Annotated in this window: 118 protein-coding genes, 4 tRNA genes and 1 pseudogene; 101 read left to right on the top strand and 22 right to left on the bottom strand. The window is 71.3% G+C overall.

Annotated features, from left to right (window positions below):
- The 4 genes from AQJ30_RS30725 to AQJ30_RS30710 all read right to left on the bottom strand — a co-directional run.
- Positions 1-1,073: 2-oxoacid:acceptor oxidoreductase family protein (locus tag AQJ30_RS30725; RefSeq protein WP_245727205.1), on the bottom strand; the 1,073-nt coding region annotated here is incomplete at its 3' end.
- Positions 1,074-1,258: 185 nt separating this feature from the next.
- The gene (locus AQJ30_RS30720) at positions 1,259-1,930 is read right to left on the bottom strand and encodes a response regulator transcription factor (protein ID WP_067240461.1); all 672 of its coding nucleotides are present in this window, start codon (positions 1,928-1,930) and stop codon (positions 1,259-1,261) included.
- Between the two features lie 287 nt (positions 1,931-2,217).
- The gene (locus tag AQJ30_RS30715; protein ID WP_067240459.1) at positions 2,218-3,585 is read right to left on the bottom strand and encodes a sensor histidine kinase; all 1,368 of its coding nucleotides are present in this window, start codon (positions 3,583-3,585) and stop codon (positions 2,218-2,220) included.
- 253 nt (positions 3,586-3,838) lie between these two features.
- Positions 3,839-5,050 carry a sensor histidine kinase gene (locus AQJ30_RS30710; RefSeq protein ID WP_067240457.1) on the bottom strand — a complete coding sequence of 404 codons (1,212 nt, stop codon included), beginning with the start codon at positions 5,048-5,050 and terminating at the stop codon, positions 3,839-3,841.
- A 195-nt stretch (positions 5,051-5,245) separates the two neighbouring features.
- Here AQJ30_RS30710 and AQJ30_RS30705 point away from each other — a divergent pair, with 195 nt between their 5' ends.
- The 13 genes from AQJ30_RS30705 to AQJ30_RS30645 all read left to right on the top strand — a co-directional run bounded on the left by AQJ30_RS30705 (position 5,246) and on the right by AQJ30_RS30645 (position 17,698).
- Complete coding sequence (locus AQJ30_RS30705; RefSeq protein WP_079084420.1) at positions 5,246-5,638, top strand: NADH-quinone oxidoreductase subunit A; 393 nt, start codon at positions 5,246-5,248, stop codon at positions 5,636-5,638.
- Positions 5,629-6,294: an NADH-quinone oxidoreductase subunit B gene (locus AQJ30_RS30700; protein ID WP_067240454.1), complete on the top strand. Its 666-nt coding sequence runs from the start codon at positions 5,629-5,631 to the stop codon at positions 6,292-6,294. The genes AQJ30_RS30705 and AQJ30_RS30700 overlap by 10 nt, the downstream gene beginning before the upstream one ends.
- Positions 6,291-7,628, top strand: a complete 1,338-nt coding sequence (locus AQJ30_RS30695) for an NADH-quinone oxidoreductase subunit C (protein ID WP_067240452.1) — start codon at positions 6,291-6,293, stop codon at positions 7,626-7,628. Before AQJ30_RS30700 ends, AQJ30_RS30695 begins: the two co-directional genes overlap by 4 nt.
- On the top strand, positions 7,625-8,593 hold the full coding sequence (locus AQJ30_RS30690; RefSeq protein WP_067240449.1) for a complex I subunit 1/NuoH family protein: 969 nt from the start codon (positions 7,625-7,627) through the stop codon (positions 8,591-8,593). Before AQJ30_RS30695 ends, AQJ30_RS30690 begins: the two co-directional genes overlap by 4 nt.
- A complete protein-coding gene (locus tag AQJ30_RS30685; RefSeq protein ID WP_079084409.1) occupies positions 8,594-9,358 on the top strand; it encodes a NuoI/complex I 23 kDa subunit family protein in 765 nt (254 codons plus the stop codon). It begins immediately after the preceding gene.
- Positions 9,355-10,062 carry an NADH-quinone oxidoreductase subunit J family protein gene (locus AQJ30_RS30680; RefSeq protein WP_067240446.1) on the top strand — a complete coding sequence of 236 codons (708 nt, stop codon included), beginning with the start codon at positions 9,355-9,357 and terminating at the stop codon, positions 10,060-10,062. Before AQJ30_RS30685 ends, AQJ30_RS30680 begins: the two co-directional genes overlap by 4 nt.
- Positions 10,062-10,439, top strand: a complete 378-nt coding sequence (gene nuoK / locus AQJ30_RS30675; RefSeq protein ID WP_067240444.1) for an NADH-quinone oxidoreductase subunit NuoK — start codon at positions 10,062-10,064, stop codon at positions 10,437-10,439. The genes AQJ30_RS30680 and nuoK overlap by 1 nt, the downstream gene beginning before the upstream one ends.
- A complete protein-coding gene (locus AQJ30_RS30670; RefSeq protein WP_067240441.1) occupies positions 10,436-12,430 on the top strand; it encodes an NADH-quinone oxidoreductase subunit 5 family protein in 1,995 nt (664 codons plus the stop codon). Before nuoK ends, AQJ30_RS30670 begins: the two co-directional genes overlap by 4 nt.
- A 6-nt stretch (positions 12,431-12,436) precedes the next feature.
- Complete coding sequence (locus AQJ30_RS30665) at positions 12,437-14,011, top strand: complex I subunit 4 family protein (protein WP_067240436.1); 1,575 nt, start codon at positions 12,437-12,439, stop codon at positions 14,009-14,011.
- On the top strand, positions 14,008-15,531 hold the full coding sequence (locus AQJ30_RS30660) for an NADH-quinone oxidoreductase subunit N (protein ID WP_067240429.1): 1,524 nt from the start codon (positions 14,008-14,010) through the stop codon (positions 15,529-15,531). The genes AQJ30_RS30665 and AQJ30_RS30660 overlap by 4 nt, the downstream gene beginning before the upstream one ends.
- A gap of 199 nt (positions 15,532-15,730) precedes the next feature.
- Positions 15,731-16,591 carry a zinc metalloprotease HtpX gene (gene htpX / locus AQJ30_RS30655; protein ID WP_067240427.1) on the top strand — a complete coding sequence of 287 codons (861 nt, stop codon included), beginning with the start codon at positions 15,731-15,733 and terminating at the stop codon, positions 16,589-16,591.
- Positions 16,588-16,980: a YccF domain-containing protein gene (locus tag AQJ30_RS30650; RefSeq protein ID WP_067240422.1), complete on the top strand. Its 393-nt coding sequence runs from the start codon at positions 16,588-16,590 to the stop codon at positions 16,978-16,980. Before htpX ends, AQJ30_RS30650 begins: the two co-directional genes overlap by 4 nt.
- Before the next feature lie 121 nt (positions 16,981-17,101).
- Complete coding sequence (locus AQJ30_RS30645; protein ID WP_067240416.1) at positions 17,102-17,698, top strand: SMI1/KNR4 family protein; 597 nt, start codon at positions 17,102-17,104, stop codon at positions 17,696-17,698.
- 142 nt (positions 17,699-17,840) lie between these two features.
- On the opposite strand, the gene AQJ30_RS30640 is transcribed toward AQJ30_RS30645, so the two are convergent.
- Positions 17,841-19,091 (bottom strand): APC family permease, encoded by a 1,251-nt coding sequence (locus tag AQJ30_RS30640; protein ID WP_067240410.1) that lies wholly within the window; start codon positions 19,089-19,091, stop codon positions 17,841-17,843.
- A gap of 155 nt (positions 19,092-19,246) precedes the next feature.
- Here AQJ30_RS30640 and AQJ30_RS30635 point away from each other — a divergent pair, with 155 nt between their 5' ends.
- On the top strand, positions 19,247-19,513 hold the full coding sequence (locus AQJ30_RS30635; RefSeq protein WP_067240408.1) for a GlsB/YeaQ/YmgE family stress response membrane protein: 267 nt from the start codon (positions 19,247-19,249) through the stop codon (positions 19,511-19,513).
- 110 nt (positions 19,514-19,623) lie between these two features.
- Here AQJ30_RS30635 and AQJ30_RS30630 read toward each other — a convergent pair whose 3' ends face one another.
- The gene (locus tag AQJ30_RS30630) at positions 19,624-20,112 is read right to left on the bottom strand and encodes a YajQ family cyclic di-GMP-binding protein (RefSeq protein ID WP_067240406.1); all 489 of its coding nucleotides are present in this window, start codon (positions 20,110-20,112) and stop codon (positions 19,624-19,626) included.
- Between the two features lie 243 nt (positions 20,113-20,355).
- Here AQJ30_RS30630 and AQJ30_RS30625 point away from each other — a divergent pair.
- Positions 20,356-20,437: transfer RNA gene (locus AQJ30_RS30625), tRNA-Tyr, on the top strand.
- 97 nt (positions 20,438-20,534) lie between these two features.
- On the opposite strand, the gene AQJ30_RS30620 is transcribed toward AQJ30_RS30625, so the two are convergent.
- The gene (locus tag AQJ30_RS30620) at positions 20,535-20,822 is read right to left on the bottom strand and encodes a hypothetical protein (RefSeq protein WP_067240405.1); all 288 of its coding nucleotides are present in this window, start codon (positions 20,820-20,822) and stop codon (positions 20,535-20,537) included.
- A 98-nt stretch (positions 20,823-20,920) separates the two neighbouring features.
- Between AQJ30_RS30620 and AQJ30_RS30615 the strand changes: the two genes are divergently transcribed.
- Entirely contained in the window at positions 20,921-21,133 is a 213-nt protein-coding gene (locus tag AQJ30_RS30615; RefSeq protein WP_067240403.1) for a hypothetical protein, read from the top strand.
- A gap of 139 nt (positions 21,134-21,272) precedes the next feature.
- Here the strand turns inward: AQJ30_RS30615 and AQJ30_RS30610 are convergent, their stop codons facing one another.
- Both AQJ30_RS30610 and AQJ30_RS30605 read right to left on the bottom strand, forming a co-directional pair.
- A complete protein-coding gene (locus AQJ30_RS30610) occupies positions 21,273-21,929 on the bottom strand; it encodes an SDR family oxidoreductase (RefSeq protein ID WP_067240402.1) in 657 nt (218 codons plus the stop codon).
- A 170-nt stretch (positions 21,930-22,099) separates the two neighbouring features.
- Positions 22,100-23,359 carry an amidohydrolase family protein gene (locus AQJ30_RS30605; protein WP_067240400.1) on the bottom strand — a complete coding sequence of 420 codons (1,260 nt, stop codon included), beginning with the start codon at positions 23,357-23,359 and terminating at the stop codon, positions 22,100-22,102.
- 292 nt (positions 23,360-23,651) lie between these two features.
- On the opposite strand from AQJ30_RS30605, the gene AQJ30_RS30600 reads away from it, so the two are divergent.
- From AQJ30_RS30600 to AQJ30_RS30575, 6 genes are all read left to right on the top strand, one after another.
- Positions 23,652-23,724: transfer RNA gene (locus AQJ30_RS30600), tRNA-Thr, on the top strand.
- Between the two features lie 46 nt (positions 23,725-23,770).
- Positions 23,771-23,843 (top strand) — tRNA-Met (locus AQJ30_RS30595).
- A gap of 90 nt (positions 23,844-23,933) precedes the next feature.
- On the top strand, positions 23,934-24,098 hold the full coding sequence (gene rpmG, locus AQJ30_RS30590) for a 50S ribosomal protein L33 (RefSeq protein WP_003948671.1): 165 nt from the start codon (positions 23,934-23,936) through the stop codon (positions 24,096-24,098).
- 137 nt (positions 24,099-24,235) lie between these two features.
- Positions 24,236-24,712 carry a MaoC family dehydratase N-terminal domain-containing protein gene (locus tag AQJ30_RS30585; RefSeq protein WP_067240398.1) on the top strand — a complete coding sequence of 159 codons (477 nt, stop codon included), beginning with the start codon at positions 24,236-24,238 and terminating at the stop codon, positions 24,710-24,712.
- A gap of 8 nt (positions 24,713-24,720) precedes the next feature.
- Complete coding sequence (locus tag AQJ30_RS30580; protein ID WP_067240671.1) at positions 24,721-25,149, top strand: MaoC family dehydratase; 429 nt, start codon at positions 24,721-24,723, stop codon at positions 25,147-25,149.
- Between the two features lie 211 nt (positions 25,150-25,360).
- Positions 25,361-26,416 carry a UDP-N-acetylmuramate dehydrogenase gene (locus AQJ30_RS30575; RefSeq protein WP_067240397.1) on the top strand — a complete coding sequence of 352 codons (1,056 nt, stop codon included), beginning with the start codon at positions 25,361-25,363 and terminating at the stop codon, positions 26,414-26,416.
- 68 nt (positions 26,417-26,484) lie between these two features.
- Here the strand turns inward: AQJ30_RS30575 and AQJ30_RS30570 are convergent, their stop codons facing one another.
- Entirely contained in the window at positions 26,485-27,525 is a 1,041-nt protein-coding gene (locus AQJ30_RS30570; protein ID WP_067240395.1) for an adenosine deaminase, read from the bottom strand.
- Between the two features lie 134 nt (positions 27,526-27,659).
- A complete protein-coding gene (locus AQJ30_RS30565; RefSeq protein ID WP_067240393.1) occupies positions 27,660-28,886 on the bottom strand; it encodes a pyridoxal phosphate-dependent aminotransferase in 1,227 nt (408 codons plus the stop codon).
- A gap of 228 nt (positions 28,887-29,114) precedes the next feature.
- Here AQJ30_RS30565 and AQJ30_RS30560 point away from each other — a divergent pair.
- The 11 genes from AQJ30_RS30560 (at position 29,115) to AQJ30_RS30510 (ending at position 43,363) form a co-directional block, all read left to right on the top strand.
- Positions 29,115-29,187, top strand: a tRNA-Trp gene (locus AQJ30_RS30560).
- Positions 29,188-29,295: 108 nt separating this feature from the next.
- Positions 29,296-29,583, top strand: coding sequence for a preprotein translocase subunit SecE (gene secE / locus AQJ30_RS30555; RefSeq protein WP_067240391.1), 288 nt, complete (start codon positions 29,296-29,298; stop codon positions 29,581-29,583).
- An 80-nt stretch (positions 29,584-29,663) separates the two neighbouring features.
- Positions 29,664-30,584, top strand: coding sequence for a transcription termination/antitermination protein NusG (gene nusG / locus AQJ30_RS30550; RefSeq protein WP_067240389.1), 921 nt, complete (start codon positions 29,664-29,666; stop codon positions 30,582-30,584).
- Between the two features lie 179 nt (positions 30,585-30,763).
- Complete coding sequence (rplK, locus tag AQJ30_RS30545) at positions 30,764-31,198, top strand: 50S ribosomal protein L11 (RefSeq protein ID WP_055515278.1); 435 nt, start codon at positions 30,764-30,766, stop codon at positions 31,196-31,198.
- Positions 31,199-31,277: 79 nt separating this feature from the next.
- Complete coding sequence (gene rplA, locus AQJ30_RS30540) at positions 31,278-32,003, top strand: 50S ribosomal protein L1 (RefSeq protein WP_067240387.1); 726 nt, start codon at positions 31,278-31,280, stop codon at positions 32,001-32,003.
- A 160-nt stretch (positions 32,004-32,163) separates the two neighbouring features.
- A complete protein-coding gene (locus tag AQJ30_RS30535; RefSeq protein ID WP_067240385.1) occupies positions 32,164-33,015 on the top strand; it encodes an SCO4651 family lipoprotein in 852 nt (283 codons plus the stop codon).
- Positions 33,016-33,110: 95 nt separating this feature from the next.
- Entirely contained in the window at positions 33,111-33,998 is an 888-nt protein-coding gene (locus tag AQJ30_RS30530) for an SCO4651 family lipoprotein (protein WP_067240383.1), read from the top strand.
- Between the two features lie 287 nt (positions 33,999-34,285).
- Positions 34,286-34,816, top strand: coding sequence for a 50S ribosomal protein L10 (gene rplJ, locus AQJ30_RS30525; RefSeq protein ID WP_067240382.1), 531 nt, complete (start codon positions 34,286-34,288; stop codon positions 34,814-34,816).
- 106 nt (positions 34,817-34,922) lie between these two features.
- Positions 34,923-35,306, top strand: coding sequence for a 50S ribosomal protein L7/L12 (gene rplL / locus AQJ30_RS30520; RefSeq protein WP_067240380.1), 384 nt, complete (start codon positions 34,923-34,925; stop codon positions 35,304-35,306).
- A 570-nt stretch (positions 35,307-35,876) separates the two neighbouring features.
- Positions 35,877-39,362, top strand: a complete 3,486-nt coding sequence (rpoB, locus tag AQJ30_RS30515) for a DNA-directed RNA polymerase subunit beta (RefSeq protein ID WP_067240379.1) — start codon at positions 35,877-35,879, stop codon at positions 39,360-39,362.
- A 101-nt stretch (positions 39,363-39,463) separates the two neighbouring features.
- Positions 39,464-43,363, top strand: a complete 3,900-nt coding sequence (locus AQJ30_RS30510; protein ID WP_067240377.1) for a DNA-directed RNA polymerase subunit beta' — start codon at positions 39,464-39,466, stop codon at positions 43,361-43,363.
- A gap of 104 nt (positions 43,364-43,467) precedes the next feature.
- Here the strand turns inward: AQJ30_RS30510 and AQJ30_RS30505 are convergent, their stop codons facing one another.
- Positions 43,468-43,737, bottom strand: coding sequence for a hypothetical protein (locus tag AQJ30_RS30505; protein WP_067240376.1), 270 nt, complete (start codon positions 43,735-43,737; stop codon positions 43,468-43,470).
- A gap of 287 nt (positions 43,738-44,024) precedes the next feature.
- On the opposite strand from AQJ30_RS30505, the gene AQJ30_RS30500 reads away from it, so the two are divergent.
- The gene (locus tag AQJ30_RS30500; RefSeq protein ID WP_067240374.1) at positions 44,025-44,504 is read left to right on the top strand and encodes a DUF1707 and DUF4190 domain-containing protein; all 480 of its coding nucleotides are present in this window, start codon (positions 44,025-44,027) and stop codon (positions 44,502-44,504) included.
- Between the two features lie 31 nt (positions 44,505-44,535).
- Here AQJ30_RS30500 and AQJ30_RS30495 read toward each other — a convergent pair whose 3' ends face one another.
- The gene (locus AQJ30_RS30495) at positions 44,536-45,810 is read right to left on the bottom strand and encodes a glycosyltransferase family protein (RefSeq protein WP_067240372.1); all 1,275 of its coding nucleotides are present in this window, start codon (positions 45,808-45,810) and stop codon (positions 44,536-44,538) included.
- Between the two features lie 227 nt (positions 45,811-46,037).
- Between AQJ30_RS30495 and AQJ30_RS30490 the strand changes: the two genes are divergently transcribed.
- From AQJ30_RS30490 to truA, 38 genes are all read left to right on the top strand, one after another.
- On the top strand, positions 46,038-47,009 hold the full coding sequence (locus AQJ30_RS30490; RefSeq protein ID WP_281200974.1) for a glycosyltransferase family 2 protein: 972 nt from the start codon (positions 46,038-46,040) through the stop codon (positions 47,007-47,009).
- Between the two features lie 251 nt (positions 47,010-47,260).
- Positions 47,261-47,632, top strand: coding sequence for a 30S ribosomal protein S12 (gene rpsL / locus AQJ30_RS30485; RefSeq protein WP_003948652.1), 372 nt, complete (start codon positions 47,261-47,263; stop codon positions 47,630-47,632).
- A 2-nt stretch (positions 47,633-47,634) separates the two neighbouring features.
- Complete coding sequence (gene rpsG, locus AQJ30_RS30480; protein ID WP_067240370.1) at positions 47,635-48,105, top strand: 30S ribosomal protein S7; 471 nt, start codon at positions 47,635-47,637, stop codon at positions 48,103-48,105.
- A gap of 39 nt (positions 48,106-48,144) precedes the next feature.
- Positions 48,145-50,271 carry an elongation factor G gene (gene fusA, locus AQJ30_RS30475; RefSeq protein ID WP_067240368.1) on the top strand — a complete coding sequence of 709 codons (2,127 nt, stop codon included), beginning with the start codon at positions 48,145-48,147 and terminating at the stop codon, positions 50,269-50,271.
- 153 nt (positions 50,272-50,424) lie between these two features.
- Positions 50,425-51,618 carry an elongation factor Tu gene (gene tuf, locus AQJ30_RS30470; RefSeq protein ID WP_067240366.1) on the top strand — a complete coding sequence of 398 codons (1,194 nt, stop codon included), beginning with the start codon at positions 50,425-50,427 and terminating at the stop codon, positions 51,616-51,618.
- A gap of 220 nt (positions 51,619-51,838) precedes the next feature.
- A complete protein-coding gene (locus AQJ30_RS30465) occupies positions 51,839-52,189 on the top strand; it encodes a hypothetical protein (protein ID WP_067240364.1) in 351 nt (116 codons plus the stop codon).
- Between the two features lie 152 nt (positions 52,190-52,341).
- Positions 52,342-52,776 carry a hypothetical protein gene (locus AQJ30_RS30460; protein WP_067240362.1) on the top strand — a complete coding sequence of 145 codons (435 nt, stop codon included), beginning with the start codon at positions 52,342-52,344 and terminating at the stop codon, positions 52,774-52,776.
- A 437-nt stretch (positions 52,777-53,213) separates the two neighbouring features.
- Positions 53,214-53,522: a 30S ribosomal protein S10 gene (rpsJ, locus tag AQJ30_RS30455; RefSeq protein ID WP_003948644.1), complete on the top strand. Its 309-nt coding sequence runs from the start codon at positions 53,214-53,216 to the stop codon at positions 53,520-53,522.
- 17 nt (positions 53,523-53,539) lie between these two features.
- Positions 53,540-54,184, top strand: a complete 645-nt coding sequence (rplC, locus tag AQJ30_RS30450) for a 50S ribosomal protein L3 (RefSeq protein ID WP_020135811.1) — start codon at positions 53,540-53,542, stop codon at positions 54,182-54,184.
- Positions 54,185-54,191: 7 nt separating this feature from the next.
- Positions 54,192-54,848 (top strand): 50S ribosomal protein L4, encoded by a 657-nt coding sequence (rplD, locus tag AQJ30_RS30445; protein WP_067240360.1) that lies wholly within the window; start codon positions 54,192-54,194, stop codon positions 54,846-54,848.
- Positions 54,848-55,267, top strand: a complete 420-nt coding sequence (rplW, locus tag AQJ30_RS30440; RefSeq protein ID WP_067240359.1) for a 50S ribosomal protein L23 — start codon at positions 54,848-54,850, stop codon at positions 55,265-55,267. Before rplD ends, rplW begins: the two co-directional genes overlap by 1 nt.
- Positions 55,268-55,307: 40 nt before the next feature.
- A complete protein-coding gene (gene rplB, locus AQJ30_RS30435) occupies positions 55,308-56,144 on the top strand; it encodes a 50S ribosomal protein L2 (RefSeq protein ID WP_067240357.1) in 837 nt (278 codons plus the stop codon).
- Positions 56,145-56,156: 12 nt separating this feature from the next.
- Positions 56,157-56,438 carry a 30S ribosomal protein S19 gene (rpsS, locus tag AQJ30_RS30430; protein WP_067240355.1) on the top strand — a complete coding sequence of 94 codons (282 nt, stop codon included), beginning with the start codon at positions 56,157-56,159 and terminating at the stop codon, positions 56,436-56,438.
- 44 nt (positions 56,439-56,482) lie between these two features.
- Positions 56,483-56,830, top strand: a complete 348-nt coding sequence (gene rplV / locus AQJ30_RS30425) for a 50S ribosomal protein L22 (protein WP_003974262.1) — start codon at positions 56,483-56,485, stop codon at positions 56,828-56,830.
- Entirely contained in the window at positions 56,830-57,654 is an 825-nt protein-coding gene (rpsC, locus tag AQJ30_RS30420; protein WP_067240354.1) for a 30S ribosomal protein S3, read from the top strand. Before rplV ends, rpsC begins: the two co-directional genes overlap by 1 nt.
- A gap of 5 nt (positions 57,655-57,659) precedes the next feature.
- Positions 57,660-58,079: a 50S ribosomal protein L16 gene (gene rplP / locus AQJ30_RS30415; RefSeq protein ID WP_009190136.1), complete on the top strand. Its 420-nt coding sequence runs from the start codon at positions 57,660-57,662 to the stop codon at positions 58,077-58,079.
- Positions 58,079-58,303, top strand: a complete 225-nt coding sequence (gene rpmC, locus AQJ30_RS30410; protein WP_059079052.1) for a 50S ribosomal protein L29 — start codon at positions 58,079-58,081, stop codon at positions 58,301-58,303. The genes rplP and rpmC overlap by 1 nt, the downstream gene beginning before the upstream one ends.
- Entirely contained in the window at positions 58,300-58,584 is a 285-nt protein-coding gene (rpsQ, locus tag AQJ30_RS30405) for a 30S ribosomal protein S17 (RefSeq protein ID WP_039656223.1), read from the top strand. Before rpmC ends, rpsQ begins: the two co-directional genes overlap by 4 nt.
- A gap of 94 nt (positions 58,585-58,678) precedes the next feature.
- The gene (rplN, locus tag AQJ30_RS30400) at positions 58,679-59,047 is read left to right on the top strand and encodes a 50S ribosomal protein L14 (RefSeq protein WP_003998823.1); all 369 of its coding nucleotides are present in this window, start codon (positions 58,679-58,681) and stop codon (positions 59,045-59,047) included.
- Between the two features lie 2 nt (positions 59,048-59,049).
- Positions 59,050-59,373, top strand: a complete 324-nt coding sequence (rplX, locus tag AQJ30_RS30395) for a 50S ribosomal protein L24 (RefSeq protein ID WP_003992365.1) — start codon at positions 59,050-59,052, stop codon at positions 59,371-59,373.
- Positions 59,373-59,933: a 50S ribosomal protein L5 gene (rplE, locus tag AQJ30_RS30390; RefSeq protein ID WP_067240352.1), complete on the top strand. Its 561-nt coding sequence runs from the start codon at positions 59,373-59,375 to the stop codon at positions 59,931-59,933. Before rplX ends, rplE begins: the two co-directional genes overlap by 1 nt.
- Before the next feature lie 5 nt (positions 59,934-59,938).
- The gene (locus tag AQJ30_RS30385) at positions 59,939-60,124 is read left to right on the top strand and encodes a type Z 30S ribosomal protein S14 (protein ID WP_003956452.1); all 186 of its coding nucleotides are present in this window, start codon (positions 59,939-59,941) and stop codon (positions 60,122-60,124) included.
- A 237-nt stretch (positions 60,125-60,361) separates the two neighbouring features.
- On the top strand, positions 60,362-60,760 hold the full coding sequence (gene rpsH / locus AQJ30_RS30380; protein WP_014674378.1) for a 30S ribosomal protein S8: 399 nt from the start codon (positions 60,362-60,364) through the stop codon (positions 60,758-60,760).
- A 24-nt stretch (positions 60,761-60,784) separates the two neighbouring features.
- Positions 60,785-61,324: a 50S ribosomal protein L6 gene (rplF, locus tag AQJ30_RS30375; protein ID WP_067240350.1), complete on the top strand. Its 540-nt coding sequence runs from the start codon at positions 60,785-60,787 to the stop codon at positions 61,322-61,324.
- Between the two features lie 3 nt (positions 61,325-61,327).
- Positions 61,328-61,711, top strand: coding sequence for a 50S ribosomal protein L18 (rplR, locus tag AQJ30_RS30370; RefSeq protein ID WP_067240348.1), 384 nt, complete (start codon positions 61,328-61,330; stop codon positions 61,709-61,711).
- A 36-nt stretch (positions 61,712-61,747) separates the two neighbouring features.
- Positions 61,748-62,353: a 30S ribosomal protein S5 gene (gene rpsE, locus AQJ30_RS30365; protein WP_019753099.1), complete on the top strand. Its 606-nt coding sequence runs from the start codon at positions 61,748-61,750 to the stop codon at positions 62,351-62,353.
- A 2-nt stretch (positions 62,354-62,355) separates the two neighbouring features.
- Positions 62,356-62,538 (top strand): 50S ribosomal protein L30, encoded by a 183-nt coding sequence (rpmD, locus tag AQJ30_RS30360; protein ID WP_009190145.1) that lies wholly within the window; start codon positions 62,356-62,358, stop codon positions 62,536-62,538.
- Between the two features lie 2 nt (positions 62,539-62,540).
- The gene (gene rplO / locus AQJ30_RS30355; RefSeq protein WP_059127184.1) at positions 62,541-62,996 is read left to right on the top strand and encodes a 50S ribosomal protein L15; all 456 of its coding nucleotides are present in this window, start codon (positions 62,541-62,543) and stop codon (positions 62,994-62,996) included.
- Positions 62,997-63,184: 188 nt separating this feature from the next.
- Positions 63,185-64,498 carry a preprotein translocase subunit SecY gene (gene secY, locus AQJ30_RS30350; RefSeq protein ID WP_067240343.1) on the top strand — a complete coding sequence of 438 codons (1,314 nt, stop codon included), beginning with the start codon at positions 63,185-63,187 and terminating at the stop codon, positions 64,496-64,498.
- On the top strand, positions 64,498-65,160 hold the full coding sequence (locus tag AQJ30_RS30345) for an adenylate kinase (RefSeq protein WP_067240341.1): 663 nt from the start codon (positions 64,498-64,500) through the stop codon (positions 65,158-65,160). The genes secY and AQJ30_RS30345 overlap by 1 nt, the downstream gene beginning before the upstream one ends.
- Before the next feature lie 98 nt (positions 65,161-65,258).
- On the top strand, positions 65,259-66,095 hold the full coding sequence (gene map / locus AQJ30_RS30340; protein WP_067240339.1) for a type I methionyl aminopeptidase: 837 nt from the start codon (positions 65,259-65,261) through the stop codon (positions 66,093-66,095).
- Positions 66,096-66,278: 183 nt separating this feature from the next.
- Positions 66,279-66,500, top strand: coding sequence for a translation initiation factor IF-1 (infA, locus tag AQJ30_RS30335; protein WP_004927214.1), 222 nt, complete (start codon positions 66,279-66,281; stop codon positions 66,498-66,500).
- A gap of 65 nt (positions 66,501-66,565) precedes the next feature.
- Positions 66,566-66,679, top strand: coding sequence for a 50S ribosomal protein L36 (gene rpmJ / locus AQJ30_RS30330; RefSeq protein WP_004984509.1), 114 nt, complete (start codon positions 66,566-66,568; stop codon positions 66,677-66,679).
- Positions 66,680-66,873: 194 nt separating this feature from the next.
- Entirely contained in the window at positions 66,874-67,254 is a 381-nt protein-coding gene (gene rpsM, locus AQJ30_RS30325) for a 30S ribosomal protein S13 (protein WP_067240336.1), read from the top strand.
- Between the two features lie 65 nt (positions 67,255-67,319).
- Positions 67,320-67,724 (top strand): 30S ribosomal protein S11, encoded by a 405-nt coding sequence (rpsK, locus tag AQJ30_RS30320; RefSeq protein ID WP_055718826.1) that lies wholly within the window; start codon positions 67,320-67,322, stop codon positions 67,722-67,724.
- A 246-nt stretch (positions 67,725-67,970) separates the two neighbouring features.
- Entirely contained in the window at positions 67,971-68,993 is a 1,023-nt protein-coding gene (locus AQJ30_RS30315) for a DNA-directed RNA polymerase subunit alpha (protein WP_003966937.1), read from the top strand.
- Positions 68,994-69,174: 181 nt separating this feature from the next.
- Complete coding sequence (gene rplQ / locus AQJ30_RS30310) at positions 69,175-69,684, top strand: 50S ribosomal protein L17 (RefSeq protein ID WP_067240332.1); 510 nt, start codon at positions 69,175-69,177, stop codon at positions 69,682-69,684.
- An 80-nt stretch (positions 69,685-69,764) separates the two neighbouring features.
- Positions 69,765-70,628, top strand: coding sequence for a tRNA pseudouridine(38-40) synthase TruA (gene truA, locus AQJ30_RS30305; RefSeq protein WP_067240327.1), 864 nt, complete (start codon positions 69,765-69,767; stop codon positions 70,626-70,628).
- A 24-nt stretch (positions 70,629-70,652) separates the two neighbouring features.
- On the opposite strand, the gene AQJ30_RS30300 is transcribed toward truA, so the two are convergent.
- Positions 70,653-71,528 (bottom strand): hypothetical protein, encoded by an 876-nt coding sequence (locus AQJ30_RS30300; protein ID WP_067240324.1) that lies wholly within the window; start codon positions 71,526-71,528, stop codon positions 70,653-70,655.
- An 80-nt stretch (positions 71,529-71,608) separates the two neighbouring features.
- Here AQJ30_RS30300 and AQJ30_RS30295 point away from each other — a divergent pair, with 80 nt between their 5' ends.
- The 4 genes from AQJ30_RS30295 to glmM all read left to right on the top strand — a co-directional run bounded on the left by AQJ30_RS30295 (position 71,609) and on the right by glmM (position 75,634).
- On the top strand, positions 71,609-72,820 hold the full coding sequence (locus tag AQJ30_RS30295; protein ID WP_079084408.1) for a glycosyltransferase family 87 protein: 1,212 nt from the start codon (positions 71,609-71,611) through the stop codon (positions 72,818-72,820).
- Between the two features lie 204 nt (positions 72,821-73,024).
- A complete protein-coding gene (gene rplM / locus AQJ30_RS30290; RefSeq protein ID WP_055632362.1) occupies positions 73,025-73,468 on the top strand; it encodes a 50S ribosomal protein L13 in 444 nt (147 codons plus the stop codon).
- 41 nt (positions 73,469-73,509) lie between these two features.
- Positions 73,510-74,022 (top strand): 30S ribosomal protein S9, encoded by a 513-nt coding sequence (gene rpsI / locus AQJ30_RS30285; RefSeq protein WP_067240319.1) that lies wholly within the window; start codon positions 73,510-73,512, stop codon positions 74,020-74,022.
- Positions 74,023-74,275: 253 nt separating this feature from the next.
- Entirely contained in the window at positions 74,276-75,634 is a 1,359-nt protein-coding gene (gene glmM, locus AQJ30_RS30280) for a phosphoglucosamine mutase (protein ID WP_067240312.1), read from the top strand.
- A 47-nt stretch (positions 75,635-75,681) separates the two neighbouring features.
- Here glmM and AQJ30_RS30275 read toward each other — a convergent pair whose 3' ends face one another.
- Together AQJ30_RS30275 and coaA are read right to left on the bottom strand one after the other, a co-directional pair.
- A complete protein-coding gene (locus tag AQJ30_RS30275) occupies positions 75,682-76,647 on the bottom strand; it encodes a DUF389 domain-containing protein (protein WP_067240311.1) in 966 nt (321 codons plus the stop codon).
- Positions 76,648-76,696: 49 nt separating this feature from the next.
- Complete coding sequence (gene coaA / locus AQJ30_RS30270) at positions 76,697-77,665, bottom strand: type I pantothenate kinase (RefSeq protein WP_067240309.1); 969 nt, start codon at positions 77,663-77,665, stop codon at positions 76,697-76,699.
- Positions 77,666-77,841: 176 nt separating this feature from the next.
- On the opposite strand from coaA, the gene glmS reads away from it, so the two are divergent.
- From glmS to AQJ30_RS30230, 8 genes and pseudogenes are all read left to right on the top strand, one after another.
- Positions 77,842-79,689 (top strand): glutamine--fructose-6-phosphate transaminase (isomerizing), encoded by a 1,848-nt coding sequence (gene glmS / locus AQJ30_RS30265; RefSeq protein ID WP_067240308.1) that lies wholly within the window; start codon positions 77,842-77,844, stop codon positions 79,687-79,689.
- Between the two features lie 80 nt (positions 79,690-79,769).
- Positions 79,770-80,006: pseudogene (locus tag AQJ30_RS30260) on the top strand (NADPH-dependent oxidoreductase); the annotation flags it as partial.
- Between the two features lie 28 nt (positions 80,007-80,034).
- A complete protein-coding gene (locus AQJ30_RS30255) occupies positions 80,035-80,406 on the top strand; it encodes a holo-ACP synthase (RefSeq protein WP_067240306.1) in 372 nt (123 codons plus the stop codon).
- A gap of 58 nt (positions 80,407-80,464) precedes the next feature.
- Entirely contained in the window at positions 80,465-81,904 is a 1,440-nt protein-coding gene (locus AQJ30_RS30250; protein WP_079084407.1) for an NAD(P)H-hydrate dehydratase, read from the top strand.
- Between the two features lie 144 nt (positions 81,905-82,048).
- Positions 82,049-83,224, top strand: coding sequence for an alanine racemase (gene alr, locus AQJ30_RS30245; RefSeq protein ID WP_067240302.1), 1,176 nt, complete (start codon positions 82,049-82,051; stop codon positions 83,222-83,224).
- A gap of 86 nt (positions 83,225-83,310) precedes the next feature.
- Entirely contained in the window at positions 83,311-84,564 is a 1,254-nt protein-coding gene (locus AQJ30_RS30240; RefSeq protein ID WP_067240300.1) for an alpha/beta fold hydrolase, read from the top strand.
- Positions 84,530-85,042, top strand: coding sequence for a tRNA (adenosine(37)-N6)-threonylcarbamoyltransferase complex ATPase subunit type 1 TsaE (gene tsaE / locus AQJ30_RS30235; protein ID WP_067240298.1), 513 nt, complete (start codon positions 84,530-84,532; stop codon positions 85,040-85,042). Before AQJ30_RS30240 ends, tsaE begins: the two co-directional genes overlap by 35 nt.
- A gap of 156 nt (positions 85,043-85,198) precedes the next feature.
- Complete coding sequence (locus AQJ30_RS30230) at positions 85,199-85,441, top strand: hypothetical protein (RefSeq protein WP_067240296.1); 243 nt, start codon at positions 85,199-85,201, stop codon at positions 85,439-85,441.
- A 62-nt stretch (positions 85,442-85,503) separates the two neighbouring features.
- Here AQJ30_RS30230 and AQJ30_RS30225 read toward each other — a convergent pair whose 3' ends face one another.
- On the bottom strand, positions 85,504-86,061 hold the full coding sequence (locus AQJ30_RS30225; RefSeq protein ID WP_107119736.1) for a L,D-transpeptidase: 558 nt from the start codon (positions 86,059-86,061) through the stop codon (positions 85,504-85,506).
- A 165-nt stretch (positions 86,062-86,226) separates the two neighbouring features.
- Between AQJ30_RS30225 and tsaB the strand changes: the two genes are divergently transcribed.
- From tsaB to AQJ30_RS30185, 8 genes are all read left to right on the top strand, one after another.
- Positions 86,227-86,889, top strand: coding sequence for a tRNA (adenosine(37)-N6)-threonylcarbamoyltransferase complex dimerization subunit type 1 TsaB (gene tsaB / locus AQJ30_RS30220; protein ID WP_067240295.1), 663 nt, complete (start codon positions 86,227-86,229; stop codon positions 86,887-86,889).
- Complete coding sequence (gene rimI / locus AQJ30_RS30215) at positions 86,886-87,401, top strand: ribosomal protein S18-alanine N-acetyltransferase (protein WP_067240293.1); 516 nt, start codon at positions 86,886-86,888, stop codon at positions 87,399-87,401. Before tsaB ends, rimI begins: the two co-directional genes overlap by 4 nt.
- Positions 87,394-88,506 carry a tRNA (adenosine(37)-N6)-threonylcarbamoyltransferase complex transferase subunit TsaD gene (gene tsaD, locus AQJ30_RS30210; RefSeq protein ID WP_067240291.1) on the top strand — a complete coding sequence of 371 codons (1,113 nt, stop codon included), beginning with the start codon at positions 87,394-87,396 and terminating at the stop codon, positions 88,504-88,506. The genes rimI and tsaD overlap by 8 nt, the downstream gene beginning before the upstream one ends.
- Complete coding sequence (locus tag AQJ30_RS30205) at positions 88,503-88,754, top strand: hypothetical protein (RefSeq protein ID WP_067240290.1); 252 nt, start codon at positions 88,503-88,505, stop codon at positions 88,752-88,754. Before tsaD ends, AQJ30_RS30205 begins: the two co-directional genes overlap by 4 nt.
- A 372-nt stretch (positions 88,755-89,126) precedes the next feature.
- On the top strand, positions 89,127-90,236 hold the full coding sequence (locus AQJ30_RS30200; RefSeq protein WP_079084406.1) for a LacI family DNA-binding transcriptional regulator: 1,110 nt from the start codon (positions 89,127-89,129) through the stop codon (positions 90,234-90,236).
- A 312-nt stretch (positions 90,237-90,548) separates the two neighbouring features.
- A complete protein-coding gene (locus AQJ30_RS30195; protein ID WP_079084405.1) occupies positions 90,549-91,610 on the top strand; it encodes an LCP family protein in 1,062 nt (353 codons plus the stop codon).
- A gap of 188 nt (positions 91,611-91,798) precedes the next feature.
- Entirely contained in the window at positions 91,799-92,155 is a 357-nt protein-coding gene (locus AQJ30_RS30190; protein ID WP_067240286.1) for a YciI family protein, read from the top strand.
- A gap of 44 nt (positions 92,156-92,199) precedes the next feature.
- Positions 92,200-93,501 carry an RNA polymerase sigma factor gene (locus tag AQJ30_RS30185; protein ID WP_067240285.1) on the top strand — a complete coding sequence of 434 codons (1,302 nt, stop codon included), beginning with the start codon at positions 92,200-92,202 and terminating at the stop codon, positions 93,499-93,501.
- Between the two features lie 76 nt (positions 93,502-93,577).
- On the opposite strand, the gene AQJ30_RS30180 is transcribed toward AQJ30_RS30185, so the two are convergent.
- Positions 93,578-94,744: a THUMP-like domain-containing protein gene (locus AQJ30_RS30180; RefSeq protein WP_067240283.1), complete on the bottom strand. Its 1,167-nt coding sequence runs from the start codon at positions 94,742-94,744 to the stop codon at positions 93,578-93,580.
- A gap of 90 nt (positions 94,745-94,834) precedes the next feature.
- On the opposite strand from AQJ30_RS30180, the gene AQJ30_RS30175 reads away from it, so the two are divergent.
- The 4 genes from AQJ30_RS30175 to groL all read left to right on the top strand — a co-directional run bounded on the left by AQJ30_RS30175 (position 94,835) and on the right by groL (position 98,919).
- Positions 94,835-95,812 carry a polysaccharide deacetylase family protein gene (locus tag AQJ30_RS30175; RefSeq protein WP_079084403.1) on the top strand — a complete coding sequence of 326 codons (978 nt, stop codon included), beginning with the start codon at positions 94,835-94,837 and terminating at the stop codon, positions 95,810-95,812.
- Entirely contained in the window at positions 95,809-96,615 is an 807-nt protein-coding gene (locus AQJ30_RS30170) for a polysaccharide deacetylase family protein (RefSeq protein WP_067240281.1), read from the top strand. Before AQJ30_RS30175 ends, AQJ30_RS30170 begins: the two co-directional genes overlap by 4 nt.
- Before the next feature lie 230 nt (positions 96,616-96,845).
- Positions 96,846-97,154, top strand: coding sequence for a co-chaperone GroES (gene groES, locus AQJ30_RS30165; protein ID WP_039652762.1), 309 nt, complete (start codon positions 96,846-96,848; stop codon positions 97,152-97,154).
- 139 nt (positions 97,155-97,293) lie between these two features.
- Positions 97,294-98,919 (top strand): chaperonin GroEL, encoded by a 1,626-nt coding sequence (groL, locus tag AQJ30_RS30160; RefSeq protein ID WP_067240280.1) that lies wholly within the window; start codon positions 97,294-97,296, stop codon positions 98,917-98,919.
- 84 nt (positions 98,920-99,003) lie between these two features.
- Here the strand turns inward: groL and AQJ30_RS30155 are convergent, their stop codons facing one another.
- From AQJ30_RS30155 to AQJ30_RS30145, 3 genes are all read right to left on the bottom strand, one after another.
- Complete coding sequence (locus tag AQJ30_RS30155) at positions 99,004-99,711, bottom strand: ester cyclase (RefSeq protein WP_067240278.1); 708 nt, start codon at positions 99,709-99,711, stop codon at positions 99,004-99,006.
- Between the two features lie 100 nt (positions 99,712-99,811).
- Complete coding sequence (locus tag AQJ30_RS30150; RefSeq protein WP_067240277.1) at positions 99,812-100,585, bottom strand: SDR family NAD(P)-dependent oxidoreductase; 774 nt, start codon at positions 100,583-100,585, stop codon at positions 99,812-99,814.
- Positions 100,586-100,678: 93 nt separating this feature from the next.
- Positions 100,679-101,347, bottom strand: coding sequence for an MOSC domain-containing protein (locus AQJ30_RS30145; RefSeq protein WP_067240275.1), 669 nt, complete (start codon positions 101,345-101,347; stop codon positions 100,679-100,681).
- Positions 101,348-101,427: 80 nt separating this feature from the next.
- Here AQJ30_RS30145 and AQJ30_RS30140 point away from each other — a divergent pair, with 80 nt between their 5' ends.
- Positions 101,428-102,345: a LysR family transcriptional regulator gene (locus AQJ30_RS30140; RefSeq protein ID WP_067240274.1), complete on the top strand. Its 918-nt coding sequence runs from the start codon at positions 101,428-101,430 to the stop codon at positions 102,343-102,345.
- Between the two features lie 136 nt (positions 102,346-102,481).
- On the opposite strand, the gene AQJ30_RS30135 is transcribed toward AQJ30_RS30140, so the two are convergent.
- On the bottom strand, positions 102,482-102,808 hold the full coding sequence (locus AQJ30_RS30135; RefSeq protein WP_067240272.1) for a WhiB family transcriptional regulator: 327 nt from the start codon (positions 102,806-102,808) through the stop codon (positions 102,482-102,484).
- A 380-nt stretch (positions 102,809-103,188) separates the two neighbouring features.
- Here AQJ30_RS30135 and AQJ30_RS30130 point away from each other — a divergent pair, with 380 nt between their 5' ends.
- The 4 genes from AQJ30_RS30130 to AQJ30_RS30115 all read left to right on the top strand — a co-directional run bounded on the left by AQJ30_RS30130 (position 103,189) and on the right by AQJ30_RS30115 (position 108,120).
- Positions 103,189-103,800, top strand: coding sequence for a response regulator transcription factor (locus AQJ30_RS30130; protein ID WP_003948568.1), 612 nt, complete (start codon positions 103,189-103,191; stop codon positions 103,798-103,800).
- A gap of 748 nt (positions 103,801-104,548) precedes the next feature.
- Complete coding sequence (locus tag AQJ30_RS30125) at positions 104,549-105,139, top strand: sigma-70 family RNA polymerase sigma factor (RefSeq protein WP_067240270.1); 591 nt, start codon at positions 104,549-104,551, stop codon at positions 105,137-105,139.
- Between the two features lie 153 nt (positions 105,140-105,292).
- Complete coding sequence (guaB, locus tag AQJ30_RS30120) at positions 105,293-106,801, top strand: IMP dehydrogenase (RefSeq protein WP_067240269.1); 1,509 nt, start codon at positions 105,293-105,295, stop codon at positions 106,799-106,801.
- A 194-nt stretch (positions 106,802-106,995) separates the two neighbouring features.
- Positions 106,996-108,120, top strand: a complete 1,125-nt coding sequence (locus tag AQJ30_RS30115; RefSeq protein WP_067240267.1) for a GuaB3 family IMP dehydrogenase-related protein — start codon at positions 106,996-106,998, stop codon at positions 108,118-108,120.
- The last annotated feature ends 83 nt before the right edge of the window (positions 108,121-108,203 follow it).

Genomic DNA, 108,203 nt, shown 5'->3' with positions numbered 1-108,203 from the left:
GGCAGCTCCAGCGAGACCGCCAGGCCGATCGTCTCCGACTTCAGCGCCACGCCCGGCCCGGAGGTCGTGGTCACGGCGAGCGACCCGCCGAACGCCGCCCCCAGCGCCGCGCCGATGCCCGCGATCTCGTCCTCGGCCTGGAATGTGCGCACACCGAAGTTCTTGTGCCGGCTCAGCTCGTGCAGGATGTCCGAGGCCGGGGTGATCGGGTACGAGCCCAGGAACAGCGGCAGGTCGGCCTGGCGCGAGGCGGTGATCAACCCGTAGGCGAGGGCCAGGTTCCCGGAGATGTTGCGGTAGGTGCCCACCGGGAACGCCTGCGCGGCCGGCGCCACCTCGTAGGAGACGGCGAAGTCCTCCGTCGTCTCACCGAAGTTCCAGCCCGCGCGGAACGCCGCGATGTTCGCCTCGGCGATCTGCGGCTTCTTCGCGAACTTCGTCCGCAGGAACCTCTCCGTGCCCTCGGTCGGCCGGTGGTACATCCACGACAGCAGGCCCAGCGCGAACATGTTCTTGCTGCGCTCGGCCTCCTTGCGGCTGAGGTCGAAGTCCTTCAGGGCCTCCACGGTCAGCGTCGTCAGCGGCACCGGGTGCAGGTGGTAGCCGTCGAGCGAGCCGTCCTCCAAGGGCGAGGCCGCGTAGCCGACCTTCTGCATCGCCCGCTTGGTGAACTCGTCCGTGTTGACGATGATCTCGGCGCCGCGCGGCACGTCGGCGATGTTCGCCTTCAGCGCGGCGGGGTTCATGGCGACCAGGACGTTCGGCGCGTCGCCCGGGGTCAGGATGTCGTGGTCGGCGAAGTGCAGCTGGAAGGACGAGACGCCGGGGAGGGTGCCGGCGGGGGCGCGGATCTCGGCGGGGAAGTTGGGGAGCGTGGACAGATCGTTCCCGAAGGAGGCCGTCTCCGACGTGAAACGGTCACCGGTGAGCTGCATGCCGTCACCGGAGTCGCCCGCGAACCTGATGATCACCCGGTCGAGGCGACGGACGTCCTTGGTCCCGGCCGGTTTGCGCTGCTCTCCCACGACGGTTCCGTCGGCCTGCTCCGCTGGGCTGCTGACCTGACTGGTCACTGAACTGGACCTCCCTCGAGGCGGCTGTCGGGGAGCGGCCTTCCCGAAGGCCGTCCCACGTTCAACCCTACGTCGGTAAGGGTCGCCTTCCCGGGCCATTCGCCCCGACCGACACCCCTACGTCTCACCTTCCGGCCGACCGACACCCCTACGTCTCACCTTCCGGTACGGGGTCGTCCCGGGTCTCAGGAGTTGAGGTAGGTCAGCACGGCCAGCACCCGGCGGTGGTCGCCCTCGCTCGGGGACAGCCCCAGCTTGAGAAAGATGTTGCTGACGTGCTTCTCCACGGCGCCGTCGCTCACCACGAGCTGCTTGGCGATCGCCGAGTTGGTGCGTCCCTCGGCCATGAGGCCCAGCACCTCGCGCTCCCGCGGGGTGAGCCCCGCGAGCACGTCCTGCTTCCGGCTGCGCCCGAGCAGCTGCGCGACCACCTCCGGGTCCAGCGCCGTACCGCCCTCGGCCACGCGCACCACCGCGTCGACGAACTCGCGCACCTCGGCCACCCGGTCCTTCAGCAGGTAACCGACGCCCCGGCTGGAACCGGCGAGCAGCTCGGTGGCGTACCGCTCCTCCACGTACTGCGACAGCACCAGCACCCCGAGCCCGGGATGCGTCCGCCGCAGCTGTACCGCGGCCCGTACGCCCTCGTCCGTGTGCGTGGGCGGCATCCGCACGTCGGCCACGACGACGTCGGGCAGCGCCTGCTCGGCGTGCAGCTCGGTGATCGTCTTCACCAGCGCCTCGGCGTCCCCGACCCCGGCGACGACCTCGTGCCCGCGGTCGGTGAGCAGCCGCGTCAGCCCTTCACGCAACAACACCGAGTCCTCGGCGATGACGACCCGCACCCTGTCCTCCACGATCTGTGTCCCCCCGCACCGGCGTCCCCACCGGGCCGACTCCCGTCACGCGACCCGCCCGGGGTGGGTCCCAGCATCCCAGCAAACGGGTCCGGACAGAAAGGAGAACCGGCGGGGGTGGGGTGACCGGAGGGACGTAGGGGGGACGCATGGAGGACGGAGGCGTACAGGGGCGGCCGGCGCGACGTGCGAGGGGCGGTCGGGGGACTTCCGCCCCGACCGCCCCTCGCACGCCCGACGACCTTCAGCCCGCGGCGCTCATCCCGCGACGCTCACCCTGGGACGGCTCACCCCACCGTGCCCCGCCACGGCAGTTCCGCCGTCACCCGGGTGGGTCCGCCCGCCGGTGAGTCCACCACCAGGATCCCGTCCACCGCGTCCAGCCGTCCGGCCAGCCCTGCCAGACCGGAGCCCTTGGCCGCGTCGGCCCCGCCGGCGCCGTCGTCGACGACCTGCACCATCAGCCGGTCGCCGGCCCGCCAGACCTCCACGGACGCACCCCGGGCGCCACTGTGCTTGCTGACGTTCTGCAGGAGCTCCGACACCGTGAAGTACGCGATCCCCTCGATGGCCGGCGCCGGCCGCTCCGCCAGGTCCACCTCCACCCGCACCGGCACCGTGCAGCGCGAGGCGACCGACGACAGGGCCGCGTCCAGACCACGGTCGGTCAGGACGGCGGGGTGGATGCCGCGGGCCAGGTCGCGCAGCTCCTGGAGCGCCGTCTTCACCTCACCGTGCGCCTCGTCCACCATCCGCGCGGCCTCCTGCGGGTCCTCGCGCAGCTTCTCCTTCGCGAGCCCGAGGTCCATGGCGAGGTTCACCAGCCGGGCCTGCGCGCCGTCGTGCAGGTCGCGCTCGATGCGCCGCAGGTCGGCCGCCGCGGTGTCCACCACGACCCCCCGGCCCGACTCCAGCTCCACCACCCGCGACGCCAGCTTCGACGGGCCGAGCAGCCCGTGCACCATCAGCCGGTCCACCGTGGTCAGCGCCCGCACGATCCACGGCGTGGCCAGCGTGAACAGCAGGCCCACCGCCGCCGTCACCGCGATCTCGAACGGGTTGTCGAGGTACACACTGTGCTGCGCGTCCCCGTACAGCTGCAGCCCGCCCTGCCCGCCGTACATCGGGAACACCCAGAACCACAGCGGGTACGTCAGCAGCGCCCACCCGTACACCCAGAAGTTGACCGCCACCACGAACGAGAACGTCGACCAGGGCAGCTGCAGCACCGCGTACAGCAGGTGCCGCCAGGACGTCCCGCTCTTCAGCACCGCCCCCATCCACGCGAACATCCCCCGCCCGCGCGGCCGCAACGGCTCCGGCTCGGCCACCTCCAGCCCCAGCAGCCCCCGCGCCCGCGCCCGCTCCAGCGTCCCGAAGCCCCGGCAGCCGGCCAGCGCCGCCGCCAGCACCGGCACGCCGAGGAACGTCACCAGCAGCCCCGCGCCCAGCGCCACCATCGTCACGGCGTACGTGAACAGCACGACGCTGATCGGCAGGCTGGTCAGCACGTACGCGAACTCGCGCCAGCTGCGCCCCTCGAAGGGCGCCCGCAGCCCGGCGGGCAGCAGGTGGCCCCGCTCGCGTCCCCGCTGGCCCGCGGGTTCGCGCGCCGGCCCGTAGTGCTCGGCGTACCGTCCGTACTCCGTGGTCATCGGCGTGGTCCGTTTCTGCTCGTCTGCCGCTCGTTCGGTGCTCGTGTGCCGTGTGCCGTGTGCCGTGTGCCGGTCGTGCCGGGGACTGCCCGTCCGGGTGGCCTCGTACCTCCAGCCTCCTCGACCGGCGCCCCGCGGACCATGCGGTCCGTCGGCCTGTCGACCCGGGGGTTTTCCCCACCCCGCGACCACGGTCGTTGCCGCCAGGACCCCGCTCAGGGCCGCGGGCCACGGCCCCGCTCACGGCCCCCGCTCACGGCTGCTCGGTGCGGTCCCGCCAGGGCAGCTCGGCCGTCACCGTCGTCGGACCGCCGGGCGGGGAGTCCACGACGAACAGGCCGTCGACCGCGTCGAGGCGCTCCGCGAGCCCCCGCATGCCGCTGCCGGCATCGAGGCTCGCCCCGCCGTGGCCGTCGTCCCAGACCTGCACGAGCAGCCGGTCGTCCGAGCGCCACACCTCCACGCTCGCCTGCCGCGCCCCGCTGTGCTTGCTGATGTTCTGCAGCAGCTCCGAGACGGTGAAGTAGGCGATGCCCTCGATGGCCGCGGCCGGCCGCGCCGGCAGGTCGGCCGTCACCTTCACCGGCACCGTGCAGCGCGACGCGACCGAGGACAGCGCCGCGTCCAGGCCGCGGTCGGTGAGGACGGCGGGGTGGATGCCGCGGGCCAGGTCGCGCAGCTCCTGCAGCGCGAGCTTCACCTCGCCGTGCGCCTCGTCGACCATGGCGGCCACCTGGTCGTCCGCCTGTCCCTCGAGCAGCTTCTCCTTGGCCAGGCCCAGCCCCATCGCGAGGTTCACCAGCCGGGCCTGCGCGCCGTCGTGCAGGTCGCGCTCGATGCGCCGCAGGTCGGCCGCCGCGGTGTCGACCACGACCCCCCGGTCCGACTCCAGTTCGGCGATACGGCGCTCCAGCTCGTCGGAGGGCGACAGCAAGGCCCGCACCATCGCCCGGTCGGCGTTGGTCAGCCCGCGCGCCAGGAACGGCAGCACCGGCCACAGCACGAACAGCGAGGTCAGCGCCACCGTGAAGGTGAGGATGCCCCACGGCAGCCGGATCAGGTCGTACAGGATCGTCCGCCAGCCCACCGGGTCCTTCAGGACCAGCCACATCCCCTGCAGACCGCCCGCCCGGCGCAGCGGCAACGGGCTCGGCTCCTCGATCCGCACCCCCAGCAGCGCCCTGGCCCGCGCCCGCTCGGCCCGCCCCATCAGCCGCGCGCCCATCAGGCCGAGCGCCAGCAGCGGCAGACCGATCACGGTCAGGCTCAGCATGGCGCCCGTGAAGGTCACCGTCATCACGTAGACGAACCCGGCCAGCGACAGCGGCAGGTTCGCCAGCAGATGGGCGATCTCCTTCCAGGTCTGCGCGTCGTAGGCGAGGCGGGGCGGGGGCAGCGGAGCGTCGGCGCCGGGCGCGGCGCCCCGCTGCGGGGCGAGGGCCGGTGCGGGTGCGGGTGCGGTCATACGCGTTAGCGTGCCGCGCGCCGGAGCCGCGCGCCATGGAGTTCGCCGCCCGGGCGGACGGGGGAAAACCCCACCCCCGCACCCCGAGGTGCGACGGGCTGCTTACGCTCCCTTTAGCAGGCCCTAGACTCGCGTGCGTACGGATCGTCGAACGTGTCGAGGGCAGGGAGCGAGGGGCGGACGTTGCGGGAGACGCTGCGGGAGCCGACCGTCGTCGCGGCGGGCTACTTCGAGTCGTACTCGGTCGTCGGCCTGCTGGCCGTCGTGGGCGTGCTGTTCGTCGCGGTCGCCTTCGGCGCCGGACGCCTGCTGCGCCCGGTGGTGCCCACCCCCGAGAAACTCCTCACCTACGAGTGCGGTGTCGACCCCGTCGGCGAGGGCTGGGCCCACACCCAGGTCCGCTACTACGTCTACGCCTTCCTCTACGTCATCTTCGCGGTCGACTCGATCTTCCTCTTCCCGTGGGCGACGGTGTTCGCCGCGCCCGGCTACGGCGCGGCCACGCTCGTGGAGATGTTCATCTTCCTCGGCTTCCTCACCGTGGGCCTGCTGTACGCATACAAGAAGGGTGTCCTGGCATGGACGTGAACCCGTCCGCCGACGCGCGCCCGGCCGCCACCCCGCCGGAGACCGCGCCGGGACCGCACCCCGCCCCCGAGCCGGTGCTGCTGCCCGAGCCCAAGCGGCTCGGCTCGCTCGCCCGACTCGCCCCCGAGCCCATGAAGGTCGTCCTCAACTGGGGCCGCCGCTACTCGCTCTGGGTCTTCAACTTCGGCCTGGCCTGCTGCGCCATCGAGTTCATCGCCGCGTCCATGGCCCGCCACGACTTCATCCGCCTCGGCGTGATCCCCTTCGCGCCGGGCCCGCGCCAGGCCGACCTGATGGTCGTCTCCGGCACGGTCACCGACAAGATGGCCCCCGCCGTCAAGCGCCTGTACGAGCAGATGCCCGAGCCGAAGTACGTCATCTCCTTCGGCGCGTGCAGCAACTGCGGCGGCCCCTACTGGGACTCCTACGCCGTGACCAAGGGCGTCGACCAGATCATCCCGGTCGACGTCTACGTCCCCGGCTGCCCGCCGCGCCCCGAGGCCCTGCTCCAGGGCATCCTCAAGCTCCAGGAGAAGATCGCGCGCGAGTCCCTGGGCGAGCGCTACGGCACCCCCGCCCGCCCCTCCGTCGCCGCCCTCCAGTCCGACCTGGTCATGCCGCCCGCCCCCGGCAATGGCGCGGGGGAGGCCCGATGACCACCGTCGGCTGGCTGCCGGCCCCCGCCGAGCAGCTCTTCGGCCCCGACGCCACGGCCGAGGAGTCCTACGCCGTCCTCACCGTCGACGTCCCGCCCACCGCCTGGCTCGAGGCCCTGCGCACCGCCCGCGACGAGCTGACCTGCACCTACTTCGACTGGCTCAGCGCCGTCGACGAACCCGGCGTCGGCTTCCGCGTCTGCGCCCACCTCGCCTCCCTCACTCCGCTGCGGCGCCTGCTGCTGCGCACCACCGTCCCGCACGCCGCACCGACCCTGCCGTCGGCCGTGGACGTCTACTCCGGCGCCGCCTGGCACGAGCGCGAGACCCACGAGATGTTCGGCGTCGACTTCACCGGTCACCCGGGACTCGACCACCTCCTCCTCCCGGACAACTTCGAGGGCCACCCCCTGCGCAAGGACTTCGTCCTCGCCGCCCGCGTCGCCAAGGCCTGGCCCGGCGCCAAGGAACCCGGCGAGTCCGACCACGGCGGCCCCAAGCGCCGCCAGATGCTCCCCCCGGGCGTCCCCGACCCCAACGAGTGGGGCCCCCTCAAGGGCCAACTCCCCCCGGTCCCCGCCCGCCCCACCCGCACCGCACCCCGCCCCACCACGGACCGCCCGCCCCGCCGCACCCGCACGACAGCGGAGGGCTCAGCGAGCCAGGCGACGCCCGCGGCGGACACGGCTGCCGGTTCCGGTGCCGGTGCGCGTGCAGGTACGGGCGCGAGCGCAGGCACAGAGACGGGTGCGGGTACGGCACCTGCCCCCGCACCGAGGCGCACCCGCACGGCCGCACAGGGCTCGGCCAGCCAAACTCCCGCCGCCCCCACCGGCGAGGGCACCGGCGCGGCTCCGGCCGCCCCGTCCGGACCTCGCCGTGCCCGCAGCGCATCCCAGGGCTCCGCTTCCCAGCGTGCCCAGGACGGCCCCGCGACCCCCGGCGCGTCCCCGCCCCGCCCGGCGACACCCCCGCGCAGCGCCGACGCCCCGTGGCACCACGCTCGCCCGGCCTTCGACGAACCCGACCCCGAGGCACAGCCCCGCGACGAGGCCCAGCCCGAGCCCGCACCGGAGCCGACGCCCGCACCGGAGCCGGCCTCCACACCGGAGCCGACGCCCGCACCGGAGCCGACCTCCGCATCGGAGCCGACGCCCGCACCGGAGCCGACCTCCGCCCCCGAACCCCCGGCCGCCCCCGAACCCCCGGCGACCGAAGCCCCTGAACCGGAAGAAGCCCCGGGCACCGCCCACGCGCCCGACCCTTCCCCCCAAGAGCGCAAAGCGCCCCGAGCCCCCCAAACCCCCAAGGACCCCCCAGGAGGCCAGCAGTGAACGACGCTCTCGACGTCGCCCTGCGACTCCTGATCGTCTTCGTCGTCTTCCTCACCTTCCCCCTGATCGTCGGTCAGACCGAGCACAAGGTGATGGCCCACATGCAGGGCCGCCTCGGCCCGATGTACGCCGGCGGCTTCCACGGCTGGGCCCAGCTCATCGCCGACGGTGTGAAGTTCGCGCAGAAGGAGGACGTCGTCCCGGCGGGTGCGGACCGCCGCATCTTCCAGCTGGCCCCCGCCGTGGCGCTGCTGCCCTACCTGCTCGTGCTGCTCGCCATCCCCATCGGCCCCGGCGAGGGCGCCGTCGGCCAGGTGCTGGACGCGGGCGTGTTCTTCGTCCTGGCCGTGATGGGCGTGGGTGTCCTCGGCTCACTGATGGCCGGCTGGGCATCCGCCAACAAGTTCTCCCTCCTCGGCGGCCTGCGCACCGCCGCTCAGCTCCTGTCCTACGAACTGCCCATGCTGCTCGCCGCCGCCTCCGTGGCGATGGCCGCCGGCACGGTCTCCCTGCCCGGCATCGTCGACGCCTTCGAGTGGTGGTGGCTGCCGTGGCAGATCACCGGTGCCCTCGTCTTCTTCATCGCCGGCCTCGCCGAGCTCCAACGGCCGCCGTTCGACATGCCCGTCGCCGACTCGGAGATCATCTTCGGTGCCTACACCGAGTACACGGGCCTGCGCTTCGCCCTCTTCCTCCTCGCCGAGTACGCCGGGATCGTCGTCCTGTGCGGCCTGACCACGGTTCTCTTCCTGGGCGGCTGGCACGGCCCCTGGGGCGCCGACGGCCTCGGCTGGGTCTGGACCCTGCTGAAGACCGCGATCCTCGCCTTCGTCGTGATCTGGCTGCGCGTCACCTACCCCCGCCTGCGCGAGGACCAGCTCCAGAAGTTCTCCTGGACCCTCCTCGTCCCCCTCTCCCTCGCTCAGATCGCCCTCACCGGCATCGTCAAGGTGGTGATCTCCTAAATGGCCCCCATCCCCGGCTCCGGCCTCGCCAAGGGCCTGGCCGTCACCCTCCGCACGATGACCAGGAAGACGGTCACCGAGCAGTACCCGGACGCCCAGCCCGACCTCCCGCCCCGCACCCGCGGGGTGATCGGCCTGTTCGAGGAGAACTGCACGGTCTGCATGCTGTGCGCCCGTGAGTGCCCCGACTGGTGCATCTACATCGACTCCCACAAGGAGACGGTCCCGGCGGCGACGCCCGGTGGCCGCGAACGCAGCCGCAACGTCCTCGACCGCTTCGCCATCGACTTCTCCCTGTGCATGTACTGCGGTATCTGCATCGAGGTCTGTCCTTTCGACGCCCTGTTCTGGTCCCCGGAGTTCGAGTACGCCGAGACCGACATCCGCGAGCTCACCCACGAGCGCGACAAGCTGCGCGAGTGGATGTGGACCGTGCCGGCCCCGCCGGCCCTCGACCCGGGTGCCGAGGAACCGAAGGAGATCGCCGCCGCCCGCAAGACCGCCGAGAAGCTCGCGGCCCAGCAGGCCCCGCCGGTCACCGAACCCCTCGCGGACGAGCAGGCCCGCGCCGCCGAGGGCCCCACCCGGGCCCAGGGCGACTCGCAGCAGCAGACCGACCAGCCCCGCCCGTCGAGCTCGCCCACGAGCGGGCTCGCGGGTCCGCCCTCGGACCGGTCTGCCGCGGACGACCGGCCTCAGCCGGACCCGTCCGCCCCCGCCCAGCCCGGCACTTCGCCCCGGCCGAAGCAGGAGGGGCAGGAATGACCTACGCCCTCGCCACGGCCGTGACGGCGCACCCCGGTCCGAGCGGTGTGCCCCTGGCCGCCGCCGCCCACGGCTTCCTCTCACCGACCGGTGTGGAGATCGCCTTCCTCCTCGTCGGCCTGCTCACCTTCGGCGCCGCCCTCGTCACCGTCACCACCAGGCAGCTGGTGCACGCCGCCCTCTGGCTGGTGGTCGCACTCGGTGGGCTCGCCGTCGAATACCTCCTGCTCACCGCCGAGTTCATCGCCTGGGTGCAGGTCCTCATCTACGTGGGCTCCGTCGTCGTCCTCCTCCTGTTCGGTCTGATGCTCACCAGGGCCCCCATCGGCCGCTCCCCGGACGCCGACTCCGGCAACCGCTGGGCCGCCCTCGCGGTCGCCGTCGCCGCGGCGGCCGCGCTGGTCTGGGTGGTCGTCGACGCCTTCCGCACCACCTGGATCGACCTGGACGGCCCGGCCGCCGGCTCCACGGAGGTCACCGGAGCGAGCCTCTTCCAGCACTGGGTCCTGCCCTTCGAGGCCCTCTCCGTCCTCCTCCTCGCGGCCCTGGTCGGCGCGATCGTCCTGTCCCGCAAGGCCAGGGCGGAGAAGAGCTCTCCCCCTGTGAACTCCCGGGCCTCGGCCGGCGGTTCCCCTGTCGTCCCGGAATCCCGGAATCACCCGTCCGGGGGACACCGCCCCACCGAGCAGGAAGGCGCCCGCTGATGCACCTCGCCTATCCCGCCGTCCTGTCCGCCCTCCTCTTCTGCACCGGCGTGTACGGCGTCCTCGCCCGCCGCAACGCGATCCTGGTCCTGATGTCGGTCGAGCTGATGCTCAACGCCGTCAACCTCAACCTGGTCGCCTTCGACGTCTGGCTCAGCCGTACCGCCGAGGAGACCCTGCACTCCGGTCAGGCCCTGACCCTGTTCACGATCGCCATCGCCGCCGCCGAGATCGGCATCGGCCTGGCGATCGTCCTCGCCGTGTACCGCAACCGCGGCACCTCGGACATCGACAAGCTCCGTGACACCGCCGAAGGCCACGGGAGCGGCACCGACGGCGACGCCCCCGCGGCGGAGAAGGCTGAGGCCACCGCGTGACCACGACCACCCTCGCCGTCCTCGTCCCCCTCCTGCCGTTCCTGGGCGCCGTCGCCGGCCTGCTGCTGGGCCGCACCGCACCCGGCTTCGTGCGCCCGCTCGCCGTCCTGCCGACGCTCACCGCCTTCGTCCTGGCCGTACTGGTCGCCGTGCGCCAGGGCGGGGACGCCGCCGTCGACGCGGCCACCGAACTCACCCCCACCGGCTCCGTCCCGGTGTACCTCGCCCTGCACATCGACGGCTTCGCCGCGCTGGTCGCCGTCCTCGTCGGCCTGGTCGCCTCCTGCGTGCAGATCTACTCCACGGGCTACCTGCGCGACGACCCCCGCTACCCGTCGTACGCCGCCCTCGTGTCGCTGTTCACCTCCGCGATGCTGCTGGTCGTCTACTCCGGCGACCTGATCGTCCTGCTGGTCGGCTGGGAGGTCATGGGCATCTGCTCGTACTTCCTGGTCGGCCACTACTGGGAGACCCCCGAAGCACGCGCCGCCTCCCTGAAGGCCTTCCTGGTCACCAAGCTCGGCGACGTGCCCTTCCTGATCGGCCTGTTCGCCCTCGGCACCGACGCCGGGTCGTTCCGCATCACCCGGGTCCTCGGCACCGTCGCGCACGGCGGCCTCGACCACCCGACGGTGATCGCGCTGCTGCTCCTGGCCGGTGTGGCGGGCAAGTCGGCGCAGTTCCCGCTGCACACCTGGCTCCCCGACGCGATGGCCGGCCCCACGCCCGTCTCCGCGCTGATCCACGCCGCGACGATGGTCGCCGCCGGTGTCTACTTCATCGCCCGGCTCCTCCCCGTGTTCGAGGCGTCCGCCGCCGCGATGGTCGTCATGGCCGTCATGGCCGCGGTCACGATGACCGGGTCCGGGCTCGCCGCGCTGGCCCAGGACGACATCAAGCGCGTCCTCGCCTACTCGACGATCGGCCAGCTCGGCTACATGACCGGTGCCCTCGCCGTCGGCGACCGGGGTGCCGCCGTCTTCCACCTCCTGTCCCACGGCGCCTTCAAGGCGCTGCTGTTCCTCGCGGCCGGCGTGGTCATCCACGCCGCCGGCACCAACTCGCTCGCCGCCATGTCCCGGATGAGCGGCCTGCGGGACCGCGTCCCGGACGCCTACTGGACGATGACCGTGGCGCTCCTCGCGCTCGCCGCGATCCCGCCGTTCAGCGGCTTCTTCTCCAAGGAGTCGGTCCTCGGCGCCGCCGAGCACGTCACGGCCGGTCACACCGGGCACGTGCCCGCCGCGACGGGCTGGATCGTCCTCGTCGCCGGTCTCGTCACCGCCTTCCTGACCGCCGCCTACGCGACGCGTCTGTGGCTGCTGGCGTTCCGCGGACACGGTGCGCAGGCCCCCGACCACGGCCGCCAGCCGCTGACGATGACCGTCGTGCTGTGGGTGCTCGCCGTGCCGTCCCTCGCCCTGGGCGGGCTCGCCTACCGCACGCTCCCCGACTGGTTCGACGGCGGCGACCTCGCCCCGACCCTGACCACGTCCGTGCTCGGCACCGGGGTCGCCCTGATCGGCGGCCTCGTCACCTACGCGGCCTGGCGGCACCTCACCGGGCTCGCCGCGCGCGTGCCGCTCGGAGCGGTCGCCGCCCACCCCGAGGGCGACGCCGGCCAGGTCGAGGCCGAGGCGATCGCCACGCACGCGCCCGCGTACGGTGACGTGGCCTCGGCGCCCGACCCCGCCGACCCCGGGCGGCTGCTGCTCGGCCCGCTGCACCGGCACGCGGCCGTCGGCTTCCACCTGGACGCCGTCTACACGGCGCTCTTCGTGCGGCCGGTGCTGGCCGGTGCCTCGCTGGTGCGGTTCCTGGACCGCGAGGTCGTCGAGACCTACGTCCGCGGTGCGGGCGTCCTACCCCGCTGGTTGGGCGCCGCCGTACGGCGTGCCCAGACCGGCAACGTGCAGACCTATGTGAGCGCGCTGCTCGCCGGCACCGTCGTCCTCGCGGTCGCCGCCGTCCTCGTCGCCACGGGAGCGTGAGCAGGCGTGATCGATATCAACGAGTCCGTGATGCAGTTCCTCCTGGCGTTCGTCGTCGTCGGGCCGCTCCTCGGCGCGGCCGCCGCCCTCCTGCCCGCCCCGCCCGGACTGAAGGGGAAGTCGCCCGAGCAGGCCGTGCTGCGGCACGGCGTGACCGTCACCGGCGCGGTCCTGGTCGCCGCGATCGTCCTCGCGCTCGGCTTCGACCACGACCATCCGTCGAGGATCCAGGCGAGCACGGACATCAGCTGGATCCCCGCACTCGACGTGCGCATCCACCTCGGCATCGACGGCATCTCCCTCCCCCTCGTGGTCCTCACGGCGTTGCTGACGTTCCTGAGCGCGCTCTACAGCTACTTCAAGATGCCCGCGGGCCCCAGCGCGAAGGGCTTCGTGGCCCTGGTGCTCGTCCTGGAGTCCGGCACCCTCGCCACCTTCGCCGTCCTCGACCTGCTGCTGTTCTTCCTCGCCTTCGAGATGGTGCTGATCCCGATGTACTTCCTCATCGCCCGCTGGGGCGGCGAGGGCCGGACCGCGGCCGCCTGGAAGTTCATCCTGTACACGCTGCTCGGCTCGGTGGTCATGCTGCTCGGCCTGCTTCTCATCGGCCTGAGGGCGGGCACGTTCGACATGGTGGCACTCGTCACTGACAACGGCCGGTCGCTGAGCACGTCCGTGCAGGTCATCGCCGTTCTGGCGATCGGCGTCGGACTCGCCGTGAAGACCCCGATGTGGCCGCTGCACAGCTGGCTGCCCGACGCCCACACCGCCGCCCCGACCGTGGGCTCGGTGCTGCTGGCGGGTGTCCTGCTGAAGATGGGCACGTACGGGTTCGTCCGGATCCTGCTGCCGATTGCACCCGACGGCTTCCGCACCTTCGCGCCGTACCTCGCCGCGTTCGCCGTCGTCGGCATCATCTACGGATCGCTGGCCTGCCTGGCCCTCGCCAAGCAGGGCGCCAAGGGCGACCTCAAGCGCCTGATCGCCTACTCCTCCGTGGGCCACATGGGCTTCGTCCTCCTCGGCATCGCCACCATGACCCCGACCGGCGTGAACGGGGCCCTGTTCGCCAACATCGCCCACGGTCTCATCACCGGCCTGCTGTTCTTCCTGGTCGGCGCCCTGAAGGACCGCACCGGCACCACCGACCTCGACACCCTCGCCGAGGGCACCGGCGCCGCGCTGTACGGCAAGGCGCCCCGCCTCGGCGGCCTGCTCGCCTTCGGCGCCGTCGCCTCCCTCGGACTGCCCGGCCTCGCCGGGTTCTGGGGCGAGATGCTGGCCCTGTTCGGCGCGTTCCGCCCCGCCGCCGACCTCAGCCGGCCCGCGTTCCTCACCTTCACCGCGATCGGCGCCTTCGGCACGCTGCTGACGGCCGCGTACCTGCTGGTCGTCGTGCGCCGCGTCTGCATGGGCGCCGTACCGCAGGACGCGCCCGCCCTCACCGACGTGCGCTCCTACGAGTTCGCCGCCTGGACCCCGCTCGTCGCCCTCACCGTCGTCGCCGGACTGTGGCCCAGGACCCTGCTCGGCCTGACCGACCCGGCCGTGCAGCAGCTCCTCGCAGGAGGCACCCGATGAGCTCCCTGGCCCAGCCGCTGGCCGGCACCGTCGTCCAGTCGGTCGACTGGCTCGCGATCGCCCCGCCCACGCTCGCGGCGGTCGTCGCCCTCGCCGTCCTCGTCGCCGACCTGTTCGTGCCCGAGGCGAGGAAGCAGCTCCTCGGATGGCTGTCGGTGGCCGGACTGGCCGCCTCCGCGGCCCTGCTGCTGCCGCTCCTCGACGGCGACCGCTCCACCTTCTGCGTGACCGGCACGCGCGACGCGTGCAGCTACACCGTCGACCGCTTCACCCTGGTCATCCAGTTCCTGGTCCTCGGCGGAGCCCTGCTCGCCGCCCTGCTGTCGGTCACCGCGCTGAAGGACGCGCGCAAGGAGCTCCCCGAGGGCGAGTTCTGGTTCCTGCTGCTGTCCTCCGCCGCCGGAGCCGCCCTCCTGCCCGCCTCCCGCGACCTCGCCACCCTGATAGTCGCCCTGGAGGTCGCCTCCCTGCCCGCCTTCGCCCTCGTCGGCCTGCGCCACGGCGACCGCAGGTCCTCCGAGGCGGCCCTGAAGTTCTTCCTGTCGTCCGTCACCGCGACCGCCGTCAGCCTCCTGGGCATCAGCTTCGTCTACGCCACGACCGGCACCCTCCACCTGACCCGGGTCGCCGACCGCATCCAGCACGTCGACGGGCAGCTGCACACCCTCGCGCAGACCGGCGTCGTCCTCACCCTCGTCGGCTTCGCCTTCAAGACGGCCGCCGTGCCCTTCCACTTCTGGGTCCCCGACACCTACGTCGGCGCCCCCCTGCCGATCGCCGCCTACCTCTCCGTGGTCGGCAAGGCGGTCGGCTTCTCCGGCCTCATCCTCGTCACCGTCGTCGCCTTCCCGTCGTACGCCGACGTCTGGGGCCCCGCCCTCGCCGCGCTGGCCGCGCTCACCATGACCGTCGGCAACGTCGGTGCGCTGCGCCAGCGCACCACGCGCGCGTACAGCGCCGTACGCCTGCTCGCCTGGTCCTCCGTGGGCCAGGCCGGCTACCTGCTGGTGCCGATCGCCGCGGCCGCCTACTCCGACGACGCCGACCACGCCGTCGGCTCCACGCTCGCGTACGCCCTCATGTACGCCGCCGTGAACCTCGGCGCCTTCGCGGTGGCCGCGCTGGTCGGCCGCACCGCCCGCGAGAACCGCGTCACCGACTACCGCGGCCTGTACGCGTCCCACCCCGTCACGGCGCTGCTCCTCGCCTTCTTCCTGCTGTGCCTGGCCGGACTCCCGCCGGGCATCATCGGTCTGTTCGCGAAGGTCACCGTGTTCTCCGCCGCCGTCGACGCGGGCCTGGGCTGGCTCGCCGTCGTCATGGCCGTCAACGTCGTGATCGCGCTGTTCTACTACCTCCAGTGGACGGCGCTGCTGTTCCGCGCCCCCGAGGGCGAGCCGGCGAAGCACCGCGTGCCCGCGCCGCTCACCGCCGCGATCACGCTGACCGCGGTTGTCGGCATCGCCCTGTCCGGGGCGCCCCAGCTGGTCCTGCGCTTCGCCGACACGACGCTGTTCTGAGCGCCGGCACGTCGCGCACGGCCGGCGCCGCCGGGGGCCGTCACCCGGACGGCTCACCCCTGTGCGCCCGGGTACAAGGGAACTCGTGACTTCCGCCTGGCGTTGACCATGACGGGAGGGTCCACTGGACGTGACACCAGACAGGACCGCAGATCGACCAGCAAAGGGTTCTCCTGCCGCACGACTTGGAGGGCGTACCGTGCACCGCCGGCACAACGGGCTCAGGACCGCAGTTCTCCTCGGAGGACTGTCGGCGCTCATCATCGTCATCGGCGGCTTCTTCGGCCGTACGGGACTGATCGTCGCGGTCCTCGTCGCGCTCGGCACCAACGCGTACGCGTACTGGAACAGCGACAAGATGGCCCTGCGCGCCATGCGCGCCCGCCCGGTGAGCGAGTTCGAGGCACCGGGGCTCTACCGCATGGTGCGTGAGCTCTCCACCCAGGCCCGTCAGCCGATGCCCCGCCTGTACATCTCGCCGACCGAGGCGCCCAACGCCTTCGCGACCGGCCGCAACCCGCGCAACGCCGCCGTGTGCTGCACGGAGGGCATCCTGCGCATCCTCGACGAGCGCGAGCTGCGCGGGGTGATCGGCCACGAGCTCAGCCACGTCTACAACCGCGACATCCTCATCTCGTCCGTCGCCGGCGCCCTGGCCTCCGTGATCATGTTCCTGGTGAACTTCGCCTGGCTGATCCCCATCGGCCGCTCGGACGACGACGACGGCCCCGGCATCCTCGGCATGCTCCTGATCATGATCCTGGGACCGCTGGCGGCGAGCCTCATCCAGCTCGCCATCAGCCGCTCCCGGGAGTACGAGGCGGACGCGTCCGGCGCCCGGCTCACCGGCGACCCGCTGGCACTCGCCGGGGCCCTGCGCAAGCTCGAGGCGGGCACCAAGCAGCTCCCGCTGCCCCCGGAGCCCCGCATCGAGACCGCCAGCCACATGATGATCGCGAACCCGTTCCGCCCGGGGCAGGGGCTGTCGAAGATGTTCTCGACGCACCCTCCGATGGCGGAGCGCATCGCCCGCCTCGAGAAGATGGCAGGTCACCCGTGAGAACCATCCTGAACGTCATATGGCTCGTCCTGAGCGGCTTCTGGCTGTTCCTCGCCTACCTGGTGGCGGGCCTGATCCTCTGCATCACGATCATCGGCATCCCGTTCGGCATCGCGGCGTTCCGCATCGGTGTGTACGCCCTCTGGCCGTTCGGCTACACCACGGTCGAGCGGCGGGACGCGGGCGCCCCGTCCTGCGTCGGCAACGTGCTCTGGCTCGTCCTCGCGGGCTGGTGGCTGGCGCTCGGCCACATCGTCACCGGGCTGCTGTTGTGCATCACGATCATCGGCATCCCGTTCGGCGTGGCCAACTTCAAGCTGATCCCGGTCTCGCTGTTCCCGCTCGGCCGCGAGATCGTGCCGACGGACGAGCCGTTCGCCGTACGCTGACCAGCCCCCACAGCCCGGCGGGCAGGTGTCCGACCAGCCCCGGATCACAGCCAGTTGTCCACAGCCGCCGACTTGTCCACAGGCCCGCACGGCTGTCAGTGGCGGCCCGCATCATGAACGCATGACCGAGAACGAGCAGTTGCTGGAACGGGTGGCGGCCAAGGCCCGCACCACCCGCCCCTGGGGCTGGCCCACCCTGCCCGCGTCCGTCGACGCGGACACCCTGACCCGCGCCGAGGCCGCCCTCGGCTTCCCGCTGCCGCCCCTGCTCGCCGACCTCTACCTACGCATAGGAGACGGCGGGTTCGGCCCCGAGTACGGCCTGCTGCCCCTGCTCGACAGCCCACCGGCCGGTGAGCCCGCCGCCGTCGCCCAGTACCTCACCTACCGCGAGCGGGGCCAGGACGACCCCGACTGGCCCTGGCCCGAAGGCGTCCTGCCGATATCCCACTGGGGCTGCGCGATGTACGCCTGTGTCGACTGCCTCTCCCCGCACGCTCCGGTCCTCCTCTTCGAACCCAACCCCGGTGAAACCGACCAGGCCTGGTTCGTGGACGCTCCCCGCCTCACGGACTGGCTGCGCGCCTGGGTCGACGGCACGGGCTGGTACGACGTCATGGACGAGGACACGGAGATGGCGCCGTGGGAGGAGTTCCGAATACGCACGGGCACCGCTGCCGGGACATCCAGCCCGACGGCCCGACGGACGGCCGGCTGACGCAGCCCGCGCGGCCGACGCCCGACCGGACAGCGCCCACGGCCTCCTCGGCGCCCACCGACCCATCACCGTCCACCGCGCAGGCGCCGACGCCGGAGTCGGCCAACGCCCGGTCAACGACCGCGGAGCGACCCGCCCCTGGCTAACGCCCGGCGAACCGCCGCCGCACCCCGTACCCGACCACGCCCACCGCGACCACCCCCGCGCCCACGGCCACGGACGTCCCCGGCAGTGAGAACGCCAGGACCGCGCACCCGGCCAGGCCCAGCGCCGGCAGCACCCGCGCCCCGACCGTCGCCTCCAGGGTCCAGGCTGAGGCGTTGGCCACCGCGTAGTACGTCAGCACACCGAAGGAGGAGAACCCGATCGCGCCCCGCACGTCCACCGTGGCGGCGAGGACGGCGACCACCGCACCCACGGCCAGCTCGGCCCGGTGCGGTACGTGGAACCGCGGATGCACGGCGGCCAGCGCGCCGGGCAGGTGCCGGTCCCGTGCCATGGCCAGCGTGGTCCGGGAGACACCCAGGATCAGGGCGAGCAGCGAACCCAGCGCGGCCACCGCCGCCCCGACCCGGACCACGGGCACCAACCCCGGCACCCCGGCCGCGCGCACCGCGTCCGCCAGCGGCGCTCCGGAGCGCCCGAGAGCACCCGCACCCAGCACGGAAAGGACCGCGACCGCCACACACGCGTACACGACCAGCGCGATGCCGAGAGCCAGCCGGATCGCGCGGGGGATGGTGCGCGCCGGGTCCCGCACCTCCTCGCCGAGAGTCGCGATGCGCGCGTACCCGGCGAAGGCGAAGAAGAGCAGGCCCGCCGCCTCCAGCACCCCGCCGGCGCCCCGGGAGGCCCCGATGTCCAACCGTCCCGCAGCGAAGGAGTCCGACCCCAGACAGACCACCACGACACCGGCCAGCACCGCCAGGACGACCGCGACGACGACCCGCGTCAGCCAAGCCGACTTCTGGATGCCGCCGTAGTTCACGGCCGTCAGCACCACCACGGCCGCGACCGCCACGGCGTGCGCGCGCCCGGGCCAGACGTACGCGCCGACCGTCAGTGCCATCGCCGCGCACGAGGCCGTCTTGCCGACGACGAACGACCAGCCGGCGAGGTAGCCCCAGAACGGGCCGAGCCGCTCACGGCCGTAGACGTACGTGCCGCCGGACGCCGGATACACGGCGGCGAGGCGGGCCGACGCGACGGCGTTGCAGTAGGCCACGACGGCGGCGACGGCGAGGCCGAGCAGCAGCCCGGAGCCCGCGGTGCGGGCGGCGGGCCCCAGCGAGGCGAAGATGCCGGCGCCGACCATCGAGCCGAGCCCGATGACGACGGCGTCCCCGAGCGCCAGGGTGCGCCGAAGTTCTGCGGCGGAACCGGACGGTGTCATGCGCCGCACCCTACTGACCAGGGGAACCACCGGACCGCGCAAGGGCGTCGTCCACGGCAACAAGGTACGAACAGGCAGACGAACACCGCCCCCACGGACCGGAACCACAGTCCCGGGACAGTGTGTGCACAGGGCAGAAGGGCAGGTTCCCGGGCATGAGCATCCTCGCCTGGATCATCCTCGGACTGTTGGCCGGCGTCATCGCCAAGATCCTGCTCCCGGGCCGCGACCCGGGCGGGCTCGTGGGCACGACCCTGATCGGTGTCGCAGGCGCCTTCGTCGGCGGCTGGATCTCGGCCCGCTGGCTGGACCACCCCGTCAGCAAGGACTTCTTCGACGCGGCGACCTGGGCGTCCGCGATAGGCGGCTCCCTGGTGCTGCTGATCCTCTACCGGATCGTGTTCGGCAACTCCCGCGACTGAACGCGCGCGAACGCCGACGCCGACCCCCGTCCCCGTCCCCGGGTCCGGGCGCGGAAGGGAACGGAAAGAGGGTGGGCACCGCGCGGTGCCCACCCCCTGCACACCGGCGCCTAGCGGTAGTTCACGAACTGCAGCGCGAAGTCGAAGTCCTTGCCCTTGAGCAGGGCGATGACGGTCTGGAGGTCGTCGCGGCTCTTGGAGCTGACGCGCAGTTCGTCGCCCTGGACCTGGGCCTTGACGCCCTTGGGGCCCTCGTCACGGATGATCTTCGCGACCTTCTTGGCGTTCTCCTGGGAGATGCCCTCCTCGATCGACGCGAAGAGCTTGTACTCCTTGCCGGACAGCTGCGGCTCGCCCGCGTCCAGGGCCTTCAGCGAGATCCCGCGCTTGATGAGCTTCGACTGGAAGACGTCGAGGACGGCCTTCACCCGGTCCTCGGAGTTCGCCTCCATGAGGATCTTCTCGCCGGACCACGAGATCGAGGCGCCCACGCCCTTGAAGTCGTAGCGCTGGGAGATCTCCTTGGCGGCCTGGTTGAGGGCGTTGTCGACCTCCTGCCGCTCGACCTTCGAGACGATGTCGAAACTGGAGTCGGCCATGTCCTGTGGCTCCTTGTATCGGGGTGCGTATCGGTGCGTATCGATGTCGACGCGTGCGCGTCGGCGTCCGTGAGGACGACCGGCCGACCGGGTCGGGGCCCGGGCCGCATCCGCACAAGCCTAGCCACCTCGCCGGTGCCGGGTGGTGATCAATCGGGTGGCGGAGCACCCCCCGGGATCGGGTATTGTTTACGTCGTTGCCACGGAGCACCGCCGAAAAGCAGTGCGAAGGGCGGCAAACCCGGCGGTGTGCCCGAGCGGCCAAAGGGAGCAGACTGTAAATCTGCCGGCTCAGCCTTCCCAGGTTCGAATCCTGGCGCCGCCACACGGACGAGAGGCCCCTGCCTTCTGCGGAGACGCGGAGGCGGGGGCCTTTCGGTGTGCACGGGGGACGGACCTACATGACCGCCACGTCGCGGGAGCTACGCCCCGGGTGACCCGTTGCCCGGCGTCTGGGCCGCGCGTTTCACCTCCGCCTCGACCTCGATGCGGGACTTGCCTTCCTCCTTCGCGTACTCGGTCACCGTGGCCTGTACGTCCCGAGCCAGGTCGCGCCAGGCGCGCCAGGCCGTCTCGTACGTGTCCGTCTGGGTCTGCGACCAGGGGGACGCCGTGGGGGCGCCGTAGTTGTCCCGCAGCTGGAGGACCCGCACATGGGCCTCGTCCGCCGCGCGCTGCATCGCCACGAGTTCCTCGAAGGTATGTGCCACGAGTACGGATGCTAAGGAGGTCCCGGCCCATCCGCGCGGCGAGCGCGGCGCACGTCGCGGCGCCGTACCCGCGTGGCCCACTGCGGCACACTGGCTCCATGTCCAGCCGTCGCCGCACCTGCCCCGAGTGCCGCCGCGAGATCGCCGTCGTCGCCGGACGGTTCGCCCGGCACGACCCGCCCGGTGCGCGGGGGAGCGGGCTGCTCACTTCCTGCCCCGGCTCCCGCCGCCCCGCCCAACTGGACGCCGTGCAGCCCTCCCTGGACGGCTACGTCGTCCCGGAGATCCCCGGACAGATGCCCCTCTTCTGAGCCAGGGCCATCAGGGCCATCAGGCCCACAGGGCCATCAGGCCCACAGGGCCACCAGGGCCACCAGGGCCACCAGGGCCATCAGGCCCACAGGGCCATCAGGCCCACCAGGGCCGTCCGGGTCACCCGCGCAGCCGTCCTCAGTTGCCCGCCACCGACTTGACCGCCACCGACACCGGCGTCGAGCCGCTGATCAGTTCCAGCGTCAGACCCGCCGTCGCCGGGGTGTCCAGCAGCTCGGCCAGGACCCTCGCCACGTCGTCGCGGGGGACCGGACCGCGGCCCGTGCGGGCCTCCAGGCGCACCAGGCCCGTGCCCTTGTCGTCCGTCAGCGAACCGGGGCGCAGCACCGTCCAGTCGAGGGCGTCCAGACCCTGCACGTACGCGTCCGCCTCGCCCTTGGCGCGCAGGTAGACGTCGAAGACCTCGTCGCCCTGGTGCCCGGGGTCCGCGCCCATCGAGGAGACGATCAGGAACCGGCGTACCCCCGCGCGGACCGCCGCGTCCGCGAACAGCACCGCCGCTCCCTTGTCCACGGTGTCCTTGCGGGCCACCCCGCTGTTCGGGCCCGCGCCCGCGGCGAACACCGCCGCGTCCGCGCCCCGCAGCCGTTCCGCGACCTCCTCGACCGACGCCGACTCCAGGTCCAGCAGCACCGGTTCGGCACCCGCCTCCCGCAGATCGTCAGCCTGTTCCGGCTTGCGGATGATCCCCGCGACCTCGTCCCCGCGCCCGGCGAGCAGCCGCTCCAGCCGCAGCGCGATCTGACCATGACCACCAGCGATGACAATGCGCATGATTCCGACCGTACGCCCCCATGGCCGTCGACGCCGTACGACCCCCGGCGGCCCACAACTCCCACCCCATGACCGGACGACCGCCCTCACGCCCCGCCCCGCCCGGCCTCCGGACGACACCGACCCACCCCGCTCCGCCCGGCCTCCGGACGACACCGGCCCACCCCGCCCTACGACACCTCCCCCCGCCCCTGCCGCGGCAGCCCCAGTTCCGCCGCCACCGCCGAGTTGCAGTACTCGCGGACCGCGCTGGTCCGTGCCACCACGCGCCCCCGGTGGATCACGATCCTGCTGTACGCGAGCGACAGTGCCGCCGACAGCCGGTCGCCGCGCACCGCCAGCAGGTCGGCCGGGAAGCCCGCCTCCACCCGCACCTCGGGCAGGCCCAGCACCGCCCGCGCGGACGTGCTGACCGCGTCGTAGGCGTCCTCGGGGCGCAGGCCGTGGCGGGAGGCCAGCAGGTAGGCCGCCTCCAGCGGGTCGCCCCGGCCCACCGGGTTGGACACGTCCCGCAGGGCGCCGCTGCCCGCCGCGAGGCGCACTCCGGCCGCGCGCAGCAGTCGTACCGGCGCCGTGCCGTGGCCCTCCACGCCGCCACAGCCGCCCTGCGGCAGGCACACCACGGTGATGCCCGCGGCGGCGAGCTGGTCGGCGGTGCGCGAGGCGGCGTCGGCGGGCAGCCGGGCCAGGCTGCCGCACGGGCTGAGGGTGACCCCGGGGCGCAGGCCGCCGGCCATCGCCGCCACGCGCGCGAGGCGGGCCGGGTCGGCGGCGTCGGTGTGCAGGTCGACGGGACAGCCGTGCTCGGAGGCGACCTCCAGGACGGCCTCCACGTAGCCCGTGGGGTCGGGGTCGAGGTCCGGGCAGCCGCCGACCACCGAGGCGCCCATCTTCAGCGCGTCGCGCAGCATCGCGAGCCCGTCCGCGCCGGCCGCCCCGGTCAGCAGCCGGGGGACCGCCACCGTGGTCAGCTCGGCGAGGCCGCGCAGCGAGCGCCGGGCCTGCAGGACGGCGCCCAGCGCGCCCAGGCCCTGCACGTCGCCCACGCGCACGTGCGCGCGCAGCGCGGTGGCGCCGTGGCCGAGCTGGAGCAGGGCCGCCTCGGTGGCGCGGCGCTGGACGTCCTCGGGGACGTAGGAGACGGGACCGTCGGTGTCGGCGGACAGGGCCGTGTCGGCGTGGGCGTGCGGCTCGGCGGGGGCGGGCAGCAGGAGGTAGCCGGTCAGGTCGACGCGCGAACCGCGGGCCGGTCCGGCGGCCAGGCTGCCCGCGGTGCCGACCGCCTCGATCCGTCCGCCGCCCAGCCGCACGTCCACCGTGCGGCCGTCGGTGAGGCGGGCGCCGCACAGCAGGAGGGCGGTCGGGTCCGGCTGTCCCGCGGCGTCCGGCGAGGAGGACGAGGGGGGCTGCTGCGGCTGGCTGTCGGGCATCGCACTCCAGGGGCAAGATCACGCAGAGTGAGTCGAGCCTAGGGCGGCGGTACGGCGGTGCCGGGGAGGAGCGCAATAGTCGTACCGGCGTGGCCTGGGCGTACGGGCGCGGGCACGCCGGTACGACGGTGCGGTGCGGAGGCCCGCGCGCGGACGGGCCGCGGGACGGTCACGGAGCGCTCGTGGCGGGGTCGCGCGGACGCCCCGGGGGAGGCCGCGGGGAGGGCCCGGTCGAAGGGCGCGAAACGGATTTGGGCGAACGGCGGGGGACCGTGTAATGTCTTCATCGCTCGCCCCAATAGCTCAGTCGGCAGAGCGTCTCCATGGTAAGGAGAAGGTCAACGGTTCGATTCCGTTTTGGGGCTCTGGTGAGAGAGGTTCCCGTCGCAAGACGGGTTCCGATTGATCCGAAGCGGTGTAGCTCAGTCGGTAGAGCAAGCGGCTCATAATCGCTGTGTCACCGGTTCAAGTCCGGTCACCGCTACTGACAGTAGCCGATTGTGGGGTCGGTCCTTCGATCGGCTACTCTTCTTTGCGTTGAATCAGTCCATCCGTTCGTCTTAGGAGCACTCACGTGGCTGCCACCGACGTCCGCCCGAAGATCACGCTGGCCTGCGTGGAGTGCAAGGAGCGGAACTACATCACCAAGAAGAACCGGCGTAACAACCCGGATCGTCTGGAGATGAAGAAGCACTGCCCGCGTTGCAACGCGCACACCGCGCACCGCGAAACGCGATAAATCAGGCTCGTACACGAGGCCGCCCCCGCAGTCGGGGGGCGGCCTCGTGTCGTTCCGGCCCCGGTTACCGGCCGGTTCCGGCCGGCCGCGGGCTGACCACGAGGTCAACCACAGCCAACATCAGGAGGTGCCGGGCCATGGCGCTCGACCAGTCCTTCGTGGGGCGGAGCTACCCGCCCACCGAGCCCTACGAGGTGGGCCGGGAGAAGATCCGTGAGTTCGCCGAGGCGGTGGGCGACGCCAACCCCGCGTACACGGACCCGGAGGCCGCGAAGGCGCTCGGGCACCCCGATGTGATCGCCCCGCCGACCTTCGTGTTCGCCATCACCTTCAAGGCCGCCGGCCAGGTCGTCCGCGACCCCCAGCTCGGCCTCGACTACGACCGCGTGGTGCACGGCGACCAGAAGTTCTCCTACGTCCGTCCCCTGCGCGCCGGCGACCGGCTGACCGTGACCTCCACGATCGAGACGATCCGGTCCATGGCCGGCAACGAGATCCTGGACGTCCGCGGTGAGGTGCACGACGAGGCGGGCGAGCACGTGGCCACCGCGTGGACCAAGCTCGTGGCGCGCGGGGCCGACGCCGAGCAGGACACCACGGCAGGGGAGGCGTGAGCACCACCATGACGGCGAAGATCGCTTACGACGACGTCGAGGTCGGCACCGAGCTGCCCGCGCGGACGTTCCCCGTGACCCGGGACACCCTCGTGCGGTACGCGGGGGCCTCCGGTGACTTCAACCCCATCCACTGGAACGAGAGGTTCGCCAAGGAGGTCGGACTGCCGGACGTCATCGCGCACGGCATGTTCACCATGGCCGAGGCGGTCCGGGTGGTCACCGACTGGACCGGCGACCCCGGCGCGGTCGTCGAGTACGGCGTCCGCTTCACCCGGCCCGTCGTCGTGCCCGACGACGACAAGGGGGCCGTGATCGAGGTCACCGGCAAGGTCGCCGCCAAGCTGGAAGACCACATCGTCCGCGTGGACCTCACGGTCACCAGCGGCGGCCAGAAGGTGCTCGGCATGTCCCGGGCGGTCGTCCGACTGGCGTGAGCCCGACGGCGCAGGCCGGCCGGGCGGACGCCTGAGCCGGGTAAGAGGCGCCCGCCAGGAGAGCGCCTCTTACCCGAGCGGGTACGTCCTACCCGGCCGGAGCCCGGGAAATGCGCGCCGCGCGCGTGAGCCGGGAAACGGCACGCGGGCGCCCGCGGCCGCACCGCCGACTCGACGGCTCGGCCCCCGGAGGGTCTCGTAGGGTGGGACCGTGCAGGTACTTCACGATGTTCCCCTCGCCCCCCTGACCACCTTCCGGCTCGGTGGGCCCGCGGCGCGCCTGGTGACCGCCACGACCGACGCCGAGGTCGTCGAGGCCGTGCGGGAGGCCGACGCCGCCGGGACGCCGCTGCTGGTCGTCGGCGGCGGGTCGAACCTCATCATCGGGGACAAGGGCTTCGACGGAACCGCGCTGAGGATCGCCACGCGCGGGTTCGAACTCGTCGGCAACCGGCTGGAGCTGGCCGCCGGCGAGGTGTGGACCGACGCCGTCGGCCGCACGGTCGAGGCCGGCCTCGCGGGCATCGAGTGCCTGGCCGGCATCCCCGGCTCCGCGGGCGCCACGCCGATCCAGAACGTCGGCGCGTACGGCCAGGAAGTGTCCAGCACGATCACCGAGGTCGTCGCCTACGACCGCACGTCCGGTGAGACGGTCGTGCTCTCCGGCGCCGAGTGCGCCTTCTCCTACCGGCACAGCCGCTTCAAGGCCGACCCCGAGCGCTACGTCGTCCTGCGCGTCCGGTTCGAACTGGAGGACGCCGGGGGCCTGTCCGCACCGCTGAAGTACGCCGAGACCGCCCGCGCGCTGGGCGTCGAGCCCGGCGACCGCGTGCCGCTCGCCGACGCGCGCGAGACCGTGCTGAAGCTGCGCGCCGGGAAGGGCATGGTGCTCGACCCCGAGGACCACGACACCTGGTCCGCCGGGTCCTTCTTCACCAACCCGATCCTCACCGAGGCCGACTTCGCCGCCTTCCACGCGCGCGTGAAGGAGCGGCTGGGCGAGGACGCCGAGCCGCCCGCCTACCCGGCCGGCCCCGGCCGCACCAAGACCTCCGCCGCCTGGCTGATCGACAAGGCCGGCTTCACCAAGGGATACGGCAGCGGACCCGCCCGCATCTCCACCAAGCACACCCTCGCCCTGACCAACCGGGGCGGGGCCACCACCGAGGACCTGCTGGCGCTGGCCCGCGAAGTCGTCGCCGGGGTGCGCGAGGCGTTCGGCGTCACCCTGGTCAACGAGCCGGTGACGGTCGGCGTCCAGCTCTGAGACGGCCGACCGGCCCCTGAGGCCGTCGGCACCACCAGGACAGCCCTCGTGGCCGAGCGGCCGCCGCCCTACGCGGGATCCGCCGCCAGCCAGTCGTCCACGCCCCCCAGCAGCTTGGTCTTCACGTCCTCCGGGGCCGCCGAGCCGCGGATCGACTGCCGGGCCAGTTCCGCCAGTTCGCGGTCCGTGAAGCCGTGGTGGCGGCGGGCCAGCTCGTACTGGGCGGCGAGGCGCGCGCCGAACAGGAGGGGGTCGTCGGCGCCCAGGGCCATCGGGACGCCCGCCTCGAAGAGCGTGCGCAGCGGCACGTCCTCCGGCTTCTCGTAGACGCCCAGCGCCACGTTCGACGTCGGGCACACCTCGCAGGTGATCCGGCGGTCGGCGAGCCGCTGCAGCAGCCGTGGGTCCTCCGCCGCGCGCACGCCGTGGCCGATGCGCGCGGCGTGCAGGTCGTCCAGGCAGTCGCGCACGGAGGCCGGGCCGGTCAGCTCGCCGCCGTGCGGCGCCGACAGCAGGCCGCCCTCGCGCGCGATGTGGAAGGCGCGGTCGAAGTCGCGCGCCATGCCCCGGCGTTCGTCGTTGGACAGCCCGAAGCCGACCACGCCCCGGTCGGTGTACCGCACCGCGAGCCGCGCGAGGGTGCGCGCGTCCAGCGGGTGCTTCATCCGGTTGGCGGCGACCAGGACGCGCATGCCCAGGCCCGTCTCGCGGCCGGCCGCGTCCACGGCGTCCAGGATGACCTCCATCGCCGCGATCAGCCCGCCCAGCCGCGGGGCGTACGACGTGGGGTCCACCTGGATCTCCAGCCAGCCCGAGCCGTCCCTGATGTCCTCCTCGGCGGCCTCGCGGACCAGCCGCTGGATGTCCTCCGGCTCCCTGATGCACGAGCGCGCGGCGTCGTACAGCCGCTGGAAGCGGAACCAGCCGCGTTCGTCCGTCGCCCGCAGCCGGGGCGGTTCCCCGCCGGTCAGCGCGTCGGTCAGCGCCTCCGGCAGGCGCACCCCGTACTTGTCGGCCAGCTCCAGCAGGGTCGCCGGCCGCATCGAGCCGGTGAAGTGCAGGTGCAGATGGGCCTTCGGCAGCTCAGAGACATCACGTACACGCTCCATCCCAGGATCCTGCCGTACGGCGGCGGCCTCCCGGAAGCGGATTCCCCGGACGGGGTCTTGCCCGAACGAAGGAACGCCAACGGAAAGGGCACCCCGGGACGTGCCCGGGGTGCCCTTCAGGCAGTGGACGCGGCTCAGTCCCGCGCCTCCGCCAGCAGCTTCTGGATCCGGCTGACGCCCTCGACCAGGTCCTCGTCACCGAGGGCGTAGGACAGCCGCAGGTAGCCCGGCGTGCCGAACGCCTCGCCCGGGACGACCGCGACCTCGGCCTCCTCCAGGATGAGCGCGGCCAGCTCGACGGTGTCCTGCGGGCGCCTGCCGCGGATCTCCTTGCCGATCAGCGCCTTCACCGAGGGGTAGGCGTAGAACGCGCCCTCGGGCTCCGGGCAGAGCACGCCGTCGATCTCGTTGAGCATCCGCACGATCGTCCTGCGCCGCCGGTCGAAGGCCTCGCGCATCGTGTCGACGGCCGACAGGTCGCCGGAGACCGCCGCGAGCGCCGCGGCCTGGGCCACGTTGGAGACGTTGGACGTGGCGTGCGACTGGAGGTTCGTCGCGGCCTTGACGACGTCCTTCGGGCCGATGATCCAGCCCACGCGCCAGCCGGTCATGGCGTACGTCTTGGCGACGCCGTTGACCACGATGCACTTGTCGCGCAGCTCGGGCAGGATCGCCGGCAGCGACACGAAGGTCGCGTCGCCGTAGACCAGGTGCTCGTAGATCTCGTCGGTCAGCACCCACAGGCCGTGCTCGACGGCCCAGCGGCCGATCGCCTCGGCCTCCTCGGCGCTGTAGACCGCGCCGGTCGGGTTGGAGGGGGAGACGAAGAGGACGACCTTCGTCTTCTCCGTGCGCGCCGCCTCCAGCTGCTCGACGGAGACCCGGTAGCCGGTCGTCTCGTCGGCGACCACCTCCACCGGGACACCGCCGGCCAGCCGGATCGACTCCGGGTACGTCGTCCAGTACGGCGCCGGGACGATGACTTCGTCGCCCGGGTCGAGGATCGCGGCGAACGCCTCGTAGATGGCCTGCTTGCCGCCGTTGGTGACCAGGATCTGCGACGGGTCGACCTCGTAGTCCGAGTCGCGCTTGGTCTTCGCGGCGATCGCGGCCTTCAGCTCGGGCAGGCCGCCGGCCGGCGTGTACCGGTGGTACTTGGGGTTCTTGCAGGCCTCGACGGCCGCCTCGACGATGTAGTCGGGCGTCGGGAAGTCGGGCTCACCGGCGCCGAAGCCGATCACCGGACGCCCGGCGGCCTTCAGGGCCTTGGCCTTGGCGTCCACGGCGAGGGTGGCGGACTCGGAGATCGCGCCGATGCGGGCCGAGACCCGGCGCTCGGTGGGAGGGGTTGCAGCGCTCATGGGGCCCATGGTTCCAGACCCGAAACCTGCCCGGCACGCCGGTTTCACGGAGTGGGAACCGACCGGTGGGCCGACAGAACATCAGACTGATTCCCGCCAAGAGCACTTTCCGTTCGACTAGGTGCCCCAGGACCACGTACACTCACACGTCGTTGGCCTCCAGCAGCCGTGCCGCCGTCGGTGTACACCGAGCATCCGGGTGGATGCGGTAGGTTGGGGAACACGCAAAGGGTCGTAGCTCAATTGGTAGAGCACCGGTCTCCAAAACCGGCGGTTGGGGGTTCAAGTCCCTCCGGCCCTGCTTCACACACCTTCGCCAGGATGTGTGCGCAGGTACGTACAGCAATGCACCGCCGTGCGGCTCAGACCGGGCGCGGCACGGCCACGACCCGGGATCAGGTGAGGACGAATGGCGGACGCCGTGGGCTCCATCGACACGCCTGATGCTCAGGACGAGGCGCCGGAGAACAGGAAGAAGTCCCGCAAGGGCGGTAAGCGCGCCAAGAAGGGCCCGCTGAAGCGGCTCGCGCTCTTCTACCGGCAGATCATCGCGGAGCTCCGCAAGGTCGTCTGGCCGACGCGCAACCAGCTGACGTCGTACACGACCGTGGTGATCTTCTTCGTCGCCATCATGATCGCCGTGGTGACCGTGATTGACTATGGACTCAGCCACGCCGCCAAGTACGTCTTCGGCTGAGTCGAGAGCGAAGGGCGCCGAGGTATCCGGCGCCCGTTTCGCATGTTCCACCCCTATGTATCCAGGAAGAAGCAGCCACCGTGTCTGACCAGAACCTGAACGACGCCGTCGAGCCACGTGGAGAAGGCGTCGAGTCCGTCGACGACGAGCTCGACAACGTCGGGGGCGCGGACGAGGACCTGGACGAGGCCGGGGCTGCCGACGCGGACGAGGCCGCCGAGGACGACGCGCCGCTCGCCGAGGACGACGCCGAGACCGAGGACGCCGACGGCGTCGAGGGCACCGCGTCCGCCGAGTCCGCCGAGGACACGGCCGACACCGAGGAGGCCGGCGCCGACGAGGCCGAGGCCGCCGAGGAGGAGCCCGCCGAGCCGGCCGAGCCCGTGGACCCGGTCCAGGCCCTGCGTGACGAGCTGCGTTCCCTGCCCGGCGAGTGGTACGTCATCCACACGTACGCCGGCTACGAGAACCGCGTGAAGACCAACCTGGAGCAGCGCGCCGTCTCGCTGAACGTCGAGGACTACATCTTCCAGGCCGAGGTGCCGCAGGAAGAGGTCGTCCAGATCAAGAACGGCGACCGCAAGACGATCAAGCAGAACAAGCTGCCGGGTTACGTCCTGGTCCGCATGGACCTGACGAACGAGTCCTGGGGCGTCGTCCGCAACACCCCGGGCGTCACCGGCTTCGTCGGCAACGCCTACGACCCGTACCCGCTGACGCTGGACGAGATCGTCAAGATGCTCGCCCCGGAGGCCGAGGAGAAGGCCGCCCGCGAGGCCGCCGAGGCCGAGGGCAAGCCGGCGCCGCAGCGCAAGGTCGAGGTCCAGGTGCTGGACTTCGAGGTCGGCGACTCGGTCACCGTCACGGACGGCCCCTTCGCCACCCTCCAGGCCACGATCAACGAGATCAACGCCGACTCCAAGAAGGTCAAGGGTCTCGTCGAGATCTTCGGCCGGGAGACGCCGGTCGAGCTCAGCTTCGACCAGATCCAGAAGAACTAGCTCCCCACCGGAGCGGGCTCTTCCCCCCGAACCCCGAGCAGGTCAGACCGGCTGTCCAGCTTGTCTGACCTGCTCGTTTTTGGCCGCGCATCTATACCCGTTATCGTTGTGCGGTATGCCTGCGTCAGGGTCGCGACCCGGCCGCGGGCATGGACCCGAAGGAAAGGACCCGGAGAGCAATGCCTCCCAAGAAGAAGAAGGTCACGGGGCTCATCAAGCTCCAGATCAACGCCGGTGCGGCGAACCCCGCCCCGCCGGTCGGCCCCGCGCTGGGTCAGCACGGCGTCAACATCATGGAGTTCTGCAAGGCGTACAACGCCGCGACCGAGTCGCAGCGTGGCTGGGTGATCCCGGTGGAGATCACGGTCTACGAGGACCGCTCCTTCACCTTCATCACCAAGACGCCGCCGGCCGCCAAGATGATCCTCAAGGCCGCGGGTGTCGAGAAGGGCTCCGGCGAGCCGCACAAGACCAAGGTCGCCAAGATCACCGAGGCGCAGGTCCGCGAGATCGCCCAGACCAAGCTCCCCGACCTGAACGCCAACGACCTGGACGCCGCGTCGAAGATCATCGCCGGCACCGCCCGTTCCATGGGCATCACGGTCGAGGGCTGAGCCCCTTCCCCCCAGCAGTAGAAGTGGCAGGGCCTGCTCGGCCCGCACCACGACTCCTCAAGAACACACAGGAGCAGTAGTGAGCAAGCGCAGCAAGTCTCTCCGCGCTGCGGACGCCAAGGTCGACCGGGACAAGCTCTACGCCCCGCTCGAGGCCGTCCGTCTCGCCAAGGAGACCTCCACGACCAAGTTCGACGGCACCGTCGAGGTCGCCTTCCGCCTGGGTGTCGACCCGCGCAAGGCCGACCAGATGGTCCGTGGCACCGTGAACCTCCCGCACGGCACCGGTAAGACCGCCCGGGTCCTGGTCTTCGCGACCGGTGACCGTGCCGAGGCCGCGCGTGCCGCGGGCGCCGACATCGTCGGCGCCGACGAGCTGATCGACGAGGTGTCGAAGGGCCGTCTGGACTTCGACGCCGTCGTCGCCACCCCGGACCTCATGGGCAAGGTCGGCCGCCTCGGCCGCGTCCTCGGCCCCCGTGGTCTGATGCCGAACCCGAAGACCGGCACCGTCACCCCCGACGTCGCCAAGGCCGTCACCGACATCAAGGGCGGCAAGATCGAGTTCCGCGTCGACAAGCACTCGAACCTGCACTTCATCATCGGCAAGGTGTCGTTCGACGACGCCAAGCTGGTGGAGAACTACGGCGCCGCGCTGGAGGAGATCCTCCGTCTGAAGCCGTCCGCCGCCAAGGGCCGCTACATCAAGAAGGCCGCCCTCTCCACCACGATCGGCCCCGGCATCCCGCTGGACCCGAACCGCACCCGCAACCTCCTCGTCGAGGAGGACCCGGCGTCGGTCTGAGACCCCGGTCTGCCGACGGGCCCCGCACCTTCCGAGGTGCGGGGCCCGTTCCCGTTCCCGGACGCCCCGCCCCCGCGGTCGCGGGTGCGGAACTTTCCCGGAGCGCACGCCCTCTTCTGGGCTAGCGTGCGATGAGGGTCATCGCCGGGGGGAGGTACCGATGGGGGTCACGAGGGCGCGCCGGGCACTGGTGTCGGCGGTGCTGGTGACCGCGGCCGCGCTGACGGGGGTGTCCTGCACGGCGTCCTCCGCGGGCCGGCCCGCCGGGCCGACGGCCACCCCGCCCGCCGCGGCGGCCTCCCTCGCCGCCCTGCGCGCCGCCCAGCGGGCCACCGATGGCGCCGCCTCGGCCCGGGTGCGCTCCACGACCGTGATGGGCGGCCAGCTCTCGCTGCGGGCCGACGGGGCGCTGCGCTGGCGCGAACGGCTCACCGGCACCCTCACCATCACGTACACCGGCGGCGCCACGGCCGAGCAGATGCGGGCGCTGGGCGTGACGTCGATGCAGGCCCGCTACCTGCCGGACGCCTACTACGCGCGCCTGGGCGACGCGTTCGCCCGCAGGGCGGGCGGCCGGCACTGGATCCGCTACGCCTACGACGACCTGGACGCCCTCGACGGCGCCGCCGGGGCCGACTTCGCCGAGCAGGTCCGCAACACCACCCCCGGCCAGTCGGTGAAGCTGCTGCTGGAGTCCGACGACGTCCGCCGCACCGGCACGGAAACGGTCGCCGGCCGCCGTACGACGCACTGGACCGGCACCGTCGAGGTGGCCGACGTCTCCGACCCGGAACTGCGCGGCCAGCTGACCCGGGCCGGGATGACCGGCGGGACCGTGGACATCTGGGTCGACCAGCGGAACCTGCTGGTGAAGAAGGTGGAGAAGGGCCGCACCACCAGCGGCGGCTACACGCAGACCGCGTACTACAGCGACTACGGCACCCCGGTCGCGGTGACCTCGCCGCCCGCCGGGGACACCGCCGACTTCACGGAGCTGGCCCCCCAGTCGTGAGCGGTCCTGGGAAATCCCGGAGACGGCGGCGGGACGCCCGGATACGCTCGTGCCGGGTAAAGGGAACGTCATGAAGCCGTGAGGTGCGGGGGACCATGAAGAGGACGATGTACGGCTCGGCGGGGGCGGTGCTGCTCCTGACCGGCGCGGTGGCCTGTCAGGACGGCGGCGCGGACGGGCAGGGCGCGCAGCGCTCCGCGGCCCAGGTGCTGACCGCGGCCTTCGAGAAGACCACCGAGGCCAAGTCGGCCCGGGTGACCATGACCATGTCGGCTCCGGCCACCATGAAGGACGGCGGGAACGTGACGGCGAGCGGCGTCCTCGGCTGGGACCCCGCCGTCATGGACCTCACCGTGGAGGGCTCCGCGCTGGCCGCCGAGCCGGACGCCCCGGAGAAGGTCCGGATGATCTGGCGCGACAACGTCATGTACATGGACATGGGCGAGGCCGCCGCGCGCGAGGCCGACCTGGGCGGCAAGCGCTGGATGAAGATGGACCTCAGTGCGCTCGCCGAGGAGGCGGGCGGGGACGCGCTCGGACGGAAGATGAGCGGCGGCCTGGCGGACATGAACCAGGACCCCGCCCAGCAGCTCGCGCTGCTGCTCGACTCGCCCAACCTCAAGCACCTGGGCAGCGAGAAGATCGACGGGCAGCGGGCCGAGCACTACAAGGGCACGCTGACCGTCGAGGAGATGATGAACTCCAACGACTCCCTCGACCTCCTCGGCCCCGCCGAGCGCAAGCAGCTGCTCGGCAGCATCGAGAAGTCCGGGATCAAGGGCTACGACACCGAGGTCTGGGTCAACGAGGACGACCTGCCGGTGCGGATGGACGTCGCCATGGACACCCCCGAGGGCACAGTCGAGATGAGCATGACCTACGCCGACTACGGCGCTAAGGCCCAGGTGACCGTGCCCCCGGCCGCCCAGACCTTCGACTTCCTGGAGATGTTCCGGGACCTCGGCGAGGCGGGCCGGACGTGACCCGTACGGACGGATTTGCTTGACGGCGACCCGTTCCCGTACGCTCATACAGAAGCCAAAGACCGCTGGTCGTTGCCGTGCGCCTCAAGGGTGTGCGGTGGCCGAAGGATCCGCTGCAAAGTGGGCGACCCGCGCAGGTGACTGTGGAAGAACTCCCGGAGCACGAACGTCCTCGTGCGTGCGCCCGGTCGAGTCCGCCCCGAGCGCCTGCGCCGGGGCGTTTCGTTTTCCCCAGTCCTCCTTCGGGTCCGCGCGGTCAGAATCACCCGGAAGGAGGCCGAGGCTCTATGGCGAGGCCCGACAAGGCTGCCGCGGTGGCCGAGTTGACGGAGCAGTTCCGCAACTCCAGCGCTGCCGTGCTGACCGAGTACCGCGGTCTCACCGTGGCACAGCTCAAGACGCTGCGCCGGTCGCTCGGTGAGAACGCCCAGTACGCCGTGGTGAAGAACACGCTGACCAAGATTGCGGCCAACGAGGCCGGGATCTCGACGCTGGACGACCTGTTCAACGGTCCGACGGCAGTCGCCTTCGTCACCGGTGACCCGGTGGAGTCGGCGAAGGGTCTCCGTGACTTCGCCAAGGACAACCCGAACCTCGTCATCAAGGGCGGTGTCCTTGACGGCAAGGCGCTGTCCGCCGACGAGATCAAGAAGCTTGCGGACCTCGAGTCCCGCGAGGTTCTGCTCTCCAAGCTGGCGGGTGCCATGAAGGGCAAGCAGACGCAGACTGCTCAGCTCCTCCAGGCGCTCCCGACGAAGCTGGTCCGCACGCTGGACGCGCTTCGCGCCAAGCAGGACGAGCAGGGCGGTGCCGAGTAATTCGGCTCGCATCATGACCGCCGCCCCGGCAGCGGTCTAGCGGGCCAACGTACGCCCGCCACTCATGTACATCCGGCACCTGCCGAATAGTGGAAGGAAAGCCATCATGGCTCTCACCCAGGACGAACTGCTTGCCGAGTTCGAGAACATGACCCTCATCCAGCTTTCCGAGTTCGTGAAGGCGTTCGAGGAGAAGTTCGACGTCACCGCCGCCGCGGCCGCCCCGGTCGTCGTCGCCGGCCAGGGTGGCGGCGCCGCCACCGAGGCCCCGGAGGAGAAGGACGAGTTCGACGTCGTCCTCACCGGTGCCGGCGAGAAGAAGATCCAGGTCATCAAGGTCGTGCGCGAGCTCACCTCCCTGGGCCTCAAGGAGGCCAAGGACCTGGTCGACGGCACCCCGAAGCCGGTCCTCGAGAAGGTCAACAAGGAGCAGGCCGAGAAGGCCGCCGAGTCCCTCAAGGCCGCCGGCGCCTCCGTCGAGGTCAAGTGACACCCCTGAGGTTCGCCTGAACCTCTGCGCGTGACCGGAACGGCCCCTGGGGCTGTAACACGAGCGCACCGAAGAGCGATCATCCATCCGGGTGGTCGCTCTTCGGCGTTCCTGGGGGCGCGGCCACGGTTGCCTTGCGCCCCTGTTCAACGGGGGTATGGTGATCTTCGTCGTGTCTCCGGACGCCGCCGGCTCGGGCCGGGGGGCCTTGACGAACCGCACGCAGCGCGCAATTCTCAGGACGCGTCGTCACAACGGTCCGAATCCGAGGCATGGATCGGCGGCGAAGAGGGCAGTATCACCGTGCGTTGAGGGCAGGCATGCCGCAGGCGTATAGGACAGCGAGGGTGTTTGAAAACCGGGCTGCAAACCGGGACTGGACATCAGTGTGCCAAGTGGCTACACTGACCCTTTGCGCTGCCTGTTAGCTGTCCCCTGCCCGTCACCAGGGGTCTGCCCTCGCCTCAGCACGGACGACCGGAACATTCCCGATCGGGGATTCCCGTCTCTGCCGCACTGGCGAGGGGCCGGAAGCGCGTAGTGAGTCCGAGCCCTCGGAAGGACCCCCTCTTGGCCGCCTCGCGCAACGCCTCGACCGCGAATACGAACAACGCTGCCAGCACCGCCCCGCTGCGCATCTCCTTTGCAAAGATCAAGGAGCCCCTCGAGGTTCCGAACCTTCTCGCGCTGCAAACCGAGAGCTTCGACTGGCTGCTCGGCAACGACGCGTGGAAGGCTCGCGTCGAGGAGGCCCTCGAGAACGGTCAGGACGTCCCCACCAAGTCCGGTCTGGAGGAGATCTTCGAGGAGATCTCCCCGATCGAGGACTTCTCCGGGTCGATGTCGCTGACGTTCCGCGACCACCGTTTCGAGCCGCCGAAGAACTCCATCGACGAGTGCAAGGAGCGCGACTTCACGTACGCCGCCCCGCTCTTCGTCACGGCCGAGTTCACCAACAACGAGACCGGCGAGATCAAGTCCCAGACGGTCTTCATGGGCGACTTCCCGCTCATGACCAACAAGGGCACCTTCGTCATCAACGGCACCGAGCGTGTCGTCGTGTCGCAGCTGGTCCGTTCGCCGGGCGTGTACTTCGACTCCAGCATCGACAAGACGTCCGACAAGGACATCTTCTCGGCCAAGATCATCCCGTCCCGGGGTGCCTGGCTGGAGATGGAGATCGACAAGCGCGACATGGTCGGCGTCCGCATCGACCGCAAGCGCAAGCAGTCCGTCACCGTCCTGCTCAAGGCGCTCGGCTGGACCACCGAGCAGATCCTCGAGGAGTTCGGCGAGTACGAGTCGATGCGCGCCACCCTGGAGAAGGACCACACCCAGGGCCAGGACGACGCGCTGCTCGACATCTACCGCAAGCTGCGTCCGGGCGAGCCCCCCACGCGTGAGGCCGCGCAGACGCTGCTGGAGAACCTCTACTTCAACCCCAAGCGCTACGACCTGGCCAAGGTCGGCCGCTACAAGGTCAACAAGAAGCTGGGCGCGGACGCGCCGCTGGACGCCGGCATCCTGACCGTCGAGGACATCATCTCGACGATCAAGTACCTGGTGAAGCTGCACGCGGGCGAGACCGAGACGGTCGGCGACAGCGGGACGAACATCGTCGTCGAGACCGACGACATCGACCACTTCGGCAACCGCCGTCTGCGCAGCGTCGGCGAGCTCATCCAGAACCAGGTCCGTACGGGTCTGGCCCGCATGGAGCGTGTCGTCCGCGAGCGGATGACGACCCAGGACGTCGAGGCGATCACGCCGCAGACCCTGATCAACATCCGGCCGGTCGTCGCCTCCATCAAGGAGTTCTTCGGCACCAGCCAGCTCTCGCAGTTCATGGACCAGAACAACCCGCTGTCCGGGCTGACGCACAAGCGTCGTCTGTCCGCGCTCGGCCCGGGTGGTCTGTCCCGTGAGCGGGCCGGCTTCGAGGTCCGTGACGTGCACCCCTCGCACTACGGCCGCATGTGCCCGATCGAGACGCCCGAAGGCCCGAACATCGGTCTGATCGGCTCGCTCGCCTCCTACGGCCGGGTCAACGCGTTCGGTTTCGTCGAGACCCCCTACCGCAAGGTGTTCGAGGGCCAGGTCACCGACGAGGTCGACTACCTGACCGCCGACGAGGAGGACCGCTTCGTCATCGCGCAGGCCAACGCGCCGCTGACGAACGAGCTCCGCTTCGAGGAGAGCCGCGTCCTGGTCCGCCGCCGTGGCGGCGAGGTCGACTACGTCGCTCCCGAGGACGTGGACTACATGGACGTCTCGCCGCGCCAGATGGTGTCGGTCGCGACCGCCATGATCCCCTTCCTCGAGCACGACGACGCCAACCGTGCCCTCATGGGCGCGAACATGATGCGCCAGGCCGTCCCGCTCATCAAGAGCGAGGCGCCGCTCGTCGGCACCGGCATGGAGTACCGCTCCGCGGTCGACGCCGGCGACGTGGTCAAGGCCGAGAAGGACGGTGTGGTCCAGGAGGTCTCCGCGGACTACATCACCACCGCCAACGACGACGGCACGTACATCACGTACCGCCTGGCCAAGTTCTCCCGGTCCAACCAGGGCACCTCGGTCAACCAGAAGGTCATCGTCAACGAGGGCGACCGGATCATCACCGGCCAGGTCCTGGCCGACGGCCCGGCCACCCAGAACGGCGAGATGGCGCTCGGCAAGAACCTGCTGGTCGCGTTCATGCCGTGGGAGGGTCACAACTACGAGGACGCGATCATCCTGTCGCAGCGCCTCGTGCAGGACGACGTCCTCTCCTCGATCCACATCGAGGAGCACGAGGTCGACGCCCGTGACACCAAGCTCGGCCCCGAGGAGATCACCCGGGACATCCCGAACGTCTCCGAGGAGGTCCTCGCCGACCTCGACGAGCGCGGCATCATCCGCATCGGCGCCGAGGTCGTCGCCGGCGACATCCTCGTCGGCAAGGTGACCCCCAAGGGCGAGACCGAGCTGACCCCCGAGGAGCGCCTGCTGCGCGCGATCTTCGGTGAGAAGGCCCGTGAGGTCCGTGACACCTCGCTGAAGGTGCCGCACGGCGAGATCGGCAAGGTCATCGGCGTCCGCGTCTTCGACCGCGAGGAGGGCGACGAGCTTCCCCCCGGTGTGAACCAGCTGGTGCGCGTCTACGTCGCGCAGAAGCGCAAGATCACCGACGGTGACAAGCTCGCCGGCCGCCACGGCAACAAGGGCGTCATCTCCAAGATCCTGCCGATCGAGGACATGCCGTTCCTGGAGGACGGCACCCCGGTCGACATCATCCTCAACCCGCTGGGTGTGCCGTCCCGCATGAACCCGGGACAGGTCCTGGAGATCCACCTCGGCTGGCTCGCCAGCCGCGGCTGGGACGTCTCCGGCCTCGGGGAGGAGTGGGCCCAGCGCCTCCAGGTCATCGGCGCCGACCAGGTCGCTCCCGGCACCAACGTCGCGACCCCGGTCTTCGACGGTGCCCGTGAGGACGAGCTGGCGGGTCTGCTGCAGCACACCATCCCGAACCGGGACGGTGAGCGGATGGTGCAGCCGACCGGCAAGGCGCGGCTGTTCGACGGCCGCTCCGGTGAGCCGTTCCCGGACCCGATCTCGATCGGGTACATGTACATCCTGAAGCTGCACCACCTGGTCGACGACAAGCTCCACGCCCGCTCGACCGGCCCGTACTCCATGATCACGCAGCAGCCGCTGGGTGGTAAGGCGCAGTTCGGTGGCCAGCGCTTCGGCGAGATGGAGGTGTGGGCCCTCGAGGCCTACGGCGCCGCGTACGCCCTCCAGGAGCTGCTGACCATCAAGTCCGACGACGTCACCGGCCGCGTGAAGGTCTACGAGGCCATCGTCAAGGGCGAGAACATCCCCGAGCCCGGCATCCCCGAGTCCTTCAAGGTGCTCATCAAGGAGATGCAGTCGCTCTGCCTGAACGTGGAGGTGCTGTCCAGCGACGGTATGTCCATCGAGATGCGTGACACCGACGAGGACGTCTTCCGCGCTGCGGAGGAGCTCGGCATCGACCTGTCCCGGCGCGAGCCGAGCAGCGTCGAAGAGGTCTGACGGGAGTCCGGCCGGGGCCCGCCACCGCGCGTGGCCCCCGCCGACCCCCAGGCCCCCGTTTCAGACCACAGACTCACGACCCTGAGAGGGATTGACGCATAGTGCTCGACGTCAACTTCTTCGACGAGCTCCGGATCGGCCTGGCCACCGCTGACGACATCCGTCAGTGGAGCCACGGCGAGGTCAAGAAGCCCGAGACCATCAACTACCGCACGCTCAAGCCGGAAAAGGACGGGCTCTTCTGCGAGAAGATCTTCGGTCCGACCCGGGACTGGGAGTGCTACTGCGGCAAGTACAAGCGCGTCCGCTTCAAGGGCATCATCTGCGAGCGCTGTGGCGTCGAGGTCACGCGCGCCAAGGTGCGCCGTGAGCGGATGGGCCACATCGAGCTCGCCGCGCCCGTCACGCACATCTGGTACTTCAAGGGTGTCCCGAGCCGGCTCGGCTACCTGCTGGACCTGGCCCCCAAGGACCTCGAGAAGGTCATCTACTTCGCGGCGTACATGATCACGTTCGTCGACGAGGAGCGCCGTACCCGCGACCTGCCCTCCCTGGAGGCGCACGTCTCGGTCGAGCGCCAGCAGATCGAGAACCGCCGGGACGCCGACCTGGAGGCCCGCGCCAAGAAGCTCGAGACCGACCTGGCCGAGCTCGAGGCCGAGGGTGCCAAGGCCGACGTGCGCCGCAAGGTGCGCGAGGGTGCCGAGCGCGAGATGAAGCAGCTGCGCGACCGTGCGCAGCGCGAGATCGACCGCCTCGACGAGGTGTGGACCCGGTTCAAGAACCTCAAGGTCCAGGACCTCGAGGGCGACGAGCTGCTCTACCGCGAGCTGCGCGACCGCTTCGGCACGTACTTCGACGGTTCGATGGGTGCCGCGGCGCTGCAGAAGCGCCTGGAGTCCTTCGACCTCGACGAGGAGGCCGAGAAGCTCCGCGAGATCATCCGCACCGGCAAGGGCCAGAAGAAGACCCGCGCGCTCAAGCGCCTGAAGGTCGTCTCCGCGTTCCTGCAGACGTCCAACAGCCCCAAGGGCATGGTGCTCGACTGCGTGCCGGTCATCCCGCCGGACCTGCGTCCGATGGTGCAGCTGGACGGTGGCCGCTTCGCGACCTCCGACCTGAACGACCTGTACCGCCGTGTCATCAACCGCAACAACCGCCTGAAGCGGCTTCTCGACCTCGGCGCGCCCGAGATCATCGTGAACAACGAGAAGCGCATGCTCCAGGAGGCCGTCGACGCGCTCTTCGACAACGGCCGCCGCGGCCGCCCGGTCACGGGCCCCGGCAACCGTCCGCTGAAGTCGCTGTCCGACATGCTCAAGGGCAAGCAGGGCCGCTTCCGCCAGAACCTGCTCGGCAAGCGCGTGGACTACTCCGCGCGTTCCGTGATCGTCGTCGGTCCGCAGCTGAAGCTGCACCAGTGCGGTCTGCCGAAGGCGATGGCGCTGGAGCTGTTCAAGCCGTTCGTGATGAAGCGCCTGGTCGACCTGAACCACGCGCAGAACATCAAGTCGGCCAAGCGCATGGTCGAGCGCGGCCGCACCGTGGTGTACGACGTCCTCGAAGAGGTCATCGCCGAGCACCCGGTGCTGCTGAACCGTGCGCCCACCCTGCACCGCCTCGGCATCCAGGCCTTCGAGCCGCAGCTGGTCGAGGGCAAGGCCATCCAGATCCACCCGCTCGTGTGCACCGCGTTCAACGCGGACTTCGACGGTGACCAGATGGCCGTGCACCTGCCGCTGTCCGCGGAGGCGCAGGCCGAGGCCCGCATCCTGATGCTGTCCTCGAACAACATCCTCAAGCCCGCCGACGGCCGTCCGGTGACGATGCCGACCCAGGACATGGTCCTCGGTCTGTTCTTCCTCACCACGGACGCCGAGGGCCGGGGCGTCAAGGGCGAGGGCCGCTCGTTCGCGTCCGTCGCCGAGGCGATCATGGCGTTCGACGCGGGCGAGCTGTCGCTCCAGACGCCGGTCGACATCCGCTTCCCGGTGGGCACCATCCCGCCGCGTGGCTGGACGCCGCCCGCGCGCGAGGAGGGCGAGCCCGAGTGGCAGCAGGGTGACAGCTTCCGGCTGAAGACCACGCTGGGCCGTGCGCTCTTCAACGAGCTGCTGCCCGAGGACTACCCGTTCGTCGACTACGAGGTCGGCAAGAAGCAGCTCTCCGAGATCGTCAACGACCTCGCCGAGCGCTACCCGAAGGTCATCGTGGCGGCGACGCTCGACAACCTGAAGGCGGCCGGCTTCTTCTGGGCGACCCGTTCCGGTGTCACCGTGGCCATCTCCGACGTCGTCGTCCCCGAGGCGAAGAAGGAGATCGTCAAGGGCTACGAGGCGCAGGACGAGAAGGTCCAGAAGCAGTACGAGCGCGGTCTGATCACCAAGGACGAGCGCACGCAGGAACTCATCGCGATCTGGACCAAGGCGACCAACGAGGTCGCCGAGGCGATGAACGACAACTTCCCGAAGACCAACCCGATCTTCATGATGGTGAACTCGGGTGCACGAGGCAACATGATGCAGATGCGTCAGATCGCCGGTATGCGTGGTCTGGTGTCGAACGCGAAGAACGAGACGATCCCGCGTCCGATCAAGGCGTCCTTCCGTGAGGGCCTGTCCGTGCTGGAGTACTTCATCTCCACCCACGGTGCCCGTAAGGGTCTGGCGGACACCGCCCTGCGGACCGCCGACTCGGGTTACCTCACCCGTCGTCTGGTCGACGTCTCCCAGGACGTCATCATCCGCGAGGAGGACTGCGGCACCGAGCGCGGCCTCAAGCTCGTCATCGCCGAGCGCGGCGCGGACGGCGTGCTGCGCAAGGCGGACGACGTCGAGACGTCCGTGTACGCGCGCTGCCTCGCCGAGGACATCGTGGTCGACGGCAAGGTGCTGGCCCCGGCCGGCACCGACCTGGGCGACGTGCTCATCGACGAGCTCGTCCGCCACGGTGTGGGGACGGTCAAGACCCGCTCGGTCCTGACCTGCGAGTCCGCCGTCGGCACCTGCGCCATGTGCTACGGCCGCTCGCTGGCCACCGGCAAGCTGGTCGACATCGGTGAGGCGGTCGGCATCATCGCCGCCCAGTCCATCGGTGAGCCCGGTACCCAGCTGACGATGCGTACCTTCCACACCGGTGGTGTGGCCGGTGACGACATCACCCAGGGTCTGCCGCGTGTCGTCGAGCTCTTCGAGGCCCGTACCCCGAAGGGTGTCGCCCCGATCTCCGAGGCCTCCGGCCGCGTGCGGATCGAGGAGACCGAGAAGACCAAGAAGATCGTCATCACGCCGGACGACGGCAGCGACGAGACGGCGTACCCGATCTCGAAGCGCGCCCGACTCCTGGTCAGCGAGGGCGAGCACGTCGAGGTGGGCCAGAAGCTCACCGTGGGTGCCACCAACCCGCACGACGTGCTGCGCATCCTGGGCCAGCGTGCCGTCCAGGTCCACCTGGTCGGCGAGGTCCAGAAGGTGTACAACTCGCAGGGCGTGTCGATCCACGACAAGCACATCGAGATCATCATCCGGCAGATGCTGCGCCGCGTGACGATCATCGAGTCCGGCGACGCCGAGCTGCTGCCCGGCGAGCTGGTCGAGCGCTCCCGCTTCGAGCAGGAGAACCGTCGTGTGGTCCAGGAGGGCGGTCACCCGGCCTCCGGTCGTCCGCAGCTGATGGGTATCACCAAGGCCTCGCTGGCGACGGAGTCCTGGCTGTCGGCCGCCTCCTTCCAGGAGACGACCCGAGTCCTGACGGACGCGGCGATCAACGCCAAGTCCGACAGCCTCATCGGCCTCAAGGAAAACGTCATCATCGGTAAGCTCATCCCGGCCGGTACGGGTCTGTCCCGCTACCGCAACATCCGGGTGGAGCCGACCGAGGAGGCCAAGGCCGCGATGTACTCGGCCGTCGGCTACGACGACATCGACTACTCGCCGTTCGGCACCGGCTCCGGCCAGGCCGTTCCGCTGGAGGACTACGACTACGGTCCCTACAACCAGTGAGCGGCAGCTCGGCTGGTGAGTAGCTGAAACGAGCCGAAGGGCGGCCATCCCGTGCGCAACGGGGTGGCCGCCCTTCGGTGTGTCCGCGGTGGGCCGGCGGCGGCTCAGCGGCCGGCGAGCTGCCACGCCGTGACGAGGACCGTGGCGACGGCGGCCAGCGTGCCGACGCTGGCGAGCGGCCAGCGGGAGCGCTCCAGGGCCTCCAGGCGCTGCTCGTGGTCGGCGAGCTGTCTGTCGGTCTGGTCGCTGCGCTGGACCAGCAGCGCGAGCGAGCCGTCGATCCGGGCGAAGCCGGCCTCGACGGTGCCGCGCAGCCGCTCCAGCTCGACGGCGACGGCGGTCGGGTCGGGCGGGAAGTGCGGCGGATCGGTCATGGGTCTCTCCGTTCCACGGTGATGCCGTCCCCTCGGTGGTGCGCCGGAGCGGAACCGGCGCGCCACTGGTTCGAACTAGTGTACGAGTATTCCGGTGGTGTCGCTCCGTGTTTGCCGAAGTCGTTTCGTGACGTAGCGTCACGACGGACGGAGGCACACCACCCGGGGGGAACCGCGCCCGCCCGCACCGCGTTGGGTCATGATGGAGGCAGTCAGCCACCGGGGGAGGTGGGTCCGTGTCGTATCCGTCGCCATGGCAGCCGTGGCAGGGGCAGAGCAGTGGGGCCATGCTCGCCTCCCACGCCGACCGCGAGCGTGCCGTCGACGTGCTCAGAGCCGGCTTCAGCGAGGGGCGCCTGCAGCAGCCCGAGTTCGAGAAGCGGGTGGCCCGGGCCTACGAGGCCCGCACGGTGGGCGAGCTGTCCCTGCTCGTCGCCGACCTGCCCCAGGGCCCCCTGGCCGCCCAGCCGGCCCTCCCGCAGCCGTACGCCGCCCCCGTCCCGCGCACCTTCCTGCCGGCGCCCGCCCCGCCGACCAACGGCAAGGCGGTCGGCGCGATGGTGTGCGGCATCCTCACCACGATGACCATGGGCCTGACCGGCATTCCGGCGGTGATCCTCGGGCACACCGCCCGCTCGGAGATCCGCCGCACCGGCGAGGGCGGTGACGGCTTCGCGCTGGCCGGCCTGATCCTGGGCTGGCTGTCGGTCGCGGGCTGGGCGGTGGTGGTGGTGATCCTCACGCTGGCGACGGCCTCCGGCGCCTGACGCCGTGCCCGGACGGGCGCACGCCCGCCTCCTACGGGATGCCCAGCTCGAAGATCACGTAGTGCGCGTACCAGCCCGACGCCACCGCCGCCGTCGTGAAGAACACCGCCAGCGTCGGCCACTTCAGCCGGCCCAAGGCGGCCGCGGGCGCCAGCAGCAGCGGGAAGGCGGGCAGCAGGTAGCGGCCGGTGTTCCCGAACATCTGCTGGGTGCCGAGCACCGTCAGGACGCTCGCCAGGGTGTACGCCACCAGCACCAGCGGCGGCTTCCTGCGCAGCATCAGCGCGATCAGGAACGGCAGCGCGATCACCAGCTGCACGCCGAGCAGGTCCGGGACGGAGAACGCGAACAGGTAGTCGTTGTGCCCGACGGCGACGTTGCGCAGCACGTCCAGGGTGTACGCGCCCCCGTCGAAGTAGTGCGCCCACCCCTCGCGCTGGAGCGTGAAGTACGCCGTCAGGTCGCCCATGCTCAGCCCGACCCAGGCGATGTAGGTCAGCAGCCCGAGCGGTGCCGCCACCATCGCGTACACCGGCCCGAGGACGCCCTGTTCGCGCCGGCTGTCCGGCCGCAGCAGAGTGACGAGGGCGGCCAGGCCCACGGCGCCGATGAGGGCGGCCGAGGTGGGCCGGTTCAGGCCCGCGAAGAAGGCCAGCAGGCCCGCCGCCAGCCAGCGCTTCGTCATCACGCACCAGCAGGCCCAGGCGGCGATCGCGACGAACAGCGACTCCGAGTACACCGCCCACTCGACGCCCGCGCCGGGCGCGACCGCCCACAGTCCGGCGGCGATCGTCCCCGCGCGCGTGCCGGCCAGGGTCGAGACCACCGCGTAGATGCCGGCGGCCGCCACGAAGGACGCCAGCACGGACACCAGGATCGCGGAGCCGTACAGGCCGAGGCCGGTGACCTCGGAGGTGCCCCGAGTCAGGCCGGGGTACAGCGGGAAGAAGGCGACCGAGTTCTGCTGGACCGTGAACAGCCCGCCCGGCGCCAGCGGCTGGAGGGGCCGCGGCTCGTAGCCCTTCTCGGCGACCTGGAGGTACCACCAGCCGTCCCAGGTCTGCAGCACGTCCCACCAGTGGGCGCCGCCGCCGAACCGCGGCTCCTTTTTCCGGTAGTCCCCGGCGTACTCGAGCAGACACGCGAAGATGGTGAGGCCGACGAGCTTGGTGACGCCGTACAGGACGAGCGGGGGCACGTAGGGTCGGGCGGCGGGCGGCAGCGACAGGCGGCCCGTGCGGGGCCGTCCGGCCCGTTCGCCGGGGCGGGCGGAGTCCTCCGCCGTGTCCCTGGAAGCGGTGCTCATCCCCGCGGTCCCCCCTCGGCCGACCGCCGGGCCACGGGGCGTCCCGCTGTCCGGTGGGTCGTGAACGTGCCAGTCATAAGATCACAACAGAGTCGTGTGCGTGCGGCCACAGAGTCGCACGTGCGCGACGGAGGGGGGAGGGGCGGGTGTCCGAGGAATCCGGTGAGCCCGGGGAATTGGCGGGATCCGGGGGATCGGCGCGATCCGGCACCCCCGCGGGGTCCGGGGTGCCGGCCGGGACGACCGTGCTGTCGGTCGTCATACCGATGTACGACGAGGAGGAGGCCCTGCCCGCCCTCGTCGGCAGGCTCCGCCCGGTCCTGGACGCCCTGGGCGTGCCCTACGAGCTCGTCGCCGTCGACGACGGCAGCACCGACCGCACCGCCGACCTGCTCGCGGCCTTCCGGCTCGGCTGGCCGGAGCTGCGGGTCATAGGGCTGCGCCGCAACTGCGGCCACCAGGCCGCGCTGACCGCTGGGCTGGACCGGGCGGTGGGGGAGTACGTCGTGAGCCTGGACGCCGACCTCCAGGACCCGCCCGAGAAGATCCCCGAGATGCTGCGGCTGGCCCGGGACGAGGGCCTGGACATCGTCTACGGCGTCCGCGCCGACCGGGCGAGCGACACCGGCTTCAAGCGGTGGACGGCGGCCGTGTACTACCGGCTCGTGCGCCGGCTCGCGGGACCGTCCGTGCCCGATCAGGCGGGCGACTTCCGGCTGCTCAGCCGGGCCGCGGTGGACGCGCTGAAGGAGCTGCCGGACCAGCAGCGCGTCTACCGGCTGCTGGTGCCCTGGCTGGGGTTCCCCAGCGGGCGGGTCACCTACGAGCGCGCCCCGCGCACGGCCGGGCGCAGCAAATACCCGCTGGGGCGGATGATCCGGCTCGCGGTGGACAGTGTGACCAGCTTCTCGGCGGCGCCGCTGCGGCTGGCCACCTGGCTCGGCGGCTGCGCGTTCCTGGTGTGCCTCGGTCTGATGGGGTACACGTTGGGGGCGTACGCACTCGGCCGCACGGTGCCGGGGTGGACGTCCCTGTTCACCGGGGTGCTCTTCATCGGTGCCGTGCAGCTGATCTGCGTGGGACTGCTCGGCGAGTACGTCGCCCGGATCTACACGGCGGTGCAGAACCGGCCGTCGTACTACGTGGGCCACGACTCGGCCGAGGAATCCCCGGTCGCACGCCGGCGTTCCCTGTGGTAGGGAGGCGGGCTCTCCGGTTTCTGTTTTGACCGGAGTACGTGCGCTGGGTACGCTCAGACCTTGTGCCTGGGGTGTGCCCTGGCCCTTGTGCGTGCCTTCGAACCGCACACGGGGTCCCTGAGCGGCCACCGCAATCCGCGCTTTCCTCCACCCCGGTGGCGGGGGTCCGCGGGATTCGACACACCCGACCGCGTGGGTCGGCGACGTTCCAGGTTAGCTGTACCCATCGGCACACAGAAACCGGAGAAGTAGTGCCTACGATCCAGCAGCTGGTCCGCAAGGGCCGGCAGGACAAGGTCGAGAAGAACAAGACGCCCGCACTCGAGGGTTCCCCTCAGCGTCGGGGCGTCTGCACGCGTGTGTTCACGACCACCCCGAAGAAGCCGAACTCGGCCCTGCGTAAGGTCGCGCGTGTGCGTCTGACCAGCGGGATCGAGGTCACCGCTTACATTCCGGGTGAGGGACACAACCTGCAGGAGCACTCCATCGTGCTCGTGCGCGGCGGCCGTGTGAAGGACCTGCCGGGTGTTCGCTACAAGATCATCCGCGGCTCGCTCGACACCCAGGGTGTCAAGAACCGCAAGCAGGCTCGCAGCCGTTACGGCGCCAAGAAGGAGAAGTAAGAATGCCTCGTAAGGGCCCCGCCCCGAAGCGCCCGGTCATCATCGACCCGGTCTACGGTTCTCCTCTGGTGACCTCCCTCATCAACAAGGTGCTGCTGAACGGCAAGCGCTCCACCGCCGAGCGCATCGTCTACGGCGCCATGGAGGGCCTGCGCGAGAAGACCGGCAACGACCCGGTCATCACGCTCAAGCGCGCGCTCGAGAACATCAAGCCGACCATCGAGGTCAAGTCCCGCCGTGTCGGTGGCGCCACCTACCAGGTCCCGATCGAGGTCAAGCCCGGTCGTGCCAACACCCTGGCGCTGCGCTGGCTCGTCGGTTACTCCCGCGCCCGTCGCGAGAAGACCATGACCGAGCGTCTGCTGAACGAGCTCCTCGACGCCAGCAACGGCCTGGGTGCCGCTGTGAAGAAGCGCGAGGACACGCACAAGATGGCCGAGTCCAACAAGGCCTTCGCGCACTACCGCTGGTAGTCGCAACCCACATCGAGACCGAGAGAAGACTGAAGCCTTATGGCTACCACTTCGCTTGACCTGGCCAAGGTGCGCAACATCGGCATCATGGCCCACATCGACGCGGGCAAGACGACCACCACCGAGCGGATCCTGTTCTACACCGGTGTGTCCTACAAGATCGGTGAGGTCCACGACGGCGCCGCCACCATGGACTGGATGGAGCAGGAGCAGGAGCGTGGCATCACGATCACCTCTGCTGCCACCACCTGTCACTGGTCGCTGGAAGACGTCGACCACACCATCAACATCATCGACACGCCGGGCCACGTGGACTTCACCGTCGAGGTGGAGCGCTCCCTGCGCGTGCTCGACGGTGCTGTCACGGTGTTCGACGGCGTCGCCGGCGTAGAGCCCCAGTCCGAGACGGTGTGGCGCCAGGCGGACCGCTACGGCGTTCCGCGGATCTGCTTCGTCAACAAGCTGGACCGCACCGGTGCCGAGTTCCACCGCTGCGTCGACATGATCACCGACCGCCTGGGCGCCCAGCCGCTCGTCATGCAGCTGCCGATCGGCGCCGAGGCGGACTTCAAGGGCGTCGTCGACCTGGTGAAGATGAAGGCCCTGGTCTGGTCCGCCGAGGCGACCAAGGGCGAGATGTACGACATCGTCGACATCCCGGCCACGCACACCGAGGCCGCCGAGGAATGGCGCGCCAAGCTGGTCGAGGCCGTCGCCGAGAACGACGAAGAGATCATGGAGCTGTACCTGGAGGGCGAGGAGCCCACCGAGGAGCAGCTGTACGCCGCGGTCCGTCGTATCACCATCGCGTCCGGCAAGGGCACCGGCACCACCGTGACCCCGGTGTTCTGCGGCACCGCGTTCAAGAACAAGGGCGTCCAGCCCCTGCTCGACGCTGTCGTGCGCTACCTGCCGTCCCCGGTCGACATCGAGGCCATCGAGGGCCACGACGTCAAGGACCCGGAGACGGTCATCAAGCGCAAGCCCTCGGACGACGAGCCGCTCTCCGCGCTGGCGTTCAAGATCATGAGCGACCCGCACCTGGGCAAGCTCACCTTCGTCCGCGTGTACTCCGGCCGCCTGCAGTCCGGCACCTCGGTGCTGAACTCCGTCAAGGGCCGCAAGGAGCGCATCGGCAAGATCTACCGGATGCACGCCAACAAGCGTGAGGAGATCGAGTCGGTGGGCGCCGGCGACATCGTCGCCGTCATGGGCCTGAAGCAGACCACCACCGGTGAGACGCTGTCCGACGAGAAGTCCCCGGTGATCCTGGAGTCCATGGACTTCCCGGCGCCGGTGATCCAGGTCGCCATCGAGCCCAAGTCGAAGGGCGACCAGGAGAAGCTGGGCGTCGCGATCCAGCGCCTGGCCGAGGAGGACCCGTCCTTCCAGGTCTCCACCAACGAGGAGACCGGCCAGACCATCATCGGCGGTATGGGCGAGCTGCACCTCGAGGTGCTGGTCGACCGCATGCGCCGTGAGTTCAAGGTCGAGGCCAACGTCGGCAAGCCGCAGGTCGCGTACCGCGAGACCATCCGCAAGGCTGTGGAGAAGGTCGAGTACACCCACAAGAAGCAGACCGGTGGTACCGGTCAGTTCGGTCGGGTCATCATCGCGGTCGAGCCGATCGAGAGCGGCGACACCTCGTACGAGTTCGTGAACAAGGTGACCGGTGGTCGCATCCCGAAGGAGTACATCCCTTCGGTCGACGCCGGCGCCCAGGAGGCCATGCAGTTCGGCATCCTCGCGGGCTACGAGATGACCGGCGTACGCGTCACGCTGCTCGACGGTGCCTACCACGAGGTGGACTCCTCCGAGCTCGCGTTCAAGATCGCCGGCTCGCAGGCCTTCAAGGAGGCCGCGCGCAAGGCCAGCCCCGTGCTGCTCGAGCCGATGATGGCCGTCGAGGTCACCACGCCCGAGGACTACATGGGTGACGTCATCGGCGACATCAACTCCCGCCGTGGCCAGATCCAGGCCATGGAGGAGCGGGCCGGTGCCCGCGTCGTGAAGGGTCTCGTGCCCCTCTCGGAGATGTTCGGTTACGTCGGCGACCTGCGCAGCAAGACGTCCGGCCGCGCCAGCTACTCCATGCAGTTCGACTCCTACGCCGAGGTTCCGCGGAACGTCGCCGAGGAGATCATCGCGAAGGCCAAGGGCGAGTAACGCACCGCGTTCCGACGCCTTAGGCTTGACCCCGGAGCCTCGCGGGGCAAACGCCCGAAAAAGGTGTTTGCCCCGGGGCCCGGGACTTAACAGCAAAGATCACCTGGCGCCGATGAAGTAAGGCGTACCAGAACCACTCCCAGGAGGACCCCAGTGGCGAAGGCGAAGTTCGAGCGGACTAAGCCGCACGTCAACATCGGCACCATCGGTCACATCGACCACGGTAAGACGACCCTCACGGCCGCCATTACCAAGGTGCTGCACGACGCGTACCCGGACCTGAACGAGGCCACCGCGTTCGACAACATCGACAAGGCGCCCGAGGAGCGCCAGCGCGGTATCACCATCTCCATCGCGCACGTCGAGTACCAGACGGAGACCCGTCACTACGCCCACGTCGACTGCCCCGGTCACGCGGACTACATCAAGAACATGATCACGGGTGCGGCGCAGATGGACGGCGCCATCCTCGTGGTCGCCGCCACCGACGGCCCGATGCCGCAGACCAAGGAGCACGTGCTCCTGGCCCGCCAGGTCGGCGTGCCGTACATCGTCGTCGCCCTGAACAAGGCCGACATGGTGGACGACGAGGAGATCATGGAGCTCGTCGAGCTCGAGGTCCGTGAGCTCCTGTCCGAGTACGAGTTCCCGGGCGACGACCTGCCGGTCGTCCGCGTCTCCGCGCTGAAGGCGCTGGAGGGCGACGCCCAGTGGACGCAGTCCGTCCTCGACCTGATGAAGGCCGTCGACGAGTCCATCCCGGAGCCCGAGCGTGACGTCGACAAGCCGTTCCTGATGCCGATCGAGGACGTCTTCACGATCACCGGTCGCGGTACGGTCGTCACCGGCCGTATCGAGCGTGGTGTCCTCAAGGTCAACGAGACCGTCGACATCATCGGCATCAAGACCGAGAAGACCACCACCACGGTCACCGGCATCGAGATGTTCCGCAAGCTGCTCGACGAGGGCCAGGCCGGTGAGAACGTCGGTCTGCTGCTCCGCGGCATCAAGCGCGAGGACGTCGAGCGCGGCCAGGTCATCATCAAGCCGGGCTCGGTCACCCCGCACACCGAGTTCGAGGCCCAGGCCTACATCCTGTCGAAGGACGAGGGTGGCCGTCACACCCCGTTCTTCAACAACTACCGCCCGCAGTTCTACTTCCGTACCACGGACGTGACCGGCGTCGTGCACCTCCCCGAGGGCACCGAGATGGTCATGCCGGGCGACAACACCGAGATGCGCGTCGAGCTGATCCAGCCCGTCGCCATGGAGGAGGGCCTGAAGTTCGCCATCCGTGAGGGTGGCCGGACCGTCGGCGCCGGCCAGGTCATCAAGATCGTCAAGTAAGCACTCCGCTTGCTTGGGTCCGATGACCCGGTAGCTCCAGCTGCGAGCATCTGAGGGGGCCCGTACGACTCGTTCGTACGGGCCCTTTCGCATGCCCCGGCACAGCCGCCGGGCGGGGCCGTGTAGTCCTCAGGGGGGACACCGAGTCCGTCCCGGGGCCCAGGCGCCGTTCGTGCTCCTGGCGGACGCCCGGCGCGTCGACGCCCGTAAGGGTGGAGGCATGGACACCGCCGTGCTTGTCGTCGTCGCCGTCGTCGTCGTGCTGGCCGGCTCCCTGCTCACCCTGACCACGGAGCCGCCCTTCCCGCTGGTGCTGGCCGTCGTCGTGGCCAGCTTCCCGCTGGGCACGGCCCTGCTCGCGGTGGAGCCGCTGTGCGGGCACGGGCTGGCCGGGCAGTGGTGCGTGCGGCTCGGCCTGATCGGGCTCGGGGCGGGCGCGCTGAGCCTGGCCGTCGGCCGTCGCACGGGACGGGGCCCTGTCGCCCCGCGTCGGCCCCGTACGCCCTCCGGGACGCGCTCGGCGGGCCAGGGACGCGGGGGCGCCGGCCGGCGCTCCTGGGGGAGTTCTTGAGCCGCCGCGTCAACCCGGCGCGCCGAGGAGCGGGCGGAATCGGCGGTGCGGCACCCGGGGGAGGGGCCGGATCTCTAGGCTGACGGGGGTCCGGCGGCGGCCGAGGCCGCCCCACCGCACCCGCACGACGGCATCCACGGCACGGAGGACAGATGTTGCCGACCGGCTACGCGACGGACTTCGTCGCGGACTCGTCGCTGTTCCACGCCATGTTCCGCTTCGTCCGCCGCGCCCAGCAGCGCTGGCCCGGACTGCACGTGGACGGGGAGCCGCTGCCGCCGGAGGCGCTCGGCGACTGGTACCTGCCGGAGCCCGGGGAGGAGGGCCGGCCGTCGGCCGTCACGTTCTCCCCGAGCCGACCGGGGGAGGACGCCCGGGAGGGTGCCGGCCACGGTCCGGACGCCGCGGGACGGGGTGCCTACGCCGTCTTCTACCGGGCCCATCGCCAGCCGCTCGGGGAGGTCCTCTACGCGGTCAGCGTGGTGACGCCGGCGGACCCGGACACGGACCCGTTCTCCCGCGACGTCGTGCGGGACTTCCTGGAGGCCTTCGAGGGCAGCCGCCCGGGAGCCGTGCGCCACGCGTGAGGCCGGGCGGCGTGCGCCCGGCCTTGTGTTTGACGTACGTCACTCGCGGGGTATTCTCTCCGGCTCGATTGGCCAGGCCCCCGTCCCGTGTGGCAGACTGTCCGAGTTGCTCGGTCGAGTGTTGATGCTGTGCGCCTCCCGCCGGGGGGACCGGAAGCGAGTCCCACAGTACTCGTCGCCCTAACTGCCACATGGCAGCGCTGGGGCGGACGTACGGGAATCTTCCGGGAAGTGCAGTGCGGCACCGGCCAGGCGCCCGGTGGGCCTTCGCCCCCGGTCTGCGGTTCCGGAAGGGCCGTGTGCATTCCCCGCAGGGATGTTCGAACAAGGGACATCTGTGTCAGCGGGAGCGCGACACGCCCGACCGCGTGGGTCGGAGGAGAAGGCGGAACCACCGGGTTCCGGAGCGTAAGAAGAGACAGGACTACTGAGTAGCCATGGCGGGACAGAAGATCCGCATCCGGCTCAAGGCCTACGACCACGAGGTCATCGACTCCTCGGCGAAGAAGATCGTCGAGACGGTGACCCGTACCGGTGCGTCGGTCGCGGGCCCGGTGCCGCTGCCCACTGAGAAGAACGTGTACTGCGTCATCAAGTCGCCGCACAAGTACAAGGACTCGCGCGAGCACTTCGAGATGCGCACGCACAAGCGCCTGATCGACATCCTCGACCCGACCCCCAAGACCGTTGACTCTCTGATGCGACTCGACCTCCCGGCCGGTGTCGACATCGAGATCAAGCTCTGAGGCCGGTGATCTGAACGATGGCTAAGCAGATCAAGGGCATCCTGGGCGAGAAGCTCGGCATGACGCAGGTGTGGGACGAGAACAACCGCGTTGTTCCGGTCACCGTCGTCAAGGCCGGCCCCAACGTCGTCACCCAGGTCCGCACGAACGACGTCGACGGCTACGAGTCCGTCCAGATCGCGTTCGGCGAGATCGACCCGCGCAAGGTGAACAAGCCCCTCAAGGGCCACTTCGCCAAGGCCGACGTCACTCCCCGCCGCCACCTCGTCGAGATCCGTACCGCTGACGCCAGCGAGTACACCCTCGGCCAGGAGATCACCGCCGAGGTGTTCGAGGCCGGCATCAAGGTCGACGTGACCGGCAAGAGCAAGGGCAAGGGCTTCGCCGGCGTCATGAAGCGTCACAACTTCAAGGGCCTCGGCGCCGGACACGGCACCCAGCGCAAGCACCGCTCGCCCGGTTCCATCGGTGGCTGCGCCACCCCGGGCCGTGTGTTCAAGGGCCTCCGCATGGCGGGTCGCATGGGCAACGAGCGCGTCACCACCCAGAACCTGACCGTCCACGCCGTTGACGCGGAGAAGGGTCTGCTGCTCATCAAGGGCGCGGTTCCCGGTCCGAACGGCGGCCTCGTCCTGGTCCGCACCGCGGCCAAGGGGGCCTGAGGTACCGATGAGCACTGTTGACATCCTTTCGCCTGCCGGCGAGAAGACCGGTAGCGTCGAGCTCCCCGCGGAGATCTTCGGCGTGGAGAAGGTCAGCATCCCGCTGATCCACCAGGTCGTCGTCGCGCAGAACGCGGCTGCCCGCCAGGGCACGCACAAGACCAAGACCCGCGGTGAAGTCCGTGGTGGCGGCAAGAAGCCGTACCGCCAGAAGGGCACCGGCCGCGCCCGCCAGGGTTCGACCCGCGCGCCGCAGTTCGCCGGTGGTGGCGTCGTGCACGGTCCCGTGCCGCGCGACTACTCGCAGCGCACCCCGAAGAAGATGAAGGCCGCCGCCCTGCGGCACGCCCTCACCGACCGGGCCCGCGCGAACCGCATCCACGTCGTCTCCGGCGTGATCGAGGGCGAGACCCCGTCCACCAAGGCCGCGAAGAGCCTGTTCGGCAAGATCTCGGAGCGCAAGAACCTGCTCCTGGTCGTCGAGCGCGCCGACGAGGCCGCGTGGCTGTCCGCCCGCAACCTGCCCCAGGTCCACATCCTGGAGCCGGGCCAGCTGAACACGTACGACGTGATCGTCTCGGACGACGTGGTCTTCACCCAGGCCGCTCTCGAGTCCTTCGTCGCCGGCCCGAAGGCCAACGACACCGAAGGGAGCGACGCCTGATGGCTACGCGTCACCCGAGCATTGCCTCCAAGGCGGCGAAGGCCGCCAAGGCCGCGCGCGTCGCCAAGGCGCGCCGCCACGCCGCCGAGGGCAAGAACACCGTCGTCACCCCGGCGAGCAAGGCGTACACGGACCCCCGTGACGTCCTGCTGAAGCCGGTCGTGTCCGAGAAGAGCTACGCGCTGCTCGACGACAACAAGTACACGTTCGTCGTCGACCCGCGGGCCAACAAGACCCAGATCAAGGAGGCCGTCCAGGCGGTCTTCTCGGTCAAGGTCACCGGGGTCAACACGATCAACCGCCAGGGCAAGCGCAAGCGGACCCGCACCGGCTTCGGCCAGCGTGCGGCGACCAAGCGCGCGATCGTGACCCTCGCCGAGGGCGACCGTATCGACATCTTCGGCGGTCCGACCTCCTGACGGAGGTCCGGATCGTTCGATATCGGACGAGGACTGAGAAATGGGTATCCGCAAGTACAAGCCGACGACTCCGGGCCGTCGTGGCTCCAGCGTCGCCGACTTCGTCGAGGTCACGCGGTCCACGCCGGAGAAGTCGCTGGTCCGTCCCCTGCACAGCAAGGGCGGCCGTAACAATTCCGGTCGTGTGACCGTCCGCCACCAGGGCGGTGGCCACAAGCGCGCCTACCGCGTGATCGACTTCCGTCGTCACGACAAGGACGGCGTGCCGGCGAAGGTCGCGCACATCGAGTACGACCCGAACCGCACCGCGCGCATCGCGCTCCTGCACTACGCGGACGGCGAGAAGCGCTACATCCTGGCCCCCAAGGGCCTCAACCAGGGCGACCGGATCGAGAACGGCCCCTCGGCCGACATCAAGCCCGGCAACAACCTGGCGCTGCGCAACATCCCGGTCGGTACGACGATCCACTCCGTGGAGCTTCGTCCGGGCGGCGGCGCCAAGTTCGCCCGCTCCGCCGGTGCCTCCGTGCAGCTGCTCGCGAAGGAGGGCTCGATGGCCCACCTCCGCATGCCCTCCGGTGAGATCCGCCTGGTCGACCAGCGCTGCCGCGCCACGGTCGGCGAGGTCGGCAACGCCGAGCAGAGCAACATCAACTGGGGCAAGGCCGGCCGCAAGCGCTGGCTGGGCGTCCGCCCGACCGTTCGCGGTGTGGCGATGAACCCGGTTGACCACCCCCACGGTGGTGGTGAGGGCAAGACCTCCGGTGGTCGCCACCCGGTCAGCCCCTGGGGTCAGAAGGAAGGTCGTACTCGTTCTCCCAAGAAGGCGAGCAACAAGTACATCGTCCGCCGCCGCAAGACGAACAAGAAGCGCTAAGGACGGGTTGAGATGCCTCGTAGCTTGAAGAAGGGGCCCTTCGTCGACGACCACCTCGCCAAGAAGGTGGACGCTCAGAACGAAGCCGGCACCAAGAACGTCATCAAGACCTGGTCTCGGCGCTCCATGATCATCCCGGCGATGCTCGGGCACACGATCGCGGTGCACAACGGCAAGACCCACATCCCGGTGTTCGTCACCGAGTCGATGGTCGGGCACAAGCTCGGCGAGTTCTCGCCGACGCGCACCTTCCGGGGTCACGTCAAGGAAGACCGGAAGTCGAAGCGCCGCTAGGCAGCGGATCGCATTCAGACACGTAAGTAACTGAAGGGACAACCATGGAAGCCAGGGCCCAGGCGCGGTACATCCGCGTCACGCCCATGAAGGCCCGCCGCGTGGTGGACCTCATCCGTGGCATGGACGCCACGGAGGCCCAGGCCGTCCTGCGATTCGCTCCGCAGGCCGCCTCGGTGCCGGTGGGCAAGGTGCTGGACAGCGCCATTGCCAACGCCGCGCACAACTACGACCACACCGACGCCGACAGCCTCTTCATCTCCGAGGCGTACGTCGACGAGGGCCCGACCCTGAAGCGGTTCCGGCCGCGTGCCCAGGGCCGCGCCTACCGGATCCGCAAGCGGACCAGCCACATCACCGTGGTCGTCAGCAGCAAGGAAGGAACCCGGTAATGGGCCAGAAGGTAAACCCGCACGGGTTCCGGCTCGGCATCACCACCGACTTCAAGTCGCGCTGGTACGCCGACAAGCTGTACAAGGACTACGTCAAGGAAGACGTCGCCATCCGTCGGATGATGACGTCCGGCATGGAGCGCGCCGGCATCTCCAAGGTCGAGATCGAGCGCACCCGTGACCGCGTGCGGGTGGACATCCACACCGCTCGTCCGGGCATCGTCATCGGCCGCCGTGGCGCCGAGGCCGACCGCATCCGCGGCGACCTCGAGAAGCTCACCGGCAAGCAGGTCCAGCTGAACATCCTCGAGGTCAAGAACCCCGAGACGGACGCTCAGCTCGTGGCCCAGGCCGTCGCCGAGCAGCTCTCCTCCCGCGTCTCCTTCCGTCGGGCCATGCGCAAGAGCATGCAGTCCGCCATGAAGGCCGGCGCCAAGGGCATCAAGATCCAGTGCGGTGGCCGCCTCGGCGGCGCCGAGATGTCCCGCTCGGAGTTCTACCGCGAGGGCCGCGTGCCCCTGCACACGCTCCGCGCGAACGTGGACTACGGCTTCTTCGAGGCCAAGACGACCTTCGGCCGCATCGGCGTGAAGGTCTGGATCTACAAGGGCGACGTGAAGAACATCGCCGAGGTCCGCGCCGAGAACGCTGCCGCCCGTGCGGGTAACCGCCCGGCCCGCGGTGGCGCCGACCGCCCGGCCCGTGGTGGCCGCGGTGGCGAGCGGCGCGGTCGCAAGCCGCAGCAGCAGGCTCCGGCTGCCGAGGCCCCCCAGGCCGACGCGCCCGCCGCCGCTCCGGCTGAGAGCACCGGAACGGAGGCCTGACCACCATGCTGATCCCCCGTAGGGTCAAGCACCGCAAGCAGCACCACCCCAAGCGCAACGGCATGTCCAAGGGTGGCACGCAGGTTGCGTTCGGCGAGTACGGCATCCAGGCGCTGACCCCGGCCTACGTGACGAACCGCCAGATCGAGGCGGCCCGTATCGCGATGACCCGCCACATCAAGCGTGGCGGCAAGGTCTGGATCAACATCTACCCGGACCGTCCCCTCACCAAGAAGCCGGCCGAGACCCGCATGGGTTCCGGTAAGGGTTCCCCGGAGTGGTGGATCGCCAACGTCAAGCCCGGACGCGTCATGTTCGAGCTGTCGTACCCCAACGAGAAGATCGCCCGTGAGGCGCTGACGCGTGCGGCCCACAAGCTGCCGATGAAGTGCCGGATCGTCAAGCGCGAGGCAGGTGAAGCGTGATGTCGGCCGGTACCAAGGCGTCCGAGCTGCGCGAGCTGGGCAACGAGGAGCTCCTCAACAAGCTCCGCGAGGCCAAGGAAGAGCTGTTCAACCTCCGCTTCCAGGCGGCCACGGGTCAGCTCGAAAACCACGGTCGGCTGAAGGCCGTCCGTAAGGACATCGCGCGGATCTACACCCTGATGCGCGAGCGTGAGCTGGGCATCGAAACGGTGGAGAACGCATGAGCGAGAGCAACGTGACTGAGAACAAGGAAGCGCGCGGCTTCCGCAAGACCCGTGAGGGTCTCGTCGTCAGCGACAAGATGGACAAGACCGTCGTCGTCGCCGTCGAGGACCGCGTCAAGCACGCGCTGTACGGCAAGGTCATCCGCCGTACGAACAAGCTCAAGGCGCACGACGAGCAGAACGCCGCGGGTGTCGGCGACCGCGTCCTCCTGATGGAGACCCGGCCGCTGTCCGCGACGAAGCGCTGGCGCGTCGTCGAGATCCTCGAGAAGGCCAAGTAATTCCTGCGGGCATTCCCGCAGGAGAGTTCCGCCAGGCTCCGGGGGCCGCTGAGAAGCGGCCCCCGGGGAACCGGCAGACGATCAGGAGATAGACGTGATCCAGCAGGAGTCGCGACTGCGCGTCGCCGACAACACGGGGGCGAAGGAGATCCTTTGCATCCGTGTGCTCGGTGGCTCCGGTCGCCGCTACGCGGGCATCGGTGACGTCATCGTCGCCACCGTCAAGGACGCGATCCCCGGTGGCAACGTGAAGAAGGGTGACGTCGTCAAGGCGGTCATCGTTCGCACCGTCAAGGAGCGCCGCCGTCCGGACGGCTCGTACATCCGCTTCGACGAGAACGCCGCCGTCATTCTGAAGAACGACGGCGACCCTCGCGGCACCCGCATCTTCGGCCCGGTCGGGCGTGAGCTGCGCGAGAAGAAGTTCATGAAGATCATCTCGCTGGCTCCGGAGGTGCTGTAAGCATGAAGATCAAGAAGGGCGACCTGGTCCAGGTCATCACCGGTAAGGACAAGGGCAAGCAGGGCAAGGTCATCGCGGCCTTCCCCCGCGAGGACCGCGTCCTGGTCGAGGGTGTCAACCGGGTCAAGAAGCACACGAAGGCCGGTCCGACCGCTCGCGGTTCCCAGGCCGGCGGCATCGTCACGACCGAGGCCCCGATCCACGTCTCCAACGTCCAGCTGGTCGTGGAGAAGGACGGCAACAAGGTCGTCACGCGTGTCGGTTACCGCTTCGACGACGAGGGCAACAAGATCCGCGTTGCCAAGCGGACGGGTGAGGACATCTGATGGCTACCACCACCGTGACTCCGCGTCTGAAGCAGAAGTACCGCGAGGAGATCATCCAGAAGCTGCGTGACCAGTTCCAGTACGAGAACGTCATGCAGGTTCCGGGCCTCGTCAAGATCGTGGTCAACATGGGTGTCGGTGACGCCGCCCGTGACTCGAAGCTCATCGAGGGCGCGATCCGCGACCTGACCACCATCACCGGTCAGAAGCCGGCCGTCACCAAGGCCCGCAAGTCCATCGCGCAGTTCAAGCTGCGCGAGGGTCAGCCGATCGGTGCCCACGTCACGCTCCGTGGCGACCGCATGTGGGAGTTCCTGGACCGCACCCTGTCGCTGGCGCTCCCGCGCATCCGCGACTTCCGCGGCCTGTCCCCCAAGCAGTTCGACGGCCGTGGCAACTACACCTTCGGTCTCACGGAGCAGGTCATGTTCCACGAGATCGACCAGGACAAGATCGACCGCGTCCGGGGTATGGACATCACCGTGGTCACCACGGCGACCAACGACGAAGAGGGCCGCGCGCTCCTCCGTCACCTCGGCTTCCCGTTCAAGGAGGCGTGAGCGAGATGGCGAAGAAGGCTCTCATCGCGAAGGCTGCTCGCAAGCCCAAGTTCGGTGTGCGCGCGTACACCCGCTGCCAGCGCTGCGGCCGTCCGCACTCCGTCTACCGCAAGTTCGGCCTGTGCCGCGTGTGCCTTCGTGAGATGGCTCACCGTGGCGAGCTGCCGGGCGTGACCAAGAGCTCCTGGTAGTCCCCGACTTAGGGACTCCAAGGCTCTCGGTAAGCAGTACGGGCGGTCGGACGCCCACCTCGCATGCCTTAGGCTTGTGGGGTTGGGCGTCTGCCGCCGCCCGTACACCCGCGGGCACCGCCCGCTAACGTTTGCTTACTACGCCGTAGGTCCACCGCGCCGCACCCGTCCCGTCTCGGATCGGGGAGAGGGATGGCGCACCAGGAAACCCCGGCGAGAGAGGCCGAAGGCCAATTCATGACCATGACTGATCCGATCGCAGACATGCTCACGCGTCTGCGTAACGCGAACTCGGCGTACCACGACTCGGTGTCGATGCCGCACTCCAAGATCAAGTCGCACATCGCGGAGATCCTCCAGCAGGAGGGCTTCATCACGGGCTGGAAGGTCGAGGACGCCGAGGTCGGCAAGAACCTCGTTCTCGAGCTGAAGTTCGGCCCGAACCGTGAGCGCTCCATCGCGGGCATCAAGCGGATCTCCAAGCCCGGTCTCCGGGTGTACGCGAAGTCCACCAACCTGCCGAAGGTGCTCGGCGGCCTGGGCGTGGCCATCATCTCCACGTCGCACGGGCTCCTCACCGACAAGCAGGCCGGCAAGAAGGGCGTGGGTGGGGAAGTCCTCGCCTACGTCTGGTAGCGGAAGGGAACGGAGGAAACAGCTATGTCGCGCATCGGCAAGCTCCCCATCGCGGTTCCCGCCGGCGTGGACGTCACCATCGACGGCCGCACGGTCAAGGTCAAGGGCCCCAAGGGCGAGCTGACCCACACCGTCGCTGCTCCGATCGACATCGCCAAGGGCGAAGACGGCACCCTGCAGGTGACCCGCCCCAACGACGAGCGTCAGAGCAAGGCCCTGCACGGCCTGTCCCGCACGCTGGTGGCGAACATGATCACCGGCGTGACCGAGGGTTACGTGAAGAAGCTCGAAATCAGTGGTGTCGGTTACCGCGTGACCGCCAAGGGCTCGAACCTCGAGTTCGCGCTCGGTTACAGCCACCCGATCACGGTCGAGGCCCCCGAGGGCATCACCTTCAAGGTCGACACCCCGACCCGATTCCAGGTCGAGGGCATCGACAAGCAGAAGGTCGGCGAGGTCGCGGCCAACATCCGCAAGCTGCGCAAGCCCGACCCGTACAAGGCCAAGGGCGTCAAGTACGAGGGCGAAGTCATCCGCCGCAAGGTCGGAAAGGCGGGTAAGTAAGCCATGGCATACGGGCAGAAGATCCTCAAGGGCGACGCCTACAAGCGCGCCGCGATCAAGCGCCGTCACATCCGGATCCGCAAGCGGATCGCCGGTACGGCGGAGCGCCCCCGTCTGGTCGTGACCCGCTCCAACCGCCACATCGTGGCGCAGGTGATCGACGACCTGAAGGGCCACACCCTGGCGTCGGCGTCCACGCTGGACGCGTCGATCCGTGGTGGCGAGGGCGACAAGTCCGCGCAGGCCAAGCAGGTCGGCGCCCTGGTCGCCGAGCGCGCCAAGGCCGCCGGTGTCGAGGCCGTGGTGTTCGACCGTGGTGGCAACCAGTACGCCGGGCGCATCGCCGCCCTGGCGGACGCCGCCCGCGAGGCCGGGCTCAAGTTCTGAGCCGCTTGTAGCTAGCGGAAAGAGAGAGGTAATCCAATGGCTGGACCCCAGCGCCGCGGAAGCGGTGCCGGTGGCGGCGAGCGGCGGGACCGGAAGGGCCGTGACGGCGGCGCTGCTGCCGCCGAGAAGACCGCGTACGTTGAGCGCGTCGTCGCGATCAACCGCGTCGCCAAGGTTGTGAAGGGTGGTCGTCGCTTCAGCTTCACCGCGCTGGTCGTGGTGGGCGACGGTGACGGCACCGTGGGTGTCGGATACGGCAAGGCCAAGGAGGTGCCGGCCGCCATCGCCAAGGGCGTTGAGGAGGCCAAGAAGCACTTCTTCAAGGTCCCCCGCATCCAGGGCACCATCCCGCACCCCATCCAGGGTGAGAAGGCGGCCGGTGTCGTGCTGCTCAAGCCGGCGTCCCCCGGTACCGGCGTGATCGCCGGTGGTCCGGTGCGTGCCGTGCTCGAGTGCGCCGGTATCCACGACGTGCTGTCGAAGTCGCTCGGCTCCGACAACGCGATCAACATCGTGCACGCGACCGTGGAGGCCCTCAAGGGCCTGCAGCGTCCCGAGGAGATCGCGGCCCGCCGCGGTCTGCCCCTCGAGGACGTCGCCCCCGCGGCCCTCCTTCGTGCGCGTGCCGGGGCGGGTGCGTAATCATGGCGCAGCTCAAGATCACGCAGACGAAGTCCTACATCGGCAGCAAGCAGAACCACCGTGACACCCTGCGTTCCCTGGGCCTCAAGCGCCTGGGTGACGTGGTCGTCAAGGAGGACCGCCCCGAGTTCCGCGGCATGGTGCACACCGTCCGCCACCTCGTGACGGTCGAGGAGGTCGACTGATCATGGCGGAGCAGAACCCGCTCAAGATCCACAACCTCCGTCCCGCCCCGGGCGCCAAGACCGCCAAGACCCGTGTGGGTCGTGGTGAGGCGTCGAAGGGTAAGACGGCCGGTCGTGGTACCAAGGGCACGAAGGCCCGTTACCAGGTTCCGGAGCGCTTCGAGGGCGGCCAGATGCCGCTGCACATGCGCCTCCCGAAGCTGAAGGGCTTCAAGAACCCGTTCAAGACCGAGTACCAGGTCGTGAACCTCGACAAGCTGGCCGCGCTGTACCCCGAGGGTGGCGAGGTCACCGTCGAGGGCCTGGTGGCCAAGGGTGCCGTTCGCAAGAACGCGCTCGTCAAGGTGCTCGGCCAGGGCGAGATCTCCGTGGCGCTGCAGGTGACGGTCGACGCCGTCTCCGGCTCCGCCAAGGAGAAGATCACCGCCGCCGGCGGTACTGTCACCGAGCTCGTCTGAACTCCTCAGGCACCTCGATGACGTGAACGATCCCGACCGGGGATACCCCATAAAAGGGGTATCCCCGGTTGGTCGTTCCGAGGGAGCTGTGTCGCGGGTAAGGTGGCCTGCGCTGTTCTCTATTCGTATTCGTCGAACCTCAAGACCGTCACCCTTGACGCAGATGCGCGGGGGTCGCAGGAGGCACCGTGCTCACCGCGTTCGCCCGGGCGTTCAGGACGCCCGACCTGCGCAAGAAGCTGCTCTTCACGCTGGCCATCATCGTGGTCTACCGGCTGGGTACGCACATCCCCATCCCGGGCGTCGACTACAAGAGCGTCCAGGAGTGTGTGGACCAGGCGTCCGGCAACCAGGGCCTGTTCGGTCTGGTCAACATGTTCAGCGGCGGCGCACTGCTCCAGATCACGGTGTTCGCGCTGGGCATCATGCCGTACATCACGGCGAGCATCATCCTCCAGCTGCTGACCGTGGTCATCCCGCGTCTGGAAGCCCTCAAGAAGGAGGGCCAGGCCGGTACCGCGAAGATCACGCAGTACACCCGGTACCTCACCGTGGCGCTCGCCATCCTGCAGGGCACCGGCCTGGTGGCCACCGCCCGCAGCGGCGCCCTGTTCTCCGGGTGCACGGTCGCGAGCCAGATCGTCCCGGACCGCGCGATCTTCACCACCATCACCATGGTGATCTGCATGACCGCGGGCACGGCCGTCGTGATGTGGCTCGGTGAGCTCATCACCGACCGCGGCATCGGCAACGGCATGTCGATCCTGATGTTCATCTCGATCGCCGCGACCTTCCCGTCCGCGCTGTGGGCCATCAAGAAGCAGGGCACGCTGGCCGGCGGCTGGATCGAGTTCGGCACCGTGATCCTGGTCGGCCTGGTCATGGTCGGCCTGGTGGTCTTCGTCGAGCAGGCCCAGCGCCGCATCCCCGTCCAGTACGCGAAGCGCATGATCGGACGCCGGTCCTACGGCGGTACCTCGACGTACATCCCGCTCAAGGTGAACCAGGCCGGTGTGATCCCGGTCATCTTCGCCTCGTCGCTGCTCTACATCCCCGCCCTGATCGCACAGTTCTCCAAGGACGACTCCGGCTGGAAGCGCTGGATCGAACAGAACCTGGTCAAGGGCGACCACCCGATCTACATCAGCCTGTACTTCTTGCTCATCGTGTTCTTCGCGTTCTTCTACGTGGCGATCTCCTTCAACCCCGAGGAAGTCGCGGACAACATGAAGAAGTATGGTGGCTTCATCCCGGGCATCCGGGCTGGCCGACCGACCGCTGAGTACCTCTCGTACGTGCTCAACCGGATCACCTGGCCGGGTTCGCTGTATCTGGGACTGATCGCTCTCGTACCGACGATGGCGTTGGTTGGCTTCGGGGCAAGCCAGAACTTCCCGTTCGGCGGGACCTCCATCCTGATCATCGTGGGTGTGGGTCTCGAGACGGTGAAGCAGATCGAGAGCCAGCTCCAGCAGCGCAATTACGAAGGGTTCCTCCGCTGATGCGTATCGTCCTCGTCGGGCCGCCGGGTGCCGGTAAGGGAACGCAGGCCACGCGCCTCGCAGAGAAGCTGCGTGTGCCCCACATCTCCACCGGTGATCTGTTCCGCGCCAACATCAGCGGGCAGACGGAACTCGGCAAGCTCGCGAAGTCCTACATGGACGCCGGCAACCTCGTCCCCGACGAGGTGACGATCGCGATGGCCAAGGACCGCATGGAGCAGCCGGACGCGGCGAACGGCTTCCTGCTCGACGGGTTCCCGCGGAACGTCTCCCAGGCCGAGGCACTGGACGAACTGCTGGAGACCGAGCAGATCAAGCTGGACGCCGTGCTGGACCTCGAGGCCCCCGAGGAGGAGGTCGTCAAGCGGATCGCCGGCCGGCGTGTCTGCCGCAACGACTCGGCGCACGTCTTCCACGTGACGTACAAGAAGCCGGCCCGCGAGGGCGTGTGCGACGTGTGCGGCGGCGAGCTGTACCAGCGCGACGACGACTCCGAGGAGACCGTCCGCAAGCGGCTGGAGGTCTACCACACCCAGACCGAGCCGATCATCGACTACTACAAGGCCCAGGGCCTGGTCGTGACGATCGACTCCATGGGCCCGGTGGAAGAGGTCACGGGCCGCGCGCTGGCGGCGCTGAAGCGCGACGGCGACGACCAGTAGTCGTCGGTCGTCTGCGGCCGTGACGCCCCTGCGGGCGTCACGGCCGTAGTGTTGTGCAGGTAACCGGTTGACGCGAGTGACGGAGAGCGCAGGCCCCCATGGTGCAGATCAAGAGCCCCGAGCAGATCGCCAGGATGCGTGCGGCGGGGCTGGTCGTCGCCGCGATCCACGCCGCCACGCGTGAGGCCGCCGTCCCGGGTGCCACCACCAAGGACCTGGACGAGGTGGCCCGCAAGGTGCTCGCCGAGCACGGCGCCAAGTCCAACTTCCTGGGCTACGGCGGGTTCCCGGCCACCATCTGCACCTCGGTGAACGACGTGGTGGTGCACGGCATCCCGTCCGAGGACGTCGTCCTGAAGGACGGCGACGTCATCTCCATCGACTGCGGCGCGATCGTCGACGGCTGGCACGGCGACGCGGCCTACACGGCCTTCGTGGGCTCCGGTCACGCCCCGGAGCTGCTGGAGCTCTCCCGGGTGACCGAGGAGTCGATGTGGGCCGGCATCGCGGCCATGAAGCAGGGCAACCGGCTCGTCGACGTCTCCCGGGCGATCGAGACGTACATCCGCCGCCAGCCCAAGCCGGGCGGCGGCCGGTACGGGATCATCGAGGACTACGGCGGCCACGGCATCGGCACCGAGATGCACATGGACCCGCACCTGCTGAACTACGTCGACCGGCGCCGCGGCAAGGGCCCCAAGCTGGTGCCCGGCTTCTGCCTGGCGATCGAGCCGATGGTGTCGCTCGGCACGCCGAAGACCCGCGTGCTGTCCGACGACTGGACCGTCATCACCACCGACGGCACCTGGTCCTCGCACTGGGAGCACTCCGTCGCGCTGACCGAGGAGGGCCCGCTGGTGCTCACGGCCCCCGACGGCGGCCGGGCCAAGCTGGCCGAGCTGGGCGTCACGGCCGCGCCGGACCCGCTCGGCTGACCCTCCCGCGCCGCTGAACCTTCTCCCGACTGCCCCGCATGGTGATCTCCCCTGCGGGGCAGACTTCCGCGATTCGTCTTTCCGGGTGCGCTGACGTAGACTGACTCGTCGGCTCTTGTGCACCCGCATGTCTGCATGCGTGCGTACGGAGTCGATCAAGGTAGTCGATTCGAAGGGCGAAGCGTGGCCAAGAAGCAAGGTGCCATCGAGATCGAGGGCACTGTCGTCGAGTCTCTTCCGAACGCCATGTTCAGGGTCGAGCTCCAGAACGGCCACCAGGTCCTGGCACACATCAGCGGCAAGATGCGCATGCACTACATCCGCATCCTCCCTGACGACCGGGTCGTGGTGGAGCTGTCTCCGTACGACCTGACGCGTGGCCGGATCGTCTACCGGTACAAGTAGATCTTGCCCCACGTTCCGCCCTCGGGCGGGGCCGCCGGCAACTGACCCGGAGAACCTCACATCCCATGAAGGTCAAGCCGAGCGTCAAGAAGATCTGCGACAAGTGCAGGGTGATCCGCCGTCACGGTCGGGTCATGATCATTTGCGAGAACCCGCGCCACAAGCAGCGCCAGGGCTGATCGCACGATCGCACACCCTCTGCACCACTGCCGCAGAGTTTCGCGCGACGCGAGCTGAATATGTTCATACGCAGAACCCAGGTCCCTCGGGCCTGACACCCCCGGTTCGGAGGCCGGGGACCCGTTCCGTACCTCATACGGCGGCCGGGAACCGGTTCTGTGGAAGACCTCCGAAGATCACCAGGAGCCATTGAATGGCACGCGTTTCCGGTGTCGACATCCCGCGCGAAAAGCGCGTGGAGATCGCCCTGACCTACGTGTTCGGCATCGGCCGGACGCTCTCGAAGGAGACGCTGGCCGCGACCGGCGTCGACCCGAACACCCGTGTTCGGGACCTCACCGAAGAGCAGCTCGTCGCGATCCGCGAGTACGTCGACAACAACATCAAGACCGAGGGTGACCTCCGTCGCGAGATCCAGGCCGACATCCGCCGCAAGGTCGAGATCGGTACCTACCAGGGTCTCCGTCACCGTCGCGGTCTGCCCGTCCGCGGTCAGCGCACCAGCACCAACGCCCGGACCCGCAAGGGCCCGCGTCGCGCCATCGCCGGCAAGAAGAAGCCGGGCAAGAAGTAGTCCGCAGCGGACACCTGTCCACGGTCTTCGCTGTAGGACCGACCACCTCCCGTAGGAGTTAGTAGATGCCCCCCAAGGGTCGTCAGGGCGCTGCCAAGAAGGTGCGCCGCAAGGAAAAGAAGAACGTCGCGCACGGCCAGGCGCACATCAAGAGCACGTTCAACAACACGATCGTGTCCATCACGGACCCGAGCGGCAACGTGATCTCCTGGGCCTCCGCCGGCCACGTCGGCTTCAAGGGCTCCCGCAAGTCCACGCCGTTCGCCGCGCAGATGGCCGCCGAGTCGGCTGCCCGCCGCGCCCAGGAGCACGGCATGCGCAAGGTCGACGTGTTCGTCAAGGGTCCGGGTGCCGGTCGTGAGACCGCGATCCGCTCCCTGCAGGCCACGGGCCTCGAGGTCGGCTCCATCCAGGACGTCACCCCGACCCCGCACAACGGCTGCCGTCCGCCGAAGCGTCGTCGCGTCTGACGCACCGGCTCAGTCGGACGGCACCCTGCTGGGGGTGCGGGGGTCGCCCCCCGCAATGTCGCAGCACGGTTGCCGTCCGCCGAAGCGTCGTCGCGTCTGACCTCGCTTCACCGGGTGTTCCGGGCGGTACGGCTCCGTGAAGGGGCCGTGCCGCCCGTACCCTTGCAGTACCCGCGTTCCTCACGGGCGCGGTTCCCGTCGGGCGTCAAATAGCGGGCGTCCACGAATGAAGGATCTGATCCCCACATGCTGATCGCTCAGCGTCCCTCGTTGACCGAAGAGGTCGTCGACGAGTTCCGCTCCCGGTTCGTGATCGAGCCGCTGGAGCCGGGCTTCGGTTACACCCTCGGCAACTCCCTCCGCCGGACCCTGCTGTCCTCCATCCCCGGTGCGGCTGTCACCAGCATCCGCATCGACGGTGTCCTGCACGAGTTCACCACCGTGCCGGGCGTCAAGGAGGACGTCACCGACCTGATCCTCAACATCAAGCAGCTGGTCGTCTCCTCGGAGCACGACGAGCCGGTCGTGATGTACCTGCGCAAGCAGGGCCCGGGTCTGGTCACCGCCGCCGACATCGCGCCCCCGGCCGGTGTCGAGGTGCACAACCCCGACCTCGTCCTCGCCACGCTCAACGGCAAGGGCAAGCTGGAGATGGAGCTGACCGTCGAGCGCGGTCGCGGCTACGTCTCCGCCGTGCAGAACAAGCAGGTGGGCCAGGAGATCGGCCGCATCCCGGTCGACTCCATCTACTCGCCGGTGCTCAAGGTCACGTACAAGGTCGAGGCCACGCGTGTCGAGCAGCGCACCGACTTCGACAAGCTGATCGTCGACGTCGAGACCAAGCAGGCCATGCGTCCCCGTGACGCCATGGCGTCGGCCGGCAAGACCCTGGTCGAGCTGTTCGGTCTGGCGCGCGAGCTCAACATCGACGCCGAGGGCATCGACATGGGCCCGTCCCCGACGGACGCCGCCCTGGCCGCCGACCTGGCGCTGCCGATCGAGGAGCTGGAGCTCACGGTCCGCTCCTACAACTGCCTCAAGCGCGAGGGCATCCACTCCGTGGGTGAGCTCGTGGCGCGGTCCGAGGCGGACCTGCTGGACATCCGCAACTTCGGTGCGAAGTCCATCGACGAGGTCAAGGCGAAGCTGGCCGGCATGGGCCTGGCCCTCAAGGACAGCCCGCCCGGATTCGACCCGACCGCCGCGGCGGACGCCTTCGGGGCGGACGACGACGCGGACGCCGGTTTCGTCGAGACCGAGCAGTACTGAGAGCTCCGCGGGGAGGCCGTACTGCGCTGCGGGCCGGCTGTGGCCGGTCGCGCAGTTCCCCGCGCCCCTTCCGGGAGCGTCCCCTGCGGGGACGTCTCCCGGATCTTCGACAGGCGACCGCCTGCTCGGATACTGACTTCGGTACCTGATACGGCCGGGGCAGACACACAGGAGAAGAACCATGCCGAAGCCCACCAAGGGTGCCCGTCTGGGCGGCAGCGCCGCGCACGAGAAGCTGCTCCTCGCGAACCTCGCCAAGAGCCTCTTCGAGCACGGCAAGATCACCACCACCGAGGCGAAGGCCCGCCGTCTGCGGCCGTACGCCGAGCGTCTGGTCACCAAGGCGAAGAAGGGTGACCTTCACAACCGCCGTCAGGTGCTCCAGGTCATCTCGGACAAGGGCATCGTCCACACGCTCTTCACCGAGATCGGCCCGCGGTACGAGAACCGCCCCGGTGGTTACACCCGCATCACCAAGATCGGTAACCGTCGCGGCGACAACGCGCCCATGGCGGTCATCGAGCTGGTCGAGGCGCTGACGGTCGCGCAGCAGGCCACCGGCGAGGCCGAGGCGGCGACGAAGCGTGCCGCCAAGGACGCCGAGGCGACCGAGGCCACGGAGACCAAGGTCGACACGACCAAGGCCGACGAGGCCGGCGAGGCTCCCGCCGAGGAGTCCAAGGACGCCTGAGGCTCTGCCTGACGTCTGACGAGCGGGCCCGTTCCTTCCGGGGAGCGGGCCCGTTCCCGTGCTGCTGAGAGGATCTGTGGGTGAGTGACGACGTAGCGCCCGGTCACGTCCGGGTCCGGCTGGACCTGTCGTACGACGGGACCGCGTTCTCCGGGTGGGCCAAGCAGGCCGGGGGCCAGCGGACCGTGCAGGGGGAGATCGAGGACGCCCTGCGCACCGTGACCCGGTCGCGGGAGACGTACGAGCTGACCGTCGCCGGGCGCACCGACGCCGGGGTGCACGCCCGCGGACAGGTCGCGCACGTCGACCTGCCGCGCGAGGTGTGGGCCGAGCACCACGACAAGCTGCTGAAGCGGCTCGCCGGACGGCTGCCCAAGGACGTGCGGGTGTGGGCGCTGCGCGAGGCCCCGCAGGGCTTCGACGCGCGGTTCTCGGCCGTCTGGCGGCGCTACGCCTACCGCGTCACCGACAACCCCGGGGGAGTGGACCCGCTGCTGCGCGGCCACGTCCTGTGGCACGACTGGCCCCTGGACGTGGACGCCATGAACGAGGCCGCCCGGGCGCTGCTGGGCGAGCACGACTTCGCCGCCTACTGCAAGAAGCGGGAGGGGGCCACCACCATCCGCACCCTGCAGGAGCTGAGCCTGGAGAAGGGCGCCGACGGCATCATCACCGCGACCGTGCGGGCCGACGCCTTCTGCCACAACATGGTCCGCTCGCTCATCGGCGCGCTGCTGTTCGTGGGCGACGGGCACCGCCCGCCGGACTGGCCGGGCAAGGTCCTGGCCGCCGGCGTCCGGGACTCCGCCGTGCACGTCGTACGGCCGCACGGGCTGACGCTGGAGGAGGTCGGCTACCCGGCCGACGAGCTGCTGGCCGCCCGCAGCCGGGAGGCACGCAACAAGCGGTCGCTGCCCGGGGCGCCCGGGGCGGGCTGCTGCTGAGCCGGCCCCGGGGGCGAGGCGTGGTCAGCCGCCCGCGGCGGCCGACGCCTGGGTCTCGCCGCGGCGGTGGATCTGCTGGAAGGTGAACTGGGCCAGGTCGTCGCCGGTGGTGAACACCTGGGTGTCCTTGGTGGTGACGTTCTTGCCGTCGGTGAAGCCGGTGAGGGTGAAGTAGGCGTAGCGGCCGTAGGAGTTGGTCGTCGAGCGGCACACCGCGCCGTTGCAGAAGGCGGCCACGCCCTTGCCGGACAGGGCCTGCACGAAGCTCTTGCGGTCGGCCTGCTGCTTGGCCTTCAGGGCCTGCGCCTCGGTGTCGAAGACGGCCACGCCGACGGTCACGGCCATGCCGTCGCGGGTGTAGGTGACCCGCATCAGGCGGGTGCAGCCGTTGGCGGTGAGGACGCCGGGCAGGCTGCCCTTGACCGCGGTGGCGCACGCGGTGGTGTCGGCCGTCGGGCCCTTCTTGTACACGTTGGCGCCCATGGTGAGCTGCCGGCCGGGGAACATGATGCCCGGCCCGTTGGGGGCGGTGTCCTTGGCCTTGCTGGCGACGAACTCCTTCGGGTCCAGCGGCGGCGGCGCGCTGGTCGGGGCGAAGGACGGGGTGCCGGACCCGCTCGGCAGGTCCGCGGTCGCGGGCAGCGACGAGGTGGGCCGGCCGGCCTTCCCGTCGTCGTTCGCCGAGACGACGCCCATGGCCACGGCGGTGCCTATGCCGACGACGGCCAGCACGCCCCCGCCGATGAACAGCAGCCTGCGGCGCTTGTTGCGGGTCTCGGACGCCTCGGCGAGTGCCGCCCAGTCCGGGGACTGCCCGCCGCCACCGTCGCTCCACGGCTGCTGCGAGTTCGGTTTCCAAGGGTCCCACTGGGACTGAGGTCCCCCCTGCCCATAGCTCATGGGGCGCATCTTAGACGGGGCCCGGGGTGTGCTGTTCCGCGCCAACGAGCCCTCCGGCACCTAGCGTTGCCCGCGTGACTATGGGCAAAAGCGACATCTTCGGGTGGTTGGTGCGGCGTTCCCCCTGGCCGTGGTGGATCGCGCCGGCGGCGGTCCTGGGCGCCCTGTCCGGGCACGTGGCGCGAGCCGCCCCGGACGGCGGCATGGACAACGCGATCGTCGTCCGCGCCGCCCGCACCTGGCTGGCCGGCGGCTCCCCGTACGACGACCCGCACTTCCTCTACCTGCCCGGCGCGGTCCTCGCCGCCGCGCCCCAGGCCCTGCTGCCCCAGACCCTGGTGCGGGTGCTGGTGCCGTGCGCGGTGACCGCGTGCCTGGTGGCGGCGTGGGCCTGCGCGCTGCGGCTGCACCGGGTGCCGCTCGGCAGCCGCCTCGCCGTGCTGGGCCTGACCGCGCTCGCGGCCGGGTTCGCGCCGTTCGCGCACCTGGTGCGGCTCGGCAACTGGACGGTGTCCGCCGCGCTCGCGCTGCCGCTGGCGCTGCTGCTGGCGGGCCGGGATCGGTGGGTGGCGGCGGGCGCGGTGATCGGCGCGACCCTGGCGGTCAAGCCACTGCTGGCCCCGGTGGCGCTGCTGTTCGTGTGCGCGCGCCGGTGGCGGGCGCTGGCCGTGCTGCTCGCCGTGCCGGCCGTCGTCTCGGTCCTGTGCGCGCTCGCGCTGCCCGACCCGGCGGGCTTCGTCACCCGCACGCTGCCCTTCCTGCTGCACGGCGACGACGCCTTCGTCCGGCTCTACGAGGCGTCCCCGGCGGCGGTGCTGCCGCGGCTCGGGGTGCCCGCGGCCCTCGCCCGGGCGCTGGCGCTGGCGGCCTGCGCGGCGGGGACGGCGTGCGCCTGGCTGCGCTGGCGGCGGGGCGGCCCCGGCCCGCTGCGGCTCGCCGAGACGGCGTGCGGGCTGATGCTGTCGGCGTTCCTCGTCTCCCGGCCCTCCTACGACCACTACCTGGTCGTCGTCCTGCCGCTGCTGCTGGCCGGCCTGCCCTGCGCCGGTGCGGTGGCCCGGGGCCCCTGGTTCTGGCTCGCGCTGGTCCCGCAGCTGCCGGGCGTGACCTGGCCCTTCCTGGAACCGGTGACCCGCAGGGCGTTCCGGGACGCGCTGACCCTGGTCGCCCTGGCCCTGGCGGTCGCCCGCACCGCCCGCCCCGGCCCGCCGCGCGGCAGCGACCCGGCGCCCGTCCGTACCGGGGCCGCGGTGCCGGTATCCTCGGGGGCGGGCAGCGATCCCGCGTTTTGACCCGCCAGGTCGGATCCGGGTATCCTGCATTTTCGTTGTGTATTGGCTTGCTCATTCTCACGGGACGGGCCCTTACACCGGTCCACCGGGCCGATGACCAGCGACCAGCACGCGGTTTGCGTCACCGCAGTGCGGTCTGGGCTGTCGTGATCGCTTCGGTGACCTTGTCAGGACCATTCACTGAAGAAGCGAAGGCTACGAACCGTGCGTACGTACAGCCCCAAGCCCGGCGATGTGACGCGTCAGTGGCACGTCATCGACGCTCAGGACGTCGTCCTGGGCCGTCTGGCCTCCACTGCTGCCTCCATCCTGCGTGGCAAGCACAAGCCGATCTACGCGCCTCACGTTGACACGGGTGACTTCGTCATCATCATCAACGCCGACAAGGTGCACCTGTCCGGCAACAAGCGGACCCAGAAGATGGCGTACCGCCACTCCGGCTACCCGGGTGGTCTGCGCTCCGTCCGCTACGACGAGCTGCTGGACAAGAACCCGGAGAAGGCCATCGAGAAGGCCGTCAAGGGCATGCTCCCCAAGAACACGCTGGGCCGTCAGATGCTCTCGAAGCTGAAGGTCTACAAGGGTGACCAGCACCCGCACGGCGCGCAGCAGCCGCAGCCGTTCGAGATCACCCAGGTCGCGCAGTAAGTCCGGCCAACCCCAAGCCTGAAGAGAATCTGAGGAGAACCGTGGCCGAGACCACTGCCGAGCAGCCGCTCGAAGAGCTTGACATCGACAGCTACACCACCGAGTCCGAGGTCCCCGTCGAGGGCGAGTACACCTCGGAGTCGATGGCGTCCCGCTTCGGCGACCCCCAGCCGGCCGCCGGCCTGGGCCGCCGCAAGAACGCCATCGCCCGTGTCCGGATCGTCCCGGGCACCGGCAAGTGGAAGATCAACGGTCGCACCCTCGAGGACTACTTCCCGAACAAGGTGCACCAGCAGGAAGTCAACGAGCCGTTCAAGGTGCTCGAGCTCGAGGGCCGCTACGACGTCATCGCCCGCATCGCGGGTGGCGGCGTCTCGGGTCAGGCCGGCGCCCTGCGCCTCGGCGTGGCCCGCGCGCTGAACGAGGCCGACGTGGACAACAACCGCGGCGCGCTGAAGAAGGCGGGCTTCCTGCGCCGCGACGACCGTGCGGTCGAGCGCAAGAAGGCCGGTCTGAAGAAGGCCCGCAAGGCCCCGCAGTACAGCAAGCGTTAAGCTTCGCTGCCTGCTCGTACGCCTGCGGACCCCGTGGGGGCCCGTACGTACTCCGAACGCCCCGGCGGCACGCCACTGTGCCGCCGGGGCGTTCGTGTATCGCCCCCTTCGGGCGTATAACGACACAAGACACTCAAAGGCTTGTGTGATCGGATGTTCAGAGGCATGGAATGCCTGGGACGCCGGAGCAGCCGTGCGGGCCGCACCTGGCACGGCTCCGGCGCCCGCGACTGACGCTTCCTCAGGAGGACAAGTGGGACGACTCTTCGGCACGGACGGCGTGCGCGGTGTCGCCAACGCGGATCTGACGGCCGAGATGGCCCTCGGTCTGTCCGTCGCGGCGGCCCACGTGCTGGCCGAGGCGGGCACGTTCGAGGGCCACCGGGCGACCGCGGTGGTCGGACGGGACCCGCGTGCGTCCGGGGAGTTCCTGGAGGCCGCCGTGGTGGCGGGCCTGGCCAGCGCGGGCGTGGACGTGCTGCGGGTCGGCGTGCTGCCGACGCCGGCGGTCGCCCACCTCACCGGCGCCCTCGGCGCCGACCTCGGCGTCATGCTCTCCGCCAGCCACAACGCCATGCCGGACAACGGCGTCAAGTTCTTCGCCCGCGGCGGCCACAAGCTCGCCGACGAGCTCGAGGACAAGATCGAGGCCGTCTACGAGGAGCACCGGCGCGGCGAGCCGTGGGAGCGGCCGACCGGCGCGGGCGTGGGACGCGTGCGCTCCTACGACGAGGGCTTCGACCGCTACGTCGAGCACCTGCTCGGCGTGCTGCCGAACCGGCTCGACGGGCTGCGCATCGTCCTGGACGAGGCGCACGGCGCCGCCGCCGGGGTGTCGCCCGAGGCGTTCCGGCGGGCCGGTGCCGAGGTCGTCACCATCGGCGCCGAGCCGGACGGGCTCAACATCAACGACGGATGCGGCTCGACCCACCTGGGCCCGCTCAAGGCCGCCGTCCTGGAGCACGGCGCGGACCTGGGCATCGCGCACGACGGCGACGCCGACCGGTGCCTGGCCGTCGACCACACCGGCGCGGAGGTCGACGGCGACCAGATCCTCGCGGTGCTGGCCCTCGCCCTGCGCGAACAGGGGGTGCTGCGCTCCGACACGGTCGTCGCGACCGTCATGTCCAACCTCGGCTTCAAGCTCGCCCTGGAGCGGGAGGGGCTGCGGCTGGTGCAGACGGCGGTCGGCGACCGCTACGTGCTGGAGGAGATGAAGGAGCACGGCTACGCGCTCGGCGGCGAGCAGTCCGGGCACGTGATCATCCTCGACCACGCGACGACCGGCGACGGCACGCTGACCGGGCTGCTGCTCGCCGCGCGGGTGGCCCGGACCGGCCGGACGCTGCAGGACCTGGCGTCCGTCATGGAGCGGCTGCCGCAGGTGCTGGTCAACGTCCCCGACGTCGACAAGTCCCGGGTCACCACCTCGGCCGACCTCGCGGCCGCGGTCGCGGACGCCGAGCGCGAGCTGGGCGCGACCGGGCGGGTGCTGCTGCGGCCGTCGGGCACCGAGCCGCTGGTGCGCGTGATGGTGGAGGCGGCCGACATCGAGCAGGCCCGGTCGGTGGCCGGCCGGCTGGCCGACGTGGTGAAGTCCGCGCTGGGCTGAGCCCGGTGCGCGCGTGAGGGGGCGGGGCCGGACGAGGCCCCGCCCCCTCACCCTTGGAGTCCCTGCTGCTGTTGCGTCTGCCGTCGCTGCCGTCGGTGCTGCCCCCGCCAGAAGGCCTTCTGGGCCGTCAGGGTCAGGGTGCCGGCCAGGACGATGCCCAGCAGGTTCAGCAGGAGCTGCTCCGTCGAGCGGCCGGCCTGGGTGGTGTCGCTGTAGACCAGCGCCACGGCCGCGTTCGCCGCCGCGGGGACCGTCGTCACCGAGATCGCCACGCCCACCAGGGCGCCCGACTTGGCCGACGTCAGGGACAGCATGCCCGCCGCGCCCGCCAGGACCGCCACCACGAACGAGAACCAGTCCGGGGCGTAGATGAAGCCCGTGTTGGGCCGGTCCGCCTCCAACTGCCCCTTGCTGAACAGGCCGACGGCGTCCATGAAGAGGCTGAAGCCCGCCGTCAGCGCCATCGCCGCCGCGAAGCCGGCCAGCAGCGCGACCAGTGAGCGCAGCGCCAGCCGCGGGGCGCGCTGCACGATCGCCGTGCAGATGCCCGCCAGGGGCCCGAACTCCGGGCCGACCGCCATCGCGCCCACGATCAGGATCGCGTTGTCCAGGACGACACCGCAGGCGGCGATCATCGTGGCGAGGGTGATGAAGGCGACGTAGGTGACGGAGAGCGTCGACTCCTCGTGGGTCGCGTCCGTCAGGTGCTCCCACAGCACCGCGTCCGCACCCTCGCCGGGAGCCTCCGCCTCCGCCTTGTCGGCGCGCTTGGACAGCGACAGGTCGATGTTCTCGACGGCGATCGAGCCGGTGCGGTCCAGCCCCAACTCCTGGAGACTGCTGAGCAGTTCGTCGCCGGCCTCGCGGGCCACGTCGCACAGGACGACGTCGCCGGCGGGGTTGCGGGCGGCGCCCGGCAGCACCACCAGGTGCGTGGTGCCGACGGTCTTCTCGATCAGCCGGACCACGTCCGAGGTGCGGTCGGCCGGCGTGATCAGGCGCAGGTGCAGCATGCCGCCCTTTGTAGCAGGCGGCCGTGGCGCGGCAGGCGGCCGTACGCCCTCAGAGCTTGCGCAGGCGCAGGCGCTGGACCGTGTGGTCGGGGCCCTTGCGCAGCACCAGGGTGGCGCGGCCGCGGGTGGGGGCGATGTTCTCGACCAGGTTGGGCTTGTTGATCGTGCGCCACAGGCCGCGGGCGTAGTCGAGGGCCTCCTCCTCGGAGACCTGGGTGTACTTGCGGAAGTACGAGTCCGGCTTCTGGAAGGCCGTCTGGCGCAGCTTCTTGAAGCGGTTGAGGTACCAGCGCTCGATGTCCTCGGCGCTCGCGTCGACGTACACGCTGAAGTCGAAGTAGTCGGCGAGGCCGACGCGGGTGCGGCCGTCGGTGCCGGGCAGCGCCGGCTGGAGCACGTTCAGGCCCTCGACGATCAGGATGTCGGGCCGGCGCACGGTGAGCTTCTCGCCGGGGACGATGTCGTAGATCAGGTGGGAGTAGACCGGGGCGGTCACCTCGTGCTTGCCGGCCTTGATGTCGGCGACGAACCGGGTCAGGGCCCGGCGGTCGTAGGACTCGGGGAAGCCCTTGCGGGACATCAGGCCGCGGGCCTCCAGCTCCCGGGTGGGCAGCAGGAAGCCGTCGGTGGTGACCAGCTCCACGCGCGGGTGCTCGGGCCAGCGGGAGAGCAGCGCCTGCAGCAGGCGGGCCACGGTCGACTTGCCGACCGCGACCGACCCGGCGACGCCTATCACGAAGGGGGTGCCGGACTGGGAGCCCTGTTCGCCGAGGAAGGTGTTCAGGGCGCCGCGCAGGCCGTCCGTGGCGCCGACGTAGAGGTTGAGCAGCCGGGACAGCGGCAGGTAGATGTCCCGCACCTCGTCGAGGTCGATGACGTCACCGAGGCCGCGCAGCTTCTCGACCTCCTCGGCGGTCAGCGGCAGCGGCGTCTTGTCGCGCAGCGCGCTCCACTCCGTACGGGTGAGGTCGACGTAGGGAGTCGCCTCCGGCCGCTGCCGGTGGGCGCTCCGGGGCATCGGGGAGACCGGAGAGATCACAGTCCATTGTTAACGGAGTTTGAACGGCGTGGCGGGTGGGGTCCGTCACGCTGCGCGGGACGGGCGGCCGCGCGGGGTCGTACGGGCGCGGGAATTTCCGGAATCGGGCACGCAGGGGCGGTTTCCGGCGGCCCGGGGACCGTAGGCTGCCGCGCATGTGCGGAATCGTGGGTTACGTGGGGGCGCAGTCTGCGCTCGATGTCGTGATGGCCGGACTGAAGCGGCTGGAGTACCGCGGCTACGACTCGGCGGGCGTCGCCGTGCCGGCCGACGGGGGACTCGCCGCGGCGAAGAAGGCCGGCAAGCTCGTCAATCTGGAGAAGGAGCTGGTCGACCGGCCGCTGCCGGCGGGGACGACCGGGATCGGGCACACGCGCTGGGCCACGCACGGCGGGCCCACCGACGCCAACGCCCACCCGCACCTGGACAACGCCGGGCGCGTGGCCGTCGTGCACAACGGCATCATCGAGAACTTCGCCGTGCTGCGCGCCGAGCTCGCCGAGCGCGGGCACGAGCTGGTCTCGGAGACCGACACCGAGGTCGTCGCGCACCTGCTGGCCGAGGAGTTCTCCTCCTGCGCCGACCTCGCCGAGGCGATGCGGCTGGTGTGCCGACGGCTGGAGGGCGCGTTCACCCTGGTCGCCGTGCACGCGGACGAGCCGGACGTGGTGGTCGGCGCGCGGCGCAACTCGCCGCTCGTGGTGGGTCTCGGCGAGGGCGAGTCGTTCCTCGCCTCGGACGTCGCCGCGTTCATCGAGCACACCCGCCAGGCCGTCGAACTCGGCCAGGACCAGGTCGTGGAGCTGCGCCGCGACGGGGTGACGGTCACCGGCTTCGACGGGCGTCCGGCGGACGTGCGGACGTACCACGTGGACTGGGACGCCTCGGCCGCCGAGAAGGGCGGCTACGACTACTTCATGCTGAAGGAGATCGCCGAGCAGCCCAAGGCGGTCGCCGACACCCTGCTGGGCCGGATCGACGCGGCGGGCTCGCTGAGCCTGGACGAGGTGCGGATCAGCGCCGCGGAGCTGCGCGAGGTCGACAAGGTCGTCATCGTCGCCTGCGGTACGGCCTTCCACGCCGGGATGATCGCCAAGTACGCCATCGAGCACTGGACGCGCATCCCCTGCGAGGTGGAGCTGGCCAGCGAGTTCCGCTACCGGGACCCGATCCTCGACTCCCGCTCCCTGGTCATCGCGATCTCCCAGTCCGGCGAGACCATGGACACGCTGATGGCGCTGCGCCACGCCCGCGAGCAGGGCTCCCGGGTACTGGCGATCTGCAACACCAACGGCTCGACCATCCCGCGCGAGTCGGACGCGGTGCTCTACACGCACGCCGGGCCGGAGGTCGCCGTCGCCTCGACGAAGGCGTTCCTCACCCAGCTGGTCGCCTGCTACCTGGTCGCGCTGTACCTCGGGCAGGTGCGCGGCACCAAGTGGGGCGACGAGATCCGCGCGGTGATCCGGGACCTGTCGCAGATCGCGGGTGCGGTGGACCGGGTGCTGGAGACCATGGAGCCGGTGCGCGAGCTGGCCCGGTCCCTCGCCGGCAAGGACACGGTGCTGTTCCTCGGCCGGCACGTGGGCTACCCCGTCGCGCTGGAGGGCGCCCTGAAGCTGAAGGAGCTCGCCTACATGCACGCCGAGGGCTTCGCGGCGGGCGAGCTGAAGCACGGGCCGATCGCGCTGATCGAGGAGGACCTGCCCGTGGTCGTCGTGGTGCCCTCGCCGCGCGGCCGGTCGGTGCTCCACGACAAGATCGTCTCCAACATCCAGGAGATCCGGGCGCGCGGTGCCCGCACGATCGTCATCGCGGAGGAGGGCGACGAGGCGGTCACGCCTTACGCCGACCACCTGGTCCGCATCCCCGCGACGCCGGTGCTGCTCCAGCCGCTGGTGGCGACCGTGCCGCTGCAGGTCTTCGCCTGCGAACTGGCCACCGCCCGCGGCAACGAGGTGGACCAGCCGCGCAACCTGGCGAAGTCGGTCACGGTCGAGTAGGGGCGCGGGCGCGGGCAAGATCCCGGCCGGGGCCTTCTGGTCGGCCGGACCCGCGGGTCAGGAGATGGCCCGCAGCCGGCTACGGCGGCGCGGCGGGCGGCCGGCACGCCGTGCTGCACCTGGAGAACGTCCTGACCGAACTGCACGCCGTGACGATCCGCGACGGCCTCGCCTTCCCGGACCACTTCACCGGGTGGCAGGACGGCGCCCCCCTCGACGCACGGGCCGCAGGCCACGCCAAGACCCTCCTGGACCAGCTGACCTGGTGGGCCGACGCCCTGCGCACGGCCAGAAGGACGTCGCCCTACCCGGCGTGATCGACGGGACACCCCTACGCTGCGGAGCATGAGCATCATCGGGGTCGGTATCGACGTGGCCGAGATCGAGCGGTTCGCGGCGTCGCTGGAGCGTACGCCCGGACTGGCACAACGGCTGTTCGTGGAGCGGGAGTTGCTGCTCCCGAGCGGGGGACGGCGCGGGGTGGCGTCGCTGGCGGCGCGGTTCGCGGCGAAGGAGGCGGTGGCCAAGGCGCTGGGGGCGCCCGGCGGGCTGCTGTGGACGGACGCGGAGGTCTTCGTCGAGGCCAGCGGGCAGCCACGGCTGCGCGTGCGCGGGACCGTGGCGGCGCGGGCCGCCGAGCTGGGGGTGCGGGCGTGGCACCTGTCGCTCAGCCACGACGCCGGGATCGCCTCCGCCATGGTCGTCGCGGAGGGATGACCCACCGGTCCCCGGTTCCGAGCGCCGGTCGCGGACGGTCGGTGTGAGACTGGGGGCCATGCGTACTGCCTATCGCGTCGAGACCGTACGGGCCGCTGAGCGGCAGGTGATGGAGCGGCTCCCCGACGGGGCGCTGATGCAGCGGGCCGCCGCCGGACTGGCCGCCGCCTGCGCCGAGTTGCTGGACCGGGTGTACGGCAGCCGGGTCGTGCTGCTGGTCGGCAGCGGGGACAACGGGGGCGACGCCCTGTACGCCGGGGCCCGGCTGGCCCGGCGCGGGGCCGGGGTCGCGGCCGTGCTGCTGTCGCCCGGGCGGGCGCACGCGGCGGGGCTCGCGGCGTTCCGCCGCGCCGGGGGCGCCGTTCTCGAGCGGGACCGCGCCGAGGACGCCGTCGCCCACGCGGACCTGGTCGTCGACGGGATCGTGGGCATCGGCGGGAAGGGCGGTCTGCGGCCGGAGGCCGCCGCGCTGGCGCGCGCCGCCGCCGCGTCACGGGCCGCGGTGGTCGCCGTCGACCTGCCCAGCGGCGTCGAGGCCGACACCGGCGAGGTGCGCGGGGAGGCGGTACGGGCCGACCTGACCGTCACCTTCGGCACGCACAAGCCGGGACTGCTGATCGACCCGGCGCGCGCGTACGCCGGTTCCGTGCGGCTCGTCGACATCGGGCTGGACCTGCCCGCGGACGGGGCCGAGCTGGAGGCCCTGCAACACGCCGACGTGGCCCGGCTGCTGCCGGTGCCCGCGGCCGAGAGCGACAAGTACCGGCGCGGCGTGGTCGGCGTCGCCGCCGGGTCCGACCGCTATCCGGGCGCCGCCGTCCTGGCCGTCGCCGGGGCCCTGCGGGGCGGCGCCGGGGCCGTGCGGTACGTCGGGGCCGCCGGGGACGCCGTGATCGCCCGCTACCCCGAGACCCTCGTCTCCGACACGGGCCCGGCGAAGGCGGGACGCGTCCAGGCGTGGGCCGTCGGACCCGGGGCCGGGGAGGACGCGGCCACCGTCGCCGAGGTGGTCGCCGCCGAGGTGCCCGTGCTGATCGACGCGGACGGGCTGCGCCTCGCCGACCGGGCCGCCGTCCGCGCCCGCACGGCCCCCACCCTGCTGACCCCGCACGCCGGCGAGGCGGCCGCCCTGCTCGGGGTGTCCCGGGCGGAGGTCGAGGCGGGCCGGCTCACCGCGGTGCGGGAGCTGGCCGAGGCGTACGGGGCGACCGTGCTGCTGAAGGGCTCGACCACGCTGGTCGCCGATCCCGGCGGCGGGGCGCCGGTCCGGGTGAACGCCACGGGCACGCCGTGGCTGGCGACAGCCGGGAGCGGGGACGTGCTGTCCGGCGTGGCGGGCTCCCTGCTCGCGGCCGGCCTGTCGGCGCGGGACGCCGGGAGTGTGGGCGCCTACCTGCACGGCCTCGCCGGGCGGCTCGCGGCGCGGGGCGCGCCGGTGCGGGCGCACCAGGTCGCGGAGGCCGTGGGCCAGGCCTGGCGGGACGTCGTGCGGGGGTAGGCGGGGCCCGGGGGGCGTACGGGGGCGAGGGGGCGTACGGGGGCGGCGAGGGGACGCGCCGGGAGCGGGGAGCCGCCCCGCCACCCCCTCCCGCGGCCGCCCGCGTCGGGAACGCCGGGCCGCCCCTCTGAGACACTGGGCGGGATGAGTGAGACTGCACCACCGCGGGGCGGAACACCGCGCGCCCGCGCCGAGATCGATCTGGCCGCCCTGCGGGCCAACGTGCGCACCCTGCGCGCGAAGGCCCCCGGCGCGGCCTTCATGGCCGTGGTCAAGGCCGACGGGTACGGCCACGGCGCGATCCCCTGCGCCCGCGCGGCCGTGGCGGCGGGCGCCACCTGGATCGGCACCGCCACGCCCGAGGAGGCCCTCGCGGTCCGCGCGGACCCCGCCCTGCCCGCGGACGTCCGCGTCCTGTGCTGGCTGTGGACGCCGGGCGGCCCCTGGCGGGAGGCCGTCGAGGCGGACATCGACCTCTCCGTCAGCGACATTTGGGCGCTGCGCGAGCTGACCGGGGCGCTGCGCGGCACGTCCCTCGTCGCGCGCGTGCAGCTCAAGGCCGACACCGGGCTCGGCCGCAACGGCTGCCAGCCCGCCGACTGGCCCGGGCTGGTCACCGAGGCGCTGCGGGCCGAGCGCGCGGGACTGCTGCGCGTCACCGGCCTGTGGTCCCACTTCGCCTGCGCCGACGAGCCCGGGCACCCCTCCATCGGCGCGCAGCTGTCGCTGTTCCGCGAGATGGTCACGCAGGCGGAGGACCTGGGCGTGCGCCCCGAGGTGCGGCACATCGCCAACTCGCCCGCCACGCTCACCCTGCCCGAGACGCACTTCGACCTGGTGCGCCCCGGCATCGCGATGTACGGCCTCTCACCCGCCCCCGCCCTCGGCAGCAGCGCCGACCTCGGACTGCGGCCCGTGATGACGCTGTCCGCGTCCCTCGCCCTGGTCAAGGAGGTGCCCGGCGGCCACGGCGTGAGCTACGGCCACCACTACGTCACGCCCGGCGAGACCACCCTGGGCCTCGTCCCGCTCGGCTACGCCGACGGGGTGCCCCGGCACGCCTCGGGCACCGGTCCGGTGCTGGTCGGGGGCAAGTGGCGGACGGTCGCCGGGCGCATCGCCATGGACCAGTTCGTCGTCGACCTGGGGGGCGACCGGCCGGCGCCGGGGGACGAGGCCGTACTGTTCGGCCCCGGTGACCGCGGGGAGCCCACCGCCGAGGACTGGGCGCAGGCCGCGGGCACGATCGGGTACGAGATCGTGACCCGTGTCGGCGCCCGGGTGCCCCGCGTCCACGTGAACGAGGGACGAGCGGGGTAACCGCCAGGCAGGGAGTCCCCCTCCGGGGCTCCCGCACGGGGGGACCCCGCCCGGGGCACCGGCCGGACGGCGACGAGGAGCGGTACGTGAGCGAGAGCAGTGCGGAGGCGGTGGCGGGCCTCGCCTCGGCGGCCGTCGCCGCGTCCGCGGCGGGGGCGGCCGGCGGCTGGCGCCGGACCACGGGCATCGCGGGGGCCGCGCTGGGCGTCCTCGCCGCGGGCGCCGCGGCGGGGGTCGCGATCGAGCGGATGACCGTCGGACGGGGCATACGCAGGAAGGCCCTCCTCGCCCTGGACGCGACCGGCCCCTACGGCACGCTGCGCGGCACGCCCGGCACGGCGTACGCCGACGACGGCACCGAGCTGTACTACGAGGTCGACGAGGTCGAGCCGCAGGCCGCGCTCGCCGGGCGCCGGCGCCGCCTCTTCGGCCGCAAGGCCCCCGCCCCGGTCACCGTGGTGTTCAGCCACGGCTACTGCCTCAACCAGGACTCCTGGCACTTCCAGCGGGCGGCGCTGCGGGGCGTCGTGCGCACCGTGCACTGGGACCAGCGCAGCCACGGCCGCTCGGGACGGGGCGTGGCGCAGGTCCAGGACGACGTGCCGCTCACCATCGACCAGCTGGGCCGCGACCTCAAGGCCGTCCTCGACGCGGCCGTACCCCACGGGCCGGTCGTGCTGGTGGGGCACTCCATGGGCGGGATGACCGTCATGGCGCTGGCCGCGCAGTTCCCCGAGCTGATCCGCGAGCGGGTCGTCGCCACGGCCTTCGTGGGGACGTCGTCCGGACGGCTCGGCGAGGTCAACTTCGGCCTGCCGGTGGCCGGCGTCAACGCGGTGCGGCGGGTGCTGCCGGGGGTGCTGCGGGCGCTGGGCCAGCAGGCCGAGCTGGTGGAGCGGGGGCGGCGGGCGACCGCCGACCTGTTCGCGGGGGTCATCAAGCGGTACTCGTTCGCGTCCCGGGACGTCGACCCGGCCGTCGCCCGGTTCGCCGAGCGGATGATCGAGGGCACGCCGATCGACGTGGTCGCCGAGTTCTACCCGGCCTTCACCGACCACGACAAGACCGAGGCCCTGGCCTTCTTCGCGGACCTGCCGGTGCTGGTGCTCGCCGGCATCGGCGACCTGGTCACGCCCAGCGAGCACAGCGAGGCCATCGCCGACCTGCTGCCGGAGGCCGAGCTGGTCCTGGTGCCGGACGCCGGGCACCTGGTGATGCTGGAACACCCCGAGGTGGTCACCGACCGCCTCGCCGACCTGCTCACCCGCGCCGGTGCCGTCCCGGCAGGGGCTACCGTGGGTGGCTATGGAAGCACCAGCAGCACCGCACGACGCGGCTGACCTCCGCCTGACCGTCACCTCCGCCGAGCAGATGCGGGAGCTGGGCCGCGAGCTCGCGAAACTGCTGCGCGCCGGTGACCTCGTGATGCTCAGCGGGGAGCTCGGCGCGGGCAAGACGACCCTCACGCGCGGCCTCGGCGAAGGACTCGGGGTGCGGGGCGCGGTCACCTCGCCGACGTTCGTGATCGCCCGCGTCCACCCGTCCCTCACCGACGGCCCGCCGCTCGTCCACGTCGACGCCTACCGGCTCTCCGGCGGGCTCGACGAGATGGAGGACCTCGACCTCGACGTGTCCCTGCCGGACTCGGTGGTCGTCGTGGAGTGGGGCGAGGGCAAGGTCGAGGAGCTGACCGAGGACCGGCTGCACATCACCCTGCACCGTGCGGTGGGCGACACCACCGACGAGGTACGGCACGTCACCCTCACCCCCGTGGGGGAACGCTGGGGCGCCGTCGACCTGGGCGTGCTGGCGGCCTGAGCCCGGCTCCGGCGGCGGGGCCGGGGCGGGCGGGAGCGTTTGCCGACAGGGTGTCGGCACCGTATTGCGCCGGGAGCGCCGGGCGTGGTCACATGGTACCCAGTTCGTAGTTAGGTCTACCTAACCACGTCCGCCCCCGACCACCAGGAGGCGTCCATGCCCGCTCCCGAGCCCACGGCCGAGCCCCGGCGGCACCCGGCGCCCTCCCTCGTCGCCCCCGCGACTCACGAGGCTCCCGCGGCCCCCGTTGTCGCGGTGTCCACTGGCGCCCCGGTCCCCGCGGTGTCGATGCGCGACCTGCTGGCCTCCTGCGCGGCCGCCGACGCCGTCTCCCGGCCCCCGCGCGCCCCCGAGCCCCACGACCGCCCGGCGTCCCGCGGCCACCGCGAGGCCGCCTGAGCGGTCACGGCCGGGGCGGGCAGGGGCGTCGCATCGCCCACGGACCATGGCCAGGTGCGCCGCTAGCGGATCACGACGACCCGCCTGCCGAGCGTCGCGAAGTCCCACAGCGCGTTCCCGTCCGCGCGCGACGCGCGGATGGCGCCCGTCCGCACGTCCGCCCCCGCGGCGGGCGCCGAGCCGTCCACGGCCGCGCTGAACCCGATCGCCAACCCCTGCGCGGTGGCGAAGCGGACGACGTGCTCCACGGGCGTGCCGTCGGTGCCGGTGACCCGGTTCGCACGGGAGGTGACCGCGTAGGCGCCCGGTGAGGGGTCGAGGGCGCCGGGCGCCACCGTGAAGGTGCGCAGCACCGTGCCGGCCGCGCCGACCAGCCACACCCGGTCGTCGTCCACCGAGTACACGACCCGTTCACCCTTCCCGGAGCCCGACGGCAGCGCGGCCGGCCGGCCGCTGTCGCGGGGCGCCTTGGTGGCGCTGATCCCGGACGTCCGCGCCGCGTCGGCCGGGTGCGCGAGGTCGGCGGGCACGTGCGCCGCCGCCTGCCAGGCCAGGAAACCGACGGTCGCCAGGGCCGTCGCGGTGAGCCCGGCCACGATCCCCGCGCTGCTGACTGCCACCTGCGCCCACCTCTGCCTCGGCTCGTACGGACGTACCGTGTCGCACGGAATCACTGTCTTGTGCGGGTCTGTCGGGATATGTAGGGATGCGGGGTGACGTTAGCAGTCGCCGTGGGTCCCGCCCGGGCGGCGGTGCCGCCGCCCGGGGCGCCGTAGGCTGTTTGCGTGCTCTTGCTCGCTCTGGATACCGCCACCCCCGCCGTCACCGTCGCGCTGCACGACGGGACGGACGTCATCGCCTCGTCGAGCCAGGTGGACGCGCGCCGCCACGGCGAGCTGCTGCTGCCCGCCGTGGACCGCGTCCTCGACGGAGCCGGGCTCACGCTCGACGCCGTCACCGCGGTCGTCGTCGGCACCGGCCCCGGCCCCTACACCGGGCTGCGCGTCGGCCTGATGACCGCCGACACCTTCGGGCTCGCCCTCGGCGTCCCCGTGTACGGCGTGTGCACCCTCGACGGCCTCGCCTACGCCTCCGACCTCGCCGCGGGCCAGGGCCCGTTCGTCGTGGCGACGGACGCCCGCCGCAAGGAGGTCTACTGGGCGACCTACGCCGACGCGCGCACCCGGCTGACCGACCCCGCCGTGGACCGGCCCGCGGACATCGCCGAGCGGGTCGCCGGGCTCCCGGCCGTCGGCGCGGGCGCGCTGCTGTACCCCGACACCTTCCCCGTGGCCCACGAGCCGGAGCACGTCTCCGCCGCGGCCCTGGCCGGGCTGGCCGCCGAGCGGCTGGCGGCCGGCGAGGAGCTGCCCCGGCCGCGCCCGCTGTACCTGCGCCGGCCCGACGCCCAGGTCCCCAAGAACTACAAGGTGGTCACCCCCAAGTGACCGAGCCCGTGACTCCTCGCCTGCGCGAGATGCGCTGGTGGGACATCGACCCCGTGCTGGAGCTGGAGAAGAACCTCTTCCCCGAGGACGCCTGGTCCCGGGGCATGTTCTGGTCGGAGCTGGCGCCCGCCCGCGGCCCGGAGGCCACCCGGCGGTACGTGGTGGCCGAGGCCGGCGACCGGCTGGTCGGCTACGCGGGCCTGGCCTCCTCCGGCGAGCTGGCCGACGTCCAGACCATCGCCGTCGCCCGTGACCACTGGGGCACCGGGCTCGGCGGGCGCCTGCTCACCGAGCTGCTGCGGGCGGCCACGACCTTCGAGTGCGCCGAGGTGATGCTCGAGTGCCGGGTCGACAACGTCCGTGCGCAGAAGCTGTACGAGCGGTTCGGCTTCGAGCCGATCGGCTTCCGGCGCGGCTACTACCAACCGGGCAACGTGGACGCGCTGGTGATGCGCCTGACCGACCCGGCCACCTCCGTGAACGGCGTACAAGGAACCGAGACCCATGGCTGACTCTCGGGACGAGCCCCTCGTCCTCGGCATCGAGACCTCCTGCGACGAGACCGGCGTCGGCGTCGTGCGCGGCACCACCCTGCTGGCCGACGCCGTCGCCTCCAGCGTCGACGAGCACGCCCGCTTCGGCGGGGTCGTGCCCGAGGTCGCCTCCCGGGCCCACCTGGAGGCCATGGTCCCGACCATCGACCGGGCCCTGAAGGAGGCGGGCGTGTCGGCCCGCGACCTCGACGGCATCGCGGTGACGGCGGGACCCGGCCTGGCCGGCGCCCTGCTGGTGGGCGTCTCGGCGGCCAAGGCGTACGCCTACGCCCTCGGCAAGCCCTTGTACGGCGTGAACCACCTCGCCTCGCACATCTGCGTGGACCAGCTGGAGCACGGCCCGCTGCCGGAGCCCACCATGGCGCTGCTGGTGTCCGGCGGCCACAGCTCCCTGCTGCTGTCCGCCGACATCACCTCGGACGTGCGCCCCCTCGGCGCGACCATCGACGACGCGGCCGGCGAGGCCTTCGACAAGATCGCGCGCGTGCTGGACCTGGGCTTCCCCGGCGGCCCGGTCATCGACCGCTACGCGCGCGAGGGCGACCCGGGCGCGATCGCCTTCCCGCGCGGCCTGACCGGCCCGCGCGACCCGGCCTACGACTTCTCCTTCTCCGGCCTGAAGACCGCGGTGGCCCGCTGGATCGAGGCCAGGCGGGCGGCGGGCGAGGACGTCCCGGTGCGGGACGTGGCGGCGTCCTTCCAGGAGGCCGTGGTCGACGTGCTGACCCGCAAGGCGGTGCGCGCCTGCAAGGACGAGGGCGTCGACCACCTGATGATCGGCGGGGGAGTGGCCGCCAACTCCCGGCTGCGCGCCCTGGCCCAGGAGCGCTGCGAGGCGGCCGGCATCCGGCTGCGGGTGCCGCGCCCCAAGCTGTGCACGGACAACGGCGCGATGGTGGCCGCGCTGGGCGCGGAGATGGTCGCCCGGAACCGGGCCGCCTCCGACTGGGACCTGTCGGCCGACTCGTCCCTGCCGGTGACGGACCCGCACGTGCCGGGCCGCACCCCCGCGCAGGACCACGACCACGTGCACGAGCTCGGCGAGGAGAACCTGTACTCGTGACGGTCGCCCTGATGTGGGAGGCGCGGGCGGTCGCCGGGCGCGGCGCCGACCTGCTCGCCTGGGCGCGCGCCCAGCACCTCGCCGGGACCCCGCTGCGCCGGGAGACCTTCCGCGCCCCGCAGGACCGCGTCCTGGTCATCACCTGGTGGGACGCGGCCTACGACGCCGACCTCCCGGAACTGCCCGAGCCGGACGGCACGCTGGTCGGCCGCCCGGTGCACCGCTGGCGGTTCGAGGCGGTGGACTGAGACGGGCGGTGGGCCGGCTCCGGCGGTGGGCCGAGGCGGGCGGCAGGTGCGGCCCGGCGGCGCTCCCTGCACCGCCGGGCCGCCCTCCTCCCCCGGGAGGAACGCCCGGACCACCCCGCCCAGGCGTCCGTGCCGTCGGCCCCGGTGGCGGGGGCGGCCGGTCAGCACGACCAGCACCCCCACGACGCCGGTCGCCACCAGCACGTCCGGCAACCCGCCCGGTCGTGGACCTCCCGTCCGGGGTCCGGTGAGCCACCGGGCTGGTGACGAAGCCGCGACTCCGAATGTTTCGCCGAGTCAGTCGAATGTTCCGGGAACCTATGGCGCCGCCAGGGGTTCGTCAAGGGGTCGCGCGGGGATACGATCGCGGCCATGAGACCCCCCGAGCCCGCTGAGACGCGGACGACCACAGCGCAGGACCGGTCGGCGATGCCTGCGCAAGAACGATCGGCGCCACGGGCCGAGGGCCGGACGGCGCAGACCGCCACCCTCGCGGAGATCGCCCGCGAGGCCGGTGTGTCCGCGCCGACTGTTTCGAAGGTCCTCAACGGCCGCGCCGACGTCGCGCCCGCGACCCGGACCCGCGTCGAGGAGCTGCTGCGCGCCCACGGCTACCGGCGCCGGCGCGCCGAGGCGACCCGCTCGCCCCTGCTCGACCTGGTCTTCCACGAGCTGGAGAGCGCCTGGGCGATGGAGGTCATCCGGGGCGTGGAGAACGTGGCGCGGGACGCGGGGCTCAGCGTGGTGCTCAGCGAGAGCGCGGGTCGGCTCACCCCGGGCCGGACCTGGGCCGACCAGGTCGCCGCGCGCCGCCCGCACGGCGTGGTGCTGGTGCTGTCCGAGCTCGACGAGTCCCAGCGCGCGCTGCTCACCAGCCGCTCCATCCCCTTCGTGGTGATGGACCCGGCCGGCGACCCGGGCGCCGACGTCCCCTCGATCGGCGCGACCAACTGGCAGGGCGGCCTCGCCGCCACCCGGCACCTGGTCGACCTCGGCCACCGGCGGATCGGCGCGATCAGCGGGCCGCCGGCGATGATGTGCAGCCGGGCCCGCATCGACGGCTACCGTGCCGCGCTGGAGACCGCCGGGCTGCCGGTCGACCCGGGGCTGATCAAAACGGGGGACTTCCACCACGAGACCGGCTACCGGCTCGGCCGCGAGCTGCTCTCCCGCCCCGACCGCCCCACCGCGGTCTTCGCCGGCAACGACCTCCAGGCGCTCGGCCTGTACGAGGCCGCCCGTGAGCTGGGCCTGCGCATCCCGGAGGACGTCAGCGTGGTCGGCTTCGACGACCTGCCGGTGGCCCGCTGGGTCGGGCCGCCGCTGACGACCGTACGGCAGCCGCTGACCGAGATGGCCGAGGCGGCGGCCCGGCTGGTGCTGGAGCTCGGCCGCGCCGACGAGGCCTCGGCCGCGACCCGGGTGGAGCTGGCGACGAGCCTGGTGGTGCGGGCGAGCACGGGGGCGCCGGGCGCCGAGTGAGCGGGAGGGGGCCCGCGTCCCGCCGGTGCCCGGGTGGTTCCGGTGGCCGGAAGGTGACGTATTGACGGGTGGTGCGGGCCCCTCCACACTCCTCCGAAGTCAATCGGTGACACGACCGAAACTTTCGAAGGCACCCGCCATGAGATCCTCCAGCACGCCATGAAGTCGGTCACCTTCGGCTTCAACGGCACCTGGAGCGGCGGCAATCCGTGCCGGCCGTGACACTGGGCTGAACGTGAGATTCCCGCAAGAAAGCGGCACCGGCCCGCCGTTCCTCACAGCGCCCTCATAATTCGGACGTACGTTCCTGCTGTGACGCGACACGAGGAGCAGGGCGAGGACGGCGGACACGACGGACGACCAGGCCGGCGGCCGGTCCTGTGGAAGGCCGCCGGGCTCACCCTGGCGGGTGCCCTGGTCCTGGGCCTGGCGGCGGCGGGCTGGGCCTACCGGCACCTCGACGACAACATCACCGGCGTCGACATCGACGGCGCGCTCGGCGACGACCGCCCGGCCAGGGCGGTCGTCACCCCCTCGGCGTCCGGCGCCGACGCCACCCCGCTGCCGACCGGGGCCCTGACCCTCCTGGTCCTCGGCTCCGACTCGCGCAGCGGCAAGGAGAACAAGGCGCTCGGGGGCGGCGACAGCGGCGGCGCCCGCTCCGACACGGCGATGGTGGTGCACGTCGACGCGGGGCGCAGGAGCGCGACCGTGGTGAGCATCCCGCGCGACACCCTGGTGACCCGGCCGTCCTGCCCGCGCACCTCCGGCGGGTCGACGCCGGTCGCGCACGGCGTCATGTTCAACACCGCCTACGAGGTGGGCGGTCCGGTGTGCGCGGTCAAGACCGTCGAGTCGCTCACCGGGGTGCGCATGGACCACTACGTCGAGGTCGACTTCTCGGGGTTCGCCCGCATCGTCGACGCGCTCGGCGGGGTCACCGTCACCACGGACCAGGACATCGACGACGACTACAGCCACCTGCACCTGGCGGCCGGCACCCACCACCTCGACGGCACGACCGCCCTCGCCCTGGCCCGCACCCGGCACGGCACGGGCGACGGCAGCGACCTGGGGCGCATAGGGCTCCAGCAGGAGCTGGTGAAGGCCCTGCTCGACCAGATCGCGCACGCCGGCCTGCTGACCGACCCGGCCCGGCTGTACCGGGTCGCCGACGCGCTCACCGCCGGCCTCACCACGGACACCGGCCTGGACTCGCTGGGCGAGCTGACCGGGCTGGGGCGGAGCCTGTCGGACCTCGCCTCCGAGCGCGTGACGACGGTGACCATGCCGGTGGTCACGGCCCCCTCCGACCCCAACCGGGTGGTGGCGAAGCAACCGCAGGCGCGACAGCTGTGGCAGTCGCTGCGGTAGCCCGGGACCGGGACCGGGACCGGGACCTGGGACCCGGACCGGGACCGGGACCGGGACCGGGAGGATCGTCCCGGCCGCCGGGAAAAAGTTCCGGGAAATCTCCGGGCCTCGTGTCGATCCCGTCGCGCGCCGATCGACGTAGGTGTGGAAGGCGGGGACGGACCCCGCCGCCGACCCGAGGAGTGACCATGCCGCGCTACCTGTCCCTCGTGAAGATCGACGAGGCGTCCGCCCCCGCCGAGGGCCCGAGCCCCGAGCTGATGCAGCGGATGGGCGAGCTGATCGAGGAGATCACCAAGGCCGGGGTGATGCTCGACACCGCAGGCCTCACGCCGTCCGCGCAGGGCACGCGGGTGCACTGGGAGGGCGGCGAGCTGTCGGTGACCGACGGGCCGTTCACCGAGGCCAAGGAGGTCGTCGGCGGCTACGCGATCATGCAGTGCAAGGACCGTGCCGAGGCCCTGGAGTGGACCAAGCGGTTCCTGAAGGTGCACGAGCCGTTCTGGACGGTGACCTGCGAGGTCCGCGAGATCGCGGAGGGCTGACCTCCGCTTGGCTCGCCGCCGCTCGGGGTGTTCGATGGTGGGCTGTGGAACGACAGCCCACCGCCGCCGCCCCCGAGCGCGGCCGCCCCCCTGCCGACGACTCGCGCCGGGCCATCGAGACCGTGTTCCGGCTGGAGTCCCCGCGCGTCGTCGCCGCCGCGGCCCGGGTCGTGCGGGACGTCGGCATCGCCGAGGAACTGGCGCAGGACGCGCTGGTCGCCGCGCTGGAGCAATGGCCGCGCGACGGTGTGCCGGACAACCCGGGCGCCTGGCTGACGACCACCGCCCGGCGCCGCGCGGTCGACCTGGTGCGCCGCCGGGAGACCTACGCCCGCAAGCTGGCGGAGCTCGGCCGGGACCTGGACACCGTCCAGCCGTTCGAGGAGCCCGCCGACCCGGACGACATCGACGACGACCTGCTCCGCCTGGTGTTCACCGCGTGCCACCCGGTGCTGTCCGCCGAGGCCCGCACCGCCCTGGTGCTGCGGCTGCTCGGCGGTCTGTCCACGGCCGAGATCGCGCGCGCCTTCCTGGTGCCGGAGCCGACCGTCGCCCAGCGGATCGTCCGCGCCAAGCGCACCCTCGCCCGGCGCAACGTCGCCTTCGAAGTGCCCTACGGCCCCGACCGCGAGGCCCGCCTGGGCTCGGTCCTGGACGTCATCTACCTGGTCTTCAACGAGGGGTACGCGGCGACCGCCGGCGACGACTGGCTGCGCCCGGCGCTGTGCGAGGACGCGCTGCGGCTTGCCCGCCGGCTCCAGGGCCTGATGCCGAAGGAACCCGAGGTGCACGCCCTGGCGGCGCTGCTGGAGTTCCAGGCGTCGCGCACCCCGGCGCGCACCGACCCGGACGGCAGGCCGGTCCTGCTGCGGGACCAGGACCGCCGCCGCTGGAGCCGCCTGCTCATCACCCGCGGCATCACGGCGCTCGCCCGCGCCGAGTCCGCCGGCTCCGGCCCGCCCGGCCCGTACGCGCTCCAGGCGGCCATCGCCGCGTGCCACGCGCACGCGTACACCTACGAGGACACCGACTGGCGCACCATCGCCACCCTGTACGGCCTGCTCGCCGTCCGCTCCCCGTCCCCGGTGGTCGAGCTCAACCGCGCGGTGGCCGTGTCGATGGCCGAGGGCCCGGCCGAGGCCCTCGCGCTGGTCGACGCCCTCGCCGGTGAACCGGCCCTGCGCGACTACCACCTGCTGCCCAGCGTCCGCGGCGACCTGCTGACCCGCCTCGGCCGCACGACGGAGGCCCGCGCGGAACTCGAACGCGCGGCGTCCCTCACGTCCAACACCCGCGAACGCGACCTGCTCCTGGAACGTCTCAGGGAACTGGACGACGGGGCCTGAGCGGCACGGGGCGCCGATCAGACCGACCGGACCGGACCACCCAGCGCACCGGGGACGTCGCGCGCCCCCGGCGGACTCACACCGCGGCCGGTGCGCCGATCAGCATCGTCGGGGCGCCCGCCACGCGGGTGAGGAACACCGTCGCCGCGTGCGGGCCCTGCGGCTTGACCTTGCGGCGCAGTTCCTCCGGCTCCACCGCCGAGCCGCGCTTCTTCACGGTGAGCACGCCCACCCCGCGCTCGCGGAGCAGCGCCTTCAGCTTCTTGACGTTGAACGGGAGCTGGTCGGTGATCTCGTACGCCGTGGCGTACGGGGTGGGGCGCAGGGTGTCGGCGGTGACGTACGCGATGGTCGCGTCGAGCAGGCCGCCGTCCAGCTCCGCGGCCACGTCGGCGACCAGGTGGGCGCGGATGACGGCGCCGTCGGGCTCGTAGAGGTAGCGGCCGAGGGGGCGGACCGGCGGGTCCGGCAGACCGGCGCCGCGCAGGGTGCGGGGGCCGGGCAGGAGCGTCGCGCGGACGGTGCCCGGCGCGGTGCCGAACCACAGCACCGCCTCCTTCACGTCCCCGTGGTCCGAGAGCCACTCGGCCTCGGCGTCGGCCGGGACCGCCTCGTGCGGGACGCCGGGCGCGATCTTCAGCGCGGCGACCCGGGCCGTGCGGGCCGCCGCCACCGCCCAGGACAGGGGCGGCGAGTAAGCCTCCGGGTCGAAGATCCGGCCGCGTCCGCCGCGCCGGGCGGGGTCGACGAAGACCGCGTCGTGACCGGAGGTGTCGACCTCCGTGACGTCGGCCTCCCGCACCTCGATCAGGCCGTCGAGCCCGAGCGCGTCCGCGTTGGCCCGCGCGGTCGCCGCCGTCGCCGGGTCGCGGTCCACCGCGAGGACCCGGATCCCGGCGCGGGCGAGCGCGATCGCGTCCCCGCCGATGCCGCAGCACAGGTCGGCCACCGAGGTCACGCCCAGCTCCTTGAGCCGCGCGGCCCGGTACGCGGCCACGCTCGCCCGGGTCGACTGCTCGACCCCGTCGGGCGTGAAGAACATCCGGTGGGCGTCCTCGGTGCCGAACTTCGCCACCGCCCGCTGCCGCAGCCGGGCCTGGGCGAGGGCCGCCGAGACCAGCGGCGCGGGATGGTCGCGGCGCAGCCGGGTGGCGACGGCGAGTTCGTCGGCGGACGCGGTGCCGCGCACCGCGTCGAGGAGGGCCCGGCCCTCGGGGGTCAGCAGGGGAGCGAGGTCGTTCACCGGCTCATTGTGGGCCAGTCGGAGGACCGTACGCCGCCGGCCGCGGTGTCGGGCCGGGTTCCCCGACGGCGGCTGGGAAGATCCGGCTCCATGCGAGAAGTCGTACAAAACGATGAAAAGCGGAGGGGGGAGTCCGTGGGGCGGCCCGGTGCGGGGCGCGGCGGGCGCCCCGGGGCCGGCGCGCGGCGCGCCCTCCTGCTCCTGGCCCTCCTCGCCCTCGCCCCGGCCGGCTGCGGGCGCACGGGGAGCCACGCCCCGGGCGGCGGTCCCGCGGCGGGCCAGCAGCCCGAACAGGCCGGCCCGGCCCGCGCGCTGATGTCGTACGCCGGGAGGCTGCGCGCCGAGCAGGCGGCCCGGGTCGCCGCCGCCAGGCGCTGGGGCCTGCGCCGGGTGCCGCTCCCCGCGCCGGCGCCGCCCGCGCGCAAGCCGCACATCACCACCCGCGAGGGCTTCGAGGTCGACGGGCAGGAGGAACTCGGCCTGCCGCCGGTCCTCACCACCGTCCCCACCCGGGACAAGGTCGTCTTCCTCACCATCGACGACGGCGCCGAGAAGGACCCGGCGTTCCTGCGCATGATGAGCGACCTGAAGGTGCCGTACACCGCCTTCCTCTCCGACTTCCTGATCAAGGAGGACTACGGCTACTTCAAGCGGATGCAGGCCGCGGGCGTGACCCTGAACAACCACACGCTGCACCACCCCTACCTGCCGGCCCTGTCCTACGCCCGCCAGAAGGCCGAGATCTGCGGCATGCAGCGCGTCCTGGAGGAGCGCTACGGCAGGCGCCCGACCGTCTTCCGGCCGCCCTACGGCAACTACGACCGGAACACCCTGCGCGCCGCGAAGAGCTGCGGGATCCGGTACGCCGCGCTGTGGGACGAGGAGGTCTTCGTCGACCACTGGGACTACCGGGAGGGCGACCGCGACCTGCACCCCGGTGACATCGTGCTCACCCACTTCCGCGGCCGGAGCGAGTGGAAGGGCACCATGCCCGATATGGTCCGCCGGTTCCTGAACAAGGTGACGGCCAAGGGGTACGCGGTGGCCCGGCTGGAGGACTACCTGTGAGGCCCCGGGGGCTGGTGGCCGCCGCGGCGGCGACCGCACTGCTCGTCCTGGCCGGCTGCGCCCAGTCGGTCGACCCCATCGAACGGCTCGGCAAGAAGGCCGCCGAACGCGTGCACCCGCACGGCGCGGCCGCCGCACCCGCCCACCGGCGCTGGGGCCTGGCCACCCCGCTGGCCCCCGCCCCGCGCCACCCGCTGCCCGGCGGCCCGTCGCGCTCCGCCCCGCCCCGCGTCGTCGACCGGGTCCCCACCCGCGACCCCGTGGTCTTCCTCACCTACGACGACGGCGCCGAACGCGACCCCCGCTTCGTCGACATGGTCCGCGAACTGCGGCTCCCAGTGAGCATGTTCCTCACCGACAGCGTGGTCGGCCCGGGCTACGGCCACTTCGCGCGCCTGCGGGCGGTCGGCGCCGACCTGGAGAACCACACCCTCGACCACGCGGCCCTGCGCGGCCTGCCCCACGCCGGCCAGCGCGCCGAGATCTGCGGCCAGCAGGACAAGCTGCACGCCCGCTTCGGCGTGCGCCCGCGCCTGTTCCGCCCGCCGTACGGCACGTACGACACGACGACCCTGCGCGCCGCCGCCGACTGCGGCATCACGGCCGTCGTCCTGTGGCGGGCCGCCATGGGACCCGCCGAGCTCACCTTCACCCACGGCCCGCACCGGCTGCTCCCCGGCGACATCGTCACCGTCGACCCCGACGAGCTGTCCGGTCCGGGGCTGCGGGAGCGCACCACCCGTCTGCTGCGGGCCGTCCAGGGGCAGGGGCTGACGGTGGGACACCTGGAGGACTACCTCTGACACCGCCCCCGGGAGCACCGCGAACGGGGGTCCCCGGCACGGACACACCGGCCGTCGTTGGCACTCCGCTTGACCGAGTGCTAATCGCGGTCATAGTCTCGGCTCTGGCACTCCCCACGTGAGAGTGCCAACAACGCGACGGGCAGGTCCGGCACCCGCGACGACGGATCGACCTGGTCGCCACCTCAGACAGTTAACCCCGTGAGATCTCCGAAGGGGGAGGTCGGATCGTGACGACCGCCAGCTCCAAGGTTGCCATCAAGCCGCTCGAGGACCGCATCGTGGTCCAGCCGCTGGACGCCGAGCAGACCACGGCCTCTGGCCTGGTCATCCCGGACACCGCGAAGGAGAAGCCCCAGGAGGGCGCCGTCCTCGCCGTGGGCCCGGGCCGCTTCGAGAACGGCGAGCGCCTGCCGCTCGACGTCAAGGTCGGCGACGTCGTCCTGTACAGCAAGTACGGCGGCACCGAGGTGAAGTACAACGGCGAGGAGTACCTCGTCCTCTCGGCCCGCGACGTCCTCGCGATCATCGAGAAGTAGTTCACCCCGCTTCCTCGCGAAGCGCCTTTGCTCGATCTGCGCCCCTGGCACCCTGCGACCATTAATCAGCCGGGCGCCGGGGGCGCGGCTCATTTCACCCGATTTTTCCGCCCAAGTTTCCGAGAGGGCTCCCGCTGTCATGGCGAAGATCCTGAAGTTCGACGAGGACGCCCGTCGCGCCCTCGAGCGCGGCGTCAACAAGCTGGCCGACACGGTCAAGGTGACGATCGGCCCCAAGGGCCGCAACGTCGTCATCGACAAGAAGTTCGGCGCCCCCACCATCACCAACGACGGTGTCACGATCGCCCGTGAGGTCGAGATCGAGGACCCGTACGAGAACCTCGGCGCCCAGCTGGTGAAGGAGGTGGCGACCAAGACCAACGACATCGCGGGTGACGGCACCACCACCGCCACCGTGCTCGCCCAGGCGCTGGTGCGCGAGGGCCTGAAGAACGTCGCCGCCGGTGCCTCCCCGGCCGCCCTGAAGAAGGGCATCGACGCCGCGGTCAAGGCGGTCTCCGAGGACCTGCTCGCCTCGGCCCGCCCGATCGACGAGAAGTCCGACATCGCCGCCGTCGCCGCGCTGTCCGCCCAGGACCAGCAGGTCGGCGAGCTCATCGCCGAGGCGATGGACAAGGTCGGCAAGGACGGTGTCATCACCGTCGAGGAGTCCAACACCTTCGGCCTGGAGCTGGACTTCACCGAGGGCATGGCCTTCGACAAGGGCTACCTGTCGCCGTACTTCGTGACGGACCAGGAGCGCATGGAGGCCGTCCTGGAGGACCCCTACATCCTCATCAACCAGGGCAAGATCTCCTCCATCGCCGACCTGCTGCCGCTGCTGGAGAAGGTCATCCAGACCAACTCCTCCAAGCCGCTGCTGATCATCGCCGAGGACGTCGAGGGCGAGGCCCTGTCGACCCTGGTGGTCAACAAGATCCGCGGCACCTTCAACGCGGTGGCCGTCAAGGCCCCGGGCTTCGGTGACCGCCGCAAGGCGATGCTGCAGGACATGGCCGTCCTGACCGGCGCCACCGTCATCTCCGAGGAGGTCGGCCTCAAGCTCGACCAGGTCGGCATCGACGTGCTCGGCTCCGCCCGCCGCGTCACCGTCACCAAGGACGACACCACCCTCGTCGACGGCGGCGGCAACTCCGCCGACGTCCAGGGCCGCGTCGCGCAGATCAAGGCCGAGATCGAGAACACCGACTCCGACTGGGACCGCGAGAAGCTCCAGGAGCGCCTCGCGAAGCTGGCCGGCGGCGTGTGCGTGATCAAGGTCGGCGCCGCCACCGAGGTGGAGCTGAAGGAGAAGAAGCACCGTCTGGAGGACGCCATCTCCGCGACCCGCGCCGCGGTCGAGGAGGGCATCGTCTCCGGTGGTGGCTCCGCCCTGGTCCACGCCGTCAAGGTCCTCGAGGGCAACCTCGACAAGACCGGCGACGAGGCCACCGGCGTCTCCGTGGTCCGCAAGGCCGCCGTCGAGCCGCTGCGCTGGATCGCCGAGAACGCGGGCCTCGAGGGCTACGTCATCGTCTCCAAGGTCGCCGAGCTCGAGAAGGGCAGCGGCTACAACGCCGCCACCGGCGAGTACGGCGACCTGGTGAAGGCCGGCGTCATCGACCCGGTCAAGGTCACCCGCTCCGCCCTGGAGAACGCCGCCTCCATCGCCTCCCTGCTGCTCACGACCGAGACCCTGGTCGTCGAGAAGAAGGAAGAGGAAGAGCCGGCCGCCGCGGGCCACAGCCACGGGCACGCCCACTGAGCCCGAGCTCGACCCGAGCTGAACGAACGGTGCCCGGCACCCCTCACGGGGGGTGCCGGGCACCGCGCGTTCCCCGGCCCCGGGTCACCGCTCCAGCGGCTCCAGCGCCCCCAGTTGCTGCATCAGTCCCAGCTGGTCGTGCTGCCACCACAGCTCGGTGATCTTGCCGTCGGGGCCGAAGCCGCACATCGTCATCCCGGTCATGGTGACCCGCTTGCCCGTGGGGGCGATGCCCAGGAAGTCGCCGGTGTGGGTGGCGTCCCAGGTCCAGCGGGCGCAGGCCCGGCCGGTCTGCGCGACCAGGTCCTCGACCGTGAACGCGAAGTCGAAGGCGCCGCGCCACATCCGGAACTCGGCGCGCACCGCGTCCAGCCCGATCGTGGGCCCCGGGTTGACCGGGTCGACGCTGTGGACGTCCTCGTCGAGCAGGTCGTTGAGCGGGGGGAGGTCACCCGGGGTGGCGAGCACCTCGAAGAGCCGCCGCGCGGTGTCCTCGGCCAGCTGCGCGTCGCGCACCACGTCCAGGTCGGTGAACGTCGGCATCTCGTCGCACAGGGCGACCATGTCCCGGAAGACCTGGTCGGTCTCGGGCAGGTTCGAGTTCCGCATCGCCTCCTCGTACGACGGGAACTCCACGATCTCGACGACGTGCGACGCGTCCGAGCGGTCGGTGCCGACCACCGCGTGCGTCGCCGTCCGCTTCCCCTTGGTCTTCTCGACCCACTCGTCCATGAGCCGGTTCATCTCGTCCAGCCGGCTCGTCCTGCACTCGATGAGCTGTACGAAGGTCATGGCGCGCCTCCGGTCCCCCGTGGTCGGGTACCGTCGCGCCCATTTTCCCACCGGCGGGCGCTCGGCGCCCCCGGTCACCGGCCGCCCGCCCGGGAGGGGCTCACTGGGGCCCGTACTTGCGCCCCGTCCGCGACGACAGGCCGCCCAGCATCCCGCGCGGCACCAGCTTCGCCGCGCCCATCAGCGCCTTGTAGCGCGGGTCCGGGATCGACAGCGTCCGCCCGCGGGCCAGGTCGTGCAGCGCCGAGGCGACCACCTTGTCCGCGTCCAGCCACATCCAGCCGGGGATGTTGTCCGTGCCCATCCCGGCCCGCTCGTGGAACTCCGTGCGCACGAACCCGGGGCACAGCGCCATCAGCCGCACGCCGCTGCCCGCCAGGTCCCGCGCCACGCCCTGCGTGAACTGCACGACCCACGCCTTGGAGGCGCCGTAGGTCCCGCGCGGCACGAACGCGGCGACCGACGCGACGTTGACGACGCCCCCGCGCCCGCGGTCCCGCATGGCCTCCGTCGCCGCCGAGGTCAGGCGCAGCACCGCCTCGCAGTGCACCTTGAGCATCCGCAGCTCGTCGGCCAGCGAGACCTCGAGGTAACGGCCCTTGTTGCCGAAGCCGGCGTTGTTGACCAGCAGGTCGACGGGGCGGCGCCGGTCACCGAGCCGGGCGGCGACCGCCTCGATGCCCGCGTCGGCCGCCAGGTCGGCCGTCAGCACCTCCGCCTCGATGCCGTGCCGGTCGTGCAGCTCGGTCGCCTGCTCCCGCAGCCGCTTGGTGTCCCGTGCGACGAGCACCAGGTCGTGCCCGTCCGCCGCCAGCCGCCGCGCGAACGCGGCACCGATACCCGCGGTCGATCCCGTAATCAGAGCCGTTGTCATGGCAGCAGCGTAGTGACCCGGACCGACGGCGTCCGGCGCGCACGGGGCCGTCCCACCAGGTGGGAAACGGTGGCCGGCCCCGGTGACGCGGGCTCAGCCGCCCTGCCGCGCCACGTACTTCCGCGCCTGCGCCAGCGCCTCCGGGTGCAGGGCCTCGCCCGCGTCCAGCAGTCGCGGCAGCAGGTCCCGCTCGGTGGTCGTGGCCCGGAACTCCATCCGGGCGGTCACCCCGTGCCCGGGCCGGTGCACGACCCGTATCGCGTCCCCCGCGCGGATCTCGCCGGGCACGATCACCCGCAGATACGCCCCCGTCGCGCCCTTCTGCGTGAACCGCCTGACCCAGCCCCGCTCGCCCAGGTGGCCCTGGAACGTCCGGCACGGGATCCGGCCCCCGGTCACCTCCAGCACCAGCTCGGCCCCGACCTGCCAGCGCTCGCCGATCACCGCGTCCGACACGTCGAGCCCCTCGGTGGTGAGGTTCTCGCCGAACGAGCCGTTCGCCAGCGGGCGCCCCAGCTCGCGCTCCCACGCGTCGAGGTCCTCGCGCGCGACGGCGTACACCGCCTGGTCGTCCCCGCCGTGGTGGCGCAGGTCGCACACCGCGTCCCCGGCCAGGCCGCTGCCCCCGGTGCCCTTGGGACCGGGCGCCGTGACCAGCACGGGGTGGTCGACGGGCCGCTTGTCGATCCCGGTCAGGCCCTGCGGCTGGTCGGTGTACGGGACGGCCGCGGCCCGGCCCAGGTTCAGGGAGAGAAGCCTCATGCCCGCACGGTAGGCGGGCCGGGGTCAAAGCGTCCACGCATTATTCGGCGCGCGGCCCAAGTCTGGCTTATGCTCGACGGGTGATCGAGGCCCGTCATCTCCGTGTGCTGCGCGCCGTCGCCGCCACGGGCTCCTTCTCCGCGGCGGGGCGCGAGCTGGGCTGCACCCAGCCCGCCGTCAGCCAGCAGATGAAGGCCCTGGAGGCGTCCGTCGGCACGCCCCTGCTGGTGCGCACCGGACGCGAGATGCGCCTGACCCAGGCGGGCGAAGCCCTCGTGCGGCACGCGTCCGGCATCCTCGCCGGGCTGACGGCGGCCGAGGAGGAGGTCGCCGCGATCGCCGGGCTGCGCGCCGGCCGGGTCCGCCTGGTGTCGTTCCCGAGCGGCAGCTCGACCCTCGTCCCCACCGCCCTGGCCGCCCTGCGCGCCGCCCACCCCGGCACCCGCGTCTCCCTGGAGGAGGCCGAGCCGCCCGAGTCGGTGGACAAGCTGCGCGCCGGCGACTGCGACGTCGCCCTCGCCTTCCGCTACGAGAAGCCGGCCGGCGCCGAGCGCGCCCCGGGCCCCGAGGAGTGGGACGACCTCGTCGTACGGCCGCTGCTGACCGACCGTCTGGTCGGGCTCGTGCCCGAGCGGCACCGGCTGGCCGCCGCGGGGTCCGTCGCCATCGGGGACCTGGCCGACGAGCCGTGGATCGCGGGGTGCCCGCGCTGCCGGGGCCAGTTGGTGCAGGTGTGCGAGGGCGCGGGCTTCACGCCCCGCATCGACTTCGCCACCGACGACTACCCGGCCGTGGTGGGGCTGGTCGGCGCCGGCCTCGGCGTGGCCGTGCTGCCGCAGCTGGCCGTCGCCTCCGTACGCCCGCGCGGTGCGCGTACGGTGACGCTGGAACCGGCGGTGCGCCGCGAGATCGTCGCGCTGACCCTGCCCGACCTAGCGCAGGTGCCGGCGGTGGCGGCGACGCTCGGTGAACTCCAGCGGGCGGCGCGGCCGCGCTGAGCGCGGGAACCCCCGTCGTCCGCGGGCGACTCCGCCGGAAATGACACGGAGGGCGTCCCGACCTGACGTCCGGGATGCCCTCCGCCGGTGCACTGAGGGGTGACGACACCTTCCAACATCGTGCGGAAACGTTCCTTCAGTTGTTCGAAGCGGTGTCCATGCCGCTCGACGACGATACGAGGCGGGTGCGGGCCCGCCCCATCAACTCCTCGCGCTCGTCCTCGGTCAATCCGCCCCACACCCCGTACGGCTCGCGCACCGCCAACGCGTGCGCCGCGCACTGAGCACGTACCGGGCACCTCATGCAGACCTCCTTGGCCGAGTTCTCGCGAGCGCTCCGGGCCGCCCCGCGCTCGCCCTCCGGATGGAAGAAGAGCGAGCTGTCCACCCCGCGACAGGCAGCCAGCAGCTGCCAGTCCCACAGGTCCGCGTTCGGTCCGGGAAGGCGGGAGAAATCTGCCATTGCGTGACCCCTTGTAGCCGTTCAGAGCGGATACGGTGCCCACGACCGTACAACTACGATCTAAGGAGATGAAAATATGACTCATTGCGAATCTAGCCTCAGACACCAGGAAAAGGGAAGAAATGGGGCCGAATGGGGCACGGCTTGTGATGAAAGCTTGAGGGTCGGCAGTGCTTCCCCGGGTCGTGTCCGGTCCCTCACGTAGAGTGCCGAAGAGTGCACGCAGCCCCGTAACTCTTTCGAGTGACCGTCGTTGAGAGTGTGGAGGCGGTTGAAAACACAAGCGCTCGGGCAGGCGTCCGAGACGGTCGACCGCACAGGTGACGATTCGTACCAGCCTGGAGGCACAAGGTGACGCGCATCAGCTGCGGAGGGCGGCCATGACTTCCGTCCTCGTCTGTGACGACTCCCCGCTCGCCCGAGAGGCGCTGCGCCGCGCGGTCGCGACCGTGCCCGGCGTCGAGCGCGTGACCACGGCGGCCAACGGCGAGGAAGTCCTCCGCCGCTGGGGCGCCGACCGTTCCGACCTCATCCTGATGGACGTGCGCATGCCCGGTCTGGGCGGCGTCGAGACCGTGCGGCGGCTGCTGTCCGCCGACCCCGGCGCACGCATCATCATGCTGACGGTCGCCGAGGACCTGGACGGCGTGGCGCTCGCGGTCGCCGCCGGCGCCCGGGGCTACCTCCACAAGGACGCCTCGCGCGCGGAGTTGAGGGCCACGGTGACCCAGGCCCTCGCCGACCCGACCTGGCGGCTCGCCCCGCGCAGGCTTCGCTCGGCCGAGATGGGCGCCGCACCCACGCTCACCGCGCGGGAGATCCAGGTGCTCGAGGGCATGAGCCACGGCCGCTCCAACGCGGAGATCGGCCGGGAGCTGTTCCTCTCCGAGGACACCGTCAAGACCCACGCCCGGCGGCTGTTCAAGAAGCTCGGCGCCTCCGACCGCGCCCACGCGGTCGCGCTGGGCTTCCGGTGGGGTCTCGTCCGCTAGGCCGTGTCTCCCGGTTCGTCCCGGGGCCTCGCCCCTGGGGGGCGTACGGCGCGGCGCGCGCACCCGTCCCACTCGAACGGGACGGGCGCGCCCCCCGCGGCGACGCCGACCGCGGCACCGTCGAGTGCCGCGGCGTGGCCGTCGGGACCGAGGTGCCTGCGCCCGACCGTGCCGGAGCGGGGGCCCTCCCGTCCGGTCGACGCCCTCGGCTGACCCGGAAGACACGGCCTGGGGCCCGCGGCCCGGGACCCGTCGGCCGGGCGGGAACTCCACCCGCCCGGGGAGAAGCGGCGGCTCGGCGGTGCGTTCTTTCTCACGGCGTTGAGCCCTTTCGTCCCGTATGCGGCCCGTCGTCCCGCACGCGTGCGTGGCCGCCGGCCCACCGGCCGCCGGACCGGGCGCGAACGTCGACGGGGCCGTTCCGCGCAGGTCGGCCGGGGTGGACGCCCGTCCGTCCGGCCGGTGCCGTGCGGGACGCCCGCGGCGTCCTGGCGGGCCCGGGCGAGGGGCGTCACGCACCCGTCCCGGCGGCCCCGCGCGCGGGGTGTCCCGCGCTCGGTCGCGACGGCCGCTGCTCGTTTCGGCGCGGATGCCGCATCCTTGAGGTGTGGAGTTCCTCGGGGACGATTCGGTCGAGCGGAAGGGGAGGGCGCAGGGGATGAGTTCCGGCGCACCTGCTCATAACGCTTCGGTGCACAACGACGGGCGCGGTGCCGCGGACCCGACGCGCGCAGGGCACCATGGACCGATGCGCGACGACGAGGCGGCCACTCCTGCCCAGGGGACGATCGGCCCACTCGTGCACCGCGCCGTCGACGGGGACGAGCAGGCGACGCACGACCTGCTCGCCCACGTCCACCCCCTCGCCCTGCGCTACTGCCGCACCCGTCTGTCCCGGCTGCCCGGCGACGCCCGGCACTTCGTGGAGGACCTGGCGCAGGAGGTCTGCGTCGCCGTCCTGCTCGCCCTGCCGCGCTACAAGGACACCGGCCGCCCCTTCGAGGCGTTCGTCTTCGCCATCGCCGCGCACAAGGTGGCCGACCTCCAGCGGGCGGCCATGCGCCACCCGGGGTCCACGGCCGTGCCCTCCGACGAGATGCCCGAGCGGCCCGACGACTCCCTCGGACCCGAGGAGCGCGCCCTGCTCAGCAGCGACGCGGAGTGGGCGAAGAAGCTCCTCGCGAACCTCCCGGAGAACCAGCGCGAGCTGCTGCTGCTGCGGATCGCGGTGGGCCTGACCGCCGAGGAGACCGGACAGATGTTGGGAATGTCACCCGGGGCGGTACGGGTGGCGCAGCACCGCGCGCTCAGCCGGCTGCGCGCGCTCGCCGAGCAGTAGGGCACGCGGAGTTGGCCCGTTCGTGAACAGGGCGTGGACCCGGTCCGTACGAACGTACGAAGCCGGGGGCGGCCTCCGGCCGTGGAATGAGACCACCCCGCTTCCCGTTAGCATGGACATCCGCACCGATCAAGGCCATTTGGGGAAGGTGTCATGACTGCCAACGTCGACGGAGTGCCCGACAAATTCGCGACGCTCGGGCTGACCTACGACGACGTGCTGCTGCTGCCGGGCTCGTCGGACATGGCACCCGACGAGATCGACACCGCCTCGTACGTCTCCAAGAACGTGCGGGTGAACATCCCGCTGCTGTCCGCCGCCATGGACAAGGTCACCGAGTCGCGCATGGCGATCGCGATGGCCCGCCAGGGCGGCGTCGGCGTCCTGCACCGCAACCTCTCCATCGAGGACCAGGCCAACCAGGTCGACCTGGTCAAGCGGTCCGAGTCGGGGATGGTCGCCGACCCGATCACCGTGCACCCGGACGCCACGCTGGCCGAGGCCGACGCGCTGTGCGCCAAGTTCCGCATCAGCGGCGTGCCGGTCACCGACGGCAACAAGAAGCTGCTCGGCATCGTCACCAACCGCGACATGGCCTTCGAGTCGGACCGCACGCGCCGGGTGCGCGAGGTCATGACGCCGATGCCGCTGGTCACCGGCAAGGTCGGCATCTCCGGCGTCGAGGCCATGGAGCTGCTGCGCAAGCACAAGATCGAGAAGCTGCCGCTGGTCGACGACGAGGGCGTCCTCAAGGGCCTGATCACCGTCAAGGACTTCGTCAAGGCGGAGAAGTACCCCAACGCCGCCAAGGACGCCGAGGGCCGCCTGCTGGTCGGTGCCGCGGTCGGTGTCGCCGGTGACGCCTTCGAGCGCGCCCAGGCCCTGATCGAGGCGGGCGTCGACTTCATCGTCGTCGACACCGCGCACGGCCACTCCCGCCTGGTCGGCGACATGATCGCCAAGATCAAGTCGAACCACACGCGCGTGGACGTCATCGGCGGCAACATCGCCACCCGCGACGGCGCCCAGGCGCTCGTCGACGCGGGCGCCGACGGCATCAAGGTCGGCGTCGGCCCGGGCTCCATCTGTACGACCCGGGTGGTCGCCGGTGTCGGCGTCCCGCAGGTCACGGCCATCTACGAGGCCGCCGAGGCCGCCCGCGCGGCGGGTGTCCCGGTCATCGGCGACGGCGGCCTGCAGTACTCCGGTGACATCGCCAAGGCGCTGGTCGCCGGCGCCGACACGGTGATGCTGGGCTCGCTGCTCGCGGGCTGCGAGGAGTCCCCGGGCGAGCTGCTCTTCATCAATGGCAAGCAGTTCAAGTCGTACCGCGGCATGGGCTCGCTGGGCGCCATGCAGACCCGTGGCGAGCGCAGGTCGTTCTCCAAGGACCGCTACTTCCAGGAGGGCGTCGCCTCCGACGAGCAGCTGATCCCCGAGGGCATCGAGGGCCAGGTGCCCTACCGCGGCCCGCTGTCCTCCGTGGTCCACCAGCTGGTCGGCGGCCTGCGCCAGTCGATGTTCTACGTCGGCGGCCGCACGGTGCCCGAGCTGCAGGCCAACGGCCGCTTCGTGCGGATCACGTCGGCGGGCCTGAAGGAGAGCCACCCGCACGACATCCAGATGACGGTCGAGGCGCCGAACTACAGCGCCAAGCGGTGACGCGCACGCACGCGTGACGCCCGTCAGCGTCTGACCGACGCCTGACCGACGCCTGTCCGCCGAGGGCGGCCCCGGGACCATCCGGGGCCGCCCTCGGCGCGTTCCCGGTACGTCCGGGCGTCCGCTGTCGTGACGGTCGGCGACCGTCGGCGATACTGGAAGACGCTGCAACGCATCAGGGAAAGGCCACAGACGTGACTGAGATCGAGATCGGGCGCGGCAAGCGCGGCCGCCGGGCGTACGCCTTCGACGACATCGCCGTCGTCCCCAGCCGTCGTACGCGCGACCCGAAGGAGGTCTCGATCGCCTGGCAGATCGACGCCTACCGCTTCGAGCTGCCGTTCCTGGCCGCCCCCATGGACTCGGTCGTCTCCCCGGCCACCGCGATCCGCATGGGTGAGCTGGGCGGCCTCGGCGTGCTGAACCTCGAGGGCCTGTGGACGCGCTACGAGGACCCGCAGCCGCTGCTCGACGAGATCGTGGAGCTGCCCGCCGAGTCGGCCACCCGCCGCCTCCAGGAGATCTACGCGGCTCCCATCAAGGAGGAGCTGATCGGCGCGCGCATCAAGGAGGTGCGCGACTCCGGCGTGGTCACGGCGGCCGCGCTGTCCCCGCAGCGCACGGCGCAGTTCTCCAAGGCCGTCGTGGACGCGGGCGTGGACATCTTCGTCATCCGCGGCACGACCGTGTCGGCCGAACACGTCTCCGGTGCGCACGAGCCGCTGAACCTGAAGCAGTTCATCTACGAGCTGGACGTCCCGGTGATCGTCGGCGGCTGCGCCACGTACACGGCGGCCCTGCACCTGATGCGCACCGGCGCGGCGGGCGTGCTGGTCGGCTTCGGCGGCGGCGCGGCGCACACCACGCGCAACGTGCTGGGCATCCAGGTCCCGATGGCGACGGCGGTCGCGGACGTGGCGGCGGCCCGCCGCGACTACATGGACGAGTCCGGCGGCCGGTACGTGCACGTGATCGCGGACGGCGGCGTCGGCTGGTCCGGCGACCTGCCCAAGGCGGTCGCCTGCGGCGCCGACGCGGTGATGATGGGCTCCCCGCTGGCCCGCGCCACGGACGCGCCGGGCCGGGGCCACCACTGGGGCATGGAGGCCGTGAACGAGGAGCTGCCGCGCGGCAAGAAGGTCGACCTCGGCACGGTCGGCACCATCGAGGAGGTCCTCACGGGCCCGTCCCACACCCCCGACGGCTCCATGAACCTCTTCGGCGCCCTGCGCCGCGCGATGGCCACGACGGGCTACAGCGAGCTCAAGGAGTTCCAGCGGGTCGAGGTGACGGTGGCGGACTCCCAGCACCGCCGCTAGGTCGTGTCCGCAAAGTCCCGTTGTCCGCCCGGAGGGCGGGGGGTCCCCCCTCTGGGGGAGGGACTTTGCGGACACGGCCTAGC

Source organism: Streptomyces longwoodensis (genome assembly GCF_001514125.1).
Lineage (GTDB): Bacteria > Actinomycetota > Actinomycetes > Streptomycetales > Streptomycetaceae > Streptomyces > Streptomyces longwoodensis.
Note: the sequence above shows the minus strand (reverse complement) of the source record. Positions and strands in the feature narration are given on the sequence as shown.

Excerpts from the sequence above, each read along its gene's own strand:
- AQJ30_RS30715 (WP_067240459.1), bottom strand. The coding sequence starts at position 3,585 with ATGACCACGGAGTACGGACGGTACGCCGAGCACTACGGGCCGGCGCGC.
- AQJ30_RS30710 (WP_067240457.1), bottom strand. The coding sequence starts at position 5,050 with ATGACCGCACCCGCACCCGCACCGGCCCTCGCCCCGCAGCGGGGCGCC.
- AQJ30_RS30700 (WP_067240454.1), top strand. The coding sequence starts at position 5,629 with ATGGACGTGAACCCGTCCGCCGACGCGCGCCCGGCCGCCACCCCGCCG.
- AQJ30_RS30695 (WP_067240452.1), top strand. The coding sequence starts at position 6,291 with ATGACCACCGTCGGCTGGCTGCCGGCCCCCGCCGAGCAGCTCTTCGGC.
- AQJ30_RS30685 (WP_079084409.1), top strand. The coding sequence starts at position 8,594 with ATGGCCCCCATCCCCGGCTCCGGCCTCGCCAAGGGCCTGGCCGTCACC.
- AQJ30_RS30680 (WP_067240446.1), top strand. The coding sequence starts at position 9,355 with ATGACCTACGCCCTCGCCACGGCCGTGACGGCGCACCCCGGTCCGAGC.
- nuoK (WP_067240444.1), top strand. The coding sequence starts at position 10,062 with ATGCACCTCGCCTATCCCGCCGTCCTGTCCGCCCTCCTCTTCTGCACC.
- AQJ30_RS30660 (WP_067240429.1), top strand. The coding sequence starts at position 14,008 with ATGAGCTCCCTGGCCCAGCCGCTGGCCGGCACCGTCGTCCAGTCGGTC.
- AQJ30_RS30645 (WP_067240416.1), top strand. The coding sequence starts at position 17,102 with ATGACCGAGAACGAGCAGTTGCTGGAACGGGTGGCGGCCAAGGCCCGC.
- AQJ30_RS30640 (WP_067240410.1), bottom strand. The coding sequence starts at position 19,091 with ATGACACCGTCCGGTTCCGCCGCAGAACTTCGGCGCACCCTGGCGCTC.
- AQJ30_RS30635 (WP_067240408.1), top strand. The coding sequence starts at position 19,247 with ATGAGCATCCTCGCCTGGATCATCCTCGGACTGTTGGCCGGCGTCATC.
- AQJ30_RS30630 (WP_067240406.1), bottom strand. The coding sequence starts at position 20,112 with ATGGCCGACTCCAGTTTCGACATCGTCTCGAAGGTCGAGCGGCAGGAG.
- AQJ30_RS30615 (WP_067240403.1), top strand. The coding sequence starts at position 20,921 with ATGTCCAGCCGTCGCCGCACCTGCCCCGAGTGCCGCCGCGAGATCGCC.
- AQJ30_RS30610 (WP_067240402.1), bottom strand. The coding sequence starts at position 21,929 with ATGCGCATTGTCATCGCTGGTGGTCATGGTCAGATCGCGCTGCGGCTG.
- AQJ30_RS30605 (WP_067240400.1), bottom strand. The coding sequence starts at position 23,359 with ATGCCCGACAGCCAGCCGCAGCAGCCCCCCTCGTCCTCCTCGCCGGAC.
- AQJ30_RS30585 (WP_067240398.1), top strand. The coding sequence starts at position 24,236 with ATGGCGCTCGACCAGTCCTTCGTGGGGCGGAGCTACCCGCCCACCGAG.
- AQJ30_RS30580 (WP_067240671.1), top strand. The coding sequence starts at position 24,721 with ATGACGGCGAAGATCGCTTACGACGACGTCGAGGTCGGCACCGAGCTG.
- AQJ30_RS30570 (WP_067240395.1), bottom strand. The coding sequence starts at position 27,525 with ATGGAGCGTGTACGTGATGTCTCTGAGCTGCCGAAGGCCCATCTGCAC.
- AQJ30_RS30565 (WP_067240393.1), bottom strand. The coding sequence starts at position 28,886 with ATGAGCGCTGCAACCCCTCCCACCGAGCGCCGGGTCTCGGCCCGCATC.
- secE (WP_067240391.1), top strand. The coding sequence starts at position 29,296 with ATGGCGGACGCCGTGGGCTCCATCGACACGCCTGATGCTCAGGACGAG.
- rplK (WP_055515278.1), top strand. The coding sequence starts at position 30,764 with ATGCCTCCCAAGAAGAAGAAGGTCACGGGGCTCATCAAGCTCCAGATC.
- AQJ30_RS30535 (WP_067240385.1), top strand. The coding sequence starts at position 32,164 with ATGGGGGTCACGAGGGCGCGCCGGGCACTGGTGTCGGCGGTGCTGGTG.
- AQJ30_RS30530 (WP_067240383.1), top strand. The coding sequence starts at position 33,111 with ATGAAGAGGACGATGTACGGCTCGGCGGGGGCGGTGCTGCTCCTGACC.
- rplJ (WP_067240382.1), top strand. The coding sequence starts at position 34,286 with ATGGCGAGGCCCGACAAGGCTGCCGCGGTGGCCGAGTTGACGGAGCAG.
- rplL (WP_067240380.1), top strand. The coding sequence starts at position 34,923 with ATGGCTCTCACCCAGGACGAACTGCTTGCCGAGTTCGAGAACATGACC.
- AQJ30_RS30505 (WP_067240376.1), bottom strand. The coding sequence starts at position 43,737 with ATGACCGATCCGCCGCACTTCCCGCCCGACCCGACCGCCGTCGCCGTC.
- AQJ30_RS30500 (WP_067240374.1), top strand. The coding sequence starts at position 44,025 with ATGCTCGCCTCCCACGCCGACCGCGAGCGTGCCGTCGACGTGCTCAGA.
- AQJ30_RS30495 (WP_067240372.1), bottom strand. The coding sequence starts at position 45,810 with ATGAGCACCGCTTCCAGGGACACGGCGGAGGACTCCGCCCGCCCCGGC.
- rpsG (WP_067240370.1), top strand. The coding sequence starts at position 47,635 with ATGCCTCGTAAGGGCCCCGCCCCGAAGCGCCCGGTCATCATCGACCCG.
- fusA (WP_067240368.1), top strand. The coding sequence starts at position 48,145 with ATGGCTACCACTTCGCTTGACCTGGCCAAGGTGCGCAACATCGGCATC.
- AQJ30_RS30465 (WP_067240364.1), top strand. The coding sequence starts at position 51,839 with ATGGACACCGCCGTGCTTGTCGTCGTCGCCGTCGTCGTCGTGCTGGCC.
- AQJ30_RS30460 (WP_067240362.1), top strand. The coding sequence starts at position 52,342 with ATGTTGCCGACCGGCTACGCGACGGACTTCGTCGCGGACTCGTCGCTG.
- rpsJ (WP_003948644.1), top strand. The coding sequence starts at position 53,214 with ATGGCGGGACAGAAGATCCGCATCCGGCTCAAGGCCTACGACCACGAG.
- rplC (WP_020135811.1), top strand. The coding sequence starts at position 53,540 with ATGGCTAAGCAGATCAAGGGCATCCTGGGCGAGAAGCTCGGCATGACG.
- rplD (WP_067240360.1), top strand. The coding sequence starts at position 54,192 with ATGAGCACTGTTGACATCCTTTCGCCTGCCGGCGAGAAGACCGGTAGC.
- rplW (WP_067240359.1), top strand. The coding sequence starts at position 54,848 with ATGGCTACGCGTCACCCGAGCATTGCCTCCAAGGCGGCGAAGGCCGCC.
- rplB (WP_067240357.1), top strand. The coding sequence starts at position 55,308 with ATGGGTATCCGCAAGTACAAGCCGACGACTCCGGGCCGTCGTGGCTCC.
- rpsS (WP_067240355.1), top strand. The coding sequence starts at position 56,157 with ATGCCTCGTAGCTTGAAGAAGGGGCCCTTCGTCGACGACCACCTCGCC.
- rplV (WP_003974262.1), top strand. The coding sequence starts at position 56,483 with ATGGAAGCCAGGGCCCAGGCGCGGTACATCCGCGTCACGCCCATGAAG.
- rpsC (WP_067240354.1), top strand. The coding sequence starts at position 56,830 with ATGGGCCAGAAGGTAAACCCGCACGGGTTCCGGCTCGGCATCACCACC.
- rplP (WP_009190136.1), top strand. The coding sequence starts at position 57,660 with ATGCTGATCCCCCGTAGGGTCAAGCACCGCAAGCAGCACCACCCCAAG.
- rpmC (WP_059079052.1), top strand. The coding sequence starts at position 58,079 with ATGTCGGCCGGTACCAAGGCGTCCGAGCTGCGCGAGCTGGGCAACGAG.
- rpsQ (WP_039656223.1), top strand. The coding sequence starts at position 58,300 with ATGAGCGAGAGCAACGTGACTGAGAACAAGGAAGCGCGCGGCTTCCGC.
- rplX (WP_003992365.1), top strand. The coding sequence starts at position 59,050 with ATGAAGATCAAGAAGGGCGACCTGGTCCAGGTCATCACCGGTAAGGAC.
- rplE (WP_067240352.1), top strand. The coding sequence starts at position 59,373 with ATGGCTACCACCACCGTGACTCCGCGTCTGAAGCAGAAGTACCGCGAG.
- AQJ30_RS30385 (WP_003956452.1), top strand. The coding sequence starts at position 59,939 with ATGGCGAAGAAGGCTCTCATCGCGAAGGCTGCTCGCAAGCCCAAGTTC.
- rpsH (WP_014674378.1), top strand. The coding sequence starts at position 60,362 with ATGACCATGACTGATCCGATCGCAGACATGCTCACGCGTCTGCGTAAC.
- rplF (WP_067240350.1), top strand. The coding sequence starts at position 60,785 with ATGTCGCGCATCGGCAAGCTCCCCATCGCGGTTCCCGCCGGCGTGGAC.
- rplR (WP_067240348.1), top strand. The coding sequence starts at position 61,328 with ATGGCATACGGGCAGAAGATCCTCAAGGGCGACGCCTACAAGCGCGCC.
- rpsE (WP_019753099.1), top strand. The coding sequence starts at position 61,748 with ATGGCTGGACCCCAGCGCCGCGGAAGCGGTGCCGGTGGCGGCGAGCGG.
- rpmD (WP_009190145.1), top strand. The coding sequence starts at position 62,356 with ATGGCGCAGCTCAAGATCACGCAGACGAAGTCCTACATCGGCAGCAAG.
- rplO (WP_059127184.1), top strand. The coding sequence starts at position 62,541 with ATGGCGGAGCAGAACCCGCTCAAGATCCACAACCTCCGTCCCGCCCCG.
- AQJ30_RS30345 (WP_067240341.1), top strand. The coding sequence starts at position 64,498 with ATGCGTATCGTCCTCGTCGGGCCGCCGGGTGCCGGTAAGGGAACGCAG.
- map (WP_067240339.1), top strand. The coding sequence starts at position 65,259 with ATGGTGCAGATCAAGAGCCCCGAGCAGATCGCCAGGATGCGTGCGGCG.
- rpmJ (WP_004984509.1), top strand. The coding sequence starts at position 66,566 with ATGAAGGTCAAGCCGAGCGTCAAGAAGATCTGCGACAAGTGCAGGGTG.
- rpsM (WP_067240336.1), top strand. The coding sequence starts at position 66,874 with ATGGCACGCGTTTCCGGTGTCGACATCCCGCGCGAAAAGCGCGTGGAG.
- rpsK (WP_055718826.1), top strand. The coding sequence starts at position 67,320 with ATGCCCCCCAAGGGTCGTCAGGGCGCTGCCAAGAAGGTGCGCCGCAAG.
- AQJ30_RS30315 (WP_003966937.1), top strand. The coding sequence starts at position 67,971 with ATGCTGATCGCTCAGCGTCCCTCGTTGACCGAAGAGGTCGTCGACGAG.
- rplQ (WP_067240332.1), top strand. The coding sequence starts at position 69,175 with ATGCCGAAGCCCACCAAGGGTGCCCGTCTGGGCGGCAGCGCCGCGCAC.
- AQJ30_RS30300 (WP_067240324.1), bottom strand. The coding sequence starts at position 71,528 with ATGAGCTATGGGCAGGGGGGACCTCAGTCCCAGTGGGACCCTTGGAAA.
- AQJ30_RS30295 (WP_079084408.1), top strand. The coding sequence starts at position 71,609 with ATGGGCAAAAGCGACATCTTCGGGTGGTTGGTGCGGCGTTCCCCCTGG.
- AQJ30_RS30275 (WP_067240311.1), bottom strand. The coding sequence starts at position 76,647 with ATGCTGCACCTGCGCCTGATCACGCCGGCCGACCGCACCTCGGACGTG.
- coaA (WP_067240309.1), bottom strand. The coding sequence starts at position 77,665 with ATGCCCCGGAGCGCCCACCGGCAGCGGCCGGAGGCGACTCCCTACGTC.
- glmS (WP_067240308.1), top strand. The coding sequence starts at position 77,842 with ATGTGCGGAATCGTGGGTTACGTGGGGGCGCAGTCTGCGCTCGATGTC.
- AQJ30_RS30255 (WP_067240306.1), top strand. The coding sequence starts at position 80,035 with ATGAGCATCATCGGGGTCGGTATCGACGTGGCCGAGATCGAGCGGTTC.
- AQJ30_RS30250 (WP_079084407.1), top strand. The coding sequence starts at position 80,465 with ATGCGTACTGCCTATCGCGTCGAGACCGTACGGGCCGCTGAGCGGCAG.
- alr (WP_067240302.1), top strand. The coding sequence starts at position 82,049 with ATGAGTGAGACTGCACCACCGCGGGGCGGAACACCGCGCGCCCGCGCC.
- tsaE (WP_067240298.1), top strand. The coding sequence starts at position 84,530 with ATGGAAGCACCAGCAGCACCGCACGACGCGGCTGACCTCCGCCTGACC.
- AQJ30_RS30230 (WP_067240296.1), top strand. The coding sequence starts at position 85,199 with ATGCCCGCTCCCGAGCCCACGGCCGAGCCCCGGCGGCACCCGGCGCCC.
- tsaD (WP_067240291.1), top strand. The coding sequence starts at position 87,394 with ATGGCTGACTCTCGGGACGAGCCCCTCGTCCTCGGCATCGAGACCTCC.
- AQJ30_RS30200 (WP_079084406.1), top strand. The coding sequence starts at position 89,127 with ATGAGACCCCCCGAGCCCGCTGAGACGCGGACGACCACAGCGCAGGAC.
- AQJ30_RS30190 (WP_067240286.1), top strand. The coding sequence starts at position 91,799 with ATGCCGCGCTACCTGTCCCTCGTGAAGATCGACGAGGCGTCCGCCCCC.
- AQJ30_RS30175 (WP_079084403.1), top strand. The coding sequence starts at position 94,835 with ATGCGAGAAGTCGTACAAAACGATGAAAAGCGGAGGGGGGAGTCCGTG.
- groL (WP_067240280.1), top strand. The coding sequence starts at position 97,294 with ATGGCGAAGATCCTGAAGTTCGACGAGGACGCCCGTCGCGCCCTCGAG.
- AQJ30_RS30155 (WP_067240278.1), bottom strand. The coding sequence starts at position 99,711 with ATGACCTTCGTACAGCTCATCGAGTGCAGGACGAGCCGGCTGGACGAG.
- AQJ30_RS30150 (WP_067240277.1), bottom strand. The coding sequence starts at position 100,585 with ATGACAACGGCTCTGATTACGGGATCGACCGCGGGTATCGGTGCCGCG.
- AQJ30_RS30145 (WP_067240275.1), bottom strand. The coding sequence starts at position 101,347 with ATGAGGCTTCTCTCCCTGAACCTGGGCCGGGCCGCGGCCGTCCCGTAC.
- AQJ30_RS30135 (WP_067240272.1), bottom strand. The coding sequence starts at position 102,808 with ATGGCAGATTTCTCCCGCCTTCCCGGACCGAACGCGGACCTGTGGGAC.
- AQJ30_RS30130 (WP_003948568.1), top strand. The coding sequence starts at position 103,189 with ATGACTTCCGTCCTCGTCTGTGACGACTCCCCGCTCGCCCGAGAGGCG.
- AQJ30_RS30125 (WP_067240270.1), top strand. The coding sequence starts at position 104,549 with ATGCGCGACGACGAGGCGGCCACTCCTGCCCAGGGGACGATCGGCCCA.
- guaB (WP_067240269.1), top strand. The coding sequence starts at position 105,293 with ATGACTGCCAACGTCGACGGAGTGCCCGACAAATTCGCGACGCTCGGG.